The sequence below is a fragment of the Vibrio sp. TAP-3B genome, assembly GCF_057784735.1.
On sequence record NZ_CM173495.1, the window covers coordinates 1,211,104 to 1,326,446 of the forward strand.

Below are 115,343 nucleotides of genomic sequence, written 5' to 3' on the forward strand. Positions count from 1 at the left end.
TTGAAAAAGGTTGACGTCAAAGCGTCAACCTTTTTTTGTCTCTAAGAGGATTGAAAAATACAAGTTTAAAATCGCGCTGCATTAACACATTTAATCAGGCTCGCGGACAGTCTCCCCTAAACCTAATACGTGCTTAAGTACACCAATCCCTGTTAAGGCTGCTTTTGAAAAAACAAGGTTATCGTACCGACCTCAAGGCCAAACTTTTTAATTTTGGTGAGATTAAATACGTGTTTTTCATCTTGACGATAGAGCCAGTCATCAAAAAAGACGTTCACCGAAGAATCATCCATTTGTAATTCAAAGTCATACTGCCACTGCAACGCATTTCCCTGCTCTTTACCCGTTGCAATGCCAACAATATCATCCGCTTTTCCTTCGTAACTGCCGTCATCCAGTTTGGTGATCACCCAGATTCGTTGATCGAGTTCTCCATCATCAAAAACGAAATCTTCTACAAGCGTTAATTTGTTCCCTTTTACCGTACCAACAATATCCACTTCAAACCGACGTGTCTGTTGTTCGCTGTAATCTTGAACCATGCCCCAAGCTTTTATATCGCCCTCGAAATAACCGAATAAGTCAAAGGTCGGTGTCGAGGATTGGTAATTATCAATGTCCGCAGAGCATGCCGAAAGGAAAGCAGCAGTAATCAAAGCGGTTGACTTCAAAATTCGTTTAAGCACTATCTAACCTGCCCTATTAGTTGTTTTCGAAGCTTGGGAAATTCGGTATTTGGTGATAACCAAATCGACAAAAATGCGTCGTTCATACGTTCATCTTGAATATCGCCGACCATTTCTACTCGCAAGGAATCTGATGGTCTAAAAAGCAGTTGGCCCGTTTTACCATCAGTCAAATAAGTTAATTGATCTCCCTTCTCAATACTGGGGAACATGGTGTTAAGCTCAGCAATCCACTTTTCACGATAATAGTCAGAAAAACCTAACTTAACCCATTGTTCGTCTGTCACATCTAGTAGCCTTTGCTTACTGACATTTCTTTGATAATTGATTTCCAAAGCAAGCGGGTGTGGAGAAACATCATGGCTTGAGACGAATTTTCCACCAGGGGCTTTCAAACGCGACTGGTAAATATCGAAAATAAACCACGTCAATTGCGCCTCCCCGACCGTTTCCCACCCTGTCCAACCGTCTAAATTCACACCGTTATTCACTTTGCCAATACTTTGCGCTTGCAGAGTAAATGAGCAAAGCAACACGGCAGAAGTAAGGGCACTAATCAGGTTTCGTGTTAAGACTCTCTTCAAGCTTTTCATTTCCGTAGACCTTTAATATTAACAGCATCATCGCAACCCATTCTGCAAACAAAATAATTAAAGTGACGCCAGCACTAAATCCAAATTCAACGGCTTGGAGCTTGAAGCCCGCGTAGTAACTGACGACTCCTCCTATACCGCCTATTATTGATACGTAGGTTTTCGGGAAACGGTACAAAACGGATCTGAGTTGATAAGCATACCAAGAGAACAATACCCACAAGCACATCAGCCAAACAGGAAGCCATTGCGTCGGAAAAACAAAAACAGAAATTTGTTGGTTGAGTGTATTGAGAACGAGGCCGGAAACGGTGATAACGGCAATGCCCCTTAACGAAGCAATGTCGGTTTTCATGCAATAAAGAATTGTAGTAATAGTCAGCGCGAGGGTGACCCATTGCAAATGATAGGTTCCGATCACCGCTGAAAACCAGCAGAGTTGGAACCATATCGACGCGATAAACACTCTCATGATGAATTACGGTCTTTGAAACGTCATATGTATCGCGCTGATGCTTCTCGCTAAAAAACCACCTTCACAATAACTTAAGTAATAACGCCACATGCGAACGAAACGGTCATCATAGCCAAGTGAACGTACGTGCTCTTCAGCTTGGTTAAAGCTGTAATGCCAATCGTTCAGCGTCTTCGCATAATCCAGACCGATATCAAACAGATCACGTACCACCAGGTCACTATACTTGGTGGTCGCTTGAGCCAGCGAAGTCACTGAAGGCAAAAAACCTCCAGGAAAGATGTATTTCTGAATAAAGTCAACATTATTGCTGTAGTACTCGTAACGCTGGTCAGCAATGGTGATAGCTTGAATAGCCATTAATCCGCCAGGTTTGAGTAATGATTGACACTTTTTGATATAGGAAGGCAGAAATTGTTTACCGACAGCTTCGATCATTTCAATGGAAACCAGTTTGTCATAAACCCCATTGAGATCGCGATAGTCTTTCTTTAGCAACGTCACCTTATTCGATAATCCACGCTCCTTTATCTGTTGCTCGGCATAAGCATGCTGCTCTTCTGAAATGGTTGTCGTGGTGACATGACAGCCATATTGCTCGGCCATGTAAATCGCCATGGCTCCCCAGCCAGTACCAATTTCAATAACTTCATCTGAAGGTTGCAGGTTTAGCTGCTGACACAAACGCTCCATCTTATTCATTTGCGCTTGTTCTAACGAATCGTTGTCTTGGAGGTAGAGAGCTGACGAGTACAGCATATTACTGTCTAAAAACGACTGGTATAAATCGTTACCTAAGTCGTAGTGTGCATGAATGTTCTTCCGTGAATTCTCTTGAGAATTACGGTTTGTCCAGTGACTAAACTTATACAATAATTTCGTCAGCCAACTGCCTTGCTCTTCTAATTTATCCAAAGCTCGCATGTTAAGAGCCATTAGCTTCATTAATGATGTTAGATCTGGGCTATCCCACCAGCCATCCATGTAAGCTTCGCCTGCGGCAATACTGCCACCTTGTAATATTCGCGAGTAAAAACCGGGGTGTTTAACTTCTATACTGGCGACCACTGGTTGGCCATTATATTCGCCATCTGGTGCGGTAAATCGTTCGCTTCTTTCTGTCGCTTCCGTTTTATAGCTCTCAATAACAGTTAAGCAGCCGATTTCTATTTTTTGCAGACATTGAAAAATAACTCCGCGAGCCGCTTTTTGAGTCGTGGTAAGCTTGCGCGGCAATGTTATCGAACTGGTATTTAACATGCAGAATTCTCCTTGCTCTTTTTATTATCTTTTATCTTTTTTATCTGTATCGGCTTCTATTTCGTCAGATGTTGAATATTTAGGATGAGAATAAAACGGTGCCCCTTTTATCCACAATTTTAGTGCGTGCCAATAAATACCCACCATGACTTTTACCGTTTGAATTGGCGTAACGATCAAACACTTGAACAGATTTTTACTGGAAAACTCCGTTGCTTTCATGACCATCGTGGCATCAAAGTGTTTATCACCTTTATGGCATTCGAGATGGATATTGAGCTTGTCTGTCAAAGGCTTGATCTTCCAACGGTATAGCTGGTCAATGGGATTAAAGGGCGAGACATGAAAAGCTTTATCGTGTTCCCAGCCAAAGTGCTCGTCGTTCTTATCTGCGGAAAGAGCGTAATAATGACGTTCATTCCATGGCGTATTACTGACTTCCGCAAGTAGATATTGCCATTCACCCTGTTGATTGTAGACGTAGTAAAAGTTAACCGGACTGAAATAGAGCCCCAAATAACGCAAGTGACAGACCGCAATCACTTTGCCGGTGCATTGTACACCTGTCATTGTTTGCAACTTATCCTGTACTGCCTTTTTCAAGTTTCCTTCACCAAGGTAATCACTACGTTTAAACCGAGCCCAATGCCACCAACGCGTACCAAAACCCCATACTTTTTTCTCGAGTTGTTCTAACTCATCGACATCAATAGCCGGCATGAACAAATTGTAGTCCAGATTGTGACGTACAGGGGTGAAACGTCGATGTCTTACATTTCCGATAAAGAGTTGGCTGTTCATATGGTTACCCATTTATGCTGCGCCTTTTTCTATCTTAGTCATGTCTTCTTCATCGAATTTATGCTCTATACCTTTCACGACATCCAACGCACTACGTACGCCATCTTCGTGAAAGCCGCTGTACCAATATGCGCCACAGAACCATGTATTTTTAACGCCTTGAATTTCATCTTTACGTTGTTGAGCAGCAATGGATTCCGTAGTAAAAACCGGATGGTGATAAACAAATTTTCGCAGAACTTTACTTGCGTCAATTTTCTCAGAGCTATTTAACGTGACGCAAAAAGTGTGTTCCGACTGAACGTGTTGGAGGATATTCATATTATAAGTGAGAGATGGCAGCTTTTGCTGCTCGCCTTCACTGCCTTCTAACAAATAATTCCACGAAGCCCAAGCGGTCTCACGCTTTGGCAGTAAACTAATATCCGTATGAAGCACCACCTCATTCGCTTGATAAGCCATATCTCCGAGGATCTGCTGTTCGTTTTGTGTAATGTCTCCAACCATTTTCATTGCTTGATCACTGTGACAAGCAAAAATAACTTCATCGAACCATTCCGTCACTCCATTGACTTTGACCGCCACGCCACGCTCACTTCTAACAACTCTTTCAACGGGGCAATTTAGACGGATTTTGTCTGAAAACCCTTGTATAAGGGGCGATATGTAGGCGCGAGAACCACCTTTGATCACGTACCACTGAGGTCGGTTAGTTACATCCAGCAGACCATGATTTAAGAAGAAACGTAAGAAAAACATTAGTGGAAACGCACGCATATCAGCCAACGTTGAAGACCAAATTGCCGCGCCCATTGGCAGGATATAGTTATCAGAAAAGAAAGCACTAAAGTGATGCTCATCAAGAAACTCGCCCAGCGTTTGCGAATTAGTGGATTGCTCGTTGGCAAAGGTTTTCGCTAACTTATTGAATCTTAATATCTCAAAGATAAAACGATAAAATTTAGGATTTGCCCAATTACGTTTCTGCGCAAACAGTGTTGAGATGGTGTGCCCGTTGTACTCCAAGCCATTACCATCGTTTCGGACACTAAAACTCATTTGAGTCGGCAAGCCTTCGACGCCAATCTCGTTCATCATTTTGATGAAGTTTGGGTAAGTCCTGTCATTGTAAACAATAAAGCCAGTATCAATCGCGTAGTCTTTACCGTCGACATTCACGTCCACCGTCGCCGTGTGCCCACCAATATAATCGTTGGCTTCAAATACGGTGACATCGTGATTATTGTGTAAGTAATATCCACACGTTAGGCCTGATATGCCCGTTCCTATGATCGCAATCTTTTTTTTCCCTGCTGATCTCATTTCTCTTCCTTCTTATGATACGAGTTTAGCCGTTAGGCGAGCTTGCCAGCTGTATGGAAACAACGATATGAAACGCAAAATACCGGTAAACCTCGCTGGAAAATAAATATAACTTTTATTCGCCGCCAACTGTTTTCTAATCGCTTCAGATGCGTGTTGTTTGGAGACGATCATTGGCATTTCGAAGGTGTTCTTGTCAGTCAGAGGCGTCTCGACAAAACCGGGAAACACCGTTACGACTTGTATGCCCTTCTTCTTTAAATCCACTGCCAACGTTCGTGCAAAGTAACTGACCGCCGCCTTTGATGCCCCATAAGCCTCTGCTCGCGGTAGTGCCACCTCAGATGCAATCGAACCCACGATGACAATGCGATGACCTCGCTCCATATGCGGCTGACAAGCCTCAACGCAGTTTGCCACCCCAATAACGTTAACATTCATAACGCGCGCCATAAGTTTCGCGTCAACCACACCCTCATCCATGTATTCACAATTACCTGCATTGAAAATCCATGTGCTGGGGATAAATGGTAAAGAAGACAGCACATGTTTTGTTTCTTCGTGTTGTGTCACATCAAATTGCAGTGTTTCAATAAGAGGAGTGGTTGAGGTTAATTCTGCCAAGACTTTCTCGTTTCGCCCGCATGCAATCACGCGCCAACCAGACTTTGCGTAATCTAAAGCTAACTGTTTTCCAATGCCGGACGTAGCACCAGTAATTAAAACCGTACTGCTCATTGCCCTAACCTCTGCTTAATTGTTTTCACGACGGACCCAAGTAAAGGCAAGTTTTCATACAACATTTCGCCGAGATCAAAATAGTCTCGGTGGTAAATCACTTGACCTTCGCTGAACTTTAGATGAGAAACACCATTCACAAAAATTGGAGCCCCTTTCTGGAGTTTGGGATGTTGAAGGTCCATGGTCCAAGTAAGAAAACCGGTATCACCAACTTGTTGATGTTCGTGGATAATAAAATCACAACTTATGACATTGGCATATAAAGAGTTGAAATAGTCTGAAAGCGCGTCCCACCCTTCTAAACGATGAGCGGCATCTTCAAATACCACATCTTGATGATACACCTCTTTAAGCAGATGCAAATTTGCTTTATTAAGCTTTTGATAGATGTTGCCAACAGACTGTATGTCCATTCCTTTACTCCTACATGCCAGCAAATGTTGTACAAAATTATTATACGTACAAGATAGACCAATTGACAAAAGTTGTACAAAATTAATTTTGTATAACTTTTGTTTCCTCAGGTTAATACGGAATGACCTTCGTTAGCGATCAATAGATAAAAAAAAGGCTTGGTTAAAACCAAGCCTTTTCAATAAATTATCCAATTAGTATTGCTGGTTACGCAATGCTGCAATACGTTTATCTAGTGGAGGGTGACTCATCAGTAGTTCAGTTAAAGATTGCTTACCGTTAATACCAAACGCCATCATCGTGCCATCCAGCTGAGACTCGTGGCTCATTTTTAAACGTTCTAGGGCGGCGATCATCTTCTGTTTACCTACTAGTTGCGCGGCACCTGCATCCGCGTGAAATTCACGGTGGCGGCTGTACCACATGGTAATAAAGCTAGCCAAGAAACCAAATACGAGTTCGAGTACCATCGACACACCAAAGTAAACCATCATGTTTGTACCTTGGCCCTCTTCTTCGTCGTTTGATGCCACAATATTTGCAATGAAACGTGACAAGAAAATAACGAACGTGTTCACCACACCTTGCATCAATGTCATCGTGACCATGTCACCATTAGAGATATGGCTTACCTCATGCGCGAGTACTGCCTCAGCTTCATCACGAGTCATATTGTGTAGCAGCCCGGTTGACACGGCAACCAGTGAATCATCACGCTTTGCGCCTGTCGCAAATGCGTTGATATCTGGCGAGTCATAAATTGCCACGGTTGGCATACCAATACCCGCCTGCTGAGCTTGGCGATTCACGGTTTCTAGAAGCCAATGTTCGGTTTCGTTACGAGGGGTTTCGATAACCATGCCACCCACAGCGCGTAGTGCCATACCTTTAGACATCATTAACGAAATCAATGCACCACCAAAGCCAAATACTGCCGCCATGATAAGTAACCCTGACAGGCTACCTGGTTGCATTCCAGTGGTGGCATAAACAATATTCAGAACAACACTGAGAACTAGCACTACGGCTAGGTTCGTTGCTAGGAATAACATAATTCGCTTCATTACTTTTCTCCGAGGAAGCTTATTGGTATAAAAAGCTTGTTTAAAAAGCCGATTCCGGTTGGTTTCACGCCTTGATGCGTTATAGATATAGTCTACCTGCGATAAAAACAAGGTTAAGCAATAAATTGCAACATTTGTTTTCGAGACTGAAATATTACGTACATTTAAGTCGCGTAGAAACAGCATGTTAACCCAAGTATAGACTTTGGTCTTATTGTACGCCCATAAGAACGTGTTAGATTCAAATGAGATGAACAAAACAGAGCATACTCTATTAAAGACAGAGTAACTCTAAAATCCATGTTATTGAGGGAAAAAACCATGGTAGAAACTAACGACTATCAAATGGCTATTGATTTACTCCGCTGTCACCTAGGTATCTCAGAGGACGAGGCAAAACAGCAACTTGGTATTTCAACCGATGCCCAAATGACACAACGTGTTGCAGAAACACAGCAAGCATTAATGGGGCTTAGCCAAGAAAAATAACCATAACGTCTAACGTAACGGTTGGAAGCAAAGGTTAACATAAGAAAAGGGCTGCGCATTGCGCAGCCCTTTTTTATCTTCACGTAATAATTTATACGCTCAGCAACGGCTCAACGTTAATGTACTTGCCTATCTCTTTACGTTTCGCGCTTGGAATATAGGGGATTTCACCTAGTTTAGGAGCGCCTAAACGAGCTTCAAGTGTTCCAATAATATCGGCATAGTGTTCTGTGCCCGGGTTTACACGATTTGCAACCCAACCAACAAGATTCAAACCATCCGCTCTAATAATTTCCGCAGTCAACAACGCATGGTTCAAGCAACCGAGCTTAATCCCTACAACAAGAACCACCGGTAGTTGCTCTTGCTTTACCCAAGTCGACAAACTATCGATATCCGAGACAGGCACACGCCAACCACCAGCACCTTCAACTAAGACGATATCCGCTTGCTGCTTATGCTGAATCAATTTCTCACTTAGCAAATCATATTTGATGTCTACATGTTCATGTTTCGCTGCGATGTGCGGAGAAGCAGGTAACTCCAAAGCATATGGATTGACATCATCGTATGCAACATCAATAGTTGCCGCTGCCTGTAAATGCAACGCATCTGAATTACGCCACCCTTCCGTTGTGTTATCACTTCCTGATGCCACTGGCTTATAACCAATGGTATTAAGGCCTTTTGCCGCTAACGCTTGCAAAATGGCTTTAGACGCTACCGTTTTCCCTACATCAGTATCCGTACCAGCAATAAAAAAAGCATCAATCATAGATGTATTACTCCAAAACAAACCTGATAACTTGCAGGTAGAAGACCTTGATCATTTCCGAATGCTTGGTAAGCACGCTCAACTTGTCGTAAAGCGCTTCGACTCGTTAACCCATGTGAGCGTCCGCTTACGTGATTTGCACCTATACCTTTAAGGTCACGCATAACAGAAAACGCCGAATCGTACCAAACTGTGATGGTGGTCGAGTCTAGATGATGGTTGTGGCAACGGGATTGCGCTAACGCAATTTTTACCTGATTGAAGGTAATAAAGTTATTGACGTGTTGATATGCATCAATTTTTCCCCACGAGTCACGTAACTCATAAAGCGAATTATCAAGCAGTGTAGAAAAGGCAGCTGTCCCCCCCTTTCTCAATACACGCTGTACTTCTCGTAGCGGATAACTTAAATCTGTACACCACTGTAAAGCCAAGCTTGAGAATATATAGTCAAAGCTGCCATCATCAAAGGGTAGGTTTTCAGCATCGGCTAAGATATAGCTCATGCATTCCTCACCGCAGCGTTGCTGTGCTTTATCCAACATGGCTTGTGAAATATCTACACACACCACGTTGGCACCGCGCTGCTGAAAAACTTTGGAGAAATAACCGGTCCCACAACCTAAGTCTAAAACGCGCTGGTTCGTTAAATCACTTGGTAATTTATCTATCAAACGATACCCAACATCGCGCTGAAATGCAGCATGCTTATCATAAGTGCTCGCGGCTTTCCCAAACGATGAGGCAATCGCGTCTTTATTGCAGAGAGAAGTGTCTAAAGCGACATTTTTGGCCCTATCCATTACAGCGATCCTAATGCTTGCTTCAGTGCAGCTGAGAGTGTTCTGACTTGTGTTTTCGTGTGGTTGACCGTCAACGTAATACGTAATCGTGCCGTTCCTTTCGGAATCGTTGGCGGTCGAATAGCCGTTAACCAAACTCCGTTTTTACAGCAGGCTTTCGCCACCTTAAGTGCAGATTCCGATTCACCAATCACAAACGGCTTTATTGACGTTGCAGTTTCAACAAAACCTTCTGTATCTCGCAAACATTCTTGATAATAAGCACTCAACTCAGTCAACTTGTCACGTCGCCAAGTTTGCTCCTGAATCATAGAAACGGCATGAGTAAGTGCATAGGCTTGAGCAGGAGGCATCGCTGTTGAATACACGTGGTGTCTCGCGAATTGCATAAGAAAATCTCCCGTAGCTTGGTCACATAAGATAGCAGCACCAGACATACCAAACGCTTTACCGAAAGTCACAATCAAGATCTCTGGTTTGACGTTGGCAAACTCACAAGAGCCGCCGCCAGTTTCACCAAGCACACCGATACCGTGTGCATCATCAACAGCAAGCCAAGCGTTATGGTTTTTTGTCACTGCAGATATCTCGTTTAAAGGGGCACGATCTCCATCCATGCTGAATACCCCTTCAGCGACTACAAGGTGATTACTCTCATCATTAATCAGCGACTTAAGGTGTTCAATATCGTTGTGTTTGAAGCGTTTCATCTTAGCTGTCGATAAGGCTCCTGCCTCCATCAAAGAAGCGTGATTAAATCGGTCTTGAAGTAACACATCAGTTTTTTCTAATAATGTAAAAAGCAAAGCTTGATTGGCACTAAATCCAGAGCCAAACAGAACGGCCCTCTCAAACCCCAACCACTCTGTTAGCGCAGCTTCAAGATTGCCATGCGCCGCACTAAACCCAGTCACCATAGGTGAGGCTCCGCTGCCACTGCCGTAAACACTCAAACCTTGCTGCCAAGCACGCACAAGTGATTGATCATTCGCCAAACCTAAATAATCGTTGCTAGAGAAGTTAATGTAGCGTTTACCTTCGTGTTCCAAAATAGATTGGTTACCAGCAAACACTATATTCATTGTTCGAGTTAACCCCTGTGTTTTACGCTCAATAAGGGCAGACTCAATACGAGATTTAAACGCTGGCATCGTAAAAAACATCGCCTTCGGTGGGACGTGAAGCAACACGCTCTACTACACGATCTAACAATTCGTTTTCTGCGATGTCATCCGGCTTTTGAGACACCTCATGACTGTTAATACCTAACTTCTTAAACAGCATCATGTCTTTGTCTTCAGAAGGATTGGGAGTCGTTAAAAGCTTACAACCGTAGAACACAGAGTTTGCGCCAGCCATAAAGCAGAGTGTTTGCATCTGCTCATTCATGTTTTCACGACCTGCCGACAAACGAACCGCGGAGTTAGGCATCATAATTCGCGCAATCGCAATTAGGCGAATGAAGTCAAATGGCTCCACATCGTCTACTTTTTCTAATGGGGTGCCTTTTACCTTCACTAACATGTTGATTGGCACACTTTCTGGTTGCGTTGGTAAATTAGCAAGTTCAACCAGCAGACCTGCACGATCATTGACGCTTTCCCCCATGCCGATGATACCACCAGAACAAATCTTCATGCCGGCATCACGAACGTAAGAAAGCGTATCTAAACGGTCTTGGTAAGTACGCGTGGTAATGATTTTGCCGTAAAATTCTGGGGAAGTATCAAGGTTGTGGTTGTAGTAATCTAAGCCAGCACCAGCCAGTTGATCCGCTTGCTCCGGCGTCAACATACCTAGCGTCATACACGTTTCCAAGCCCATACCCTTCACGCCTTTAATCATATCGGTCAAATGCGGCATGTCGCGTTCTTTCGGGTTCTTCCACGCGGCGCCCATACAGAATCGCGTCGAGCCAGCATTTTTCGCTTTTTGTGCAGCATCGAGTACACGCTCGACTTCCATCAGACGCTCTTTTTCGATGTCTGTGGTGTAACGAGCACTCTGAGGGCAGTACTTACAATCTTCTGGACAAGCCCCCGTCTTAATCGACAGTAGCGTGCTAACTTGAACATGGTTGGTTTGTTGGTATTGACGATGAACAAGCTGCGCTTCGAATAGGAGATCCATGAATGGTTTTTCCATGAGATCGCGCACTTCAGCATGCGTCCAGTTATGACGAACTTCCACGTGTATTCCTTTAGTCACTTTTTTGTTGTGTTGACAGTCTACTGAGTCTCGATAAACTGTCAACACAACGCAAAGTAACAAAGTTTACATTTGTTTATTTTTTAACCTTAACTAATGTTGGAATAGCACATGGATCTCGCCTTCGACCGCCAGCACATCTGGCATCCTTACACTTCGACGTTGACACCTCTGACCTGCTACCCAGTGGCATCAGCAAATGGCGTACACATTAAACTGGAAGATGGAACAGAACTTGTCGATGGCATGTCTTCTTGGTGGTCGACGATCCACGGCTATAATCATCCGCACTTAAATCAGGCCGCTCACCAGCAAATCGATCAGGTTTCTCACGTGATGTTTGGCGGGATTACCCACCAGCCGGCCATCAGTTTGTGTAAGAAGCTATTGTCCCTTGCACCAAGTAATCTTGAACATGTCTTTCTTGCTGATTCTGGCTCGGTTGCCGTAGAAGTGAGCTTGAAGATGGCGCTGCAATATTGGCATGCAAAAGGCGAGCGCCGACCGAAGTTTTTGACTTTGCGACACGGCTATCACGGCGATACCTTTGCGGCGATGTCAGTTACCGATCCTGATAATTCAATGCACTCTCTCTACAAAGGCTTTTTGCCTGAGCATATCTTTACGGAGTCACCAACTTGTGGTTATTGGGACCAGTGGAAGCCGGAAGATCTTGCTGACTTTGAACACAAGATTGAAATGCACCATCAAGAACTCGCAGCGGTGATCCTCGAACCCATCGTTCAAGGCGCAGGCGGCATGCGTATCTATCATCCAGAATTTCTCAAAGGCGTACGTCGGCTTTGCGACAAATACGGTTTGTTATTGATTGCGGATGAAATCGCCACTGGATTTGGTCGTACCGGTAAGTTGTTTGCCTGTGAACATGCCGATATCCAGCCAGACATTCTTTGTGTTGGGAAGGCTCTGACAGGCGGCTACATGACCCTCTCTGCTACTCTGGCAAGTAAACACGTCGCAGACACCGTTTGTGGTGGTGATGCAGGTTGTTTTATGCATGGCCCAACGTTTATGGGTAATCCGCTCGCCTGCGCTGTTGCCACCGCAAGTTTAGAGTTAATTGAACAAGGGGAATGGCAGCAGCAAACGAAACAAATTGAAACGCTGTTTTCTGAATTACTGCCACAATTAGAACAATACGACTTGGTGAAAAAGACTCGCTGGCTGGGTGCTATTGGTGTCGTCGAAACCGCTCGCCCGGTGAATATGGAGGCCATCCAAACAGTATTTGTCGAATACGGTGTGTGGATCCGTCCGTTTGGCAAACTGATTTATATGATGCCGCCATTTATCAGCAAGCCAGAAGATATTGAGAAGTTGGTCAACGCGATTGATGCCGCTTTACAGCGTGAAGACTGCTTTGCATAACAAAAAAACCCAGCGCTCAGGCTGGGTTTTACTGTTTTGAGGTTAATGGATTAACCGATGTGCGTTGCGCCGCTCATGTACTTCTGAAGTGCTGTTGGGATTGCAATACGGCCGTCCGCTTCTTGGTTATTTTCTAAAATAGCAACCATTGTACGGCCAACGGCTAGACCAGAACCGTTTAACGTGTGTACAAGCTCCGGCTTCTTCTCGCCTTTACGACGGAAACGCGCTTGCATACGACGAGCTTGGAAGTCCCACATGTTAGAACACGAAGAAATTTCACGGTAAGTTTCTTGAGCAGGTACCCATACTTCTAGATCGTAAGTCTTACGTGCACCGAACCCCATATCACCTGTACATAAAACCACTTTGCGATAAGGCAGCTCTAAAAGCTGGAGCACTTTTTCAGCGTGGCCAGTTAACTCTTCAAGCGCATTCATTGAGTCTTCTGGCTTGGTGATTTGTACTAGTTCAACTTTGTCGAATTGGTGCATACGAATCAGACCACGAGTATCACGCCCATAAGATCCCGCTTCAGAACGGAAACATGGTGTGTGCGCCGTCATTTTAAGTGGTAGATCCGCTTCTTCCGAAATAGTATCGCGCACTAGGTTTGTGACAGGCACCTCGGCTGTAGGAATTAGAGACAATTTACGTGGCTCTTCATCGCTGACTTTTTCGACCAGAGGTTCGGTATGGAAAAGATCTTTACCGAATTTAGGCAGCTGACCAGTACCGAATAGGCTGTCAGCGTTGACTAGATAAGGGACATACATTTCCGTGTAACCGTGCTCTTCAGTGTGAAGGTCAAGCATAAACTGAGCAATAGCACGGTGTAGACGAGCAAATTGACCTTTCATTACGATGAAACGAGCACCAGTGATCTTAGTTGCACTTGCGAAGTCTAGACCATCACCCATTTCGCCAAGATCAACGTGATCTTTTACTTCGAAGTTGTACGTTTTAGGCTCACCCCAACGAGAAATTTCTACGTTGTCATTTTCATCTTTACCATCTGGCACTTCATCCGCAGGGATGTTAGGTACAGAAAGCGTGATTTCCTCTAGTTGAGCCATAACTTGCTCAAGTTCCACCTTTTTAGCATCAAGATCGCTACCTAGTGTACCGATTTTTTTCTTGATCTCTTCTGCGCCTTCTTTGTCACCAGCCGCCATTTTTTGGCCGATTTGCTTGGAGATGGAGTTACGCGTGGATTGTAAATTTTCAACTTCTACTTGAATGGACTTGCGTTGTTCTTCAAGTTTACGAATAGTCTCTACGTCTAGCTTAAAGCCACGACGCGCTAGTTTTGCAGCTGTTTCATCCAGCTCTGTACGAAGTAATTTAGAATCCAGCATTGTTAATCCTATGCTTTTTGTTGTGAAATCACGCACCCTATCCGAACAGGCACGTTACAAAAATAACCCAATAAATGTATCCAAAAACGCCTACTTTTCATAGCGCTTTTGTTGGCTATTTGCATCTAAAGTAGCCAAGTAATCTAACTTTTCGCCTATTTTGGTTTCTAGACCGCGATTTGTTGGCTGGTAGTACTTACGATCCACCATTTCAGGTGGTAAATATTGATCGCCCGCGGCATACGCTCCCGGCTCATCGTGAGCATATCGGTATTCGGCGCCATAACCCATGTCTTGCATCAAACTGGTTGGCGCATTTCTTAGGTGATGAGGCACTTCATATTCAGGTAAATTATGAGCGTCTGTGAGCGCTTGCTTCCACGCCACATACACCGCATTACTCTTCGGCGCACATGCTAAGTAAACAATCGCCTGAGCAATCGCACGCTCACCTTCTGCCGGTCCAACACGCGTGAAGCAGTCCCACGCCGACAACGCGACTTGCATCGCCCTAGGGTCCGCATTGCCCACATCTTCGGATGCTATCGCCAGTAATCGACGTGCGATGTAAAGTGGATCACAGCCAGCTGCAATCATACGCGCAGCCCAATATAAGGCGGCATCAGGGTTTGAACCACGAATGGATTTGTGTACCGCAGAAATCAAATCGTACCAAATATCGCCTTTGTTATCGAAACGAGAGACTTTCTCTCCTGCTACTTCCGCAAGTAGCTTCAGAGTGATTTCTTTTTCGCCTTGCGCATTGTCTTCTGCCATATCGTAAAGCAGCTCAAGGTAGTTAAGCGACATACGCGCATCGCCATTGACCAATTCCGCTAAGCGGTCTAAGACGTTATCAACAAAGTGCGCAGGAGTGTCCCCTAACCCACGTTCTTTGTCCTGAATGGCTTGCTTCAAGGCTAACGAGATTTCGTTTTTATCCAGTGACGTTAGCTTATATACACGTGCGCGAGATAATAATGCGTTGTTCAGCTCGAAAGATGGGTTCTCTGTCGTCGCACCGATAAAGGTCACCGTCCCATCTTCAATGTGGGGTAAGAAAGCATCTTGCTGAGATTTATTAAAGCGATGCACCTCGTCCACAAACAAGATGGTACGGCGGCCCGCCATTTTGTTTTCACGCGCTTTTTCAATCGCAGACCGTATCTCTTTTACTCCGGAAGTAACAGCCGACACGCGCTCCACTTCAGCGTTAGCGTAATTGGCCGCCACTTCTGCCAGCGTGGTTTTACCTGTGCCCGGTGGTCCCCACAAGATCATAGAGTGAATGTGGCCCGCTTCCAGCGCACGATATAGAGGCTTACCAGGGCCTAATATGTGTGACTGACCGATATACTGCTCTATCGTTTGCGGCCTCATACGTGCAGCAAGGGGACGAAAATCTTCGTCCCCTGAGAAATCTAATGTGTAATTACTCACTACCTATTAATTCCTTTGGTCATCCACTTCCACACCATTTGGAATCGTGAATGTAAATCTGTCTGCTTTTGGTTTACCCAACTTCACATTGTCAAACTTAAATAGCCCCTTTTGACCATCTTGTTCTAATACATTGAAGCCTTTTACGACACCTTTCGCATCAATATTAATGAGAAACTGCCCCTGTGTAGAGTCAACGGCCGTTGGAGTCAGAGTAAACTCATTCCCTTTCTGAGAAATAGAGTAGTTTTCCCAGTCACTCGCTCGGTTACGAGTTAACAAAACAAATGGGGTTTGTTCTGTTGCCTGATCTTGCCAGTAAATGCTGACTTGCTCAATAAACGGACTGTAATACCATAGCGTTGTGCCATCTGAAACTAATAAATTCTCATCGGGAAATGTTGTGCTCCAACGAAATAAGCTTGGTCGGGCGATTTCTACCGTACCTTCGCCTTCCATTACCGTTTCACCTTCAGGGCTGATCACTTGCTGAGAAAAGTCAGCTCTGAAACCTTCGTTGATCGCTAAGCGTTTACTCAACTCTTCTTTTGGCGCCGCTGCATAAGCAGTAGAAAAGAGAGAACTGCTTAGAAGAAGCGCAGAAAAAAGTGTCGCTGAAAATCGTTTTTTCATTCAGATACCTATTGTTGGAACCACTCACTTCCGTTCGACTGAAGTGAGTCAAACAAGTTCATTAATCTTTTGGTGGCGCAGGCGCTAAGACTTCACGGTTACCATTGTGCCCTGGAGTACTCACAATACCTTGGGCCTCTAGTTGCTCAACAATACGAGCGGCACGGTTATAGCCAATTTTAAATCGACGCTGAACACCAGAAACCGATCCACGCCGCGAGTGAACCACGTGCTCGACCACTTGATCGAATAACGGATCCACATCTTCGTCCGCTTGCATCTGCTCACCTGGCAGCAGAGCTTCAGGGCTTTGATCACCGTTAATGATCTCGTCGATATAGTTAGGTTTGCCACGTGCTTTCCAGTTATTCACAACCGCATGCACATCATCATCCGATGCGAACGCACCGTGCACACGAGTAGTATGACTGGAACCGGGTGGTAGATACAGCATATCACCCATGCCCAATAGTGATTCAGCACCGCCTTGATCTAGGATCGTGCGAGAATCCGTTTTGGTCGATACAGTAAACGCAACACGTGTTGGGATGTTCGCTTTAATTAGGCCTGTAATGACATCAACGGATGGACGTTGAGTGGCAAGGATCAGGTGAATACCTGCTGCACGTGCTTTCTGCGCCAAACGGGCAATCAGCTCTTCCACCTTCTTACCCACAACCATCATTAGGTCGGCAAACTCATCCACTACCACAACGATATAAGGCAGTCTCTCAAGCAACGGTGGCTCTGCATCCATACTGTCGCCCTCTTGCCAGAATGGATCGTGAATTGGATGGCCCGCTTCCGCTGCCATCTTCAATTTTTCATTGAAGCCTTTGACGTTACGCACGCCAAGTGCCGACATCAGTTTATAACGGCGCTCCATCTCACCCACACACCAACGAAGTGCGTTAGAAGCGTCTTTCATGTCCGTCACGACTTCTGAGAGTAGATGTGGAATACCTTCATAAATTGAAAGCTCCAGCATTTTTGGGTCAATCATGATAAAGCGAACATCTTCTGGGCTTGCTTTGTAAAGCATGCTCAAGATCATGACGTTAACCCCTACCGATTTACCGGAACCTGTCGTACCTGCAACCAGTACATGGGGCATCTTAGCCAAGTCGGCGACCACGGCTTCACCGGCAATGTCCTGACCCAACACAACGGTCGTTGGCGACGTGGCTTGTTTAAATTGTGTGCTGTTAATGACATCAGATAAGTAAACCGTCTGACGGCTCATGTTTGGCAGCTCTAGACCGATATAGGGTTTACCCGGGATCACTTCCACCACACGTACCGCCATGGCTGACAGCGCTCGCGCTAGGTCAGTAGATAAACCGGAAATACGGCTCACCTTAACTCCTGGCGCGAGGTCAAGCTCAAAACGAGTGATAACAGGACCAGGGTAAATACCGACTACCTCAGCTTTGATTTTGTAGTCTGCTAGCTTACTTTCTACCAATCTAGCCACCTGCTCAAGAGCATCGCGATCAATGAAGTTCTCACGCTTTTCTGGGTGGTAAAGCAATTCTAACGTTGGCAGTGGTTCTTGTGGTACTGGCAGGTTTTGTTCTTGCTTCATCAAAAATGGGTTTTGCTTTGCAGCCACTTTCGACTGCGCGCTAGAAACCATTTCTTGGAAGGCGTCCACATCTTGGTCACCTTGCTGTGTTTCTTCTAATAACTCATCGTCTTGATGCACAGACTCAAAAGTCGCAGAAGGTGCAACTGAGGTCGCTGAATAAGATCGCGTAATTGATTGAGAATCAATAGGTTCTGGCTGATCTTGCAGTACAGGTTCTGAAGGTAGATAGTCATCTTCTTCATCTAACACATCAAAGTCTGAAATAGTCGGTTCGATGTGTGGGTCAGAGTCAGTTTGGTTCGTGATGCTGTCTAATTCTGCAGAATCAATAATAGGCTCTTCATGTTGAGGCCGCTCAGTGTGCATCTGCTGCGCTTGTTCTGCTTCAAACTTTACGTACTCAGAATAATCTGACTCAGCACTTTGTAGCCCCTGTTCAGCACTGGCTTGCTCTGCATAAAATGAGTAGGTTTCTGAAATGGATTGCTCTTCCGTTACCCAGTCATCCGCTTGCTGCGCTGCTGCTTCAAGCTCTTCAATGGTTACATTAAGCTGCTTGGATCGATCAAACAAAGGTTCAACGTGCTCAGCACTGACGCGGTGCATATGAGCTTGAGGATCAAGGTCCGCATAGCCTGAAGCCTCATCAACAGCAGCCTGACTCGGCGGTGGTGTTCTCGGCGTGGGTGGTACCGTATGCGTCTGAGGTTTCGCTTGCGGCATATAAATAGGATATTCGTGTGCAGGTTCAGCGGCTTTAGGTTCGTCAACATCATACGCGGTCAAATGTGGCAATGGCTCGTCATTGACTTCACTTTCAGCATTTTTGACGCTGGACACTGTATCTTCTACGAATTCATCCAATTGAGGTTCTAGTAATTCCTGCTCAGAGCCTCTAAATTTATTGGCAATAACAGAAGTAAGCTCCAATGCTCGATCACCAAGCCATTCCACGATATTCAACCAAGAAATACCAGTGAACAAGGTAAAGCCAGCTCCCCATAAGAACAATAAAACCAGTGTGGTACCAAGTACATTTAGTGTCGGCAAAGCAAGACTAGTCAGCACGTCACCAACCACGCCACCAGATGAGAAATACCAGATATCATCAAAATTAATATCGGCGAGCCCACAACTGGTCATAATGAGAACGGTAAGACCGAGTAGTCGCGTCCCCCAAAGCATGAGGTCGATTGTCTCGTCTTCTCCTCGTTTACGGCATATAACCCACGCGGCAGCGGACAGTAAGAAAGGAATAGGATAAGCGAGAGAGCCAAATGTGAAAAATAGAGTATCGGCAAGCCAAGCACCAAATAAACCGCCAGCATTATCGACCTCCCCTCCCCAAGCGGTTTGGGACCAAGAAGGATCGGCCGGACTAAAGGTAAATAGTGCGACAGCCAGCAATACCGAGCTTAGAACGCCAACGATAAAGCAGCACTCTTTTAAGCGTTGGAAGCCATTTAAACGTGAAAACTGAGGCTCTTCACTGGTTTTGATAATGGTTTCGACTTTCTTTGCGTTCTCTTTGAACATAAATCAACTTGAATATGGAATGAAATAGGAATTTACAAAACATTCCGAGCGGCTGGATGCCGCTCGGTAAATTGATTTAACCATATCAAAGAGAAAAACCCAATTACTCTCTGGCGAAAGCGGAAGCATATACCGCTTTCTTTGCAAGAATTTAACGAGTTTTAATCACAAGCTGGTTAGATTGCTTCACTTCTTCCATAACAACGTATGTTCGGGTGTCATTTACACCAGGTAGGCGTAACAACGTATCACCCAATAATCGACGATAAGCCCCCATATCAGATACACGGGTTTTTAGAAGATAGTCAAAATCACCTGATACAAGATGACACTCTTGTATATCGTCGAGTTTTTGAACCGCTAAATTAAACTGCTCAAATACATCTGGCGCACCACGGTTTAGCGTTATTTCAACGAATACCAATAGTGACGCATCCAAGAACTGCGGATTAAGTAACGCAGCATATCCTGTGATGTAACCCTGACGCTCTAAGCGACGCACACGCTCCAAACATGGCGTTGGAGACAGTCCTACACGTTTTGAAAGCTCAACGTTTGAAATACGACCGTCTTTCTGCAGCTCATTAAGAATGTTGCGGTCGATACGGTCTAGTTCCTTGGACGGCTTTTTATAGTTGTCTGCCATTTTTTATTCCACCTTATTACTTCCTTGCAAAAAAATATGTTACAACTTTTTAATATTTGGTGCCAAATTTTACAAACCAATAACTATACTAGTTATTAATTCGATAATAACACCCTACAATCAGTTAATACTACCATTATAGAAAGAGGATACAGGATGATCATTGGCGTACCTAAGGAAATCAAAAATCACGAATATCGTGTTGGTATGATCCCAGCTAGCGTGAGAGAACTTATCTCACATGGTCACCAAGTTTTAGTTGAGACCAATGCAGGTGCCGGCATTGGTTTTTCAGACGATGATTACATCGCTTTCGGCGCATCCATTCTCCCTCATGCTGCAGACGTATTTGCGCAAGCAGACATGATTGTAAAAGTAAAAGAACCCCAAGCAGTAGAGAGAGCAATGCTCCGCGAAGGGCAAATATTATTTACTTATTTACACCTAGCACCAGATTTTCCACAAACTGATGAGCTAATCAAAAGCAAAGCTGTCTGTATAGCCTATGAGACTGTAACAGATAATATGGGTCGTTTACCACTGTTAGCACCGATGTCAGAAGTGGCGGGTCGGATGTCTATCCAAGCAGGCGCGCAAACGTTGGAAAAATCACACGGGGGCCGTGGCTTACTCCTCGGCGGTGTACCCGGTGTTGGACCCGCGAATGTCGTGATTATCGGTGGTGGTGTCGTTGGTGCGAGTGCAGCCCGTATGGCGGTTGGCCTTCGTGCAGATGTCACCATTTTAGACCGTAATGTAGACACTCTACGCAAGCTAGATGAGGAATTCCAAGGGAGAGCAAAAGTCGTTTATTCTACAGAAGACGCTATTGAGAAGCATGTTCTAGCCGCCGACCTCGTTATCGGAGCGGTTCTTATCCCTGGCGCTGCAGCGCCTAAACTCGTTAATAAAGAGCACATCGCGAAGATGAAACCTGGCGCAGCGGTCGTTGACGTAGCCATCGACCAAGGCGGTTGTTTCGAGACTTCTCACGCAACCACACACGCAGAACCCACTTATATTGTTGATGAAGTGGTTCACTACTGCGTCGCAAATATGCCTGGTGCCGTTGCACGCACTTCAACATTCGCATTGAACAATGCAACACTCCCTTACATTGTGAAACTCGCAAACAAAGGCTACCGTGAAGCGCTACTTGCAGATAAAGGCTTCCTAGAAGGTCTAAACGTTATTCACGGCAAAGTAACATGTAAAGAAGTGGCTAAAAGCTTTAACCTAGAGTACGTTGAATCCGAACAAGCCATCGCAGCCTTTAACTAACAGTAACGCCACACGACGGTGTCATGTTTTAATTACAAAAGCCCACGAATAATGAACTGACCCCCAATAGTTGGACACCAATTATTGGGGGTCTTTTTATGTCCAAATATAGCCGCGAGCTAAAATGTATCATTGCTAAACAATGCTTAGATGGTGCGTCATCTCGCTATTTAGCAAAACAATATTCAATGTCTTCAAGACAGATACGGTATTGGGTTCAAGTCTTTGTCATCCATGGTGCTGATTCATTTTTACCAACTAAGCATGCTACTGCTCAGGAAAAACGAAAAGCATTGAATTTAATGTGGACGAATGATTGGTCTCTCACGCACACTAGCGCAGTATTAAACCTCTCATCCCCGGGGATACTCTCTGTCTGGCTCAAAAGATTTAATGAGCTCGGTATCAAAGGGCTCAAAATGCGCCAGAAAGGAAGACCCTCAATGAAACAGCAACCTCAACGTACCACTAAACCTGATAATGAAATGACACTTGAGGAGCTAAAAGAGGAGTTGGTCTACTTACGAACTGAGAATGCCGTTCTAAAAAAGTTGGAAGAGTTGGAGCAGGAAAAAAACCGTCGAACAAAGAAAAAGCGGTCATAGCTCTAACTCTTAAAGGCAAGTACCCGTTGAAGCACTTACTGCACACTCTACAGTTGGCAAAAAGTGTCTTCTATTATCAGGCTCAAACGAGTAAGCGCCCAAATAGCTACGAACGTGAGCTGCGTTTGATAAAGTCAATTTATCATGAACATAAGGGTCGATACGGCTACCGCCGTATTCACTTGGAACTAAAAAATCAGGGGGTTATGCTTAATCACAAAACGGTTCAAAGACTTATGGCTCAGCTCAACCTTAAATCGACGGTCAGGGTTAAAAAGTATCGTTCATACCGAGGAGAATCTGGAACAGCAGCTCCTAACGTGCTTGAAAGAGATTTTAGTGCGACTCAACCCGATGAAAAATGGGTAACAGATGTCACGGAGTTCAAAATCAAAGAGCAGAAAGTATACTTGTCTCCCGTTGTCGACTTGTTTACTCAGGAAGTGGTTGCTTATAGAGTGGCCAAAAATGCCTGCTTGCCGCTTGTCACGGATATGCTGACGGAAGCTATATCAACGCTTAAACCCAACTCAAAACCAATTATACATAGCGATCAAGGTTGGCAATATCGCCATCGACAGTATCAGAAAAAGGTAGCGGAGAATGGGTTAACGCAAAGCATGTCGAGAAAAGGTAACTGCTTGGATAATGCTGTTGCTGAAAACTTTTTTGCTTTACTCAAAACAGAGATGTATCACAACCAAAGCTTTGAAGATGCAGATGCTCTGATAGAACAAATTAAAGAATACATCGAGTACTACAATACCAAGCGTATAAAAGTGAAACTAAAAGGCCTGACTCCGATAGAATATCGAACTCAGGTCTTGAAAGCCGCTTAACAGAAATGTCCAACTTTACGGGGTCACTTCATAAGTGGGCTTTTCACATAGAGCATTTAGCTATAAAAAATAACTACTTCTTATATGCGCAAATTAAAATATTTCTAGGTGTGATTGATTTAGGGCAAAATTCTGACAAATTGACACGATAACCACGCTCTTGAAGATAAAGTGCTTTGTCTAACGCGAGCCATACCTCCAACGGACGCTGAAAAACCAGTTGAACTAAGCTCATTCTTTCCATTTGCCAAAAGCGCTCTTCAGCCAACGCTTCGAACTGTTCGAAATCTATCTCTGGGTTCAGTTTCAATCCCTTCTGTTCCGCAGCCCAATAACATAGTGCCTTAAAACCTGTATTTAATTGAGACTTGCGAATACTCGGTACGGGTTGATACTCATTCCCCCCCATGACTTGATGAGTGATCGCATCAAAACCAAGTCTGAAAATCATTTCTTGCTGACGATGACGACGTACACGCGATCCACCAGTGACTGTCTGCTGAAGTGGTATACGTAACTCATGCTTCGAGAGGGTTAATTTTGAATTTTTGCCTGGCGTTGATAGTGCTTGATACTCTTCAGTTTGAATGAGGTGATAACAACAAGGCGATATAGTCATTGCGGCAACCCCTTTTTCACTGCCGTATTGCATTAATCGAACATGCAAATCACCACAAGCATGTAACGCAACCGCGTGTTGATTCGGCCTAAATACTGCTTTGGCTTGAGAGCTAAACGCGTCACCTTGGACAAATGTCATTTGCCAATGATTGTCGTCAGCCGCTTGCTGCCCTGAATCACATAGCGCTTGTTGGTACTCAAAGCTCGTCACGGCTTGTTCAGTCTGAGTCGTGAGAACTCGTCCTAAATACCCTTTCCCAGAACACCACTCTAACCATTCTTCTCCATGATGATGTGAAATAGCGGCTTCCCCTAACGCACTAATTTGCGCCAATTTTCGACCAGGAATGCCACTGTCTAAACCGCGAGTCAATTGAAGACCATCCAAAAACAACGGCTCAAGCTGAGCTCGTTCTGTTAGAGCTCTTACGTTTGGTAAAAACTTGCTGATTTCAGCCGATACTATTTCAGGCTGAGCTTTTAAGTCTTCTATTTGAGAAGGAGACAGAGAATATAACCATTGGCAAAGCTCAGGATATGTATCCTGCCAAGGTAGTGATGTCTGGACACTACTTTTGAATGGTTCGAATCGCCATAGTGATTCGTTTTCTAACAAGCCGTCGTTAATGAATTGAAATTGAGTTTGCATAGCCCCCCCCCTACGGTGAGGGAGGCATTGTATACCCAAGCCGGCCTGTCTGAAACAAGCAGCTTGAGGGGAACAAAAGTGAATATCTATCGAACAGGGAGCTCAATATCTTTAAACATCTCTTCAATTTCAGTATTTGACTTGAGTGAGATGGCCTGCTCTACCACAGGGCGAGTTAAATGCGGAGCGAAACGCTCCATAAAATCAAACATGTAAGAGCGTAGGAAGGTACCTCGACGGAAACCAATGCTCGTGGTACTTGCACCGAATAAATGGCTTGCATCAATCGCAACTAAATCGTTGTCCTGCACTTGGTCGACCGCCATACTAGCAATCACACCAACCCCAATCCCCATCCGAACGTAAGTCTTAATCACATCAGCATCGGTTGCAGTAAATACCACGCGTGGCGTTAAACCTTCACGGTTAAATGCCGTATCTAACTCTGAACGACCAGTAAACCCAAACACGTAAGTGACGAGTGGGTAAGCAGCAAGATCGCTGATCGTTACTTTATTTTTCTTCGCTAATGGGTGTTCTTTGGGTACCACGATAGAACGGTTCCAGTGATAACAAGGCAGCATGATCGCGTCTTGATACAGATGCAGAGCTTCCGTTGCAATAGCAAAATTAGCGGTGCCTTTTGCAATCGCTTCAGACATCTGTGACGGCGTACCTTGGTGCATGTGCAAAGAGACTTTCGGGTAACGAGAAGTGAAGCTCTTAATCACATCTGGCAGTGCGTACCGTGCTTGAGTATGCGTAGTGGTGATGTTGAGCGTCCCCATTTCTGGATGGGTATGTTCACCGGCTACCGCTTTGATGCTTTCTACCCGAACAAGAATCTCTTGAGAAATTCGTACGATTTCTTCTCCGGCAGGTGTCACTTGTGTTAAGTGCTTACCACTACGTTCAAAAATCTGGATACCCAATTCATCTTCTAGCAACCGTACCTGCTTGCTGATACCTGGTTGTGAGGTATACAAACTTTCTGCTGTCGCAGACACATTCAGATTATGGTTTACAACCTCAACAATATACTTCAACTGCTGCAACTTCATCGTAATCCCTTACTAATTTACGAGATGGTATGTTAATCATTCTAACGAACGATATAATAATTAGTTATAACGCGATAAAGATAAAATGAACAGTGATTTCTAGCTTATACCTCAAACACATACTCGTAATTTGGGCAAAGAAACAACATGAGCAAAGGAGAGTAAATAAATACCCTAAGCTCTGTGATGTGACTTCTATCGAGAACTAAAACGTGGTTAGGCAAAATAATCAAAAAAATGGGGTGCCGAGTGAGATAAGATTCATGTATTCTTTAATGCTAGCCGCAGAAAAGTAAAAGCAGACGCAAAGATATGAATATTGGTTTAATAATCGCTTTGGTAGCCATCCTACTGGTATTGATCCTAGGCTATAACATCATGTTGCAATACAAGGTCAAGGTAGAGACCGCAAGAAGACAGGAGTCAGCACGTTATGTCGCTTTGATTGATGGCACTGAAGAGCTCATTGGCCACGCGCACCATATTCCTTTTAGTAAAGAGCTTTTGTTATGTCTAAATAATCGCATACTTGACGCGTTAGAAAGCATGTGTGAGTTAGACCCAAAAAATAAACATCTTGCTCAACGCGTCGAAAACATGAAACAACAAATTGAATTACTTAAAGAAAATGGTACGACAAGCGAAAGCACGACGTTCAAAATGCCGAGCAGCGATAAACAAGCCATCGTCATGCTAAAGCTTGTTAAACGCCTTCGCGATACGGTTCGTAATGAACACAATAAAGGCAGAATCGATACCCAAACTTACGTCGCTGAAAACGCGCGTTTGGAAACGATGCAAATTCGTATCAACATTGAAAACGTCATTAAAAGAGCTAATGATTCCATTGCTCGCGGTCAACCAGGTACTGCGCTGCAATTACTGCGCAAAGGCATTGATGCACTAAGTACGAAGAGTGACCCCTACTCCCTCCAAGCAAAAGAAAAACTTGAAGGCATGCTCCTTGAACTCGATAAAAGACGTCAAGACAAAAGTGATGCCGAAATGCAGCAAAGCGTAGACAAAGAATACGACAATGACATGGAAGCACTCTTCGGTGAGAAGAAAAAATGGTAACATTCACGTTAGGTCATTAAAGGCTGCAATTGCAGCCTTTTTTCTATCCGTTAGATACCGGATAAGCCCAACTTGAATGTGAAGTACTAAACTTAAAATGATTAATCTAAACGCCTATCAAAATCTTCTTGCTCCTATTAACCAATTTCTGCAATGCAGCACACCTGAGGAATGGATAGAAGAAGCCAAAAAACCAGAAAACCTTCAAACCATTTTGCTAGATCACCTATTGTGTGAACTCAAAGCTGGTCAATCCGCGATGTTTTTGATTCGCAAATATGCCGTCGACCAAGCCAGTTCGCACGCTCTACTTGACTGGTTTAAACCCTATGAAGACTTCGCTTATCGTCATCTGGGCTCGCTAGAGACCTTAAAAGGTAAGAGTAATATCTCTAAAGCAATCATGGCAAAATCCGGCTCTCCATACAGCCAAGATTTAATTGATAAAATGGTTCTTTTGATTAAAGAGGAATTGCACCACTTTTATCAAGTCTTAGAAATCATGGAAAGCCGTGGGATTACATACAAGAACATCCCAGCAAGTCGTTATGCTAAAGGGCTGATTTCGCATATGAAAACCCATGAACCAGAAACATTGATCGATAAGCTCATTATTGGCGCATACATAGAAGCGCGCTCTTGTGAACGATTTGCCAAGCTCGCGCCACACATGGATGATGATATCGCGAAATTTTATGTATCCTTACTGCGCTCAGAAGCACGCCATTACCAAGATTACCTCGCCTTGGCAGAGCAAATCGCGGGGAAAGACATCAGCGAACGCATAGCCTATTTTGGCCGAGTTGAGGCAGAGTTAATTTCTACGCCAGATACAGATTTTAAGTTCCATAGTGGTATTCCAGCCTAGCGAGCATATTCTCCCAAGATTGAGCATGCTCTGAACTTATTTATATAGACAGAGAAATAAATAAGCCGAACATTTCGTCCGGCTTATTTTTTGTAGCAATGAGGTTAGGAATAAAGCTGAAACACAACAACTAGAGCTTGAATGAACCCATTCGAGTTTTCAAGTTGTGCGCTAGGCTACTGATCTGCTGGCAAGCCACAGCCGTTTGCGAAGCTCCCTCAGCCATCTCTGTTGAGGCACTATTAATATGCTCCACACTTCGATTCAGCTCTTCGGATACAGAATTCTGCTCACTACAAGCCGTTGCGATTTGTGTGCTCATTTGCGCTATGTTATCGACAGAATGTTCAATTTCTTTTATCTGGCTATCAGCGTCATTGACTTGCTCAACACACTGAGAAATGCCCTCCTGACAATCACGGCTTGAATGCCCTATTTTGCTGCTGCTCTCTTGTAGTTGATTAACAATTTCCACAATTTGTGAAGTGGAGTCTTGAGTGCGTTGCGCCAGAGAACGAACCTCATCTGCCACAACAGCAAACCCACGTCCTTGTTCACCGGCCCGAGCAGCTTCAATTGCGGCGTTCAGTGCTAACAAGTTTGTTTGCTCCGCAATCCCGCGGATCACATCTACGACCACATTGATATTGTTTGAGCTAGATTCAAGCTCACGTGCCAGTTCATCTGACTCTTGGATCGTATGTGATACACGCTCAATTACTGCGATAGTTTGTTGTAACGTCGCCGTTCCTTGTTTAGCCACTTCCGTTGCCGAGTAAGCAGAGGTCGCGCCAACTTCGGTATTTTGTGCCACTTCACTTACAGCAGCTTGCATTTCTGTCATCGCAGAAGCCACCGAACTAAGTTCAATTTGTTGATTTTGCATACCAGAAGCGGTCTGAGAAGAAATAGCACTCACTTCCTCTACTGCTGCCGTTAGCTGAATCGTTGAGTCATTAATCTCAGAAACCAGCGAATGTAAGTTTGTTTGCATACCGACAAGCTCTTTGAGCAACGTTCCTAACTCGTCTTTGCTCAATTCACTTTCATCGATTTGATTATTCAACTGACCCTTGGCGATTTTGGAAGCGAATTCCAATGCTCGATCAACAGGCCCGCAAATGACTCGAGAAAGCAACATGGCAGACATTACCATGACCAATGCGACGACAAGCGCACCAACAACAGCGCTGTATTGTGTAAATGCCGCTTCACTTTGTACTTCTTCGCCAATCAAATTCACCAACTCATCGTTCAACGCGAGAGTGTCATCCAAGCTGCTCAACGCTTTTGAGTAGGTATCGAAACTCGATAAAATCACATCATTTGCACTTTCAGCATCACCTTGGCTTAGCAGTGTGTTGTAAGTCTTCGTTTCTTTGATGTATTGATTCCAAGTTTCTTTAAAAACGTTAAAAGACTGCGTTTCACGCTGATTAAGGTCGAGCTTTTCGTATTCTGCAATACCAGCCTGCACATCAGAACGCCATTGTTCGAGGCCTTTTAACCACTCACCAATTTTGGGGTGATTTGCGTTTGGCAATAAAGAGAACTCATCTTTGCGCACTTTAGTAATATCAACTTGGATACCTTTCAAAATCGCAACAGAAGGTAAGCTTTTATCTGTTAGCACTGAGATGTCTTTATTCAGTGTTAACAACCCTTGTACCAACATTACTGACACTAAACCAAACACGGCAAAAACGGTTAAATAACTAACCGATATTTTCTTTACGACACTTAAGTCTTTAATACGCATGCACTTTCTCCCTGCAGCCTTTCTAAACCTCTCACTTAAGTGAAAGCTTAACCTCTAAAACACACTGTTTTTTGCGCTCGATATCATTGAGCGCTCTTATATACATCGGCCTGGAAGATCAAATCTTGACCAGTAATTGATATTTTTATCACGTGCTATTTTAGAGATAGGCTCGTATGCTCCGTATTGTGTCTACATTTTTTTATGAGCGCTTCCCGGCGCAACTCTAAGATCTCATCGATGAGTTTTCTTTAGCGTTGATGCCAAAGTGCTGAGCATAATTTTTGACTTTTTCAATCTCATCAGGCTGTAAGCGGTATACCTCTTTCTTTAAACGAGCTTCTGCTTCGCTTCTAATCAAACCTTGGTCTTGTAGTAATTTAATGATGGTTTCATCGATTGGATTTACTGCTCTAGCCATGGTGCTCCATCTATCAATTTAAGTTCTAGCCATGTGGCTGGATGAATGACGCCGCACAACTTATAGAGCGAAGATGACAACTTGATTGCAGTGAGTACGATTCGTTAACCATCGCTATTATTTACAGCCGCTTAAGCAACCATTAACTCTCTACCCCGACTCCTCACCATTGAATAAAGATCACATTCTGATAACAATTTTCAGTACTGGCTTCGATGTCATCCATATTTAACGCGCAAGTAATATTTATAAACAAGAATGATTGCTCTAGTTCAAATGATGGAAAAATAAGATGAAATTATCGCAGTGGGGTCTTTTATTAAGTGGCTTGGTGGCATTGCCAAGCATTGCAGATACAGATGTTTATCTAACCAATAACTCTGATCAGCCTTTAACTATTCAAGTAAAGCACGAAGGCAGTGATTTACTTCAATACGGAGAAGAGTGGCAGCAACATGTACAAGTACTTGGTCCGTGGGAAACCAAACCTGTATTGAGCTTCAATCGTTGGGAAGGCGTGAAATCAAACCAAACTTACCGTTTTGAAACTGTGGTTTCTAGCCCTAAAGGTGAAAGCATAACACTCAATCAGGTCATGGAAGGTCATTGGTATAATTCAACCATTGAATATGGCTTATCGGCGGCCGATGTCGATTTATCTCTTAAAGATGCTCGTAATATTCATCGTGCCAACACTAACGCTTTTGGCATCCGAGAAACCGAACTGGCATTTAAGTCAGACAGTACCGCTCAATACGACGATCTTTATTACACCATCACACCAAGCAAAGTAAATGAATCTGTCGATAACGAAGAACAAAACCTTAAGTTGATGACATACAACATCTGGGCTCTTACGGCTATTGCATCGCACATCGGTGATCGTTACGAACTGATTCCTCAATACGTCAAAGGTTATGATGTATTAGCGCTGCAAGAAGTGTTTGCAAGCGGTCGTGAAGCATTCCTACGTGAGTTAGCTAAGGAGTATCCGTACCAAACTAAGATGTTAGATAAGAAGGCGTTAATTATGCGGAAATTATTAAAGGTGGTCAGGCTTACCATGTGTTTGCTACCCATACCGCATCTTTCGATACAGACACCGCTCGCGAGTATCGTCAGCGCCAGTTCAAACAAATCCGCGCACTCGCTAAATCTCTCAACATTCCTTCAAGCGAAACTGTGGTATACAGCGGCGACTTTAACGTAAACAAAAGAAAGTTCCCTGGTGACTACCAACAAATGATCGCCAACTTAAGCGCCATCGAACCTCAGTATTCAGGTTACACGGAGTCAACCTTTGATCCCCGTATCAATAACTTCGCAGGTGAAGCGTTATCAGGTGGCGAAAACGTGGAATACCTTGACTACGTCATGGTGAGTAGCGAGTACGGTGTGAAATCATTCAATGACAACCGTGTAGACGTGCCGCGCACAAGCGCAGAGAGTTTATGGAAACACTACAATCTTTCTGATCATTTCCCAGTTAGCGCAACAATCAAGCCATGAAGAAAATCGCGTTGATAATCATGTCCGCCATTATGGCGGGCATGATGTTTTTAACTTTCAGTCAAGATGGGCAGCAAGAAACGGCCGTGTCCGCTTCTGCTCCAAAGACAAAAAATAAGAACGTCCCCAGTACATCACTAAAAAAAAGCAATATCGCTCCCAGTGTAGAGCCTTCACCACAGACTGCAGAGCTCCCTTCTGCGGTTCAAATAACGACTGAGAGATTAACTCTGCTCAAAGGGAGAAAACTGGTCGCAGAGCTTGAGTCATTTTGGCATGAGTGCATGTCGAACCGCGACTGTGAAGAACAATTAGCCTTGCTCGAGCCTTATTTATCTTCAGCACGATTTCAACTTTTGGCGAGCTACCATCAACTCAACAGTCAATGGCAAGAAAGTGTGGGTAATTTGTTGTTTGATGAGCAACAACCACTAGCCTCACGTATTGCACAACTTAAAGCCGAGGCAAGAGGCATTTGGGGCGAGTTGGCTGATGTTATTTTCGCGGATGAGTTCGCCCTATACGATTTCAATTTAGAGGCCCAACAGCTCAACACGCAAAGTCCAGAAAGCTTTTTACAAGCTTTCGAGCAACTCATCATAGACTGGCAAGAAAATGCAGAGGCTATCGGGCTTACAAACGACCAAGCAAAATATGAGCGTGCAGTCGCCCTGATACCCAATAGCATGAGCTTTCCAGATCGCCAAACTATCATCGCAGAGCTGCAAAAAACTTACTTAACGAAGGACGAAAGCGAAGACATTCACGCTCGTGAGCAACAAATTGCCGCGCAAAAAGATCAAGTCAGAGATTACCAACAAGCATTGCAACAACTTGAGTCCAGACTCAGAAAAGAGAGAGCCACAAGCCATTCGAATTTGTCAGAACCGGAATGGCAAAGCTATTACCAACAAGAAGTAGCGGATTTTCGTCGCGAATTTTTTTCTTCTTAACAATCAGCTTTGACTGACTGGGAGCTAAAAAAAGGCACGTTGCTAATAAGCCGTCGTGCCTTATGTTCAACTCTCTACTTTTAATTCAGAACAAATTCAAACCAAATACATCTTTCACATCAAATAGCACTTGTTCAGTTTTCTCACGAGAACGCTGACTACCTTGTTTTAAAATATCAATCAGCTGTGCTTTATCATTCAAATACATAGTGCGCTTTTCTCGAATAGGTCGAAGCATCTCTTGTAGGCATTCTTCTAACACTTTCTTGGTCAAACCATCACCTAACCCACCGCGTCGATAATGCTCTTTTAGCTGTTCGACGTAATCTTTATCAGGGTGAAAGGCATCGAGGTAGGTAAATACGATATTACCTTCGACTTGGCCAGGGTCCTCAATTTTCAGGTGATTGGGGTCGGTATACATAAATTTCACCGCCGCAGAAATCTCCTTTTCAGACGCCCCTAGGTTGATTGCATTCCCCATGCTTTTAGACATCTTATTTTTGCCATCAGTACTCGGCAAACGAGGTGCATCACTAAGTAATGGACGGCATTCTCTAAGAACCTCTTTTCCACCCAGGTAGTTTATTTTTCTTACGATTTCATTAGTTTGCTCCAACATCGGCAGTTGGTCATCACCTACCGGAACCAACGTCGCGTGGAACCCCGTAATATCGGCAGCTTGAGAAATTGGATACGTTAAAAAGCCAGCAGGAATAGAGCGTTCAAAGCCTTTACTTTGAATCTCATTTTTAACCGTGGGATTACGCTCTAAACGCGCAATAGAGACAAGATTGCTGTAATACATCGTTAACTCTGCTAACGCTGGTATTTGAGATTGCAACGTGATCGTGGTTTGTGTGGGGTCGATACCAACGGCCAAATAATCCGCAACGACATTGAGAATATTGGAGGATACCTTTGATGGATTGTGGGCGTTATCCGTCAAACCTTGCATGTCCGCGACCAAGATCGTTTGCTCATGCTCCGTTTGCAATTTGACTCGTTGTTGCAATGAACCGACATAGTGCCCGAGGTGTAACGGACCTGTCGCTCGATCGCCGGTCAGGATAATTTCACGCTGTGATGTACTTTGAATGGTGTTCATATTTATCTCCAAGTATTTAATAGATCGCTACTGGAGATAAAAAGATAAAACACTCTTAGCTACCATCCAGCAGCTTAAGAATGTGAGTATTCCGTGCCGCTCTATTTAGAGCGCCACCAAAAGAAGGTTGTTGATGAAGGGCTAACGTGTATTTTCATGTTTTCAAACTAACAGTACATCAAGCTGAACTCAATCTGTTTTTGTATTGAATTAGCGTAAGTATTCAAAGAGCCTACAGAAACGATTACATTGGTAAAGACATCGCAATGACTAAAGCTGCACCAAACACCGAACCTGAGACAAATGCACAAAGTACGTTTTTGTTGTGTTTCCTTTTCATCGATGAACTCCTATCCATAACCACAATGACCAACCCTTTTATTTAATACACATGTGGATGCATCACGATAAGTAGTAAACCAACATATCGCGCATAGAACCAGTGCAGCTTTGTTAAACTGGGACCTCGTCCATAACTTGGAATGCAAATGGTTCTGGAAACAACAAAAGAGGAAAATTTCATCACTTTTCTATCCTGTCTCCCAGAGTTTATGGCTTAATAGACAGCAGGAATATTTTTCTTTGGCTGCGGATACTTACATGGAAGCTGTTTTACACCAGTTGCAATTTTCTTTGTCGATAACTGGCCCAATTTGTTTGATGTTGGTGCTAGGTGTCGTGTTTAAACGTATAGGCCTCATTAACGATAACTTTATTGAGATTGGCGCTAAACTGGTGTTTAAAGTCACCTTGCCTGCAATGTTGTTTGTTAGCATTGTCGCGTCAGAACACGACTTCTCAGCGGCTAGCGCTTTTGTGAATTACGGTGTTATCGCCAGTATTTCGTTTTTCATTTTTACTTATCTCTCCGTCAAACTCCTCTTTAAAACATCGTCCGACCAAGGCGTCCTTATTCAAGGTGGTTTTCGTGCCAATACTGGAATCATCGGTATCGCTTACGTTGCCAACGCGTATGGCTCTCAAGGTGTTGCCTTGGCCGCGCTGTATGTCGCGGTCACAACGTTTATTTACAACGTACAAGCGGTTATCTGTTTATCGCCCAAAGGGGAAACTTCGGCGTCTCAGGCTGTCAAAATGATGGGACGAACGCTCACGAGAAACCCACTTATTATTTCGATTGTACTGGGAATGGTTTTCTATTTACTCTCAATCCCTGTGCCTAATGTCGTCATTGATGCAGGCACCTATTTATCGAAAATGACGTTACCTTTGGCGTTATTGTGTACGGGTGGCTCACTAGATTTTCGTTTGATGCAAAAAGAACAAGGTCCATCGTGGTTTGCCAGTTGTTACAAACTGATTGTCGCCCCTATGATGGTTACCATCGGTGCGTACTTAGTGGGATTTCGAGGGGTTGAATTAGGTATTTTGTTTTTTATGAATGCCTCCCCTGTTGCTGCAGCCAGTTATGTGATGGCACGTTCTATGGGAGGAAACTCCGTGTTAGCCGCCAATATCATTGCGTTAACAACGCTACTTTCGACGATAACTTGTACACTGGGCATTATCATTCTTAAGTTTTATGGACTGATATAAATCGCCCATTTATCGAGACCTCAGGAAGGATTAAAAGGCAATATATCAATGACCGTGATTACCAAAAGTGAGCTTTCTCACTAGGCGAAAAAATTCGGCCGCTTCTGGTTCTGACAAACACGCAAAAAACTCCTTGTGTAAGTTCGTCATAATTTGATGAACTTTCTTTAAAGCTTCTGTCCCTTCTTCCGTCATGTTCAGCATCTTAAGCCTTTGATTAGTAGCATTCTTAGAGACTTTAACAAACCCTCGCTTTTCTAAATTATCCACCATCCGCTTTGCCACGCTGCGCTCCGTACAAACCGCATCCGCCAAAGCCTGCTGGCTCATCGGCTGAAACTCTTCCAAAGCCACTAGAGCGCTTGCCATTTCTAACGTCATCAAATTTTGACGAGAGAGCTCTGCTTGAGCTCGGTTGCGATACATCCTTTGCATCACGCCACAAACAAACATAGGACTTTGATCCAAAACAGAGATCGGGGATATTTTTTGTTTTTTCATCGTTGCTTATTCTAATTTAAAGCGTTCATTGGATCGGTTAACTACAAAGATTCTAAATGACGTTCATCCCTCATCGTTCAGGGGAAGGTTATTTACTGTAACGACCCAGTAAAACATAAAACAAAGAGCGCCGAAGCGCCCTTTATCTAGTTTATTGTCACTAGTATAGCTCAGCTCCAAACAACACGTCTTAATCGCGCTGTTCTGTACTCTGAACATTCGTATCGGAGCTTTCGGCTTCGGACTCTTTTCTAGCGCGTCGATCAAATAATCGCTCAACCACCACAAAGAACACCGGCACGAAGAAGATACCCAAAAGGGTCGCACTGATCATGCCCCCAAGCACACCTGTACCGACGGCGTTCTGACCTGCAGAGCCAACGCCCGCACTGATGGCAAGCGGCACAACCCCCAAACCAAACGCAAGCGACGTCATGATGATTGGGCGAAGACGAATGCGCACGGCGTGTAAGGTCGCTTCCATCAAACCGGCGCCTTTCTCGTAATAAGCTTTAGCAAATTCGACAATAAGAATCGCGTTTTTAGTTGCCAAGCCTACCGTCGTTAATAAACTCACTTGGAAAAACACATCGTTATCCATACTGCGCATCATCACGGCAAGCACAGCGCCAAGGACTCCAAGAGGGACAACCAATACCACAGCAAAAGGCACTGACCAGCTCTCATACAACGCCGCAAGCACTAAGAACACCACAAGAATAGACAGTGCATAAAGCATTGGCGCTTGGTTTCCTGACAGCCGCTCTTCATAAGAGATACCGTTCCAGTTAACCGTGAAGCCTTCTGGTAATTGTTCAACCATCGCTTCGACCTCTGCCATTGCTTCACCCGTGCTCACGCCTGGCGCTGCACCACCTTGAATATTCATCGCAGGGAGGCCATCAAAACGCTGTAGAAGCGGCGAACCGTATGTCCATTCACCGCTGGCAAATGCGGAAAACGGAACCATCTCACCTTTCGCATTGCGAACATACCATGAATCGAAGTCCTTAGGTTGCATGCGGAACTCTGCATCACTTTGCATCATCACTTTCTTCACACGACCGCGATCAATATAGTCATTGATGTAAGCTCCCCCCATGCAGCAGACAAAATTTGGTTCACGTCATTGATACTGACGTCCAGTGCACGCAACTTAACGTGATCAATATTGACTTTATACATGGGCGCATCGGCTTGACCATTCGGTCGCACACCGACAAGTTTCGGGTTCTTTGCAGCCATGCCTAGGAACTGCCCTTGTGCCGCTACTAATGCTTCATGCCCTTTATTCAACGAGTCTTGCAGATAAAAATCGAAGCCAGTCGAGTTACCTAACTCTTGAATAGCAGGAGGCGCAAATGCGAAAACAAATGCTTCTTTAATGGTCGAAAAGTACCCCATTGCGCGGCCAGTGATTGAGGCTGCATCGGTACCTGGCGCTTCACGTTCTGACCAATCTTTAAGGCCAATAAATGCCATACCCATGTTCTGACCTTGTCCCGCAAAGCTAAAGCCAGCAACAGAGAAGACCGATTTGACGTTATCTTTCTCATCCTCGAGGTAAAAATCACGCATTTTCTCGAGTGTTTTTTCCGTCTGCTCCTGTGTGGAGTTAGGCGGTAAAATAGCCATCGAGTATACTGTGCCTTGGTCTTCATCTGGTAAGAACGAGGTCGGAAGGTTCATAAATAACCAGCCAGCGCCTGCGCTCATCGCCAAGAACACCACCAGCATACGACCCGTACGTTTTAGCAGTTTTGCTACGCCCGCTTCATAACCTACGGTCATCGCATCAAACTTGCGGTTGAACCACCCAAAGAAGCCTTTCTTCTCCAATAGCTCCGCATCGCCTTGCTTAAGCAAAGTCGCACATAACGCTGGAGTTAGGATGATCGCAACCAATACTGAAAGCGTCATCGCCGCAACAATGGTTATCGAGAACTGACGATAAATAACCCCCGTAGAGCCAGACATAAACGCCATCGGAACGAATACTGCCGAGAGCGTTAAACCAACACCAATAAGAGCACCAGTGATCTGCCCCATCGATTTTTTAGTGGCCTCTTTAGGAGCTAGCCCGTCTTCGTGCATCACACGTTCAACGTTCTCCACCACCACGATGGCATCATCCACCAGCAAGCCGATGGCTAAAACCATGGCAAACATGGTTAAGGTGTTAACGCTAAATCCGGTTGCATATAAAACTGCGAACGTCCCCAGCAGGACGACCGGAACCGCTATGGTTGGAATGATAGTCGCACGGAAGTTCTGTAAGAACAGGTACATGATTAAGAACACCAAGAAAATCGCTTCTAGTAGCGTTTTAACCACTTCTTGGATCGATGCTTTAACGAATGGTGTTGTTTCAAATGGGTATGCGATCTTCAACCCTTTTGGGAAGGTCTCTTTAAGCTGTTCTAATCGCTCTTTCACCGCCGTCGCCGTTTCCAGCGCGTTAGCCCCTGTACCTAATGAGATACCTAAACCAGAAGCAGGTAAGCCATTGAATTGTCCTTTGATGTCGTAACTTTCTGCACCACGTTCAACACGAGCAACATCTTTAAGATATACATTCGCGCCGCTAGAGTCAGACTTTAGAATAATATCTTGAAATTCGTCGATGCTGCTCAAACGGCTTGCCGAAGAAACCGACGCGTTTAACAACTGGCCTTCCTGAGCAGGCGCTGCTCCAAGCTGGCCTGACGACACTTGCGCATTCTGCTCACGAATCGCATTCGCGACATCAATCGCGGTTAAGTTAAACTGCGTAAGCTTGAAAGGGTCCAACCAAACACGCATGGCGTATTGAGAACCAAACGCCTGAACTTGCCCAACGCCAGTAACACGACTGACCGGATCCTGAATGTTCGTTACAACAAAGTCACCAATATCATTTTCCGTAAACTCAGGATCTTCAGAATAAACCGCAACAACCATTAAGAAAGCCGTGTTGGATTTATTCACCACAATACCTTGGTTTTGTACCTCCATCGGCAGTGATGGAAGTGCTAATTGCAACTTGTTTTGTACCTGAACTTGCGCGATATCAGGGTCAGCTTCGCTATCAAACGTGAGCTCGATATTAGCATTACCGAATGCGTCACTACTGGATGATAAGTAACGTAAATAGTCCAAGCCCGTCATGTTTTGCTCTATAACTTGCGTGACAGAGTCTTCAACGGTTTGCGCGGATGCACCTGGATAACGTGCACTGATGGTGATCGTAGTCGGTGAAATGGTTGGATATTGTGAAACGGGTAAGTTGAATAATGCCATTCCCCCCGCCAACATGGTCAGGATGGCAAGAACCCAAGCAAAGACCGGGCGATCGATAAAAAATCGTGCCATGATTACTCCTGTTCAGCGTTTTGAATACTTACCGAGCTACCTGGGCCTACTTTTTGTAAGCCAGCAGTAATGACTTTATCGCCCGCTTTCAAGCCCTCGATAATGCGCCATTGGCTATCAATGGCTTCCGCCGTTTTAACGGGTCTCGCTTCCACTTTATTATCGTCATTGACCGTCATCACCATCGCTTTGCCTGTCGCATCTCGAGACACTGTATTTTGTGGGATCAAAATCGCATCAGGGTCAACACCAGTGATAACCGTGGCACGTACAAACATCCCAGGCAGTAGCAGGCTATCAGGGTTTGGGAACTCGGCACGAAGCGTCACGCTGCCTGTACTTTCATTCACATTCACCTCGGTAAATTTCATTGTTCCTTTACGTTCGTAAGTCCTTCCATCTTCTAGCTTCAAGGTTACTTGGGCCGAATCGTCTTCCTGCATGTGACCCTGTGACAACGCCGCTTTTAAACGCAATAGCTGTGCTGACGACTGAACGATGTCAACATTAATAGGATCAAGCTGCTGAATCGTTGCTAACGTACCGGCTTGATTTGCCGTTACCAGCGCCCCAGCCGTCACGCTCGATTTACTAATAACGCCACTAATCGGCGCTTTTACTTGTGTGTAGTCCAAATTGATTTTTGCGGTATTGATCTTCGCTTTTGCTACTAACACTTGCGCTTTCGCTTCTTTATAAGCTGCTTCTGCCTCATCCAAATCTTGTTGGCTAATTGATTTTTTAGTGATCAAGGCGCGATAACGCTTCACGGTCGCATAGGTCGATTCTTCTGCAGCCTGAGCTCTGATCAATTCAGCTTCTGCACTCAAGAGAGCGGCTTGAAATGAAGAATCATCGATTTGATATAGAGACTGACCTTTTTCAACAAAGCCTCCTTCGTCAAAGTTGCGCTCTGAAATAATGCCTGTAACTTGTGGACGAACCTCCGCTTCTTTGAATGCTCGGCTACGCCCTGGCAGCTCTACCGTTAACGCTTGGCGAGTTGGCTCTACCGTTAAAACGTTCACCTCAGTTGTGGGAGCGGGACCACTACCTTGATTCGGTCCCTCTTCACTTGGTTGACATCCAACCATAAAAAGGCTCGACGCAATCAACAGAGATAGTGTGGTTCTACTTCTCATTAACTTTTCTCTCTTATTTCTTTACCAGCCTTAAAGTTCTTAACTAAAAACTTCTCGAATGACTTGGTTATGACCAACGGATATAAATATATGCAAAACAAATTAGTTAGGATGATAATTACCCAGTGTTGTACATACAACAAAATTTACAGTTCTATACGCTTACGAAAAACGTTTATCGTAAAGGTGTAATGAAGTTCTCAGATTTAAAGATTTTGTGTTGGAAATCACATTTTTCTGTGGGCAGCCGCAGTGTACAATAAGCAACCAAGACGATGATAAAACCGCCTTCGCGCTGTACAAAGTTGATAGTAAGTGTCTAGGTTTATTTATCGTTTTAATATGACATCGTGATATAAAAAACCTGCGAAAATGCAGGTTGCTTTTATGGTCCATTACAGTCTGAACTGACTTACTGATTTATCCAAGTTTACGGTTCGATACGTGATGACGTTATCTCAAACAACTTTCGATAGCACTAACACGAAAAAGCCCTCAGTATTTCTGCTAGGGCGGGGATGAGACAGCAAACCTTGGTTGTCAAAAAAGGAAGCGCTGGTATATGACGCGATAAAGGTAATCGCTTACTTCGGACTTCATCCTACGTAAACGGGTTGGGATTAACGTTATGTGTTTTTTTGCACATGTTCATTGACCGCTTTAAGAATCGAACTCTTCACCTCTTTGATGTTTTTTGCATGTGGACACCACAAGGAGATCGGGAGCTTCATTCCCTCCAGCATCAGATCAAGCTCAAGTGGAGACACCGCTTCGACCGCAAATTGAGACTCAGACAGCGCTTTTGGCAACCAAGCCCAACCTAACCCTTCTTTGATCATTTTAATCACTAACGCCAGTTGGTCGACTTGCTCATTATTAGCCGAGAAAACGAACTTATCAGCTAACCCCTCATCCACCAGTGACTTAAGCATAAACTGCCGTTCGGTTTGTAATTCACTCACCACCGCAGCTTTGTCCATTTGCGCCAATCTGCCACCAGCTTGTACATATGGTAAAAACTCTACATGGCCTAAAAATGTCGAGTCAAAACTGTGGATTGCGGTACTTTCATGAATATTGACCAGACCAAAATGAATGGTCCCGTCTATGATTCCTTGTTTTATTTCGTCACGGTCACGAACCAGAAACTCAACTCGCATAGTCGGAAAATCTTGGGCTAACTGTTGACGAATCAGAAATAGGGCTTGATGAGGAACAAAACTTGGGTAGGCAATCACCACACGTTCAAGCCCGCCATATGAAAGGCTGAGGGCGATCTTGTCAAACACGCGTGCTTGCTCGATCGCTTGCTTAGCATAATGATAAAGAAGATGCCCGTCTTCGGTGGGTTCAACTGAACGACCAATTCGTTCAAACAAAGTGACCGCGAGTTGGTCTTCAAGGTTAGTGATAACTTGGCCTATGGTGGTGCGATGCTTGTTGAGTTTTACCGCAGCTTTACTAAAAGAAAGGTGCTCGTAAACGGTAACAAATGCCAGTAACTGTTCAAGACTAAAGTTCATAGGGCGACTTACTTGTTGGCGGCGGTTAACCACAAGATAGCACTTTTTTCTTCTTGATAACCAGTACAATCAAGTAACGATAAACGCATCGCTTGAGCAGCGTCATCCACGTTATAAATGTGCACGTCCGCTCTTGGCATCAATTGGTCAAATATATAGCGACACACCCCTGCTATGATTGGAGAACACAACTTGCGTCACCGAGCAATGGGTAACAAACGAGATAAGGTTGGATGGAAATAATACTATCCATAATTTGAGTTGCCTTGATGATAACTAATCGCGCCAAAGGCAACCGTATGCGTTTGACAACGCCGCCACTCGTCACTGCGGGTTTGGTAATGTACCTCAATGGGTTTAATTGTTTCATTGAGTTAAATAAAAAGGGAACAATACATCCATGCTCCCTTTACCGTCGAATTAAGTGCTACTGAAAGGCACGATGTCAGACGCATTCATCATGTAGCCAATTTCAATTACTTGATTACTATCAGGCAATACCTTATTCGTGTATACATCTAGCGCCCCCTTTTCTTGACCATATTCCCCTCAGCAAAGCCCCGATATGAGTCGGGGTTAATGCAATGCATTCCGTTAAATACATGCAAACTAGGTTAAGTTTGTTTTACTTGTTCGCGAAGTATTTAGCGATTTCTCGGGCATAGGTTTCTTCTTGGTTCTTGCCCGTGCTGGTAGAGAAAAACGTAACAACCAGATCTTTGTCCGGTGAAATGTAAATACCCTGACCGCCTACGCCGCCCTTGTATAAATCGCCGTCTTCAAAGATCGTGTCGAACATGTAACCGTTTTTGAAATTCGTGTCATTATAGAATGAATTCGCCATAACTTTACCGACGTAACCGCCCTCGAACGCTTCTGAATTGCCGGAAGCTTGGATTCGTTGCACGACGTTTTCAGAGACCGCACCGTCACCCAGTTTTGACCCCGATGGGGTTAACAACATGCCGAATTTAGCCATATCTTCGATTGTGGAGTTCATAGAGAAGAACATTAATGGATAACCGCCAACCGGGGAAACAACCGTATAAGCGTCATTATTTGCGCCCATTTTCTGCCATAGGTCGCGACTGATAATTTCGTTCATTGGCAAGCCGCGAACGTTCTCAATGATTCGAGCGAGAATAAACGTGTTAATCGAGTTATATTCGAATGTTTTTCCCGCTTCTTGGCGGCGCGTCATTTCGCTTAGTACATCAAGCGGCTTTTGTGTTGAATCGCCGTCAAATACCCCGATAGAAACTAGCCATTTAAAAAACGGCTGATCTGGGTTCGTGCGTGAATCTGGATTGGGTTCGTCGTGCTCTGTCGCGTTCAAACCTGTCGCCATATTCGCAACGTCGATCACCTTCACTGTGTCCCAAGCAGAACCTTTAAGCTCCGGAATGTATTTTGATACTGGATCTTGTTCCTTAACTTTGCCTTCTTCAACGAGCTTCGCTAGTTCAATACCTGTCGTAATTTTCGAGTTTGAAAACCAATTGTGTTTATCTGTCTTGCGCATTGTGTTGTAACGCTCGAAAACAATCTTGCCGTTTTTTACAACAAGGAAAGCGTCGACCGGGAAATGATCTAAATGATCATTAAGGGTGCGTTCTTCGCCTTGAACGGTTGCTTTAATATTTCCAATATTCGCATCGATAGAGTACGGGAACTGATAAACTGCGCCGTCGCGTTCAATCTGCGCCGTATTATAAAAACGGCTCATGTTTTGCCAAGCAAAATGTGATTCTGCGATTGGGAATTGAAGCTTCACGCGATTTCCTTTTTCAAGGAAAAAGTCGTGTGTCTCTGCAACGACTTTGTTCGTTGTTGTCTCGTTAACTATAACGTTGGCCACTGCCGCGCCCGAAGTGATCGCGGCTGCAATTGATAAAGCGATTAATTTTTTCATATTGGTATCTCTCTATGATTAAATCTAAAAAGTGTTGCCTAAAGTGAACCTTAAATACGAGTTCGTCTGTATCGTGTTGATGAGCTCAGTATTGACGTTTTTTTTGTCGCAAACCAATCGCATATGATGGATCAAACCCTACATATCCAAATCCATTACCAAATAGGCTTTATTGCTTATTTAGGTGCGTTTCTCGTTCATCTATTCACGCGCGACACCGGAGTAAAGAAACGTATTCTGGATTGATGGATACAACCCTCCATATGCGAGTGTTTAATAGGAACAACCGCAGTTACTCTCTAGGCAAGACGCTAAACAGAGAACACTTATGCACGCTATACCTCATGAAATCGCATGGGGTGAAGTCTATTTCACCCCCCTACTATTGGTGGCCGCCCTTGCTTATGGGTGCACCCTGCTCGCTACGACCATCTCTGTCAAAACAGGGTTCTATCGATACATTGCTCATCCGACGCTGGCGGAGGTAAGTGTCTTTGTGATCTTTACTGGCGTTTTCAGCCAAGCCATTTCGATTGTTTAAGGGGGAGAAGATGATAAAGCGTTATGTAGTTACCCTGCTCCTCGTACTGGGTGCTGGAGCGGTGATTGCCAACTTCTATTCGGTTTGCACGCAAAATCCATGGACACGCGATGGCCGCGTCAGTGCGTATATCATCTCGATTACACCTCGTGTGACTGGCCAAGTGACAGCCATTCATATCACAGACAACAGCCCAGTCGCACAAGGCGATCTGCTGTTTGAAATCGACGACAGCTTATATCAAGCGGCTTATCATAAGGCCATCGCTTCTCAAGAGCAGGCTCAAGCCGCCCTCGATAAGGCGCTCAACGAAGAAAAACGTGCACTCGCGCTGCAAAGCCGTACGCCGGGCTCTGTTGCTACACTCACACTCAACAACTTAAGCAACGCGGTCGACTCTGCCAAAGCGAACCTGAGCCTAACCAAAGCCATGGTTGAAGAGACCAAACTTAACCTTAAGTACACCAAAGTCTACGCATCGACCGATGGATTCATTACTAACTTTCATCTGCGTGTGGGGTCTCAGGTTGTAGCTAACAGCCCTGTTGTTGCTCTGATTGATGCGAACAGCTTCTGGATCGAAGGGTATTTCAAAGAAACCGACCTTGAAGGAGTGGACCCCAATGACAAAGCCTATGTGACCTTGTTAATCGACCCCGACCAACCTCTAGAAGCTGAAGTGACTAGCATCGGCTACGGCATTGCAAAGCAAGACGGCATAACGGGAAATGAGCTACTGCCAAACGTCAATCCAAACTTCCAATGGATTCGACTCGCCCAACGAATTCCGGTCAAAGTGACGTTAAAAGAGAAACCAAACAACGTGCAATTGCGTGTTGGAATGACGGCTTCGATCAAAATCATCAAACAATAGGCGCAATGATGCTCAATCACTCTACAAAAGAAGCGATAAAAGCGGCATTAGTGATCGTCAGTGCCCTTTGTCTTGCCATCTGGCTTGAGTGGGATAACCCCTATTGGGCAGGTATTACCGCAGCGGTGTTGGCATTAAATGAAACGTTCGCCCACTCTTTGCAAAAAGGGCAGAATCGAGTGTTGGGCGCGTTAATGGGCATCGGTTACGCACTATTTTTAATTGCATTTTTTCCCCAAAACCGCTTCCTATTCATCGTTTTTTATACCTTGCTGCTCGCCCTGAGCTTGTTTATGGCCAGCGATGAAAAACGTGGCTATATCTTTATTCAGGCCTATACGGTATGCACCATCATTTGCTGTATAGGGAGTTTCGATAGCCTAAGTACGTTTCAGTATATCATCCTGCGCATCCAAGAGACTCTGCTCGGCATTGGCGTGTTTACCTTTATCTATCGCGTACTTTGGCCTGTTACCACCCAAAGTGTCTTTTATTATCAGTATTGGGACGTACATGCTGAGTTACAGCAAGCACTTGGTCATTATTCCAATGGTCAGCAGAACGATAAAGCACTAGATCACATTAAGAGCAGTACGATCCGACTCCATCACTTACTCGAGTTGCCAAACCATGGCAGTTATGACTTGCAGTTTTATCAACCCCGATGGTTGGAAAGAATTCGAGAAATAGATGTTATTGTACATATCCTTGAAAGTCTCAGCCATAAGCCCAGTGATTTGGCCGGCTATCTCGCAGACATCGAGCGTAATCTCGAATCAACATGGGAAATGCCTCCCACTAAGTCTATTCTGCCCGAAGAGCTACTTGAAATGACGCAGCGTTACTCGCCCCATAAACCTTTATTACGGCAACGTAGCCTCAAACAGCATATTCGTGAAGACTGGAGAAAGGTTGTCCAAGGAGTCAGCACGTTTATTGCCTGTATACTTGCTTGGATCTATTTGCCGATACCTGGAGGCTTTGTGTTTCCAATGATTGCAGGAATTTTTTCGATCAACCTCCCTCCCTTACCCACCAGCGCAATAACAGACGCTTTCTTGGGGGCTATTGGCTTAGGTGGATTTTACTTGTTACAGTATTCGCTGATCATGCCATCGTTCATTGAACTGTGGCAGTTGCTCGCTTTTTACTTCATTAATATTGTCGCAATCTGGAGGGTGTTTGATAACGCACGATTGGGGATCTTTCGAGTACTTGGGGTCAACTTGTTACTGGTGCTCTCTTCAAGCACTTTAAACCTCACTCCTTATTACAATATTGAAATGCCACTGATGATATTGGTCTACATACTGCTTATCTTGGCGATAGCAAAACTCTTTTCGGATCTTCTCGCGCCCTGCAAGGCCAAAACCCCGTTCAATCGATGATCTTTTACCGCACCTCTACTTATCGGAACGTTAAAACGCTTCTGTTCAACAGCCTTGGTTTCCACCAAGGCTGTTTTTGTTTCATTAGACACTTTGCTTTGTTCGTTACTCAAAGTTAAAAGTACAAAATTACCATCATAAACACATCATTCAACTAAGTATGTAGGATTCAATCCATCATATACGATTAACTCGTCTTCAATTTCCCTCATAAAATCTCCACATACCCAATCAATACAACTTGTGGAACCCATACTATGAACCATTTGAAAAAAGCACTTTTAACCACTGTTATCGGTAGCACACTTATTGCAGGCGCTCACGCTGCGGACAATACAAACAGTGAAACCTTGGACGCGTCAGATATGACTCGTGCCTACTCAACCTTTTATGTCGGAGCGAGCAATAACGGTGATGTTAAAGCCTCTGGCTCTATCTCATACCAATACGAAAATGGTATGGAGTCGATGTTCTCGCTAGAAAGTACGATGAACAAAGATGGCGAATATAGCGATAGTCGTTTCCAGTACTTCCACGTATTTAATACCGGGAACTCTGTCTCACCACGTATCGCTGTGTCTCTTGACGTGGTCGATAATGATACGGCGACAACTGCCGCACTAGGTGCCATTTCAATTTTCCGCACCCCGATTGACTCTTTAACATTTTTTGCGCGTGTTGGTGCCTTAACCGGTACATACTCCGATCAATCAATGAGTGCGTTTAACGTCACTGACGATAACCTCGTTGGGGGAATGGGTGCCGCTTATGCAGTATGGAAAACCGGCCAAGATGGTACTTTCCTCGCAGCTTACCCAGAATTTACTTACTTGAGCGGTGATATTGAATCAACGTCAGTAAAAACCACATTGATGGCTGCGACACCGCTAAGTGCAGACAAGACTCGCTGGGGACAGGTTAAGTTTGAAAACACTTCTGGCAACATGGAATCGAGCAGTAAATCGGTTGACATCAATGAAAATCGAGTATGGTTTAACTACAAAGTTTACCTGTAAATCTCTCAGTTCATTTGTCTTACTGTCCTTTAAACAGCCGGCGTGAAACGCTGGCTGTTTTGTTTAATCAACTGGATGTTCTCAATTTAGCCTGTCACCTTTTCGGTAGGGCCTCGTCTCCAAACCTGATTATTGGTGCGCGATGCTCGACGATAAAATCATGCTCAAACCAATCTTTTAGGGCAATCGCTATAAATTCCACTAAGCAGAACAAGGTCGTGCTGCGAACAATTGCATTTTTATAGGGTGAAAATCGATGGATTTGGGACTTAGTTGCTATGCGTACACCTGCAACCAAATCGGTTTTACTTACTGTACTGATCAGCTCACTCGTCAGCTTTTGATCTGCTTCAGCCCAACTGGATACTTCATGAAGCGACATTTTGCTGTTCAACGTTAATTGGACTTAGATACCCAAGAGCACTCACCCGATTATAATCAACCTCAATGTACTCGAAGACCGTTTGACGCACCTCGTCTCTGGTCTTGATCGGCTCATATTGGCTCGCTTCAACTTTCATTGAATGGAAGAAGTTCTCAACACAAGTGTGTCCCAGCAGTTTCCTGTCCCGTTCATACTTTGCTTTAGATTATAAGCAGTTATGAGGTCTCGATAGTCTTTTGAACAATACTAATACTTCGACCACTGTGAACGATAACCTGTCAGGGAATCCACGATGGAACAAGGCCATTGATAGTTCATCACAGACCAGCGTAGCAGTCATGCGGGTACCTATTGACCAGCCAATTACTTATCTTGAGTAAAGAACAATGATTACAGCCAAATACAGCCAGCTCATTCTGGATTCGCCTTGTGGCGATGTTTAATCCAGTAATAAAACCCACTTCGTAAAACTTCGAACACCTTAACCATGCGAACAACACTGAAGCACAGCAGGTGTTCGAGCATAAATTCATAGCAATTTACTTTAGATTTTTCGCCAAGTAGGTCAGAGGCCTTTTTTACGATATCTAGTCAGCTTGCTCAGCCAATTGCCTTTGAGCTCGGCGATTTCAGCAGCTAGATTTTTTCACGCTGACTGGTACTGATGTCTTTCTTTACTGCTTTAAAATCAGAGGCATATTTAATTCTAGTTTTTTTAGTTTTCATTGTTCACCTCGTTAGTGATTGTATTCACTTAACTCGATGTTCAAAACTGCTGGGGCGGATCAGAAAATAGACTGGGTATTACTTTGAGTATTACTTGAAACAAAGGATTGGAGTGGAAGATATCAGATGAATATTAATTATAAATCATTGATTTATATAAATTTTAGGCAAGAAAAAAGACGCCCTTGGACGTCTTTTAACATAAAAGTGGCGGTGAGTGAGAGATTCGAACTCTCGATACGTTGCCGTATACACACTTTCCAGGCGTGCTCCTTCAGCCACTCGGACAACTCACCGAATCAATTCTTGGTTAGCATCTCAGCTAACGAGGCGCTAATTTAATGATTATGTACCTGATGGTCAAGGCTAAACATAAAAAAAAGCGCCCTTTTCCTGTCGTTTGTTCATTAAGTAACTAAATTGAACAAAACAGTGGCATTTAGATACCTTGATAATAGCCAGGGACGCGGAACCAACGGCGGCATATGTCTAAGAAGTAACCAAACAAAACCCCCATGCCACAAGAGACAACCGCATTACTTGCTACTGCGGTTACTATTTGGTCGGATGAAGCACCAACCGCGAGTAAAATCCCTGCATACACTGGGGACTGAAAGAGTACATAAGACACAAGATCGGAGACATTCTTCATAAACGAAGAAGATGACACTTTATTGCCCTGACGCAAAACCCAATCGCGGAACAAACCATAAGGCCACGCGATAGCAATATTTACAGGAATTGACAACGTGCGCGATGCTAGAGATTGCTCAAACGTCATCCCTGAAATCAAGATCTCGACAATCATCCCTGTAATAAAACAAAAAACCACCATCGCAAAAGTATCCGCAGCGGCATTACGAATACAAAATGGTCCACGAGACTTCATTTGCCAACCCTCTGAAATTAAACGCTACAATTAACAAGCAAAAACACACAATAAACTACATTTAAACATTAACACCAGTTAATGCCGCTATTAAAACACACATTATTTAGTTTATGGTTCTATATTTAAATTCAAGTGGTAAATTAATAACTATTTTTTAAAATAAAAGTAGATTTTTTCACCATTTAAGCAGGAAGGGGTCAGAAGATGCTCAAAATAAGCACAACAATACGGATTTCACTTACAGAAACAGGGGTTAAATGGTATCTTCGATAGGAATTTAGGATAATACGTGAACAATAATCTAGTCACTTGAAATTTTATGCGGCCAAACTGTAAAAATTCAGAGTTTGAATGAACTCATCGTGTCACTCGCTCTCCTAAAAAGCGATACTTAGGGCTGGCATGGATAGAGCACAACGGCATGATGTTGGTAGCAAGAACTAATTCTAACTCTCTTTGGTTTGATATTGATATAACCGTTCGGCATGGCGATACAACGCATCATTTAACTCAGACTCTACGATAGGCTTAGCTATAATGTGATCGGCACCGATTTTCAGCATTTGCTCTTGTGTTTCTTTGAACACATCTGCCGTGCATCCAAAAATCAAAACAGACTTTGCCGATGAGTTCATCGTACGGATAGCTGATATCGCCTCAACACCATCAAGAACGGGCATGTGATTGTCCATCAATATCAAATCAAATCGCTGCTTTGTTACAGCGTCGACTGCAAGTTGACCATTTGCAACACAGGTACAATCAAAACCTTTGTCTCTGAGAAAGGTCTCTATAATGACCGCATTCGTTCGGTTATCTTCAACAATTAATGCTTTCAAACCATTGTAACCAAGTTTGTAAGGGCTAACTGGTTCGATTTTTACTGGCTCACATGGCGTTAGTATTACTTCGACGGTGAAGGCAGTTCCGACGTTTCTCTGGCTCTGTACAACGATACCTCCCCCCATGTGTTCAACAATTTCTTTAACGATCGCCAAACCAAGCCCAGTGCCGCCAAACTGTCTTGTAGTGGAAGACTCTGCTTGCTCAAAGGGACGGAAAATACGTTTTTGTGCTTCTTTTGAGATCCCAATGCCAGTATCCCTAACCATGAGGATCAGCTTAGTGTGTTTAATATTTGATTGCTCAGTCAACTCCACTTCAATTACACCTTGGTGCGTAAATTTGACGGCGTTATTTAGCAAATTAAACAGAACCTGACGTAAACGGGCTTTATCACTGTTGTACCAACGCTCCGCTGGCACATGCGAAACCACTCGGAATTTCAGCCCTTTTTCAGCACACAGCGTGTGATAAATACTCTGAATACTGCCAAGTATTGACTCTATTGGGAACGGCGTATTTTCAAACTCTATATGCCCTTGCTCGATTTTAGAATAATCCAAGATCTCATTGAGTAACGTCATCATGTGATCGCCAGAATCATATAGCGTACTCAAGTGCTTTCTTTGTTCATCCGTTAACTGAGTTTTTAACAATATCTGAGCCGTTCCCAATACACCATTCATAGGTGTGCGGATCTCGTGAGATAAGGTCGCTAAGAATGCTGTTTTTGCATTGGTAGATGCCTGAGCTTTCACTCGCTCTTGCTCAAGGTATATGGTTTTTTCATTAAACTTATGGATGAGTTGGCCGATTTCATCTTCGCTATGATAGTCGATGTCAATGATCCCTCCTGTTTTTGAATCATCCACCTTAGCGGCAATACACACGATTGGATCGACAATATAACGATTGAGTAAGTAATACCCCGCAAGAACACATAGCAGTAAGAAAGGAATGACACCTCTCTCCACGCTCATTACTTGCTCAAAGGCTTGATCCGCAACGTTAGTCTTTGCGTTGACAACTTCCAGGTGCCAGTTGAACTCGCCAAAATCGAGCTCATTCACATACATTTGTTTTGTCAGCTGAAAATTGTGCTCAATAATAACGTTAGAATTGGCGTCGCGAACCACGATCCCTAAAGAATGTTGATTAATGTGCTCTCGTATAAATTTAAAAAGTGCATCAAGTGATAAGTCCACCGTTGCAACTCCGGCAAACTTCCCGTTTTGGTAATATGGCGTTGAAGCAGTGATCATTTGAATTTGTGTAAATGTATCAATATATACCGCAGACCAACTCACCGTCCTTTTGGGCGCCTCGGCCGCGACACGATACCAAGGCTCGTTGTCATAGCCGCCAGATTCTGGATTATTATATGAATAGATTTGGTCAATGCTACCATCACTATTCTTATTGAAAAATAAACTACTATATTGCCATCGTTCAGCTATCAACTCGGGTTTAGGCCACAAACCACCACTGACTATCATCTCATCACTTAATTGAAGTATGTGGGCGACACCGGAGCGAGTAGACATCATTGTTTCGGCACTTTGCGCTAATCCTACGAGGCTACTTAACACACCCGTTGACTTAAGTAATGGCTCTTTAATTTCAGATGCCAACAGCTGAGTGCGTAATTCTAAGTTTTGTTCTAGCTTTTGTCTTACTGGCGGCTCTACTACTAAATACACCATAGATCCGATCGTAGCGATAAAAAAACACAGATAAAGTGTTAAGGCGAGGATGCTTTTCTTTCTAAGTGATGACCGAATTTCCATAGATGTCTGTGAATCATTCCATAATATCGATTTATCACTGATTGATTGGTAAAATAAGCGCAATCAACCGCCCATGAACAAATGGTATTCTATTTTGAAACTACAAGACATCCTTTCTCTTCCAGAACTTGACGGTAAATTACTAAACCTAGCGAAAACTCAAGGCTTTGTAACAGCGATGGCATCAGCGCCAAATGTATTGATGCCGCAAGAATGGCTACCATTCTTATGGGGTGGTGAGGAAAACGCACCATTTACAGATGGTGAACAACTTGAACAGTATATTGATGAGATTGTACAAATGTGGAATCAAACTCGCCCTGCTCTACTCGATGGTACGTGGCAGTGGCCAGAAGGCTGCGCGCTGGATGAGCAAGATATTGTGACATTATCGACTCGCGACTTCTGTGAAGGTGTGTTGCAGGGCTGGCAATTGACTCGAGATGACTGGGAGACGCTAATGCCTGAAGACAGCGAAGATAACGCTCTACTTGGCGGTGTCCTACTTTCTCTAACAATGCTTTACGATCCAGAAACAACGATTGAGACCTTGGCTGAACAAGGAATACAAGGCTTAGAACAGTTTGAAGAGATCTTCAACGCTATGCCTGTAATGTTAAGTGGTTTAACCCAGCGCGGTGTGACTCTAGCGGAAGTACAGTAACAGGAATCTTGCTTTAAGCAGCGAGAAAAAACATGACTAAAAGCTCTCCGCGGAGAGCTTTTTTATCGCTTATAGCTTGTTGAGTTCATGCCACGCGAAGTCTTCAATACGTTCATCGGCTATATAAAATAATTTGGTATGAGGAAAGACGGCTTCACTTAGCTCTGGGTTCAACTCAATACCATTGCCTGTATCGAAGGCAATTAGCGTTGCGTGATGACGCTGCTTAATAAAACCAAACACACGTTCAATGGTAGTGGCTGGTTGATCCTCGGGATAGATAACAGAGTATTGAGTCATCCCTCGAGTAGATGCCAATAGCTCTTGGTGAAGTGCACTTGACCCCGGGTCAACTGCAGCTTTAGCAAGCATTTCAGCACCAACAGCCGGAATACATTCAGCTTTAGGACAGTGCTGGCTTAATAGCCTGCCAAGCGCTTCATCTTTAAAATACGCCACCAAGTGAGCCGTCGGGTTTACCGATGCGCAATATAGAGCAGCGGATAAAGTGATATCATCCGAGAGGTTATCAACAATAATACAGTTCGCTTCAGCGATGTTGGCGTTACTCATCTCTTGTGAGTCGGTATAACTGGTTACCTTAATAAAACTAATTTCGCCTGGTAACGGATTTTCTATCTCTGAACGACTGCACAATACAACCGGTCGTTTTCCTGCTTCTTCATGCTGTAACATGCGGATAAGGTGTATCGTTCTCGACCCATTCCATCCCAACAATACAATATGATTTTCCACTTTTACTCTCCGTTTTCCTAAAATACCAGCTCGCCAATAATCCATTGCCGCTCCAGCAACTCTTCCCAATAATGCCGCGAACAGGCTTAAGCCACCGGGAATCACGAATAACACAACAACCCACTTACCAAAGTCTGTCACAGGTGAATAATCGCCATAGCCGACCGTGCTCGCCGTTACCATCAAGTAATAAATGAAGTTAGAAAAGTTATTCGTTAACGCTACTTCCCCAGCTAGGACCAATAGCCCCCATGAAAGACTCACATACAAAGCACTAAAGATGAGGAGGCTTCGGTTACTCAATTTAAACAGGTGCGAACTTAGCCACTTTTTAACTACTAGCCACACAGCCATAGATTTACAATTCCTATATTATATTGATTACGTTAATAGTAACTCATTGATAGTAAGACACAAAAAAACCAGCCATATTCGACTGGTTTTGAGGTTTGCTTTCACCTACGGCGAGGTTTACGCGTTTCCTTTCACCTGCATGTTTAGCTGTTCTGCGAAATCTAACATGCGATTCAATGGAATAAGAGATTTTACTCGCAGTTCTTCTTTTACGAAAATTTCATGCTCTTCACCGCCTTCACTAAGCGCTTTCTCTATCGCTTTCAAACCGTTCATTGCCATCCAAGGACAGTGTGCGCAGCTGCGACAAGTTGCGCCAGCACCTGCGGTTGGGGCTTCGACAAGCTCTTTTTCAGGCACAAGTTGCTGCATTTTAAAGAAAATGCCTTTGTCTGTCGCAACGATCATTTGTTTGTTCGGGAGCTCTTTCGCTGCTTTGATCAACTGACTCGTCGAACCGACGGCATCCGCTAATTCAACCACGCTAGCAGGTGACTCTGGATGAACTAAAATTGCAGCGTCTGGGTATACGCTCTTCATTTTGCGTAGCGCATCAGCAGAGAACTCATCATGAACCACACACTCACCTTGCCATAGCAGCATGTCAGCGCCAGTTTTGTTAGCGATGTACGAACCTAAGTGACGGTCTGGTCCCCAGATAATTGACTTACCTTCAACGTCTAGGTGTTCAACAATTTCTAATGCGATGCTGGAAGTCACGACCCAGTCCGCTCGGGCTTTAACTGCGGCAGAGGTATTTGCGTAAACCACGACAGTATGATCAGGGTGAGCATCACAGAACTCACTGAACTTATCTGCCGGACAACCAAGGTCAAGGGAGCATTCCGCTTCCAATGTCGGCATTAGGATACGTTTTTCTGGCGTAAGGATTTTCGCTGATTCCCCCATAAAACGAACACCACCGATGATCAGTGTGCTTGCTGGGTGGCGGTTACCAAACTTTGCCATTTCTAGCGAATCACCAACAAAACCGCCTGTTTCTTCAGCTAAAGCTTGAATTTCTGGATCTGTGTAGTAATGAGCGATAAGCACTGCGTCTTTCTCTTTTAGCAGCGTTTTAATTCGCTCAATGTAAGACGCTTTTTCGTCTTCGCTCAGTGGTACTGGTTTTGGTGGGAACGGGTAAACAGTGTCGATTTTATCTAATATATGGCTCATTGCTCTTACTCTACGCAACTTCCTCTAATCCGAGCATTGTAACCTTGTTGATTTTCAAAAACCAACCTGTAGCAGGGATTTCTAGCGGTCTAGCCGTATATCTTTGTTACATTTAGCATTTCTACGTAAGAGGGGGCAGCAAAAACGATTAAGGCGACGCCTGAACGCTGCTCTTTGAGGGTATTTCAGTATATATAAAGAAAAAGGAAGCTTTGGCTTCCTTTTTAAATGTTGTTGATTAAAGCTTAGAGCTAGCAAGTTTTGCAGATGCGCTACCGGGGTATTCATCAACCACTTGTTGGTAGTATTTTTTCGCTTGCGCTGCATTGTTGTTGCGCTCAGCAATATCACCTAACTTAACCAGAGAGTCAGCTCGCTTATTGGAGTCTTGATAAGAAACCACGGTCGCAAAGCTTTTTACCGCTTCTTCATCCTGCTTTTTAGCGTAATACAATTGGCCTAGCCAATAATATGAGTTCGCAGAGTAAGTCGAATCGGGATAATCTTGCTGGAATTGTTGGAATGCTGCGATAGCACCTGCGTAGTCACGCTTTTTGAGAATAAGATCGACAGCATTTTGATATGCTGTTTGCTCATCAACGTTAGGCGTGTACTGGCCACCGGTTTTCGCAGGTTTTGTCTCTTGTATGGGCGCTGATTTTATTTCACCACGCACACGGTCTAGCTCGACAAATAGCTCACGTTGCCGCTGCAACATTTGCTGCATTTCATAGCTATTCCTCTCCAGTTGACCTCTGAGTTCACTGATCTCTTGTGACATTTGGTCAATTTGCTGTTGCATTTGGAGTTGGACACGGTTGCGATTTTGTAGCAAACGCTCTAAACGCTCGACGTCCGTTTCGGAAGAGACTCGGCTCTTTGAGACTGAAGATGTGCTGTTGAGATCGGATACTGGAGCTGGTGCAGCGAACGCAAGATTCGCTGCACTTGCCAGTAACGTAAGCGCAACAGCGCGCTTAGTGTTACTGAACATGAGGATTACCTCGAATTAGTATACTAGAACCGCGCGACGGTTCTTAGCGTAAACTTCATCAGATTGACCCAGAAGAAGTGGCTTCTCTTCACCGTAGCTAACGATTGAGACTTGATCTGCTTGAACGCCTAGAGCTTGCAGGTAGTTAGAAACCGCTTGTGCACGACGCTCACCTAAAGCGATGTTGTATTCAGGTGTACCGCGTTCGTCTGCATGACCTTCGATAGTTACGTCAAGAGCCGGGTTCTTGCTTAGGTAAGAAGCGTGCGCTGCTAGCATCTCTTCGTAATCTGCTGCAATTGTTGAGTTATCAAACGCAAAGTAGATTGTTTGAGTTTCACGTAGCGCTTGCTCTTTTAGCTCTTGCTCAGTTAGCTGGCCGCTTTGATCGATTGGCGTAGCTACTGTCGTTTCAACAGCGCCATTATTGTTTGTTACCGCGCCAGTATTAGAAGCAGCATCATCGCTTGAACTACACGCTGTCACAGCCATTACAGGAAGTGCTATTAATAGCCCTTTTAGAACCTTGTTCAGTTGCATCTTATTTTCCTTTATTAATCAAACTTATTACTACAAAAACGGTGACCATGCAGGCGCTCGAACACGCCCATTTGTTGCCGGTAATCTAGCTTTAAATCGACCATCAATTGACACCATTGATAGTACGTTTTTCTTATTGTAAATCGAGCTATAAACGACCATGCCACCATTTGGGGCAATACTAGGAGACTCATCAAGCAAGGTCTTAGTTAAAACTTGAAGAGCACCTGTTTCCAAATCTTGTTTTGCCAAATTAAATCCTGAATTACTACGATTCACCATCACGAGGAATCGTCCATCTGAAGTAATCTGACCACCCAAATTCTGGCTACCTTGCCAAGTCAAACGGTTAGTAGAACCGCTGTCCAAATTTACTTGATAAATCTGTGGTTTACCACCCCTATCCGATGTCAAGATCAACGATTTTCCATCTGGATACCAGAACGGTTCGGTATTATTAGATCTGCCACGCGTAATTTGTGTTAGCTTACGAGTTTTTAGATCCAAAGTATAAACATGAAGTGAACCCGTCTTGGAGAGAACAAGCGCTAACTTATTGCCATCAGGCGAAAATTTTGGCGCACCGTTATGACGTGGGTATGACGTTACCTTTTCACGCTCACCTGTGTAGATGTTCATGATGAAGATTTCCGCTTGCCCATTTTGGAAGCTTACGTACGCCAGCTTTTGCCCATCCGGCGACCATGATGGCGACATCAAGGGTTGTTTAGACCGCAAAACTAAACGCTCGTTATAGCCATCATAATCAGCCACACGCAGCTGATACGGGAAGCGATCTTTATCATTCACCACCACATAAGCGATACGCGTCATGAAAGCACCACGGTCACCTGTCAATTCCTCATAGACAAGGTCAGAAATACGGTGAGCATACTCACGCATACGTGGCCCTTCAACGGTTGCTACTTTATTGAAAAGCACGTGATCTTTAGAGAGAACTAACTCCCCATCACTACCCAATGCTTTGCTCTTTCCGCCCGTTAACTGGCCACGAACAATATCAACAAGTTGGTAGTTAATCACATAATTACCTTGCTCGTTTTGCTTGATGGAGCCAGTGAGCAAAGCATCTGCGCCGAGAGTAGTCCAAGCATCAAAATTGACTTCTGATTCACTAAATGGCGTTTGTGGCATCTTGCTGGTTGGAACTGGGCTGAATTTACCACTGCGCTGCAAATCCGATGCAATCACAGCAGAAATATCCGTTGGAAGCGCTTGAGCCCCTTCCCACTTAAACGGAACAACAGCAATTGGTCGTGCTGAATCAATACCATCGGTAATGACCAGCTCTAATGCAGCATTCGCCACATTTGTCATACTGCTAAACAGTACAAGCATTCCTAGTAAAAGGCGTCTAATCACGTCTTATTCCTTTTAGTCCAAAGCAACAGTTAAGTTGATATCTTTTAGTCGTTTATTGACCGCAGCTTCTGAAGATTTAGGGAAAGTTCCTACCTGAGCTATCGCTCGCTTCGCCGCTGCACATACTCGAGTGTCACCACCTAACACGGTAACACCAGATACCATCATATCGGTTCCGGTCGGAATCAATTTGATATTTACTCTACACTCCTTTCCCAGCAAGTAGTCATCCTTAATCAACTTTTGCTGAATGTTTTGAGTATAGATAGATGACATACGAGCAAGTTCATCATCAATAAATTGGTTACGAGCTGCACTGTTTTTACTTACCTCATCTTCTAGGCCCGAAAAAATATCATCTAATGCAGCTTCTTGTACTTTCCGCTCTCGCTCAGCTCGCTCTGCCGCTTCTTTGGCTTTACGTTCTCGTTCAGCGGCTTCTTTCGCGGCGTTTTCTTTGGCAATACGCTCTTGCTCCGCCTTTTTTGCAGCTTCTCGTTCACGACGAGCTTTTTCTTCCGCTTCTTTTGCTGCTTTTTCACGCGCCAAACGTTGTTCTTCTGCTTGGGCAATCGCCGCTTCTTTGGCTAAACGCTCCTGCTCAGCTTTACGTACCGCTTCTTCTTTAGCTCTACGTTCTTTTTCAAGCTTGGCTGCGCGTTGTTTTTCTTTGCGGGCACGTTCTTCTTCCGCTCTGCGCGCTTGTTCTTTTTTCTTACGCTCAGCTTCTGCTTCACGAGCGGCTTGTGCATCTTTCGCTTGTTGTTCTTTTAGCTTACGAATTTGCTCCTCTTCAGCTTTGCGGTTTTTCTCTAGCTGCTCTGCTTCACGCCTTAGTTTATCAAGACGGTCTTGCTCTTTTTTGGCTGCCTTCTCGCGCTGCTGACGAATTTCTTTCGCTTGCTGTTGAACAAGTTTTGGATCAATCACCACTGCCTGAACCATCTGCCCTGTTGGCTCTGGTTTAGACATTGTGAAGTCTGCTCCCCAAAGTAAAGCTGCAACAAGAATCGCATGCAAACCAACCGATATCATTATCGGTTTGGTGTATTGGTTGGATTTCTTCTTGTTCTCTTTCATAGATATTCGATGTCTATTCCCTGATATCGGTCATCAGACCCACTTTGGGGATACCTGCACGGCTTAGCTCGTCAAGTAACAGTACGACGTCAGCGTATGGCGTCGCTGCATCACCACCAACCGCAACTGGAGAATCAGGTTTAATAGAGCGTTCAGCTTTTACTCTCACAATCACGTCTTGCAGTGATAGACCGCGCTGAACCTCTTCGTCATTCACACTTAACCCTAAGTTACCGTCACGGTCGATTTCGATAATGATAAAACTACTATCAGTTTCACCAGCCAGTTCTTGCATTGATTCCGCTGTTGATGTTTTTGGAAGATCGACATCCACACCTTGGGTTACAAAAGGTGCGGTCGCCATAAAAATGATCAACAGTACGAGCATTACATCGATATAAGGTACAACGTTGATCTCCGCTGTCATTTTCCGCTTTTTAGGTTGATAACCCGCCATGCTTTATTCCTTATCCGCGCTGTCTCGGCCAGCCATCGCTTGACGATGAAGGATGCTGTGGAATTCTTCTGAGAAGGTGGCGTAAGTATGCTCTAGTTTACTTACTTTGTTACTTAAACGGTTGTAAGCCATAACAGCAGGAATCGCAGCAAATAGACCCATCGCTGTTGCGATTAAAGCTTCTGCAATGCCCGGAGCAACCATAGATAACGTAGCTTGTTTAACCTCGCCTAGTGCGATAAACGCGTGCATAATCCCCCAAACAGTGCCGAATAGGCCGATGTAAGGGCTGATAGACCCGACTGTTGCAAGAAAAGGTAAACTGGTTTCTAACTCATCGACTTCACGTGATACAGCGACGCGCATCGCACGGCCCGTACCTTCCATGATGTATGCTGGCGAGTTTGCATTGCTCTTACGTAGACGAGCGAACTCGGTAAAGCCAGCATAAAAGATTTCTTCTGTGCCGAAGATATCGTCTTTACGCGCTTTCACTTTTTGATAAAGATGCGAAAGATCGGTACCTGACCAGAACTTATCTTCAAATGACTCTGCATTCTTTGTCGCCTGAGACAGTACTTTGCTGCGCTTCATGATCATCGCCCATGACGCGATTGACATGCCAAGCAATGTCAACATCACGAGTTTTACCAACAGACTGGCTTGAAGAAAGAGATCTAAAATGGAAATATCAGCAGTCACTATTTATTAGCTCCGAATTGATAAAGGTTGGAATAGCTATTGGTTTCATTTTCTTATTATTGATACATGCTACCTTAACAGAGGTCTTACACAATATCTTGCCTTGATCATTGACTAACTCTTGACAGAATTGCAGGGATGCACGTTTTATTTCTGACACTCGGGTTAAAACGGTCAACTGTTCGTCCAATCTCGCTCCTTGATTGAAATCGATATCCATGTGTCGGACAACAAAGCCTATATTTTGTTCCAATAGCACATGTTGAGAGATGCCTTTTGAACGCAGCATCTCAGTTCGTGCACGTTCAAAGAATTTTAGATAGTTTGAATGATATACAACACCGCCCGCATCCGTATCTTCATAGTACACGGTGATCGGCCAGCGGAAGAAATTTGATGTGCCTTGCAAAAGAGTCCCAATGTATTCAATTCTTTAAAGTGGTCACTATAACTTAAGCAGCAACAATTGGCACCGAGTGGGAAGCATATTTTCGATTTTTGTAGAAAAAATAAAAAAGCTAGGCAAGACGCCTAGCTTTTATTCAATGATTTAATAACCGCCTTTATAACCGTGTATTTCAGTCTAGATGAAATAAAGTGCCGTTAAATACATTAAGATAGCTAACGAGAAATAAGGACTGAACAACAACTGCCAGTACCATTTTCTTGGTTTAAAACCCACGCCATAGACCATACTTGAGCACACTGCCCAGATTAACGCTGGTGCAATCACCGCATTAAACCCACCAATCGCTTGATGGTAAGCCTCAGGCTCCCACATCACCAGTCCTACGTGCATAAAGCCAAGGATGAGAGATAAGACTCTGAGAAGAGTCTTATCCATTGGGGCGTGTAGTTCAGCTACCTTAGCAGCGAGATTACTCACTGTCTTTATCCATCATTTCTGAGTGCTCTAACCAAAGAGCGTTGATGATACCGAATGCACAAGCAAGTAGTACACCTAGAATCCATGCGAAATACCACATAGTAAATGCTCCTTAGTAAAGTGTGTTTTTGTTATCTTCAATGTACTGATCATCAAGGCGACCAAACATCTTGTAGTAAGTCCAAGATGTGTAACCTAGGATGATTGGAACCATCACAAACGCCACGCCTGTCATTAGGTTCAGAGTCAATTCAGATGACGTTGCATCCCACATTGTTAAGCTGTGGCTTGGCATTAAGTCTGAAGGCATGATGAATGGGAACATCGCAAAACCTGCAGTAAAGATAACACCAGCCACACCCAAGCTTGAAGTAATGAACGAAATCGCACATTTTTCAAGACGAGATGCCAATACAGCAAGAAGCGGCATTGCAACACCTAGTACAGGAGCAGCCCATAGTAGTGGGTAGTTTTCAAAGTTCTTCATCCACGCACCAGCTTCTCGGATTACCTCTTTGTTTAGAGGGTTAGAAGCTGCGTTAATATCGATACCGCCAACAATGACGTAACCATCAATGTTTTGGATCCAGAAACCAGCCGCGACAAACGCAGCAACAGTTAGTAAACCAGACAGCTGGGCAACATTGCGAGCACGCACATGCACTTCGCCAGTTGTTTTCATTTGTAGCCAAGTCGAACCTTGCATCAAAATCATGAACAAGCTTACTAGGCCACACAGCAGTGCAAATGGGTTTAACAGACCGAAGAATGAGCCATGGTACGTTGGCATCAAGAACTCACTCAATTGGAATGGTACACCTTGTAGTAGGTTACCAAACGCCACACCAAAGATGATTGGCGGAACAAAGCCACTGATTGAGATACAGATATCCCATGTGCTGCGCCATTTTGGATCTTCAATCTTTGAACGGTAGTCCAAACCCAGTGGACGTAACCAGAGCGCGGCAAGCGTTAATATCATTGCCAGGTAGAAACCTGAGAACGATGTTGCGTAGACCAAAGGCCAAGCTGCGAACAATGCACCACCAGCAGTGATAAGCCAAACTTGGTTACCATCCCAGTGAGGAGCAATTGAGTTAATCATGACACGACGTTGTGTGTCGTTTTTACCGATAATAGGTACAAGCGCGCCTACACCCATATCGAAACCGTCTGTTACTGCAAAACCAACTAGTAGAACCCCGATCAGTACCCACCAGATGAATCGCAAGATTTCGTAATCAAACATCTTGTTATCTCCTTGCCTTACGCTTCTACTTGGCGACTAACTTTGTCTTCAACAGAGTCAGAGTTTTGCTCAAAGTGGTAGCGACCCGTTTTTAGGCTACTAGGGCCTTTACGAGCGAATTTCAACATTAGGTAAACTTCTGCAATTAGGAATACCGTGTAAAGCGCCAGAATTGCGAATAGTGAAGTCCAGATTTGACCTGCAGTCAGTGCAGATGCAGCTACGTGTACTGGTAAAATCTCACCGACAGCCCATGGCTGACGGCCATATTCAGCAACAAACCAACCTGCTTCAATCGCGATCCACGGTAGTGGAATACTCAATAGCGCCGCTTTAAGAATCCATTGTTTTTGCTCAATCTTCTGACGACAAGTTTGGACAAATGCCGCACCGAAGACGAATAACATGATGAAACCACAAGCAACCATGATACGGAACGACCAGAATAACGGCCATACTGTAGGGATAGAGTCATCCGCAGCGGCTTGGATTTGCTCTTCTGTTGCATCAACTACGTTGTCTGTGTAGCGCTTTAGCAATAGGCCGTAACCTAGGTCGCCTTTCACTTCATCAAACGCCGTCATGTTAGCGTCAGATTTGTCACCTGCTCGTAGCTTTTCAAGTAGCTCGTACGCGAACATACCGTTACGAATACGGTCAACGTGATCATCGCGTAAATCGCGCAGACCAGTAACCTGCTCATCAAAAGAACGTGTGGCAATAATACCCATTACGTAAGGGATCTTAATCGCGTAATCTGTGTGCATGGTTTCTTGGTTAGGTACACCAAATAACGTAAACGCTGCCGGCGCTGGCTCAGTGTGCCACTCTGCTTCGATTGCAGCTAATTTTACTTTTTGAACTTCACCCAGCTCGTATCCAGACTCATCACCCAGAACGATTGTTGATAAAATCGCGGCAATACCGAATGAAGCGGCAATAGCGAATGATCGGCGAGCGAACGCAACATCACGACCTTTTAATAGGTAGTATGAACTGATGCCTAGAATAAACATTGCGCCACAAGTGTAACCAGAAGCCACCGTATGCACGAACTTAACCTGAGCTACTGGGTTTAGGATAACTTCGGAGAAGCTCACCATTTCCATTCGCATGGTTTCGAAGTTGAAGTCCGCGCCTACAGGGTTTTGCATCCAACCGTTTGCGATAAGGATCCAAAGTGCAGAGAAGTTAGAGCCTAGAGCAACAAGCCAAGTAACCGCTAAGTGCTGGCGTTTAGATAGACGATCCCACCCAAAGAAAAATAGACCAACAAAAGTTGACTCTAGGAAGAATGCGACAAGTGCTTCTATCGCCAGCGGCGCACCGAAGATATCACCAACATAGTGGGAGTAATACGACCAGTTAGTACCAAACTGGAATTCCATGGTAAGGCCTGTTGCCACACCAAGTGCAAAGTTAATACCGAACAACTTACCCCAGAACTTAGTCATGTCCTTATAGATTTGCTTGTTCGTCATTACGTACATTGATTCCATAATGGCCAAAAGGAAGGCCATGCCAAGGGTCAATGGTACGAATAGGAAGTGATACATCGCTGTCAGTGCAAATTGCAACCGCGATAGATCAACTACGTCAATCATGGTAACTCCTATGTGTCGGCTGAATGACACTCTCTACATATTGCAATCTATATTCAGGTGTTATTCATACTTGAAAAGTGTTGAATTATCACCATCCTTTGTTGCAAAAATGTGCTTCATTGGTTAGTTAATTGTTAAGCATCAGCTAATATAGCTAGGGCTAATATTACTTGTAAAAACAGATTGTTTCAAAAGGTTTATAGGCGGGATATGCTTTGATATACGTCAATGTTTACGCGCCAGACTTGCACAAAAAACCATCACACTGATCCAGATCAAGCGCTATTCGATACGGATGTAACCAGAGAGTAATCAAGAAAGGAACTAACCCATTGCATGCAAACGTGGCGTTAACAATCAATGCTTTTTTTTTACCTAGTGAGTCTGAGAAGAAATTCAATAAATGAGAGGTCGGTCACGAATGATAAGAGGCTGAGCAGAATAACTACTCAGCTCTAAAATCTTATTTTTCAATTCCGAAATGAAGATAAGCGCGATCTGTGGCGACTCGTCCACGTGGCGTGCGTTGTAAATAGCCTTGCTGAATAAGATAAGGCTCAAGCACATCTTCAATGGTATCTTTCTCTTCGCCTATGGCTGCTGCCATGTTATCCAACCCAACTGGGCCACCACCAAATTTTTCCATAATCGCGAGTAGTAACTTACGGTCCATATAATCGAAACCTTCGGCGTCCACATCAAGCATATTCAGCGCTTTATCTGCTACTTCAAGGCAAATATGACCATTCCCTTTCACTTCTGCATAATCACGAACACGACGCAGTAAACGGTTCGCGATACGTGGCGTGCCACGAGCTCGTCGAGCCACCTCTAATGCTCCCTCAGGCTCCATCGATAAACCTAAACAGTTCGCGCTGCGTTGAACGATATCTTGGAGATCTTTGATCTTATAGAACTCAAGGCGTTGAGTGATACCAAAGCGATCTCGCAATGGTGAAGTTAATGAACCAGCACGAGTCGTCGCACCGATAAGTGTAAATGGAGGCAAGTCGATTTTAATGGAACGTGCTGCCGGGCCTTCACCAATCATGATGTCTAACTGGTAGTCTTCCATCGCGGGATACAGCACCTCTTCGACCATGGGGCTTAAGCGGTGAATCTCATCGATAAAGAGAACATCGTTTTCTTCTAAGTTCGTCAACAGTGCTGCCAAGTCCCCCGCTTTTTCAAGCACAGGTCCGGAAGTTGTACGGATGTTTACTTCCATTTCATTAGCGACAATATTCGCTAACGTCGTTTTACCTAAACCTGGAGGACCAAAGATCAGTAAATGGTCAAGTGCTTCACTTCGTAGTTGAGCCGCTTTAATAAAAATTTCCATCTGATCACGAACATGGTCCTGACCTTGGTAATCCATCAGCTTCTTTGGTCGAATTGCACGATCAATGACATCTTCATCACGGAAGACTGGGTTTTCTGGAGCGATTAAACGATCGGCTTCAATCATATTGTTACCTTGAACTTACCGTTACACCATTGACTTTAGTGCTTCACGGATCAGCTGTTCACTGTTCATATCCGGCTTAGCAATTTGAGACACCACTTTTGATGCTTGAGTTGGCTTGTACCCTAAAGCAAGCAGTGCACTGATGGCTTCTTCTTGAGCGTTATTAGACGCAGACGATTTTGAATCCGCAGGCGCTGAGTCAGAAAACGGCGTAAACAAGTCACCCACTCCCCAGCCTTTCAAACGGTCTTTCATTTCAACCACTAAACGTTCTGCTGTTTTTTTGCCCACACCAGGCAGTTTAACTAATGTCGAGACATCTTCGTGCTCCACACAAGTGACAAATTGGCTGGCAGTCATGCCTGATAAGATACCTAACCCCAGCTTAGGGCCAACACCATTCGCTTTAATGACTTCACGGAATAGCGCACGTTCTTTTACGGTATTAAAGCCGTAGAGCAATTGTGCATCTTCACGTACCACAAAATGAGTATAGATAATGCTTTCTTCACCAACATTTGGCAGTTCATAAAAACAGCTCATCGGCATCTGAACTTCATAAGCAATGCCGTTAACTTCAATTAACACTTCAGGTGGTTGTTTTTCAATCAGTGTGCCACGCAGACGTCCAATCACTATAACTACTCTTTAAGAATGAATTTGCGACAGGATAATAAAGAACTGGATAGACATCCAGTTAATTTTACCGGTAGCGCCCTTTTTCTGGCACTGGTGGCTTTGCCTGATAAAGCCACCAAGGTTTTGTTGGTATTGGCATGGCAAATCGCCACGCCTAATGCATCGGCCGCATCTGCTTGCGGTTTCGCTGGCAGTTTTAGCATTTGCTGAACCATATGCTGAACTTGAGCTTTATCGGCCCCACCAGTTCCTACGACGGCTTGCTTAATCAGACGAGCAGCGTATTCATAAACTGGAAGATCTGCATTGACCGCTGCGACAATTGCACTGCCACGTGCTTGCCCAAGCTTGAGCGCCGAATCGGCGTTCTTCGACATAAAAACTTGCTCAATCGCGAAAACGTCCGGCTGAAACTGCGTAATGATCTCGGTGACACCGGCATAAATCTGTTTGAGCCGGCCAGGCAATTCTTTCTCTGATGTTCGAATACAGCCGCTACCCAAGTAATGTAAATGACGCCCATTTTGGCGAATCACACCATAACCAGTAATGCGTGAGCCTGGATCAATGCCCAAAATAATTGACATGAATATTCCTAAAAAATGAGATCGAATTTGATCTCGGCCTCTTATTATTGCTTTTTCTTAATAGGGAGTATCCGTTCACTCCCTATTAAATGCGTTTATTCTAACGTCGCCACGACCTCATCAGAAATATCAGCGTTGTGGTATACCTCTTGAACGTCATCAAGATCTTCTAAGGCATCAATTAAACGTAATAACTTAGGTGCGGTGGCCGCATCTAATTCTGCTTGAGTTGAAGGAATTAATGACACTTCTGCATTTTGCGCTTCAAAACCCGCGGTATCGAGTGCATCTTTAACGCTGCCGAACTCTGCCGGAACAGTGTAAACATCAATCGAGCCATCTTCTGATGTTTCGATGTCATCAGCGCCGCTTTCTAGCGCCACTTCCATCACCGCCTCTTCATCTAAACCTGGAGCGTATGAGATCACCCCTTTCTTGTCGAAAAGATAGTTTACGCTACCGTCCGTACCCAGATTACCGCCTGACTTCGAGAACGCATGGCGTACGCCAGATACTGTGCGATTTCGGTTATCTGTCATACATTCGACCATGACTGCGGTGCCACCGGGACCATAACCTTCATAGATTACGGTTTCCATGTTGTCATCACCTTCACCACCAGCGCCTCGACTGACAGCGCGGTTGACGGTGTCACGCGTCATGTTGTTGGACAGAGCTTTATCAATTGCAGCTCGCAAGCGTGGGTTATTTTCTGGCTCACCGCCGCCCTCTTTTGCCGCAACAACGATTTCACGGATTAATTTGGTAAAGATTTTGCCGCGCTTCGCATCTTGCGCTGCTTTACGGTGACGAATATTCGCCCATTTACTATGACCTGCCATAATTCACCTTTTAATGTATTTTGACGCTTACTAGCAAACATGAGCTAAAAAGCGTTGCTTGGGAAATTGCTTTGGAAGTTTCTTGGGTTTATTTAAACAAAAACTCCCGCAGGTGCGGGAGTTTTCTTCACATGTTGTGCGCTTATTCTGCGTCTTTTTCTTTCGCGGCTTTCACTGCAATCGCGAGTTCTTCTAGCGCTGCTGGGTTAGCAATGCTTGGGGCGTCTGTTAGTAGACACGCCGCTGCTGTTGTTTTCGGGAATGCAATAACATCACGGATGTTCTCGGTACCACATAGCAGCATCACTAGACGGTCAAGACCGAATGCAAGACCAGCGTGTGGCGGCGTACCGAATTTCAGTGCATCAAGCAGGAAGCCGAACTTAAGCTGTTGCTCTTCAGGTGTGATACCTAGAATATCAAATACGGCTTCTTGCATGTCGGCGTTGTGGATACGGACAGAACCGCCGCCCACTTCATAGCCATTTAGAACCATATCGTAAGCGTTAGAGTTTGCCGCCGCTGGGTTCGCTTTTAGCTCTTCCGCTGTCAAACCTAGTGGCGATGTGAATGGGTGGTGCATCGCGTGTAGGTTGCCTTCGTCATCTTCTTCGAACATTGGGAAGTCAACCACCCATAGTGGAGCCCATGCAGATTCGTCAGTTAGCTCTAGATCTTTACCTAGCTTCAGACGCAGTGCACCCATAGCTTCTGCAACGATGCCCGCTTTATCAGCGCCAAATAGGATGATGTCACCAGATTCAGCTTGAGTACGATCTAGGATAGCGTTGATCACGTCTTCGTTTAGGAACTTAGCCACTGGAGACTGGATACCTTCCATGCCCGCTGCACGGTCGTTAACCTTCATCCATGCTAGACCTTTCGCACCGTAGATACCAACGAATTCACCGTAGCCATCAATTTGCTTACGAGTCAAAGATGCACCACCTGGAACGCGAATAACGGCAACGCGGCCTTTCTCATCGTTTGCTGGACCAGAGAATACTTTAAACTCAACGTCTTTCACTAGATCCGCAACGTCAACTAATTCTAGCGGGTTACGTAGGTCTGGCTTGTCAGAGCCGAAACGGCGAATCGCTTCGCTGAATGGCATGACTGGGAACTGACCTAGGTCTACGTTTAGTAGCTCTTGCCACATATCGCGAACCATGTTTTCAGTCACTTCACGTACTTGCTCAGCCGTCATGAATGACGTTTCGATATCGATTTGAGTGAATTCTGGTTGACGGTCAGCGCGTAGGTCTTCATCACGGAAACACTTAACGATTTGGTAGTAACGGTCAAAGCCAGACATCATTAGAAGCTGTTTGAATAACTGTGGAGACTGAGGAAGCGCGTAGAAGCTGCCTTTGTGAACACGGCTAGGTACTAGGTAGTCACGCGCACCTTCTGGTGTCGCTTTGGTTAGTACTGGAGTTTCAATGTCTAAGAAGCCGTTGTCATCTAGGAAACGGCGAACGAAGCTTGATGCTTTCGCACGTAGCTTGATACGATCGCTCATTTCTGGACGACGTAGATCTAAGTATCGGTACTTCAGACGTTGTTCTTCTGAGTTCTTCTGGTTGAAGTCTAGTGGTGGAACATCACTGCGGTTGATGATCTCTAGGCCTGTCGCCAAGATTTCAACTTCACCCGTTGCCATGTCTTTGTTTGCTTGGCTTTCTGGACGAACGCGCACTTCACCCGTCAGTTTGATACAGAATTCATTACGAAGTGTATTAGCCACTTCATACGCATTCGCCATATCTGGATCAACAACTACCTGAACGATACCTTCGCGATCTCGCATATCAATAAAAATAAGACCGCCTAAATCACGACGACGGTTAACCCAGCCGCAAAGTTCTACAGTTTGTCCTGCAAGGGACTTGTTCAGGTGACCACAGTAATGGGTACGCATAATGAAATTCCCAATCTCTCAAATATTGTTAACTACGCTCTGTCCAGCCTCATTGCTAAGCAGAGCAAAGATTCCGTTATACGCTGAAAGCCTATGAAAATCGACTACTCAACATACAATTAAGTGTGTTTTATCGTTCATTGGTGCTTTTTAACACAACAAATGTTCAAAAGCGCACCAAGGCGAAAAAATTGGTGCTGATTATAGCTTGAAATTACCCATTTCAGCAAAATTCTCGTAAAGTGAACACCTCAACAAATGCAAAGAAGAACAATGGAAACGCTACCGCTTCGATTAGGGTTGACCATGTGGTCGCACAACCAATGGCAGCAAAGCTTTTATGGCAGTGGAACAAAGCCAGCCGAGCGTTTAGAGAAATACGCTCAGGTTTTCCATACTGTCGAAGGCAACACTACCTTTTACGCTACGCCAAGTCTTAATACCGTGCAAAACTGGAAGTCAGCAACTCACGATGATTTCAAGTTTACTTTTAAGCTGCCTAAAACCATCACTCATGAGCAAATGCTAAGAGGATGTGGTGAGCAACTGCGAGACTTCATGAAAGTCATGGAGCCTTTGCATGATCGCGTCGGTCAATGGACGATTCAATTGCCTGCGGCGTTTGGCCCAGAACACATTGATAGATTGAAACAGTTTTGTGCCCATTTTCCTCCTAACTTCCCACTTGGTGTTGAAGTTCGTCATATGGCCTTTTTCTCTAAGGGCGAGGAAGAACGCGCACTTAACCAATGGTTAGTGGAAAATAACATTGACCGAATTATTATGGATAGCCGTCCTGTCTTTGCCGCCAAGCCAGACAATGAAGCGATCATTGATGCGCAAATGAAAAAGCCAAGAGTGCCTGTCCACGCCATTGCTACCGCTTCACAACCTCTGATTCGTTTTATCGGTCACCCAGAAGAACAGCAAAATTACGAGTTTTTTACGCCATGGCTAAGTAAGTTGCCACAATGGATTGCAGAAGGTAAACAACCGTATGTCATGATCCATACCGCGGATAATATTATTGCGCCAAAGTTGGCAGCAAATCTTTATAAAGATATACAAAAGCGAATCACGCTCCCTGACTTAACTTCTTTCCCCGCTAACGATGGCAACTCGCAGTTGCAAATGTTCTAAATAATGACAGAAGCGCAAATTTCCCATAAAATACGCGCCTTTTTTGGTGCCTGACGTTTTCAGGCGGCTTGTATGCAGAGATTTGGTTATGAACCATAAAAACAATCCAGATACTATTTTTTCGGCTCCAATCGATAAAATTGGGGATTTCACGTTCGATGAACGCGTAGCGGAAGTATTTCCTGACATGATTCAACGATCGGTGCCGGGTTATAGCAATATTATTTCTGCTATTGGTATGCTGGCTGAACGTTTTGTTAAACCCCATTCGAACATCTACGACTTAGGTTGTTCTTTAGGTGCTGCAACATTGTCGATGCGCCGCCATATCAAACAAGAAGGTTGCCAAATTATTGCGGTAGACAACTCACCGGCCATGGTCGAGCGTTGTAAATTACACGTTAATGCCTATCGCAGTGACACACCAGTGAACGTAGTTGAAGCCGATATTCGTAATATCGAAATCGAAAATGCTTCAGTGGTTGTGCTGAACTTTACCCTCCAGTTTCTTTCACCCGACAACCGTTATACGTTGTTAGAAAAAATCTATGCTGGCCTTCGTCCTGGTGGGATTTTAATCTTGTCAGAAAAATTTGTGTTTGAGGATGACGTTTCTAACGAACTTTTAATCGACCTTCATCACGACTTTAAACGCGCTAATGGCTACAGCGAGTTAGAGATCAGCCAAAAACGCAGCGCGATAGAAAATGTCATGCGTCCAGACTCAAAAAAAGAACACAAAGAACGCTTCGCAAAGATTGGGTTCTCCAGCTACGACATTTGGTTCCAGTGTTTTAACTTTGGCTCTATGTTTGCGATTAAGTAAATGGCATTCAGTCTATTAAAACCAAACATTATTTACTTTTCACATTATCCACTCAGCGATTAACTAACTATGTTTAACTTTGCAAATTTCTACCAATTGATTGCCCAAGACACACGTCTTCAGCCTTGGCTCAATGTGTTACCACAACAGCTAACAGACTGGCAAAATGCAGAGCACGGTGACTTTGGTCGCTGGTTGAAAGCACTGAACAAGATCCCTGCTGGCCAGCCAGACACTATCGATATTACAGATTCGGTGACGATTTCAAACATTGAACCAATGCCTCATGGGGAGTTGAAGAAATTAGAGAACTTGCTTCGTACTTTTCACCCGTGGCGTAAAGGCCCATACCGCTTACATGGCATTCATATTGATACGGAATGGCGCAGTGACTGGAAGTGGGATCGCGTGCTTCCACATATTTCTCCGTTAAAAAACCGCAGCGTACTGGATGTTGGATGTGGTAACGGTTACCACATGTGGCGAATGCTGGGCGCAGGTGCTCGTCTTTGTGTCGGCATCGACCCTTCGCACTTGTTCCTCATTCAATTTGAAGCCATCCGAAAATTGATGGGGGATGACCAGCGCGCTCACCTTTTGCCGCTTGGCATTGAACAATTACCTAAGTTGGAAGCATTCGATACTGTGTTCAGCATGGGCGTTCTCTATCACCGTCGCTCTCCTTTAGACCATCTTATCCAACTTAAAGAGCAATTGGTTGCAGGCGGTGAGCTTGTACTGGAAACACTGGTTATCGAAGGCGATGAAAATTCGGTATTGGTGCCAACCTCTCGTTACGCTCAAATGCGCAATGTGTACTTCTTCCCTTCAGCCAAGGCACTGAAGGTATGGTTAGAGTTGGTTGGATTCGAAGATGTGCGTATCGTCGATGAAAACGTCACGTCGGTTGATGAGCAAAGAACCACTGACTGGATGACGCATAATTCACTGCCAGACTATTTAGACCCCAACGACCCTTGCAAAACCGTTGAAGGATACCCTGCTCCCCGCCGTGCCGTTCTGGTTGCGCGCAAGCCGTAATTCGCTGAGATTTCTGACATTGTCTTAACTCATTCGCTCAGTTAAGACATTACCCTTTCTTCTTGTAGTGGGACATGGTTATCTTCCGAACTGCTTTTGTGGCGAGATATAAACATGTCCTGACTAAGGATTCGTTTTATGTCCTTGATTTTCGGCTTTTCATCACTATTCCTCCCACAATAAGTCATAGAGAAACATTCTTACTTGTGAGGCTTTAACGATATAAGCTAAACTCCTAAAAAACAAATAACTTAATCCAATTTCAAGGTTTTCAATGTTATTACGATTGACTCCGGTTGTTGCCATCGCCTTACTATCTGGATGCACACTGACCAAAGGTGAACAGTATCACCAAGAAACGTTAGCCGCTATCCAAGCTTCAGATGCGAATATTAATAATCGCATTACTAACTTAGAGTTACAGCTCAGTAACCAATTGGACTATATCGATAGCCTTGAAGACCAAGTCGATGCGTTACAGGTTGATCTTCTTACATTCCGTGACGAAGTAATGGCAGAAGTCAAAAAACCAAAAGATCCAGTGATTGTCCAAGCCCCTGGGCCCGCCGAGCCGACGCCTACTCACGACATTATTCTTGGCTCTATCGAAAAAGTGACCATCGACTCCATCAAGCAGACCTTTGATGCACGGGTTGATACAGGAGCAGCGACTTCGTCTTTAAATGCCGTCAATATTGAAGAGTTCGAAAGAAACGGGAATAACTGGGTTCGATTCCACCTTGAAGATACCAGTAAGTCCGAAGAAGAAAAAAACATTTGGATTGAAGCACCCGTTGTTCGCTATGTGAAAATTCGCCAAGTAACCAGTGAAGAACTAGAACGTCGCGTGGTAGTCGAATTGTGGGTGCGCGTGGGGAAAATTCATGAAAAGGCGCAATTTACGTTGGCAGATCGCTCACACATGAACCATCCTATTTTGCTGGGTAGAGAATTTATGCGTGACATTGCTCTGGTCGATGTGAGCCGTACCTATATCCAAACAAAAGAAGATAAAAAATAATAAGGTAGATTATGACGTCAAAAATACCGTTTTACCTTTCAATCATCTTGTTGGTGATTGCGGGCATTGCTTTGAGTCTTTTCAGACACGAAAACTATGGCGTGCCATGGACTCCAGGAGAAACACGTCAGGTATGGGATGTAGAAGCACGCATTGAGTTCAATGCTAACGGTAATGAAGTCAAAGCCTCCCTTGCTGCGCCTCACACACAAAAAGGTTATACACTTATCGGTGAGTCCGCTTCCTCTTCTGGTTACGGCGTTTCATACATCAACTCAGATTCTGGACGTCGTGCTGAGTGGTCTATCCGTCAAGCCAAAGGCCCCCAAACCATTTATTACAAAGCACAGTTTTTAGTAGACCCTCAAGCTAAGGTAACACCACTACCGCCGACTGACGATATCACACCACCAACCTTATCAGCACCGCAAGCTGCTGCTGCAAATGCATTGATCGAACGTGCGATGAGCCGCTCAGCCGATAATGTGACGTTTACTCGCGAACTTATCAAGGAACTGAACGACCCTGATAGCCAAAACTCTTCATTGCTGCTGAATGATTTTAGTCGCACTGATGCGCTACACAATATCTTATTGACCGCTGGCATACAGAGCAAAACTGTAGGCGTTATTGAACTGGAAGATGGGCGTCGGCGACAAACCATTCAGCCAATGGTTCAAGTGTGGTCTGGCAAGGATTGGATTCTGTTTTCCCCGAATTCAGAACAAAAAGCGGTACAACCGAACCTGTTGATTTGGGACGAATCAAATGTATCCCTACTTGATTTGGTTGGTGGTCAGAATAGCCAAGTTCATTTCTCGATGATTCAGCAAGATATGACCCCTCAACAGGCAACCAACAATAAAATAGAAGCCGATGGATTGCTGAACATTTCCATTCATAGCTTACCTCTTGAAGAGCAAGCGATGTTCAAGACTATCATGCTGATCCCTATCGGTGCTCTGATCGTAGTGTTCTTGCGTGTGATTATCGGCCTGAAAACGTCTGGTACGTTTATGCCCGTCCTGATCGCCGTTGCTTTTGTCCAAACTCAACTGCTCACGGGCATCGTCGGTTTCTTACTTATTGTTGGTACAGGCTTAATTATTCGAAGTTATTTATCAAGGCTGAATTTACTCCTCGTGGCGCGAATATCGGCCGTTATTATTGCCGTTATTATGATCATCTCCGTATTTACGGTTGTCGCATTTAAAATGGGTCTAACCGAAGGACTAACGATCACCTTCTTCCCAATGATCATCCTGTCATGGACCATCGAACGTATGTCGATTTTATGGGAAGAGGAGGGTGCAAAAGAAGTCGCGCTACAAGGTGGTGGCTCACTGCTGACTGCTGTATTAGTTTACCTAGCAATGACCAACTCATACATCCAACACCTCTCTTTTAATTTTATTGGTCTACAGTTGATTGTTCTGGCTGGCATTCTACTGCTTGGTACTTATACAGGTTACCGACTCACTGAGCTACGTCGTTTCAAACCACTAGCGGAGGACTAAACGATGTTCAAACGTTTTACTTCGCCAGCAAAGCTTCGCCATAAAGGCATTATGGGGATGAACAAACGTAACCACAGCTACATTGGCCGCTACAATGACCGCTCTAAATACCCATTAGTCGATGACAAGCTAAAAACAAAAATCATCGCTCAGGCGGCGGGGGCTACCGTTCCTGCCCTGATCGGTGTTATTCATAACCAAGCAGAAGTGAAGACCATCCATAAGATGGTACAAGACTGGCCTGGTTTCGTCATCAAGCCCGCCCAAGGCAGTGGTGGTAAAGGTATTTTGGTTATTACATCGCACAAAGATGGCGTATATACCAAGCCGTCTGGCTCAACCATTGGCAAAGAAGAAGTTGAGCGCCACATCAGTAATGCACTGGCAGGGCTTTTCTCTCTTGGTGGGAAAAACGATGTCGCGGTCGTAGAAAACTTGATTAAGTTTGACGATTGCTTCGATGGCTTTAGTTACGAAGGTGTACCAGATGTTCGAATCATCGTATTTAAGGGCTACCCAGTCATGGCGATGATGCGTTGCTCAACCGCGGCTTCAGATGGTAAAGCAAACCTTCACCAAGGTGCTGTCGGTGTGGGGATTGATATTGCCACCGGTAAAGCAATCCGTGCCGTGCAATTCGACCAACCCGTTACCCACCACCCAGATACTGGTAAAGACCTTTCAACGTTACAAGTTCCTCATTGGGAGCGCTTGCTAGAACTTGCATCCAGCGCATGGGAAATGACTGGCTTAGGTTATATGGGTACCGATATGGTGATCGATAAAGAAGAGGGTCCAATGGTTTTAGAACTGAATGCTCGCCCCGGCTTGGCAATCCAAATCGCCAATGGGGTTGGCTTGCTTCCTCGTTTAAAACATATTGAAAGCCTCGGTACACCGGCTGAATACCCAAAGCCTCTCGAACGTGTCACTTACGCGGCAGAACAATTCGGAGTGAAACCTCAATTCTAACGCTCTTCAGCTAGCAATCACCTCCGGTTGCTAGCTCTTCCCTTTTCAGCAAGAACCCACCTTTTCCAAACGAATGCCCCCTCATTTATAGAACCAATCAATGATCAGGCTAACAAAATAAACATGGACTGTTTCTTTTTCTCTTAACTTTTTGGGTATGATGAGGGTTCCCCTTACTCAACTTAAGAGGTTGAGAAATGCATAAAAAAGAAACAAATAATAATGAACCAGAGCTTGAAGAGCAAGAGAGTTTAGATCAGCACTTACAACGCTTGTCTGCCCTTTCTGTCCAAGCACTTGAAGAACTTGCTGAAATGATTGATGTTAGAGACGATATTTCAGATAAATAGAACATATCTTCCACTCTAAGTCCTGATAAAAAGCCGAGACTGTCGTCCTACAGACTCGGCTTATTTTATAGGGGAATCGGCCCCCCTTTAGTTAGCTCAAGATACAAAAACGCCCGCGATAATGCGGGCGTTTTTTAGGCTATTAAGCTTAGGACTCAAACTCTTCAACCATCTCTTGAGCTTCGCTCTTGGGCTTCTCGTTTTGGCCGAAGCCACGTAACCCGACTACGTGAACATGTTCGTGGTCTTTAAACACCTTACGCACCAGCTTGTAGGTTGTGCCTTTTTCTGGGCTGATGTTTTCAGGGGCGGCAATCAGAAGCTGCATATCCAGACGATCACATAATTCGAACAGCGTCGAGATAGACTTCGTATCCAAACGCGCGGCTTCATCGAGGAACAGTAAACGACATGGCACGATATCTTTACTACGCAATCGGCGCGACTCTTCCTCCCAGCTTTGCACCACCATCAGGAGAATTGATTGGCCAGTACCGATGGCCTCACCGGTTGATAGCGCACCTGACTCCGCTTGTAACCAGCCGTCAGAGCCACGGTTCACTTCCACACTGAGTTCTAGATAGTTACGGTAGTCGAGTAGTTCTTCGCCGAGAACCTGCGGAGAACGTTGCCCCATGTCAATATGCGGGTTCACACGCTGGAACAGTTTCGCCATTGCTTCTGAGAAAGTGAAGCGTGGAGACTCAAACAGGTCTTTATGCTGTTCTTGCTGAGCCGAGAGACCATTCAATAACACTTCATGGCTTCCACGGATTTTCACGTTCAGACGAACACCTTTCACCTGACCAAAGGAGATATTAGACAAACCTTGGTTGAGCATACGAATGCGGTTTTGTTCACGCTGAATCGTTTTATTAATGATGCTTGCGACGGACTCAGAGCTGATCGCCAAACGGTTTTCACGTTGCGTGAGTTCCTCGGTCAGACGCGCTAGCTCGACTTCCATTTCTTCAATGGCTTCGACAGGATCATCGGTACGGATGATATCCTGGCGAATTCGCTCGCGAAGATGCTGATAAACCGCAATATAAAACAGAACTTTACGCTCAGGACGCGCATTGTCTTCAGACTGACGCAACGCATCACGCAGATCGTCATTATTAGCCACTGCTAGACGCAACGCACCCAAGGATTTATCCGACATTGAACGCAGCTCATCGGCCGACATGTATGCCAGCTCACGCTTATGTAGACGACGTTCAACATCATTTTCACGGGCAAGACGCAGGACTGAGCACCAACCTGCTTTCGCCGCAACAACAAACTTACGCAGTTCAGCGTATTCCTTCTGCACTTTCTTCAGACGCTTCGCCAAGCCTTTCATCTCGAGTTCGGTCGCAGTGATAGTGCGCTCATATTCACTCTTACGACTGCGTGAAGTATACAAACGCTCATGAAGTTCATCACGGCGACGCATCGCGCGTTCTTCCGCACCTTCGTCTGCATTTACGCCGTACTCTTGCAGTTCTTGCTTGAACTCTTGCACGGTTTCTTGCTTCGCTTGGTGTGAACTCTTCAACGAGGCCAACACCTGGTTGTATTGGTTCATTTGTGCTTGCGCTTGCTTTAGATCTTCACGAGAGCGAGCACGCGTCTGTTCAGCTTGAACCAATTTCGCTTTTAGCTGTTCACTCAGTTCGCTGCTCTGATTAAGCAGGTCAACAGAGTCTGAGTATGCGAAATAGTGACGACGTTCAACCAGATCTGACAAAGCGAAGATCTGCTTTTTCAGATTTTGCAACTGTTCATCCGCTGTCTGGTATTCAGCTTCTAGCGCGTCGAATTGCTCTGGGTCAACCTCCAGCGCAGTCACTATTTTCTCAAGTTGTGCCACCGTTTTCGCATGACTGCTTAGGAAGTTTTTGGCTTCTGCAAGTTGCGCGATTTTTTCTTCTAGCTCATCAAAACGAGCTTGCAATGACTCATCTTCAATTAACACCATGCTTGGTGCCAGCTTATCTAATGATGTTAACGCTTGTTTGCTAAGCAGCAGCTGAGAACGTTGTTGTTGCTCTTTGGCATCCAAATCCGCTAATACACGCGACGTTTGGCTGCGCTGGTCTCGAATGTTTGCTAACGCTTGTTCAGGATCGGCGTCAAAAGCGATTTGAATATGATTAGAAACAAACTGGTTAAACGCTTGGTATAAACGCTGCATTTTCTGTGAATCGAATGCTGCTTTCGCATGCTTCTCCACCACTTCTTCACGTTCGTTACGCAAGCGTTCTAAACGTTGCTCACGGGCAGCACGGCCAAACAGTGGAATTTCAGGTAATCGTGAGTAACGCATTTGACGTTCGTTCATACGAACGCAAACCGCGCCTTCTAGCTCTTCTGCATCGAATGAACTGTCATCAAAGGCATCAATGTCGCCTTCGATGATGTACAAATCTTCCGGGCAATCGTCCAGCTCAACCAATTTCTCTTCGATATCTGTGAGATCTGAAACAACAATCGCGTGGCGCGCAGGACCATACATCGCGCTAAAGTATGGTGCATCGTTAATGGTAATGTCATCGTAGATTTCCGACAACAATACCCCCCCTAGCGTGTCCGCAAGACCTTTCAGGCGAGGATCGTTTGAGCCACCCGGAGAGGCTAAACGCTCGATTTCATCTTCAAGCTGAGCGCGACGCTCTGCCAGTTTGTCTTTTGCCAGAGACAGTGCTTTCTCTTGCTCCAGAACCGCTTGCATGTGGTTCATCACCGCATGGCGATCTTCAAGTTCAACACCGCTCTGCTCACACAGTTTCGCTAGTGCATCGTTCGCCGCTATCCAAGTTGGTGCTATCGCTTCAAGCTTGTTGATTTCTACTGTGGCATCTTGCTCAAGACGACGTTGGTCACCACGCTGTTCACGCACCTCTTCTTGGGCAATCTCAAGCGATTCGATTTGCATTGCATGGCGTTCACGCTCTTGCTCTAAGGTGACTTCGTCCATCAGCTCAACATGACATTGCTTTTTATAGTCTGCCACTAGCTCACGAGCTTGATGCTGCTGATTCAGGCTACGCTCTAGATCACGGTGTTGCGCACGCCATTGCTGCTCATTTTGTACCGTTTGCTGCGCTTCGCGCGATTTGGTGATGATCGCTTTAGCATGATCAGAAGCTTCTTTACGCTCTACTTGACCAGCAACACTTTGTACAAGCTTCAGCGCGGTTTCAAACTGCTCTGCCGCAGCCGATGACATGTCAAGCTTGTGCTTAACGGAAAGTAATGTGTTAGTGTTTTCCGCTTCTTTTTGCTTTAGCTCAGAAACCAACGTTTGTGCCGATTCCGCCGTTAGGGTGTCGTCACCCAATAACTGTTTTGCTTTTTCAAGCGCTTGGACCGCTTGCTGGTATTGAAGAGCTCGCGTTTGCTGAACATCAAGCGCCTGTTGGTAATCGGCAAGCTGCGTCTTAAGGCTATCGACTTCTTCTTCAGAAACCGTCGCTTGCTCTTCCGCCATCATTACGCGTTCTTGCGCTTCTTCTACCACCATCATTTGTTCTTCAAGACGCTCATTGAGCTCTTCAAGATCTTCAAGATAACGTTCGATCTTTTCTTGTTGACGCAATGCATTCTGCACCAACTGCAAATGGTCGGAAGCCGCTTGGTAGTCCTGCTCCAGTGCCGATTCTGATTCAACAAGCTGCTCTAGTTCTTCTTGGACACGATTAAGCAAATTGTTCTGCTCAATTAACGTCTCACGTGAACCAAATAACTCCGTTCGCAACGCCAAGGTTTGATCTAGCTTTTTACGACGGTCGTTCGCGTGGCGCATGTAGTCTGCCGCCACGTAGTTGGTCGACTCTGTAATCAAGTGCTTGAACAAGTCACGATCGGCTTGCGTGGTTTTGATCGCTTCGAGCGTCATGCGGTTTTCACGTAGCGCTGATTCCATATCTTGGAATGCTTTCTTCACGCCGCCGTTTTGTGGCAGAAGGTAGTCACGCAATGAACGTGTAATCGCACTCGAGATACCACCGTAAAGTGATGCTTCAATCAAACGGTAAAATTTAGAACGGTCACTGGAGTTACGCAGTTTCTTCGGTACCACGCCAAATTCAAACATTTGCGTATGGTAATCTACAATTGAAGCGAAAGCTTTGAACTGAACGCTTTCAAACTCAGAAATCGCGTCTTTCACTTCGTTGATTTGACGCACACGAGCCTGTGTCGCCGATACGCTCTCAACTAAAATGTCCGTTGGTTTTACATGGCTCGGAAGACCTTGAATAACAAACGGTTTGATGTCTACTTTCTTATCACGACCCGCAACTTGCTGCAGTTTGACTGCAAACAGTAGGCGTTGGTTACGTGAGTTCACCACATCTAGCGCCGCATAACACGCGCCTGGCTGTAGTTTACCGTATAGACCTTTATCGCGAGACGATTGGCTGCTGCCCGCTTCGGTTGTGTTACGGAAGTGCAGTAGCGTTTGGTCAGGAATCAATGCGGTGATGAATGCCGCCATTGTGGTGGATTTACCTGCACCGTTACCACCCGAGAGTGTCGTCACCAGATCATCAATATCAAAAGTTCGGGCAAAGAAGCCGTTCCAGTTGACCATGGTCAGCGACTGATATTTACCACGTTCAATCATGCTCATGCTTCACCCTCTTCTGTCATTTCTGCTTGGGCTTGTTCGTCTGACTCATCTTCAGACAACAGGCTGCCTTGGCTCGGCTCTTTAGTGTGCACGACCGCTTCGCCATCACGGATAAGACGTAGCTGTGCTTCACGCACGTCATCACCAACACGAACCTCAGCACCAAAACGGAATACCGCTTCACTGATACTGAACTTGCCGGTTTCACCGATGTTGATGAGCATACCAAGACGACGAAGACGACGAAGTGAAGTGCGAACTTTCTCAAACAACTTCTCTTTATCCAGATCAGAGCCCGTCGCTCGGTTCGTTACCAGCTTCATCAGCTTGTTTTCATCTGCTAGAGCAAGCAATTCGTCGTAAAGCTCTTGGTTGGTGAAGATGCCTTCGTGTGCGAGACGCTCGGGGCTTAGGTAAAGGAAACACAGAACCTTACCTACCAACATGTCTAGCTCAGAAAGAACACTACGCCCAATCAAAGACGTTGAGCGTGGACGAAGATAGAAGAAACCTTCTGGCGCTTTCACCAATTCGGTGTTGTAGCGCTGGTAGAAAGACGAAAGCTCAAGTTCAAAATCCGACAACAATGCGTGGTTGTCCAGATCTTCACTTGAAATATGACGCCCTGCTCGAAGCATACTGTCTAATGCTGGAAACAGAGGGTTAGAAATTGCTTTTGCCAGATTATCTGACATGTATTCATTAATATCGGTCGATGACATTCGCTTGTACCTTTGCCCCAAATTCATTGATTGCTTTCCAGTCTGGTTGAATCGCTTGGTAATCCGATTCCGAATACCCCAGACGCACGGCTTGATCAACAATAATTCGAGCTAAATCAAAATGATGAGTGTAAGGGTGCTGCACGAGGTAATCCCGCAGTACCACACTCAAATCGATTGGTGTTTCTTGCTCTTTATGCGCTTTTAGCATGTCACCAATTCGCTCAGACAGCTCATCATTGACTTGTTGAAACTCTTCGTATTCTACTTCCATCGGAACCAGGCCGGTGACTTCGTCATCACGTAGCACCAACGCCTCGTCACGAAGGTCAGAGAGCCTTTCTGCATCTGCATAAATCAAATACCAAGGCATATCGAAGTAATCTTTGATGGATTGACGTAGACGCGAGCTAAACGCTCGGTTTTTATCCATATCAATGGCGGTACGAATAAACTTGTGGACGTGTCGGTCGTAACCAATCCAGAGGTCGATGGCTTGCTGGCCCCAACTCGTGATCCGGTCTAATTTCATTTGTAGACCAAATAGAGCTTCATCAATAAACTCCAACTCAGGATCACCGTAAACAAGCTCTTGGATGTCTAGGATCTGAGTTTGCAGCTCATCACTGGCGGCTTGCAGCGTATCTTGAAGTTCACGCAACGTGCTGGAGGTTTCTGATAGTAACGCTTCACAGTTATTAATCGCGTCACGCCAGTCTTTGTTCAACAGATCGGCGATCTGCAATTTAACCGACTGCTGCTGTTCATCCATCACACGTTGGTTCAGGTCTATTTGGTCGAAAATTTCGCCCACGGAATATTTCAAAACCCCATATACGTTTTTCTTCCAATGGCCCGGCGTGCCACCTTGTTGTGCCGCGTCAATCGCCTTCGCCATCTCATCCGCTATCATGGATAGTTGGATAGATAAGCGAAGTTTCGAGAACTCACGATGACGCAAATAGTGGTCGGTGATTCCTATCGCTAAAGGCGACAAGCGGTAAATGCTCGATCCGTCAGTGATCTCACTGACAAAACGGCTAATAAGGCGCTGCTTGACCATCTCGTTGATGGCGTTGTTCGCACGAAAAGCAGAGGCTTCACCAGTCTCATCAAAAAGTCGAGTGACGATGGCAAATGCGTCGTGCAATTCACCTTCACCCAGTTCTTCATCGAACCTTTCATTACTTAGTACAGCGATGGCTATCAAAAACGCCAATCGCTCAGTGGTCAGGTTCAACGAGAAATCGTGCTGCTTAACCCAGCCAACCAACTCATCGATTGGTTGCTCTGCAGCATTGAGAGTCATCTCACTCATTGTTATTCCTGTTTATCATTCTTTTTAGCCCACACGTGAATGTAGCGGCCTAATGAGAGGTATGGCTCTTGTCGACAAAGTTGTTTTTCTAGCGCCAACACATCTTCAAACTCGTAATCACCCATGTATTGCATATTGCCGATGTAATCACTGAACGAGCGAATACCAGATTTTCCACAAATACTAAAACCCGAGTCTTCTATCCATTGGTAGACCTCTTCAGGTTTTAAGCCTTTTTGCGGCTGTAGTTTAAATCTTTTTCGGTGAGGCATGCCGTCTAGAACATGGGGAATGTTGCCACAAACTACGTTTTTATAAACTAAACCATGGTGGTTGTAGAACATCACCGATGCGACGCCTCCGGGTTTTACTTGCTCCAATACTGTCTTAAGTGCAGTCTTAGGGTCGACTAACCACTCCATCACGGCATGGAACATAACAAGATCCACCTGCGCCTCCATATACTCACCAATGGATTGGACAGGCGAATGAATCAGGCGATACTGCTCAAGCAAACCGTTTTTTTCAATATCCTGTTTGGCTAGCTGCAGCATTTCCGAAGATAGATCACATAAAGCAACATGATGTCCGAGCTTAGCAAGCTTTTGCGACATTTGTGCCAAACCACCACCAGCATCTAAAACATCTAGGGGTTGCTGCTCAGCATCTAATTCACTTAGAATCTGTAGAAAATCTTCCCACACAATGATTTGGCGGATCTCCCCTTTATCGGAGCCGTAAATATTTTTTGCAAATTTGTGGGCGATATCGTCGAAATTGCGGTCTTCTGTCACTTCTGCTGAGTTATCATAACGGATTGTGCCGCTATTCTGGCACAAGGAAAGCAGGAATAAAGAGGGGTATCCTCATTTTTATTATCAATTGATGTTTTTTCGGACTATTTATGTATGTTTGAGCTGAAAAAAGTAGTATCAGCCTTGTTTATGCCTCTACCGGCATTGCTGCTGATAGGTTTGGTGGGGCTTGCTCTCATTAGTTTTACTACCAAACGTAAAACTGGCTGTTTCGTTGTTCTGTTCTCTTTTGTCGGCATTTTCCTTGTTGCCTTCCAGCCTGTTTCAACTAAACTTCTTATGCCATTAGAGCGAGAGCATAAAGCTTTTTTGCCCGTATCTGGCACTATCGACTACGTGATGGTTTTAGGGAATAGTCACGTCATCGATGACGAAATCCCTCCCACCTCTCAGTTAAGTCGTGCGGCGTTAATGCGCTTAACAGAAGGCATTCGTATTTTACGTATGTACCCAGGAGCTAAGTTCATTTTATCTGGCTATGCCGGGGGCTCTGAAATTAGTCATGCAAGGATGATGGCTAATGTTGCATTAGCATTAGGTGTTGCGAAATCGGATATTATTTTATTAGAAGATGCGAAAGACACATGGGAAGAAGCTCGGCAGGCAGCCGCTTTTGTCCAGCAAAAAGAGATTGTGTTAGTTACGTCGGCAAGCCATATGAGCCGAGCGCTGTATGAATTCCATGCCGCGGGCATAAAACCAATTCCAGCACCAACGAACTTCTTAGCGATTAGTGATATCAACCAACCTTGGGATAAATACTCCCCTAAAGCTCGTTACTTGGAACAAACTGAGCTTTATTGGCATGAGTATCTGGGCAGTATTTGGCAAAGATTACGTGACACCGTAGGCCAAACGCCGATGGTTGAGGCTGAATAAGCACATCACTCATCTCTGAGACGATCAAAAAAGGGTGAGCCGTTAGGCTTCACCCTAAGTTATCCTGAATGTAATAGCTATATTCAAATAGTCTCAAGAGGTTTAATGATTAACCTTCAACAACCTTCATCAACAACTGACCATCGTAAAGCGCTTGCTTTATCAGCGCAGCACCTGGCATTGTCGCCTGCTTATAGAAACGTGACTCCACCAATTCTAAGTCTTGGTGATAGACAGGAAGGCTCTGCTCTTCAATACAACGGCGAACCGCTGGATAAAGGACTTCTTTCGCTTGATTAATAACCCCACCAATCAAAATCTTTTCTGGATTAAATAAATTAATCACAATAGCAATCGCGGAACCTAAATAGCGCCCAAGCTTTTCAATTACATCCACGGCTAAGGTATCTCCGTTAGCTGCCGCTTCACAGATGCTTTCGATACTCATTTCCTCTTGCTCAGTAAGAATCGACGCTTCACCCTCAGCCAGTCGCCTTACCACTTCGTCACGAATCGCTTGCGAGCTTGCAACGGTTTCCAAACAGCCGATATTGCCACAGTGGCAACGCTTACCGTTTGGGTCGATTTGAATATGACCAAGTTCACCAATATTGCCATGACGACCCTGTAAAACGCGACCATCAAGAATAATCCCAGCACCTAAACCATGATGAATGGAGATAAGGACCGAGTTATCGTTTTCTTGGGAGTGACCAAAAAGCTTTTCTGCTAATGCCCAAGCGCGGGTGTCATTAGCAATAAATACGGGTAAGCCCGTTGCTTTGTATATCTCTGGGCCCAACGCTAGATTTTCGACATTATAGTGAGGCATTTGCAGCACCACACCTTGTTCAGAGTTCACAAGGCCAGGCAGCGTAATTGCAATGCTGGTAACACGATCTAGTTGATCGGCATACGTTTGAAAAAATTCTTCAATTTCATAAAGTAAGCGTTCGAGTACGTCTTCTTGGTCACGTTCATGAATTTCGATTTTGGTATCGATAAGCACATCGCCACCCAGCTCATGAAGTGCAATGGTTAAATAACCACGACCTAAACGCATCGATAAGAATTGCCACCCCTCATTGTTGACCTGCAAACCCACGGCAGGTCGGCCACGACTTATGGCTTCTTGTACCGTCGTTTCATGAATCAAGTGTGCTTCAATTAATTCTCGCGTGATTTTGGTGATACTCGCAGGCGCAAGCTCACTCTGCTTTGATAAATCAATTCGAGAGATTGGACCCTTTAGGTCAATTAGTTTATATACACGACCAGCATTGACCTGTTTGATATGATCAATATGGCCCGGTTGAGCCATGTACATCTTGCACTCCGAAATTCTATAACGAGACAATTTTTTTACTTTGCGAACTAATTGTGAAGTGAATTAATAAATCCCCGTGACAAGCATCACGTATAAACCTGTTTGTTTGTGTATTCAATCAAATAACGAAGAATCTACTCCTGTTAAATTGTTTGAAAAATAACTTATTTTATTCACCAAATTAGGTGAACAGCACCCGCTCGTACTGAGCCTCCTTACAAAATAGGGACCAAGTTCTCTATGAAATATCTGTCGTTTTGTGAAGGTTACGCTTAATGTAAAACATTCTCTGCATATACTTAAATCCTAAACGCCACTGACCCAACTTAAAAACCGCAACTAAGCGGTCGGGTAAAATAAGAATAGAATTCGAGCAACTTTGATCACACACATTCATCGGAGAACCTATGACTTCCAAATTAAGACGAACCAAAATTGTCACCACGCTTGGTCCTTCAACGGATAAGGACAATGTACTTGAGGAGATCATCAAAGCCGGTGCGAACGTTGTCCGCATGAACTTTTCACATGGTACCAGTGAAGATCATATTAAACGCGCCAAAAACGTGCGCGCTATTGCGGCAAAACTTGGACGTCAGGTAGCAATCCTTGGCGATTTACAAGGCCCAAAAATCCGCGTATCCACCTTTAAAGACGGCATCGTCATGCTCAATGTGGGTGATACATTCACGTTAGACAGCGACCTACCCAAAGGCGAAGGTAATCAAGAGTCAGTCGGATTAGATTATAAAGAACTGCCACAAGATGTTTTACCCAATGACATCCTATTACTCGATGACGGACGCGTTCAACTGCAAGTGACCAGCGTAAAAGGTAATAAAGTCCATACACGCGTGGTTGTTGGTGGACCACTCTCCAACAACAAAGGCATCAATAAAAAGGGGGGAGGTTTATCAGCCGATGCGTTAACGGAAAAAGACAAAGCCGACATCATTACCGCTGCAAAAATTCAAGTCGATTACCTTGCTATTTCTTTCCCGCGCAATGGCGAGGACATGCATTATGCACGGCGATTAGCTCGAGACGCAGGTTTAGAGCCGATGTTAGTTGCCAAAGTGGAGCGTGCAGAAACCGTTGCAAGCAATGAAACTATTGACGACATTATTCTCGCATCCGATGTGGTGATGGTCGCTCGTGGCGACTTAGGGGTAGAAATTGGCGATCCTGAACTCATCGGCGTGCAGAAAAAACTGATTCGTCGTGCTCGCAGCCTAAATCGTATTGTCATCACCGCGACACAAATGATGGAATCAATGATTACCAACCCAATGCCAACTCGCGCCGAAGTAATGGACGTCGCCAATGCGGTTTTAGACGGCACCGATGCGGTCATGTTATCCGGAGAGACCGCTGCAGGTAAATTCCCGGTAGAAACCGTCAAGTCGATGGCTGAAGTATGTGCCGGGGCAGAAAAAATGTCTGAAGCAAGCCTATCGAATTACCGCTTAGACCGTACATTCGAAACTGCCGGAGAGACGATTGCTATGGCAACGATGTACTCTGCGAACCATATGGAAGGAATTGAAGCGATGATTTCGTTAACGGAGTCTGGTAGAACGGCTTTGCTGATGTCTCGCTTAAGCTCAGGCTTACCGATTTTTGCGCTCTCACGTAATGAATCAACCTTGAATCGAGCCGCTCTTTATCGTGGTGTAACACCAGTATATTTTGAATCGAATTGTGATGCAGGCTTACCAACAGCTCAAGCAGCGATTGCCAGCCTCAAGGAACAAGGCTTCTTGCATGAAGGTGATTTAGTCATCATCACTCAGGGTGATGTAATGGATGTTGTTGGCTCAACCAATTGCATGAGAATTCTGTCAGCATAAACTTTACGGATATGTAAGGGCTCCATTAGGAGGAAGCCCTTATGACTCCCATGCTCTGGTCTTATAATAAGCGGTTACGCACTCTCTCTGTCATTAATGTTGATATTAAGCTGCTCATAAAGCTGAACAAGATTAAACCCAGCTTGGAGCCCAAGTTGATAATCATGCTCCAGTGATTCAGGATCACTTAGCAGAGAAGAAGCACGAAGCTCCTCTCTTGGTGCAATTTGCAAAATAAATGTATCGTCAGGCGGCGTAGACAAAAAAGCTTGGGTAAGCTCAAACGTTTGATAATGTATCATCAGCATGTCCGCCAACCCCGAATCAAAATTCTCACCAACCAAATGACTTAATCGATATAAATTGTCAGCGCCAAACAGCCAGCGTCCACCATTTAACAACATTTTCCCAGAAAGTTTAGATTGATGAGTCGCATTGATTTTCTGCTGAAAGAAAAACGCCCAATCGGACTTCCATTGATTCACTTTTTGTTGCCAAGATTGCTGAACCAAGTTTATCGATTCACGATACCATTCGACAGGAACATCCCCCACTTCACTTTGGGCCCTAGCTTCAATCTCCGAAAATGGTTCGGTTCTAATAACAATGATGTTACGAGCGTTCTGACGCCAAGCCTCTTGAACAGGAATTGAGGCAGCAACTCCACCATCAACAAACTTCGTGCCATCCACATCTACAGGACCATGATACAACTTAGGAACTGCACATGTAGCCAGCATAGTATTGAACCAAGCATCGCCTAAAATCGGCATATATTGGTCAGACAGCGTATCCACGTTAGTGACCGCAGCGAAGGCTCCCCTGCCCCCTAAAGCAGCACGACCCAAATCGAGATCCAACTTGTAGGGAAAACCTTGAATTCTTTCTAGCGCCCACTCTAAACCTAAATACTGCTGCCTACGGATGTAGCGGAACAGGTTGAAGAACTCAGTAGAAGTCGTAAGGTCGGTAATAAAAGCCTTTCCCATACCGTGTTGACGACATAAATAGGCACATAAGTTAAGTGCACCAGCAGAGGTGCCATAAAACTCATCGAAGGGATCAAAATTGGAAAGTAAAAAAGCATCTAATACCCCGGCGGTAAAAATCCCTCTCTGCCCTCCTCCTTGTGTGACTAGAGCGGTTTTGCCACGCCTAAAATGTTCATAAACATCTATGTCGAGCTCAGTATGGCTTTCGGTAATTATACCGCTGTTACGTATCATAGGCTGATGCCATTTCGTTAAAGCGTTTCGTGAAGTAGCTACCTTAAGCCGTTGTAATTGCAATAATTCCAAACGACAAAAGTACTGCAAAAACAATAACCACAATGATTAATGCGGATTTTAGATCGTATTCCATATACACCTCCCTGATCTTTAACAAAAAAATAACACCAGTGTGAAACATGTTCAAGATCTGCTTGATTTAGTCGCACCAATTTGACTAAGCCATCACAATTAGTTTAGTCATGATAAGGAGATAAAACATGGACAATAAATTCCATTGGCTCGTTGGAAGCCTGTTAGTCAGTTTGGCGGCAAACGCTCATGCCAACATTGCAATTACTCCCTTTGTCGGCTATGCGGGTGGCGGTCAGGTAGAAGATGAAAACGGAAATGCCTATGATTTTGACCCAGCGATAAACTACGCCTTGTCAGTTGAAGCTCCATTTGAAATAGGTAAGATTGGGGTGTTTTACTCAAACCAATCCACAGGTCTTGAGCAACTATCAAATTCCGCCAATATTCATTATCTGCAATTTCAAAGCAGTATTTACTACCCTATTCAACAAGGTTGGCAAGCCTATATTGGGGTTGGTGTTGGTGGGTCTTATACCGATGTTAATTGGGTGGATAACAAATATGGCTTCTCTGCTAGCGCTTTTACGGGCCTCGAATATGAGTTTTCAAAAAATGTCGCACTCACCGCTCAATTAAGGTGGCTTGGCACCGTGGTGGATAACGATACCTCTGGAGCCTGTACATTACCTAGCGATGGTTCAAGTTGCATCATTAAGTTTGATACCGATTGGATGAATCAATTTCAATCTAACATTGGCTTTAGTTTTCGCTTCTGAGTGATCATTATTTCGCTGCTCGCTTCCAAAGGTAACTCACTAAAACCAGCATTTTGGGATCAATTGATACAAAGTATTATCTAGTGGGTGTACAAAATATAGACGTACACCCTAAATTCAAAAAATAGTCTATAAAACTAGAGAAACAATAAATACTCAGTCGTTTATCCCTATTAACCCTCAAAAATCCAGCACAAATCAACCAGCAAGCTATAATTTAACAAGATTAAAACCACACAACACAGCACTATTAACATTTATATTCTATTGCGCTCACTATTATTCGAAGTTAGTCTGCTTAACGAAACAGATAAATATTTCAGTTTTATCAAACACACATCAAACTATTAAGATTAAACATCTAATTCCCTTACAGATTAACAGAATATAACTCTGCAAATGGATAATAATATAGAATTAAGGGCAGACAATCTGATGGATAACAGTTGTCCTTTCTTTTAACAATTTGCTCAGTATTACTGTGTCACAGAGGGAGCTTCATTCCTTAGGGAGTAGTATAGGAGTCAAATATGAAGCGAGAACAATGGGGATCCCGAGCGGGATTCATTTTAGCAGCAGTCGGGTCTGCTATCGGGTTGGGAAACATCTGGCGTTTCCCATATATGGCGTATGAGAACGGTGGTGGCGCATTTTTTATTCCTTACCTTTTTGCCATGATCACTGCCGGTATTCCATTCATGATCCTCGAATTCAGTATGGGACAAAAATATCGTGGTTCGGCACCAAAAACGTTAGCAAAGATCCACTCCAAATTTGAGTGGCTTGGTTGGTTTCAAGTGGGTGTTGCCGCAGTCATCGGCGTTTACTATGTGGCCGTTATCGGCTGGTCAATTTCTTACTTTGGGTTGTCATTTACCCAAGGCTGGGGAACCGATACTAATGCGTTTTTCTTCAGTGAATACCTAAAGTTAGGTGACAATTCACCTACAGAGCTGGGTAGCATTCAATGGAAGATTGCGTTGTCGATAATGATTGCTTGGGCCATCACTTACACCGCCATTGCCAAGGGTGTAAAATCCGGAATTGAACGTGCATCAAAAGTCATGATGCCAGTCTTATTCTTGATGGTAATTTTCTTAATCGGACGCATGGTGCTGCTACCAGGAGCATTGGATGGTGTGAACTACATGTTCGAGCCTGACTTCAGCAAAATCTGGGACGTAAAAGTATGGGCAGCCGCATATGGCCAGATTTTCTTTACCCTAAGTATTGGTTTCGCCATTATGCTGGCGTATTCAAGCTACTTACCTGAGAAATCAGACATCACGAATAACGCCTTTATGACGGTGTTGATTAATTGTGGTTTCTCCATTCTCGCCGGTATCATGATCTTCTCTGTCTTAGGTTATATGGCTCAAGAACAAGGTAAACCGCTAACCGAAGTCGTTTCTGCTGGTGTTGGCCTTGCTTTTGTTACATTACCTGCCGCAATTAACCTGTTACCTGCGCCATATATTCTTGGTCCTCTGTTCTTCTTCGCATTGGTTGTTGCGGGCCTAAGTTCACACATATCCATTATGGAGGCCGTTACATCAGCGATTATCGATAAGCTTAAATGGAGCCGTAAGAAAGCGGCAAACGTAGTGATTGGAACAGGTTTTGTTGTTTCTATGGCGTTTGCTACCAATGGTGGCCTGCTGCTGCTCGACCTTGTTGACCATTTTGCAAACAACGTTGGCATCATGGTTGGTGCCTTAATTGAAATCGTACTGATGGCATGGCTATTGAAGCGTGTACCGGAAGTTCGTGATTACGTGAATCAACGCTCTGACTTTTCTGTTGGTCAATGGTTCGAGATCTGCTTACGCTTCGTGACACCTATCATGCTCGCTACCATCTTAGCAACGAAGCTTTATGCGCTATTTACCGAAGGCTACGGTGGCTATGATCTAACATTGGGCTGGGCGCTGATTGCAGCACTCTTCACCTTTGGCCTAGTGATCAATGCAGTAAACCGCAAGGAGACAGAAAAATGACAATCAGTGCAATTATTATGATGGTAATTGGTTTGGGAATGACTTGGGGCGGCGCGGCCTTTTGTATCAAGCGAGCCATGGATAAGCAATAATTTAATAGGTAAAACGTCGGCAAGCAGCCGACGTTTTTTATATTAACCATCGTAAATCAGTGGTCATGAATGGTGCAGGAAAAGCACTCGAGAACAAGGCATATTGTTCAACAAAGCGGTGACGTTACGAGCAATGCCATGCATAAAAAAGTTAACACCGTTATCGAGTCGTTTAATAAGCTAAGATGACCAGTGATTTACTGTATATCCAATTACATTTAAAAACGGTATTTGATACCAACGGCACCACCAAGCTGTAAGTCAGCGCCTTTATAAAGATCGAGTTCTGGATGTATTTGCCCATAAACATCCCAGCCATTTGATAGATCCCAGTTCACACCAAGTGGCACTCGCACACCAAATTCATCATCCCATTCATACCACCCACCGACGCCAACATACCACGTCACAGGTACGTTTTGTTCAAACCTTCCACGCTTAGCAATATAGTCAAACGCCATACCGTCGTTACCGATAATGCCACGGTATTTATTGTCCAGTTCCACTACAACACTTAACTGTTGATCAACAGCCATACCAACCGACAAATTAGTCGGTTCATTTGCCGCCATTGTAGTTCCAGAAATGAATCCTGTGGCAAGAATTAGTTTGTTCTTCATACATGTCATCACTTATTTAAAAACACCATGTGCTATTCAAACATAATGAGTTTTCATTATGTCAACGATGAGTAAGCTCAACGTATAAAAAGACTGACAAAAGTGAAGATGAGTTTAAGATCACATTCGTGATCAAGCTTATAAGCACCTATCTCGAAACTAAAAAAGGAGGCCTTAGCCTCCTTTTGATAATTATGAATAGTTGTGATTATCCGTGGTTACGAATCCACTCATCCATTTCTGTTTTCAGATTGTCAGACTTAGTACCAAAGATGGCCTGAACACCACCAGCAACAATAACAACACCAGCAGCGCCAAGTTGTTTTAATTTGTCTTGGTCTACCGCCGCAGTATCCGCAACTGCGACACGTAGACGAGTGATACATGCATCTAGGCCAGTAATGTTTGCTTTACCACCGAATGCTGCAACCAGTTCGCCTCCCATATCAGAATCTGAAGTTGCGAGTGCACTTTCAGACTCATCTTCACGGCCAGGCGTTTTTAGATCCAGCGAAGTGATAACTCCGCGGAACACTACGTAGTAAATTGCAGCGTAAACGAGACCAACACCAATCATTAGAACCATCTTCTGAGCGTTACCAGATAGCACTAGGAAATCAATCAGACCATGAGAGAAAGATGTGCCGTGTACAAAGCCTAGAGTGTTCGAAACAATGTAGGCAGAACCCGCTAGTAGTGCGTGGATACCGTATAGTAGTGGAGCAACGAACAGGAATGAGAATTCGATAGGCTCAGTGATACCAGTTAGGAATGAAGTCAGAGCTGCTGACGCCATGATACCCATTACTTTCGCGCGGTTTTCTGGTTTAGCACAGTGAGCAATCGCAATTGCTGCCGCTGGTAGACCAAACATCTTAAACATGTAACCACCGGCTAGCTGACCGAAGCCATTACCAGCAGCACGAGATGCTTCGTCGGCAACTAAATAACAAGTCAGAACGCCGTTTTGAGTTTCACCTGCAGCGTTAACACAAGTACCCGCTTCGAAGAAGAACGGTACATTCCATACGTGGTGAAGACCGAATGGAATTAGAGAACGCTCAACCACCCCATAGATACCGAATGCTAGTTGTGGATTTTGGTGCGCAGCCCAGTCAGAGAATGCAGAGATTGCACCGCCGATTGGTGGCCAAATGACAGAAAGGATTACACCAAGAAAAATCGCTGCGAAACCAGTGATAATTGGCACAGCACGCTTACCAGCAAAGAAGCCAAGATACTCTGGGAGCTGGATTTTGAAAAAACGGTTGAATGCCCAAGCAGAAATACCACCGACGAGTATACCGCCTAGTACACCAGTTTGGATTTTTTCAACACCCATAACGCCAGCCATAACGCTTAGCGTCGCGGTCATGATACCGTAACCAACGATTGCAGCTAGACCTGCCACACCGTCGTTATTAGTGAAACCTAGCGCCACGCCCACGGCGAATAGAAGTGCCATTTGGCCGAATACTGAACCACCAGCTTGTTCCATTAGATCAGAAACAATCTCTGGAATAAAGCTTAGATGGGCAGCACCGACACCTAGTAAAATACCTGCAACTGGTAAAACTGATACTGGAAGCATCAGCGACTTACCAACTTTTTGCAGGTTCGCAAAAAGATTCTTAAACATGTTTATGCTCCTGATAAATTTATAAGTATTATTTGGGCACTAACGGCACACCCCCGTAGCCTAAAGGTTAGCACCCTATGAAAATGTAACCACAACTGCATTATATTTTCCGGCTCTAAATATATATTGATGACCCTCAAACTTTCTATACAGCTACGAAATTTAGTTTCAAAACAAGTCTTAAATCACACCCCAAAATAGCCAATGAAAAGGTTTGCATCCATCTTAAGCATTGTTTTAAAAGACTTTTTTTATTTATATGATTAATTTTAAGGCGTAAATAAAATACATGTCAATGTTATTTTTAGTAACAAAATTACATTTGTGACTTTTGAATACTATTAAATCAACATTTTTAGTAAACATTAAACCAAAGGGACTCTTTGATGGATTTACAAACAAAAAAGGAACTTTCGTTCCTTTTTTATGCTTTCACCAGTTTTTCATCGCAAAAAAAGATTCCGGAAGTTTTCGGTGGTTTTTTGTGCAACTTCCGAAAGAGAACACGATTTTAACTGTGCAATATAAGAGGCAACCTCAACAACATAAGCGGGTTGGTTCTCTTTCCCGCGATGAGGAACAGGTGCCAAATAAGGCGAATCTGTTTCAATAAGCAGTTTGTCCAAAGGCAAAGCCTTGACCACTTCTTTTAGTTCAGTAGCCTGCCGAAAAGTCACAATGCCAGAGATTGAGATATAGAAACCTAAATCCAGAGCAGCTTGTGCAAATGGTAGGTCTTCGGTAAAACAATGGATTACGCCACCACATTTTTCTGCCCCACCGTTACGTAAAATTTCTAAGGTATCCGCACGAGCGTTTCTGGTATGGATAATTAATGGTTTGTTAAGCTCCACCGCAAGATCAACGTGTTGCTCAAAACGCTCTTTCTGTAACGCGACGGTCTCTGGCTTGTAATGGTAATCTAAGCCAGTCTCACCTATGGCGACGACTTTTTCATTCGAAGCATGGTGACGTAACATGTCCATCGAAAAGTCGCTTTCAACATCAAGTGGGTGTACACCGCACGAAGCATAAACATTCTCATAAGGCTCGATCATTTCCATCATTTTTGGGAAAGAATCCAGTGTTACTCCCACAGAAAGTAGCTCAGTTACCTTTGCTTGTTTAGCTTTGTTAATAACGTCTTCAACATTGATGTGAAGATCGTCGTAATTCAATTTGTCTAAATGACAATGCGAATCTACGAACATAATGCCTCTCGTGATTCAATTAACCAGTTCATTGATAGTAGCTCAAGGTTTAGACCTGGAAAGGCTTGTACCTGAGCTTTTAGGTCCATCAGCGCCTTCGCTGATGAATACAAACCGTTATAGTTGTTCGGTTGAAACTTTATCGCGCCAGGAAGCATTTGTGCTTCTGATACACCAAACAACGCTTTCTGAGCGTCTGTCAGTAAATACCATGCCCAGTCTAGTGATTTCTCCGAGTGTTTAACCATTAAAGAAACACACTCAGAAATATCTGAGACAGGAGAAGACATCGCCTTAATAAGGCTACGCTCAAAAGCCAAATAGGCATCGAGATCGCCATTATTTAACGCATCCAATGTTTTTATCGGAGAGCCCATATTCAGTTTTAAGGCATAAGCAGGAACTTGCTGTGCCCCTTTTTCGAGCATCCATTGCATCGCTTGTTCCGTTGACGGCGGCGCAACAACCCAGTGTTGGCAACGGCTACGAATGGTTGGAAGCAGACGATTCTGATTGTGGGTAACGAGCAAAAACAAGCACTTTGCCCCAGGCTCTTCTAGCGTTTTTAACAATGCATTCGATGCCGACTCGTTCATTGCGTCAGCCGGTTCGATCACGAATAAACGATAACCATTGAGCTGAGACGACTCTTGAGCGAGACGGTTGCAAGTACGAATTTGCTCAACCGTTATCGCCTTGCCTTCTTTCTCTGGCTTAATCCAGTGCAAGTCAGGGTGACTTTGGGAATGATTTAATTGGCAGCTATGGCAAAAACCACATGCTTCATCGCTGTAATTTTGACAAAAAAGTACCTGACTAAAAAGCTCAACTAGCTTTTCTACGGCCAAGCCCGGATCACTCTGCAGTAAAAGGGCTCCCGGTATTTTGTCCGAACCCAACCCTACTTTGAGGTTATTCCAAACAGGCTTCAGCCATGGGTAATCATTTAACATGAGTCACCTAAAATCCACATTTCACTTATTGACAAGACAGCCATTCATTTAAAGCACCTTTAATATTGCGAGAGACTTCTTCAATACTTTGCTCTGCATCGATAACAACAATTGAAGGATCGTTATGCGCTATTTCTAAATAACGTTCACGTGTACGTTCAAAGAAGCCGATATCCATTTTCTCGATACGATCAAGCTCACCTCTTCCACGTGCACGCTCAAGTCCTACTCGAGGATCGATATCCATATAAAGTGTGAAAGCGGGTTTAAACTCACCGAGTGTTGTATCACGCAAACTTTTCATCAAAGCCGCATCAATTTGACGACCGCCCCCCTGATACGCTTGAGAAGACATGTCATGGCGATCCCCCACCACCCACTGACCGTTAGCCAAGGCTGGCTTGATCACATTTTCAACCAACTGAACACGTGCAGCGTAAAGTAGCAGTAGCTCCGTCATGTCTTGTAGCTCTTCACCTTCATGCTCTTCCTTGACCAGAGCACGCATTTTTTCAGCCAGAGGGGTTCCGCCTGGCTCACGGGTATTAATGATATTATCAATCCCCGCTTGATTTAACGTGTCCAATACCGTTTTAATCGCAGTGCTCTTCCCCGCGCCTTCTAGGCCCTCAACGACAATAAAATTTGCTTGCATCATTTAATTCTTTCTTAGTTCTCTTAAATAGGCTCGTACGGCACGATTGTGCTCAGCAAGGGATTTGGAAAAGACATGTCCGCCCTTACCGCTCGCGACAAAATAAAGGTATTTACTTTTCTCTGGATTCAATGCCGCCTTAATCGACGCTTCCCCAGCCATGGCAATCGGTGTAGGTGGCAGGCCGTTAATCACGTAAGTATTGTAAGGTGTGGCTGTGCGCAAATCTTTCTTTCGAATGTTACCGTCGTATTCGTCACCCATTCCGTAAATCACCGTTGGATCCGTTTGGAGTCGCATACCTTTATTCAAGCGATTCACAAACACAGAAGCGACGCGCTCACGTTCAGTATCAATCGCCGTTTCTTTTTCGATAATAGACGCCAGAGTCAAGGCTTCATATTTATCTTGAAGCGGGAGATCTTCTTGGCGCGTCTCCCAGTTCATATCTAAAATTTTATTTAGCTTACGATGTGCCCGTTTTAATAACTCACTTTCGCTGGCACCAGCGGTGTAATGATAGGTTTCAGCTAAGAATAATCCTTCCAACTTATCACGTTCAATTCCTAGCTTAAATGCCATCTCTTTTTCAGATAGACCCGTTAAGTCGTGGTCTATATGAGGCGCAGTTTTGAGCTGTTCAATCCACTCGGAAAAACGACTTCCTTCAACAAAAGTAATCGCAAATTGATGCTCCTTTCCGTTATTAAGATGCTCTAATACTTGGTACAACGACATTTTGGGATCGAGTAAGTAGGTACCCGATCGAACTTGTAAAAGTTCTGAATAAAGATGAGGTATTAAGCGTGTATATTCAGACGCTTCTATTACTTTATTTTCCACTAAATCACGTATGACGTGGTGAAAACTTGTGCCATTCTCTATTGTAAATAGCTGAGGTTGCTCTAATAGAACTGGCTTTTCAACGTATTGTTTCGCCTGTGAAACAACGTAAAAAACAGCTGCTGCACCGATCATTGCCATCAGCACAACAAAAACCAACAGTTTTTTAATCACGTAGTTAAATTCCCTTGCAGTCGTTGAGTCAATTTTCCAATAGGAAATAAAATTTTACTGTTGGATTCTGTGATGCTGCGAATAGGCACGACACCCAACAATGAATTACACATGAATGCCTCATCAGCATCCAAGAGGTCTGAGAGACTAAAAGCGTCCACTACCATCTCCGTATTGACAACCTTTAGGTATTCAAAAACCTTACGGCGCATTACGCCCGCGACGCCTGACTGCGTCAGTTCTGGAGTGAACACTTTATTACCTTTAACCCAAAAAAGGTTGGCCATTGTAGTTTCAATGACATGATTTTGCACATTTAACGTCACTGCGTCCGAAAATTCAGAGTTATCAATTTCCGCCTTTGCGAGAATCTGCTCTAAACGGTTGTTATGCTTGTGCCCTGCAAGTAAAGGTTGAATACCAAGACGCATCTCACAAACGCCTAAATGCACACCTGTCTTTCGCCATGCTGAGTAATGAGAAGGAAAAACAAAATTGGAAATGGTCACCACCGGACCTTCTATCCCATTCGGACTGTATCCTCGCCCTCCGACCCCACGACTGACGTGAATTTTTATACCCGCTCGCTCATTAGACAGTGCGGCACGCAGAGCCCAATCATGCACGACTTGCCAGTCAGGTAAAGGTATCTGCAATGTTTGAAGACAAGAATCCATACGCTCGATGTGTTCGGGCCAGTAAGCCAACTTACCGTATTTGGTCAAGATTGTAGTAAAGCAGCCGTCCCCATACTGAAAGGAACGATCTCCTAATGATACATGCGTCTGTGGAACGCCATTTACCCAAAACATTCACTTACCTTCAGTTGCAGACAACAAATAAAACAAAACGGCTCAATGCTAAGCATCGAGCCGTTAGAATACAAGTTTCACTTATCTAAATAAGGTTAGATAGTGTTACTCTGCGATTTTTTTGAAGATCAAAGAACCGTTTGTACCACCAAAGCCAAATGAATTACAGATTGCGTATTCCATACCTTCAACTTTGCGCGCTGTATGCGGTACAAGGTCGATGTCTAGACCTTCTTCTGGATCATCTAGGTTGATCGTTGGTGGAACGACTTGGTCGACTAGAGACATCACCGTGATGATAGCTTCCACAGAACCTGCTGCCCCCAGTAGGTGACCAGTCATAGATTTTGTTGAAGACACAAGTACTTGCTTCGCACCTTCTACACCAAGAGCACGTTTCACGCCCTTGATTTCTGCAACGTCGCCTGCCGGCGTTGAAGTACCATGTGCGTTTACGTAGCCCACTTGAGTACCTGAGATGTTCGCGTCACGCATTGCCGCTTCCATCGCAAGCGCACCACCAGAGCCGTCTTCGCTTGGAGAAGTCATGTGATAAGCATCACCGGACATACCAAAACCAACTAGCTCAGCATAGATCTTCGCACCACGTGCCTTCGCGTGTTCGTACTCTTCAACAACCATAACACCAGCACCGTCACCAAGAACGAAGCCATCACGGCCTTTATCCCATGGACGAGATGCTTTCTGCGGATCGTCATTCCGAGTCGACAGTGCTTTAGCTGCACCGAAGCCAGCCATACCGAGCGGCGTGGACGCTTTTTCTGCACCACCAGCAACCATCACATCTGCATCACCGTACGCGATCATGCGTGCTGCATGACCAATGTTGTGCAATCCTGTTGTACATGCAGTAGAAATCGCGATGTTTGGACCACGAAGACCACGCATGATAGATAGGTTGCCTGCAACCATATTTACGATGGTCGAAGGAACAAAAAACGGACTAACTTTACGAGGGCCTTTTTCAACTAATGCAGTATGACCAGTTTCGATAAGATCTATACCACCAATGCCTGAGCCGATGGCAACACCAACTCGAGCTGCATTTTCTTCGGTAATTTGTAAGCCAGAATGATCAAGTGCTTGGATACCCGCTGCGATGCCGTACTGGATAAATAGATCCATCTTACGAGCATCTTTTTTAGACATGTATTCTGTGCAATCGAAATCTTTAATAAGACCTGCAAAACGAGTTGAGAAGTTCGTAGTATCGAAGTGATCAATATTTACGATACCGCTTTGACCTTCTAGCAGGGCTTTCCAAGATGATTCTACTGTGTTGCCTACCGGTGACAACATACCCATGCCAGTGACAACTACACGACGCTTGGACACGATATAATTCTCCGGGAATTGAATGTTTCTATGAGAGGATAGAAGAGGTTAGAAAGAACACAGGCGGTCTTGGAGACCGCCTGGGAAAGATAATTACTGAGCGCTGTTTACGTAGTCGATTGCAGCTTGAACAGTAGTGATCTTCTCAGCTTCTTCATCAGGAATCTCAGTGTCGAATTCCTCTTCTAGAGCCATAACTAGTTCTACAGTGTCTAGAGAATCAGCACCCAGATCGTCAACGAAAGAAGCTTCGTTTTTCACTTCTGCTTCGTCTACACCTAGCTGCTCAACAATGATTTTCTTTACGCGTTCTTCGATGTTGCTCATTTTTCTTTTCCTTTACAGATTTCGCCTAATGCGATGATTCCGTAGTTTATTCGAACTATTGAAAGTTGCAAGGGGGTCCTTGCTGGTCAAACCACAAAATTAGTGAATTTAACCGAATTTCAATACATTTTTGACTTAAATCATGCACAAATCTTGCGCATAAGCATAACAAGTTCATGACCGTTAACTGCAACTATAGATTATTTTCCATAATGTAAAATAGCTTATTTTGCACTAACTGTCTCATTAAACCATGTACATGCCACCATTTACATGCAAAGTTTCACCAGTAATGTACGCTGCTTCAGGTGAAGCAAGGAAAACTACTGCTGATGCAATTTCACGTGGATCACCTAAACGACCTGCAGGCACGTTCGACAACGTTGCCGCACGTTGCTCATCATTTAGTCCCTTCGTCATGTCAGTTTCGATGAAACCAGGGGCAACAGTATTCACTGTTATACCACGAGACGCCACTTCACGAGCCATTGATTTAGTGAAACCAATCACACCCGCTTTTGCTGCTGCGTAGTTAGTTTGACCAGCATTACCCATAGTGCCAACAACAGAGCCTACGTTGATGATACGACCCGAACGTTTTTTCATCATGCCGCGTAAAACTGCTTTAGACATGCGGTAGATAGGCGTTAGGTTGGTATCAATGATGTCGTTCCACTCATCATCTTTCATGCGCATCAGTAGGTTGTCGCGAGTAATACCAGCATTGTTTACTAAAATATCGATAACACCAAACTCTTCATTAATGATTTTAAGCGTTGATTCGATAGACTCTACATCAGTAACGTTAAGTGCTAAACCTTTACCATTTTCACCAAGGTACTCACTGATTGCAGCTGCGCCACTCTCAGAAGTAGCAGTACCAATCACGGTCGCACCTCGCTCTACAAGAAGTTCCGCGATCGCACGACCAATACCACGGCTTGCGCCGGTAACGAGTGCAATCTTACCTTCTAGATTCATCATGTTGTGTTTCCTTTTCTTATCGCGAACTTTACTGGCTGATACGTTACTTCGCTGATTCCAACGAGGCAACGTCATTCACTGCCGCAGCAGTCAGCGTTTTCACGATGCGTTTTGTTAGGCCTGTTAAAACTTTGCCAGGGCCAAGTTCAACAAGATTTTCAACGCCTTGCTCGCTCATCAACTGCACAGTCTCTGTCCAGCGCACTGGGCTATGAAGCTGACGAACAAGTGCATCTTTAATTTTTTCAGGGTCGGTCTCTGCAGCCACATCAACATTATTGATAACCGGAATTTGCGGCGCATTGAACTCAATTGACTCTAGTGCTACTGCAAGTCTTTCCGCTGCTGGCTTCATTAGCGCACAGTGAGAAGGCACTGAAACAGGAAGAGGAAGCGCACGTTTCGCGCCAGCTTCTTTACATAAAGCACCCGCGCGTTCAACAGCATCTTTACTGCCTGCGATAACAACCTGACCAGGTGAGTTAAAGTTAACTGGAGAAACGACTTCACCTTGTGCTGCGTCTTCACACACTTTCGCAATTGCATCATCATCTAGGCCGATGATTGCATACATTGCACCAGTACCTGCTGGAACCGCCTCTTGCATTAGCTTACCGCGTAACTCTACCAGTTTGATGGCTTCCTTAAAGTCAATCACGCCAGCACATACTAGTGCTGAGTATTCACCTAAGCTATGACCAGCAAGGTTTGCAGGTTGCTTAAGACCTAGCTCATGCCATACACGCCAAATAGCAACAGATGAAGCTAGCAACGCAGGCTGAGTCCGGAAAGTTTGATTTAAATCTTCCGCTGGGCCATTTTGAACAAGCGCCCATAGATCGTAACCTAGTGCTTCAGATGCTTCTGCAAATGTTTGTTTTACTACATCATATTGTTCGCCTAGATCCGCAAGCATACCTACAGCTTGAGATCCTTGACCTGGAAATACGATAGCAAACTTGCTCATGTTGTTTTCCTTTAAGAAAAGTAAAATGAAGTAAGACGCCCTTTCGCGCATCTTAAATTTGAATTTTCGTGAAGCTTAGAACTTCACCAGAGCCGAGCCCCATGTGAAACCGCCGCCAAATGCTTCCAGCAACAAAGTCTGTCCACGCTTAATACGACCATCACGCACAGCTTCGTCCAACGCAGTCGGTACTGTCGCCGCCGATGTGTTACCGTGTCTATCTAGCGTAATGACTACTTGGTCCAGAGACATTGAAAGCTTCTTCGCTGTCGCGGAAATAATGCGGTAGTTCGCTTGGTGCGGCACTAGCCAGTCTAATTCAGACTTGTGCATGTTGTTTGCTTCAAGGGTATCTTTGACCAATTTTGACAACTGAGTAACCGCGACTTTGAATACCTCGTTACCCGCCATGTGAAGCCATTGGTCAGCATCTTTACCACGCTCGGGGACCGGAAGGCTCAAGAGCTCACCGAATTGACCATCCGAGTACACGTGGGTAGAAATAATGCCAGGCTCTTCGCTCGCACCAATGACAACAGCACCCGCAGCATCACCAAATAGAATGATGGTTGAACGATCTGTTGGATCACACGTTTTCGATAGCGCATCCGCTCCCATCACAAGCACGTTTTTACACATGCCAGATTTGATATGTTGATCAGCTACAGATAACGCATAAACAAAACCAGAACAAGCAGCGGCCAAGTCGAATGCAGGACAACCTTTAATACCAAGCTTTGCCTGAACCTGACATGCAGATGAAGGAAAAGTATGGCTACTACTCGTAGTCGCAACGATAATCAGGTCGATATCATTTTTATCAATCCCGGCCATATCGATAGCGTTTTCAGCTGCGTAGAATGCCATGTCTGCAACAGTTTCATTTTCTGCAGCAATTCGACGCTCTTTAATACCCGTGCGAGCAACGATCCACTCATCACTTGTATCTACCATTTTCTCTAAGTCTGCGTTAGTACGCACCTGAGATGGCAGGTAGCTGCCAGTACCTAAAATTTTGCTATACATGAAGACTAATAATGCCTCTCGAGTAAAACCGCTTCCAAACGATCGCTAATACGGCTTGGTACTTGTCGTTTGACCTCGTGTACTGCTTCGCCAAGTGCATTGACAATCGCAGATACATCTGCACTTCCATGGCTTTTTATGACAATGCCGCGCAATCCTAGCAAACTTGCGCCGTTATACTGGTCGGGGTTCAGTGTTTTTAGTTCATTAAATAGCCGAGAAAACAACTTTCTAGCAATCCAGCCTTTTATCGTAGACGCCATGATGCTGGTTTTTATTTTTTCGATAAAAAGTTGCGCTGTTCCCTCACTGGCTTTTAAGCATACGTTACCGACAAACCCATCACAAACGATGACGTCTGCAACATCATGCAAAATTTGATTACCTTCAATATAACCGACAAAGTTGATCGCGTCGGTCTGAGAAAGCATTTCTGCGCAACGTTTGACTAAATCGTTACCTTTAATCTCTTCTGCGCCAATATTGAGTACAGCAACGCGAGGAGGACAACCTAAGTGCTGTTCTGCTAATGCACTGCCCATTACAGCAAATTGGAACAAACTGTCGGCATCACACGATACATTCGCACCTAGATCTAGCATCCAAGTACGCTTTCCAGTAATCGTCGGTAAAGCCGAAACTAAAGCAGGACGTTCAATACCAGGCAGTAGCTTGAGAATAAAACGCGACAGCGCCATCAAAGCACCTGTGTTACCCCCGCTCACGCAAGCATCCGCTTGCTGCTCAGACACCAAGTCGATAGCGATACGCATAGAACTGTTTCGGCTATTGCGTAATGCCCATGATGGCTTTTCTGAGTTCGAGATAACTCTCTCGCTATGAGAAATAGTCAAGCGAGAACTGGTAGAGGCATCTAATTGAGATAGTTGAGACGTGATCAGAGATTGATCACCTATAAGAATCACTTTTAGCTCTGGGAAATGAGACAATGCCTGCACGGCGGCAGGCACTGTTACGCGTGGACCGAAATCCCCGCCCATTGCATCAAGTGCAACGGTAATACTTTGCAAAGGTTCAACCTTACTTGTTGATAACCTTTTGACCACGGTAGTAACCTTCAGCAGTTACATTGTGGCGTAGGTGAGTTTCACCAGAAGTCGCGTCTACAGATAGTGCAGCTGTAGTTAGCGCATCGTGTGAACGACGCATACCGCGCTTAGAACGAGTTTTACGGTTTTTTTGTACGGCCATTGACCCTACTCCTATACTATTGGGTTAAAAACCTGAGCCTGAGTAAGCGGTTATTACACCAATTACTTTTTCAGATTTTTCAAAACGTCGAATGGATTCGGTTTCTTTTCCTCAATTTCTTCAGGAAGCTCACCAAAAACCATGTTATTTGAGTCAACGCTACAGTCCGCTTCATCGTGCATCGCAATTTGAGGTAATGCTAAGATGAACTCGTCCTCAACCAGTTGTACAAGGTCTAATTCACCATACTCATTTAGATCTACCAAATCATAAATTTCTGGTGCTTCCTCTTCACTCTTCTCACCGTAGTAAGGAGTGTAAAGGAATTCAACTTCACACGCGTGTGTGAATACCTCATTACAACGCTGACATTCTAAATCGACATCGATGCTAGCTTTACCAGAGATAACAACGAGTCGCTGTTCATCCATCTCAAATGACAATGAGACTAGTGCGTCGCGTTTTACGCCTTCAGTTGTTTCCGCTAAACGTTTGAAAAGACTGTCTTGGATGATACCATCGAAGTCCAATCGTTTCTGTGCCGTTTTTGCCGGATCAACCGTTCGCGGTATTTTTACCTTTTGCATAGGGCGCGAATATTATCTTCCAATTCAAAATTAGTCAAAGAAAAAGGCAAAAAAGTTATACTTTTTTACGCTTAACATACAGAGCATTAGCCAGAATCATTTTTGATCGATTATCCTATCGGAAATGCTCTCACGGATTGTAATTCAAAATGAAAAATTACCAACTGGTTTTAGCCTCAACTTCCCCTTTTCGTAAACAACTGCTTGAAAAGCTTTCACTTCCGTTCATTTGTTTATCACCGGATTGCGATGAAACACCTTTTAACCAGGAAGCCCCTCTTGAATTGGTACAAAGACTGGCCAAAGAAAAAGCAATATCTTGCCAAACGGATAAAGCAAGTTTAGTCATCGGCAGTGACCAAGTTTGTGTCATTGATGGTGAAATCGTTGGCAAACCGTTAAACAGAGATAACGCGATAAACCAACTTCTGGCTCAAAGTGGAAAAATCATCACTTTCTATACAGGCCTTGCGGTACATAACACCGTTACAAACCATACAGAAATCGGCTTTGATACCTTTGAAGTTCACTTTCGAGAGCTAACTCGCGAACAGATTGAACGCTATGTTGATAAAGAAGCGCCTTTTTACTGCGCAGGCAGTTTTAAAAGCGAAGGAATGGGGATATGTCTATTTAACAAATTAGTGGGTAAAGACCCGAATACACTTGTCGGGCTACCACTGATTGATTTGATTGATATGTTGCGTGTTCAGGGACTCGATGTCCTTTAATCCAAATACTATAAAAAGGGAGCCACAGGTTCTCTTTTCGTATCCGCGAGGAAAACATGGTTACGCGTTTCTTAAACCCGCCAACACTTTTTCTAGTTTCGGTTCCATCGGTGCATTGATTTCCATCCACTCATCATTCGAAGGGTGCTGAAACTTGATATTCGCTGCATGCAAGAACAAGCGATCAAGCCCCACTTTGCCTGTATAGGCATCAAAACGACGGTCACCATATCGGTCATCCCAAGCAATTGGATGACCCACATATTGAGTGTGAACTCGGATTTGGTGAGTGCGACCAGTAATTGGACTGGCTTGGATCAGCGTCGCTTGCTCAAACTTTTCTAGAACTTTAAAGCGCGTTTCAGACGGCTTACCATTAGGGTTAACACGAACAATACTGTTCACTTCGTTTTTAAGCAGCGGTGCATTGACAACCTTACAACTGCTTTTCCATTGTCCCATGACAAGAGCAAAGTAAAACTTTTTCACTGTCTTTTCACGAAACTGGGCTTGCAAGTGACGAAGTGCAGAGCGCTTCTTAGCGACCAGCAGGATGCCTGAAGTATCGCGGTCAATACGATGCACAAGTTCAAGAAAACGCGCCTGCGGCCGGAGCGCACGGAGCGCTTCAATCGCGCCAAACTTTAAGCCGCTACCACCATGCACAGCGGTGCCTGATGGCTTGTTTAGAATCAACATATGATCATCTTCAAAGATGATCATATCTTCCAACTCAGCGACTTTATTGAGTTTCGTACTTGGTGCGACGGCGTCATCTTTTTTCTCGACTGTCACAGGCGGAATGCGCACGAGATCACCGGCTTTTAGTTTGTACTCGGCCTTAATCCGCTTTTTATTTACGCGTACTTCACCCTTACGCACGATTCTGTAAATCATGCTTTTAGGAATATCTTTTAATTGGTTACGCAAGAAATTATCAATGCGCTGCCCCGCCATATCTTCGTCGATATCAACGAACTGGACTTTTGTTCTTATTTCGCTCATGGTCGGTATTGTAAACGCAATTTCGCGCGAGTTCACATTATTCTTATAGCAAAAGAAACACTCGAGCGAACAAAACGCTCTAAACCTCGCCAAGCTTTTGTTTAATTTATGAAAACTCCCAATAAAGTTCTCGATTTGCTTACTCTCTTGCTCAGTTCCTTCCTCTCAATTGCTTATGAAACAGCCAGTTATAAATTAGAAGTTTGAATTTAGCGGCAATTTTTCTATCGTTTGCGTCAAAGCAGATTGCTGATAGCCACACGCACTGCTATAGTTCACAGCTGCTAAGGAAGGTTTGGTTACATTTTATTCATTACCAATCATTTATCCTCAGCAATGTGAGTAGATCGTTGAAGGTCGAGTGCAGCATTGGCGTAAGACACATCGAACTCAATACTCTTGCCACCCTACTCCTCGCATAATCACGTTGAGTACTTACCGCCCAAATAGCGGGTCACAAGTCTACGTTTCCAACAGAAACCTTAAAAAGATTTGTGATGACTGAAGTGCCCGAGAGCATCCCCTTCCAGCCGGGAGGCTGCAAATTATAAGCCATGGGATCAGGCACCGTGAAAGCGCGAAAAACAGTGGCAAATCGACAGAAAGACATAGAAGAAAAGACAACGAGAATTTTCAATGAAAAGAATGTTAATTAACGCAACTCAAAAAGAAGAGTTGCGTGTCGCTCTGGTTGATGGCCAGCGACTTTTCGATCTTGATATCGAGAGTCCAGGTCATGAATCTAAAAAAGCGAATATCTACAAAGGACGTATCACACGTATCGAACCTAGCTTAGAAGCCGCATTTGTTGATTACGGTGCTGAGCGTCACGGTTTCCTCCCTCTTAAAGAAATTGCCCGCGAATATTTCCCTGAAGGTTACACCTACCAAGGTCGTCCAAGCATTAAAGAAGTGCTGACCGAAGGCCAAGAAGTCATCGTTCAAGTGGAAAAAGAGGAACGTGGTAGCAAGGGCGCTGCTCTGACTACTTTCATTTCTCTTGCTGGTAGTTACCTTGTTCTTATGCCTAATAATCCTCGAGCTGGCGGTATCTCTCGCCGTATCGAGGGTGATGAGCGTACGCAACTAAAAGCGGCGCTAAGCACTTTGGAGCTGCCACAAGGCATGGGCCTGATTGTCCGTACTGCTGGCGTAGGTAAGAGTGCAGAAGAGCTTGAGTGGGACCTAAACGTACTACTTAACCATTGGGGAGCAATCAAAGGCGCAGCAGACTCGAACCCTGCTCCATTTTTAATCCACCAAGAAAGTAACGTTATCGTTCGTGCTATTCGTGACTACCTACGCCGTGATATTGGCGAAATTCTTATCGATAGCAACACTATCTATGAACGTGCGAAAGAGCACATTCAACTAGTTCGCCCTGATTTCGTTAGCCGCATTAAGAAATACGAAGGTGAAGTACCACTGTTCAGCCACTACCAAATCGAAAGCCAAATTGAATCGGCTTTTCAACGTGAAGTGCGCCTGCCGTCTGGTGGTTCTATTGTTATCGACCCAACAGAAGCGTTAACTTCTATCGATATTAACTCTGCTCGTGCCACAAAGGGTGGCGATATCGAAGAGACAGCGCTAAACACAAACCTAGAAGCAGCAGACGAGATCGCCCGACAATTGCGTCTACGTGATCTCGGTGGTCTGGTGGTTATCGACTTTATCGATATGACCCCAATTCGTCACCAACGTGAAGTAGAAAACCGCCTACGCGAAGCCGTTCGTTTAGATAGAGCTCGTGTACAGATCGGTCGTATTTCTCGCTTCGGTCTGCTAGAAATGTCTCGCCAACGTTTAAGCCCTTCTCTAGCAGAAGCAAGCCACCATATTTGTCCTCGTTGTAGCGGTACTGGTGTTGTTCGTGATAACGAATCGTTAGCGCTTTCTGTCCTTCGCCTGATTGAAGAAGAGGCGTTAAAAGACAATACAGCACAAGTATTAGCCGTTGTACCAGTGCCCATCGCTTCCTACCTATTGAACGAAAAGCGCCGCTCGGTTAACCACATCGAACGTATTCAAGAAGTGAAGATCACCGTAGTTCCTAACTCTGATATGGAAACACCGCACTTTGAAGTAATCCGCGTTCGTGAAGGTGAAGAGTTTGATCTGATTTCTTATCTACTTCCTAAGAAACTGGAAGCAATGAAAGAAGCGGAAGGTAAAGAGCCCGTTGAGGTTGATGTAAAACCTAAACGACTTGAAGAACCTGTTCTTAAAGGCTTTGCAGCACCAACTCAAACAGCTCCTGCTCCTGTAGCTAAACCAGCTCCAGAAGTGAAAAAGCAGAAACAAGAAAAGAAAGTTGAACAAGAAGAGCAACCTGGACTGTTCAGCCGTTTGTTTAAAGCACTTGGTAGCTTCCTATCTAGTGGCTCTGAAGAAGTACAAGAAGAGCCGAAACCTCAAGAAGAGAAAAAACCAAATCACGACAACAAACGTGACCGTAACGATCGCCGCCGAAATAATAATCAACGCGATAATCGTGATAACAGACGTCGTCGTAAGCCTCGTGATGAGCAAGCCAATGAACAAAGTGAAGCTCAACAACCAAATAACAAGCAGCAAAACCGTAACCAGAAGCGTAAACCGAAAGCTCAACAAGCTGAAAAAGCTCAAGAGCCAAAAGCGAACGACAAAGTAGCGGAAAAAGGCCTACAACTTGCAGCTGAAGCTCGTTCTGAGACGAAGCCAGAAGAGAATAAGCCGAAACAAAATGCGAAAACAGAGAAAGTGAAAGAGCGCCGTCAACGTCGCAAATTAAACAAATCTGTCCGTATTAAAGATCAGCAGGCTGAAGAGTATATCGCGGAAGAAAATCCGGTCGCAGAAGTGGTTGAAGCGAAAATTGAGAAGCCGTCAAAAGTTGAGAAGCCGTCAGAAGCCGCAACTGAAGCGCAACAAGACAACAAGCAGCCAGAGTCGAAACAGCGCCGTAACCGTCGTTCTCCTCGTCATCTGCGTGCAAGTGGTCAACGTCGACGCAGAGGTCGCGATCGTCGCCCTAACCCATTCCGTCTGCGTAAAGGTGGAGTAGCCTCTCCAGAAATGGCAATGGGGAAAGTAATGCCACGTTACACTCCAAAATCAGCACCTAAGAAAGAAGAACGTACACAGGAAGAAGTTGTAACGGCGGTAACAGCCATCCAAGGTGGCTTTGCTTGTCCAGAGATGGCAATGGGGAAAGTGATTATCCGTCGCGATCAACCTCTTGCATCAGAAACGCCTGTTAGCGCTAAAACAACGCAAGATAAGGCTGAAAATGTAGAAGCCCCTGTCGTTGAAACAGCCGTTGCTGATTCGGTTACAGCCGAACAAACAACGGTTGAACCAACCGTTCAAGCAGTTGAAACTCCGATTGCTGAAACGGCAGATACAGCGGTAGACGAAACTCCAGTTCAAGAGCCGATCATTGAGACAATAGTTGAAGAGCCTAAGGTTGAACCAATAGCAACCGAAGCTCCAACAAAAGCTGAAGACGCTAAAGCAAAAGTGATTAAGGTAGCAGCAGCCAAACTTAGTGCCAGCGCACCTATGACAAAAGCGCCAGGCTCTCAAGAAATGAAAGAGATCGAGGTTTCCGCGGCCCCTTTCAAAGCTGAGCGATACCAGCCAAAAGGTGCGGGTAGCCAAGCTGCAAAAAACCGTGCTTCTTCAGAAATGACAAAGCCAGACTTTAACTAAGTCAACGCTCATTGCAGCGAGAATGCAACAACGGAAAAAGGGCTGCCATATCGGCAGCCCTTTTTATTGATTGTTTATATCAATGACTGTTCACATAGGTGTGTCATTTCTTGCATCATTCTTGAACTTAGTCACACTTTTCGGTAGCATGCGCCGACTTAATTTTTCGACACCTTCCTGATGCCGCTCTTTTATTACTACGGTTTACACTGCGATAATTGATCAAAACTCAATCACCCAGTAACTTGCGCAAATACGAGTATGTGTCGGGATCAACTCATTTTAAAGAGAACTAAAAACAAACATGTTCGAATTTCCGCAATTTTCTAAGCACTCTGTAAAAAACGACGTGCTGTCAGGCTTAACGGTAGCGCTCGCATTAGTTCCTGAAGCTGTCGCATTTGCGTTCGTTGCTGGTGTAGACCCTATGGTTGGTCTGTACGCAGCATTCATCGTTGGCCTTATCACCTCTATCTTTGGTGGCCGCCCTGGTATGATATCAGGTGCAACAGGTGCCATGGCAGTCGTAATGGTTTCGCTTGTCGCGACTCACGGTATCCAGTACCTATTCGCAGCCATCATGCTCGCTGGTATTCTTCAAATTGCCGCTGGTATGTTTAAATTGGGTAAGTTCATCCGTATCGTACCTCACCCTGTGATGATCGGTTTTGTAAACGGTCTGGCTATTGTTATCTTCTTAGCTCAATTGGGTCAGTTTAAAGCGCCAGACGTCAACGGCATGCTTACTTGGCTACCACAAGACCAAATGCTGCTAATGCTTGGTTTGGTTGCGCTAACCATGGCAATCATTCACTTTCTACCCAAAATCACGACAGCGGTACCCTCGTCTCTCGTGGCGATCGTCACCGTAACTGCGCTTGTGGTAGGCTTAGATCTAGACACTCGCACTGTCGTCGACTTCCTGCGTACTATGTCTGGTGATGAAGCAGCAACGTTGGCCGGCTCTCTCCCGACATTCTCTATTCCAGCGGTTCCATTTACGCTTGAAACTCTACAAATCATTCTGCCTTACGCAATTATTCTTGCAGCAATCGGCCTAATTGAATCATTGCTGACTCTGACAGTGTTGGATGAGATGACGAACACTCGTGGCCAATCTAACCGTGAATGTATCGGTCAAGGTATGGCAAACATGACGTGTTCTGTATTTGGTGCAATGGGCGGTTGTGCAATGATTGGTCAGTCGATGATCAACGTAAACTCCGGTGGTCGCGGTCGTCTATCTGGTATTATTGCTGCAAGTGCCCTGTTGGTTTTCATCCTGTTTGCTTCATCACTGATTGAGATGATCCCACTAGCAGCACTCGTTGGTGTGATGTTCATGGTGGTGATTGGCACCTTTGAGTGGGCAACATTTAAACTCGCGCGACGCGTACCAAAGCAAGACTTCTTCGTTATCTTGTTAGTGACGATTGTCACGGTTCTTACTGACCTCGCCGTTGCAGTAGCGATCGGTGTTATCGTTTCGGCACTGATGTTTGCATGGCAACATGCGAAGCACATCTACGCAGACACATGCTTAAATGAAGAAGGATCTAAAGAGTATAAGATTCACGGTCCTATTTTCTTCGGGTCTGCAGCAAACTTCCTTGAATTGTTCAATGCTCATGACGATCCAAAAGATGTGATTGTGGACTTCGCGGACTCGCGCGTGACTGATCACTCTGCAATTGAAGCGATTGAAACACTAGCAGAACGTTACAGCTCTCAAGGTAAAACGCTACACCTTCGTCACCTAAGCCCAGATTGCCGCAAGCTTCTAGATAAAGCTGGCAGCTTGGTTGAAATCAATGTGAAGGAAGACCCAAGCTACAAAGTCGCAACCGACCTTCTCGCGGGTTAATACAGACATAAAGGGATGAGCTAAGCTCATCCCTTTTTCTATTGTCTTCAAACCACACGATTATAGCTTCTTCAAAATCGCTTCTGATGCCTCTTCAATTAAATCAAGCACCAATTCAAAGCCATCTTCTCCACCGTAATATGGGTCTGGGACTTCATCGTAATTTGAAACCGAATGACTCAAAAATAGCGATACCTTGTGTCGGTACTCCAACGGACAAATATCCAATAAATCAGCTAAATTCGCTTTGTCCGCGGCTAAGATAAGGTCAAACTTGTCAAAGTCATCAATGGTAACTTGACGCGCACGCATTCCTTTAAAAGAGTAACCTCGCTGCTTTCCTGCGGCCATTGCCCTTGAATCCGGTGGGTTTCCTGCGTGGTAGCCAATCGTACCTGCCGAATCAACCTCCACGGCAATACCCAACTCTTGAGCTTTCGCTCTTAACACGGCTTCTCCGGTTGGTGACCGACAAATGTTTCCCATACAAACAACAAGTATTTTCTTCATTTTATTCCCTGAATTATCGGTGGTTTTTCTTCACGATATGTTGGTCTATCATAGCGAGATAAATCAATGAACCCAAATCAGCTTGGGCAAAGCACAAAAAGGAATTGAGGAAGTATTATGTCTATCGAAGAAAATAAAGAAGCACGCCATAAGGCTCGCCAACAAAAAGTCAAAGAACAGGTAGACGCAAAAATTGCTGCTGCTCAAGAGGAAAAAGGTCTACTACTGATCATTACCGGAAATGGTAAAGGTAAATCGACATCAGGATTCGGTACGATAGCACGCGCAGTGGGTCATGGTTTGAATTGTGCTGTCGCTCAGTTTATTAAAGGTACATGGGACAATGGTGAGCGCAACCTACTTGAGAAACTCGGCGTTAAATTCCAAGTAATGGCGACCGGCTTTACATGGGAAACTCAAAACAAAGCCGCTGATACCGAAGCAGCTCAAGGCGTATGGCAAGAATGTAAGCGCATGCTCAAAGATGAATCTATCGATGTGGTTCTTTTTGACGAGCTGACGTACATGGTGAGCTACGGCTACATTGACTTAGATGAGGTCGTTGAAGCACTGAACAACCGCCCTAAAATGCAGTCGGTTATCATTACTGGTCGTGGCGCACATCGCACCCTGATTGAAATCGCCGATACCGTTTCTGAAGTGAAGAATGTAAAGCATGCATTTGAATCAGGCGTCAAAGCGCTGAAAGGTGTCGACTGGTAAAGCTCACCAGCAGAATTAAAAAAGGGTTGGCTAATGCCAACCCTTTTTGCTTTGGCTCGAATCTAATTGAATAGATTCTTTATCAAACCATCGACTGCTTCTTTGGTTTTTTCATCTTTGATCTTGTCCGTTAGCTTCTCTACACCACGGTCAATTTCTTTCTGAGCTTTCTGTTTCAGAACATCATCAAATACCAGTTTGAATTTAGGATCCGCCCACTGACCAGACACATTGATCGGAATAGTAATGTCTTTCAACTCATCAATATCTTTACCGCCTTGGCCTTCTAGGCTACCTACGACTGATGTGCTGATAGTAAAGTCGACAGTTTCATTGATGTAGTTTGCGGTGCCTTTACCACGAACACGTAGCAATGGAGACTGAGCTTGCATATTATCCGTTAATACGACACCTTTGTTGAGCTTCAATGTCGCCGTCATCGCACTAAAGTCTGTTTTCTTAGCTTCATTTGTGCCTTCGACTTTTTGCCCTTTAAATTTCGCGTAGTTTTCACGAATCAACTGAGCAACGTTGATGCCATTCACCGCACCGTCAGCAAAATTGATAACAACCGTACCAGAAAGATTCTTCTTGATACCGGTAGGCGTTAGACTCTTACCTGTAATATTCACATCAATGTTACCCGTCCCTTCGAGCTTATCGTTATTAGCGACATCAATAAGTAACGGTTGAACTTTCACGCCCTTGATTGACTTCTTCACACTGTAAGTCGCTGGTGACTGGCGTGCATCTAACTTCGCTGTCGCTGAGATTGAGCCTTGGTACAGCTTCGAACTAAATGAAGTAATCTCAAATACGCCACGATTTACAGTGAAGCTCGTTTTTACCGCTTCCATCTTCGCATTTGCCGCTTTGAATTTGTCGATGGTAATGTCACCCTTTACATCTAACGTTTTCAACGCAGACAAATCAGGCTCAACCTCAGACCCAGCTGGAGCACTCTCGCCACCAGAAGCAGGCTTATTACCTTCGGAAGCTTGCTGATCTAATCCTAAGAATTCATCAAGATCGATATTTGGGCTGTGGAGAGCAAATCGTACTTTAGGAATATCACCAAGTGTCACATCTGCCTTACCATCTAAGGCGATAGCATTCGCTGTTAATTTCTCTAGGACAAAACTCAGATGGTTTTTCGTTAGGTCGAAAGACAGATCAGACACCATGTCGACTTTCATCGGTGACTGAGGTAATGCATCCCCCTCAAAAGTCGATTTAACAGTTAACTTATCCAGCTGCACTTTGCTGATAGCCTTGTCTACACTAAGTTGACCAGCACCCTGCATATCTAACTTCATACCACCAGCGTCGCCCTTCATGGCATAAGTCAGGTTATTTACTTTATCGAATTCAAACGTATCTAAACCGATCGTTGCCGATTCAATCTTATTGGCAGGGTCAGTGTATGTCGCATCGAAGTTGATGTTCTTTAGCGCGTAGTTTGCCAAACCTTTTTCTAGCTTAAAGTCTACCTGACCTTTCGCGGTGAACTTTTGGTCGTTCATTTCGCCCTTCACGCCAAAATCAGCCGTTGTCCAGTTGTCAAAAGCGAATTCGGAAAGGTTTAATGAGATGTCGTAAAGCTTGGTGTAACTTCCGGCTTGCTTGTCCTGAATTTCTAATGAGCCGTTAGAAACCGTAACACCAGCAAGATTAATGCTCCAATCTGAGCCAGAAGGCTGCGTTTCACCATTTTGCGCTGTCGCTGTATCACTCGCTTGCTCTGCTTGCTCTGCTTGCTGAGTTTGCGCTTTCGTCAATGCATTAATATTCTTGCTGCCATCTTTCTTGGTTTCGATATAGAACTCAGCGCCATCCAGCGTGACATTACCAATTTCAAGCTGCTGACTGAGAAGTGGCATAACGGAAATATCAATACCAACCGTATCAACTTTGAATAAGTTGGGTTTACTAAAGCCTTGAGGGTTTCGCAATTCTGTATGTCCCAGCTCAAAGCCGATCGATGGGAAAAATTGCCAGCTGATATCTCCTTCAATCACCAGTTCTAACCCTGTTTGCTTTTGCGCTTGTTCAACAATAAGGGGCTTAAACTGGTTCGGATTGACGAAGATAGTTAACGCTAAAATTGCGACCAAAATGACCACAATCGGTATTGCTAGAATTAAGAGCAGTTTCTTCATTTGTTTTTCCT

At 44.5% G+C, this 115,343-nt stretch carries 98 protein-coding genes, 1 tRNA gene and 7 pseudogenes; 31 read left to right on the top strand and 75 right to left on the bottom strand.

Annotated elements, in window-relative coordinates; translation table 11 throughout:
* Nucleotides 1–152: 152 nt before the first annotated feature.
* From AC3D28_RS05655 to htpX, 9 genes and pseudogenes are all read right to left on the bottom strand, one after another.
* Nucleotides 153–686, bottom strand: a complete 534-nt coding sequence (locus AC3D28_RS05655; RefSeq protein WP_488535828.1) for a DUF3833 domain-containing protein — start codon at nt 684–686, stop codon at nt 153–155.
* Entirely contained in the window at nt 686–1,279 is a 594-nt protein-coding gene (locus tag AC3D28_RS05660) for a chalcone isomerase family protein (RefSeq protein WP_488535829.1), read from the bottom strand. Before AC3D28_RS05660 ends, AC3D28_RS05655 begins: the two co-directional genes overlap by 1 nt.
* On the bottom strand, nt 1,239–1,751 hold the full coding sequence (locus AC3D28_RS05665) for a DUF2878 domain-containing protein (RefSeq protein ID WP_488535830.1): 513 nt from the start codon (nt 1,749–1,751) through the stop codon (nt 1,239–1,241). Before AC3D28_RS05665 ends, AC3D28_RS05660 begins: the two co-directional genes overlap by 41 nt.
* Before the next feature lie 6 nt (nt 1,752–1,757).
* Nucleotides 1,758–3,014 (bottom strand): class I SAM-dependent methyltransferase, encoded by a 1,257-nt coding sequence (locus tag AC3D28_RS05670; RefSeq protein WP_488535831.1) that lies wholly within the window; start codon nt 3,012–3,014, stop codon nt 1,758–1,760.
* Nucleotides 3,008–3,827 (bottom strand): annotated as a pseudogene (locus AC3D28_RS05675) (DUF1365 domain-containing protein). The gene AC3D28_RS05670 and the pseudogene AC3D28_RS05675 overlap by 7 nt, the downstream one beginning before the upstream one ends.
* Nucleotides 3,828–5,138 carry an NAD(P)/FAD-dependent oxidoreductase gene (locus AC3D28_RS05680; RefSeq protein WP_488535832.1) on the bottom strand — a complete coding sequence of 437 codons (1,311 nt, stop codon included), beginning with the start codon at nt 5,136–5,138 and terminating at the stop codon, nt 3,828–3,830.
* Nucleotides 5,139–5,150: 12 nt separating this feature from the next.
* On the bottom strand, nt 5,151–5,876 hold the full coding sequence (locus AC3D28_RS05685) for an SDR family oxidoreductase (RefSeq protein ID WP_488535833.1): 726 nt from the start codon (nt 5,874–5,876) through the stop codon (nt 5,151–5,153).
* Entirely contained in the window at nt 5,873–6,292 is a 420-nt protein-coding gene (locus tag AC3D28_RS05690) for a nuclear transport factor 2 family protein (RefSeq protein ID WP_098415326.1), read from the bottom strand. The genes AC3D28_RS05685 and AC3D28_RS05690 overlap by 4 nt, the downstream gene beginning before the upstream one ends.
* Nucleotides 6,293–6,487: 195 nt before the next feature.
* A complete protein-coding gene (gene htpX, locus AC3D28_RS05695) occupies nt 6,488–7,357 on the bottom strand; it encodes a protease HtpX (RefSeq protein WP_098415325.1) in 870 nt (289 codons plus the stop codon).
* A gap of 321 nt (nt 7,358–7,678) precedes the next feature.
* Here htpX and AC3D28_RS05700 point away from each other — a divergent pair, with 321 nt between their 5' ends.
* Nucleotides 7,679–7,846, top strand: coding sequence for a hypothetical protein (locus AC3D28_RS05700; RefSeq protein WP_098415324.1), 168 nt, complete (start codon nt 7,679–7,681; stop codon nt 7,844–7,846).
* Nucleotides 7,847–7,937: 91 nt separating this feature from the next.
* On the opposite strand, the gene bioD is transcribed toward AC3D28_RS05700, so the two are convergent.
* The 4 genes from bioD to bioB are packed head-to-tail and all read right to left on the bottom strand — an operon-like array spanning nt 7,938 to nt 11,614.
* Nucleotides 7,938–8,621 carry a dethiobiotin synthase gene (gene bioD, locus AC3D28_RS05705; protein ID WP_179885639.1) on the bottom strand — a complete coding sequence of 228 codons (684 nt, stop codon included), beginning with the start codon at nt 8,619–8,621 and terminating at the stop codon, nt 7,938–7,940.
* The gene (gene bioC / locus AC3D28_RS05710; RefSeq protein WP_488535834.1) at nt 8,618–9,424 is read right to left on the bottom strand and encodes a malonyl-ACP O-methyltransferase BioC; all 807 of its coding nucleotides are present in this window, start codon (nt 9,422–9,424) and stop codon (nt 8,618–8,620) included. The genes bioD and bioC overlap by 4 nt, the downstream gene beginning before the upstream one ends.
* Nucleotides 9,424–10,575 carry an 8-amino-7-oxononanoate synthase gene (gene bioF, locus AC3D28_RS05715; RefSeq protein WP_488535835.1) on the bottom strand — a complete coding sequence of 384 codons (1,152 nt, stop codon included), beginning with the start codon at nt 10,573–10,575 and terminating at the stop codon, nt 9,424–9,426. The genes bioC and bioF overlap by 1 nt, the downstream gene beginning before the upstream one ends.
* Nucleotides 10,562–11,614, bottom strand: a complete 1,053-nt coding sequence (gene bioB, locus AC3D28_RS05720) for a biotin synthase BioB (RefSeq protein ID WP_488535836.1) — start codon at nt 11,612–11,614, stop codon at nt 10,562–10,564. The genes bioF and bioB overlap by 14 nt, the downstream gene beginning before the upstream one ends.
* A 129-nt stretch (nt 11,615–11,743) precedes the next feature.
* On the opposite strand from bioB, the gene bioA reads away from it, so the two are divergent.
* On the top strand, nt 11,744–13,021 hold the full coding sequence (bioA, locus tag AC3D28_RS05725; protein ID WP_488535837.1) for an adenosylmethionine--8-amino-7-oxononanoate transaminase: 1,278 nt from the start codon (nt 11,744–11,746) through the stop codon (nt 13,019–13,021).
* Nucleotides 13,022–13,071: 50 nt separating this feature from the next.
* On the opposite strand, the gene serS is transcribed toward bioA, so the two are convergent.
* The 5 genes from serS to lrp all read right to left on the bottom strand — a co-directional run bounded on the left by serS (nt 13,072) and on the right by lrp (nt 20,222).
* Nucleotides 13,072–14,379, bottom strand: coding sequence for a serine--tRNA ligase (gene serS / locus AC3D28_RS05730; protein WP_098415319.1), 1,308 nt, complete (start codon nt 14,377–14,379; stop codon nt 13,072–13,074).
* 90 nt (nt 14,380–14,469) lie between these two features.
* The gene (locus AC3D28_RS05735) at nt 14,470–15,759 is read right to left on the bottom strand and encodes a replication-associated recombination protein A (RefSeq protein WP_488536060.1); all 1,290 of its coding nucleotides are present in this window, start codon (nt 15,757–15,759) and stop codon (nt 14,470–14,472) included.
* Nucleotides 15,760–15,825: 66 nt separating this feature from the next.
* A complete protein-coding gene (gene lolA, locus AC3D28_RS05740; RefSeq protein WP_098415317.1) occupies nt 15,826–16,452 on the bottom strand; it encodes an outer membrane lipoprotein periplasmic chaperone LolA in 627 nt (208 codons plus the stop codon).
* 61 nt (nt 16,453–16,513) lie between these two features.
* Nucleotides 16,514–19,576, bottom strand: coding sequence for a DNA translocase FtsK 4TM domain-containing protein (locus tag AC3D28_RS05745; protein ID WP_488535838.1), 3,063 nt, complete (start codon nt 19,574–19,576; stop codon nt 16,514–16,516).
* 151 nt (nt 19,577–19,727) lie between these two features.
* Nucleotides 19,728–20,222 (bottom strand): leucine-responsive transcriptional regulator Lrp, encoded by a 495-nt coding sequence (gene lrp, locus AC3D28_RS05750; protein WP_098415315.1) that lies wholly within the window; start codon nt 20,220–20,222, stop codon nt 19,728–19,730.
* A gap of 156 nt (nt 20,223–20,378) precedes the next feature.
* On the opposite strand from lrp, the gene ald reads away from it, so the two are divergent.
* The 3 genes from ald to AC3D28_RS05765 all read left to right on the top strand — a co-directional run bounded on the left by ald (nt 20,379) and on the right by AC3D28_RS05765 (nt 22,947).
* Nucleotides 20,379–21,503: an alanine dehydrogenase gene (ald, locus tag AC3D28_RS05755; protein ID WP_488535839.1), complete on the top strand. Its 1,125-nt coding sequence runs from the start codon at nt 20,379–20,381 to the stop codon at nt 21,501–21,503.
* A 98-nt stretch (nt 21,504–21,601) separates the two neighbouring features.
* A complete protein-coding gene (locus tag AC3D28_RS05760; RefSeq protein ID WP_098414183.1) occupies nt 21,602–22,108 on the top strand; it encodes a helix-turn-helix domain-containing protein in 507 nt (168 codons plus the stop codon).
* Nucleotides 22,105–22,947: an IS3 family transposase gene (locus tag AC3D28_RS05765; protein ID WP_488536032.1), complete on the top strand. Its 843-nt coding sequence runs from the start codon at nt 22,105–22,107 to the stop codon at nt 22,945–22,947. Before AC3D28_RS05760 ends, AC3D28_RS05765 begins: the two co-directional genes overlap by 4 nt.
* Nucleotides 22,948–23,020: 73 nt before the next feature.
* Here the strand turns inward: AC3D28_RS05765 and AC3D28_RS05770 are convergent, their stop codons facing one another.
* Nucleotides 23,021–24,217 carry a methyltransferase gene (locus AC3D28_RS05770; RefSeq protein ID WP_488535840.1) on the bottom strand — a complete coding sequence of 399 codons (1,197 nt, stop codon included), beginning with the start codon at nt 24,215–24,217 and terminating at the stop codon, nt 23,021–23,023.
* Between the two features lie 86 nt (nt 24,218–24,303).
* Nucleotides 24,304–25,278, bottom strand: coding sequence for an HTH-type transcriptional regulator CysB (gene cysB / locus AC3D28_RS05775; RefSeq protein WP_098415312.1), 975 nt, complete (start codon nt 25,276–25,278; stop codon nt 24,304–24,306).
* Nucleotides 25,279–25,590: 312 nt separating this feature from the next.
* Between cysB and AC3D28_RS05780 the strand changes: the two genes are divergently transcribed.
* Together AC3D28_RS05780 and miaE are read left to right on the top strand one after the other, a co-directional pair.
* Nucleotides 25,591–26,355: a DNA repair protein gene (locus tag AC3D28_RS05780; RefSeq protein ID WP_098415311.1), complete on the top strand. Its 765-nt coding sequence runs from the start codon at nt 25,591–25,593 to the stop codon at nt 26,353–26,355.
* Nucleotides 26,356–26,452: 97 nt separating this feature from the next.
* A complete protein-coding gene (gene miaE, locus AC3D28_RS05785) occupies nt 26,453–27,223 on the top strand; it encodes a tRNA isopentenyl-2-thiomethyl-A-37 hydroxylase MiaE (RefSeq protein WP_488535841.1) in 771 nt (256 codons plus the stop codon).
* A 130-nt stretch (nt 27,224–27,353) separates the two neighbouring features.
* Here miaE and AC3D28_RS05790 read toward each other — a convergent pair whose 3' ends face one another.
* Nucleotides 27,354–28,982: a methyl-accepting chemotaxis protein gene (locus AC3D28_RS05790; protein ID WP_488535842.1), complete on the bottom strand. Its 1,629-nt coding sequence runs from the start codon at nt 28,980–28,982 to the stop codon at nt 27,354–27,356.
* Between the two features lie 155 nt (nt 28,983–29,137).
* Nucleotides 29,138–29,403 (bottom strand): annotated as a pseudogene (locus AC3D28_RS05795) (hypothetical protein).
* 292 nt (nt 29,404–29,695) lie between these two features.
* Here AC3D28_RS05795 and AC3D28_RS05800 point away from each other — a divergent pair.
* Nucleotides 29,696–30,912: pseudogene (locus tag AC3D28_RS05800) on the top strand (sphingomyelin phosphodiesterase).
* Nucleotides 30,909–31,865 (top strand): ATP-dependent dsDNA exonuclease, encoded by a 957-nt coding sequence (locus tag AC3D28_RS05805; RefSeq protein ID WP_488535843.1) that lies wholly within the window; start codon nt 30,909–30,911, stop codon nt 31,863–31,865. Before AC3D28_RS05800 ends, AC3D28_RS05805 begins: the two are co-directional and overlap by 4 nt.
* A gap of 85 nt (nt 31,866–31,950) precedes the next feature.
* Here AC3D28_RS05805 and trpS read toward each other — a convergent pair whose 3' ends face one another.
* Entirely contained in the window at nt 31,951–32,973 is a 1,023-nt protein-coding gene (gene trpS, locus AC3D28_RS05810) for a tryptophan--tRNA ligase (RefSeq protein ID WP_488535844.1), read from the bottom strand.
* A 600-nt stretch (nt 32,974–33,573) separates the two neighbouring features.
* Between trpS and AC3D28_RS05815 the strand changes: the two genes are divergently transcribed.
* Nucleotides 33,574–34,530: an AEC family transporter gene (locus AC3D28_RS05815; protein ID WP_488535845.1), complete on the top strand. Its 957-nt coding sequence runs from the start codon at nt 33,574–33,576 to the stop codon at nt 34,528–34,530.
* Between the two features lie 45 nt (nt 34,531–34,575).
* On the opposite strand, the gene AC3D28_RS05820 is transcribed toward AC3D28_RS05815, so the two are convergent.
* From AC3D28_RS05820 to AC3D28_RS05840, 5 genes and pseudogenes are all read right to left on the bottom strand, one after another.
* Nucleotides 34,576–35,031 carry a MarR family winged helix-turn-helix transcriptional regulator gene (locus tag AC3D28_RS05820; protein ID WP_488535846.1) on the bottom strand — a complete coding sequence of 152 codons (456 nt, stop codon included), beginning with the start codon at nt 35,029–35,031 and terminating at the stop codon, nt 34,576–34,578.
* Nucleotides 35,032–35,221: 190 nt separating this feature from the next.
* Nucleotides 35,222–38,382: pseudogene (locus AC3D28_RS05825) on the bottom strand (efflux RND transporter permease subunit).
* 2 nt (nt 38,383–38,384) lie between these two features.
* Nucleotides 38,385–39,524 (bottom strand): efflux RND transporter periplasmic adaptor subunit, encoded by a 1,140-nt coding sequence (locus AC3D28_RS05830; protein WP_488535847.1) that lies wholly within the window; start codon nt 39,522–39,524, stop codon nt 38,385–38,387.
* Between the two features lie 626 nt (nt 39,525–40,150).
* A complete protein-coding gene (locus AC3D28_RS05835) occupies nt 40,151–41,047 on the bottom strand; it encodes a LysR family transcriptional regulator (protein WP_488535848.1) in 897 nt (298 codons plus the stop codon).
* A gap of 625 nt (nt 41,048–41,672) precedes the next feature.
* A complete protein-coding gene (locus tag AC3D28_RS05840) occupies nt 41,673–42,959 on the bottom strand; it encodes a serine hydrolase domain-containing protein (RefSeq protein ID WP_488535849.1) in 1,287 nt (428 codons plus the stop codon).
* 328 nt (nt 42,960–43,287) lie between these two features.
* On the opposite strand from AC3D28_RS05840, the gene AC3D28_RS05845 reads away from it, so the two are divergent.
* The 4 genes from AC3D28_RS05845 to AC3D28_RS05860 all read left to right on the top strand — a co-directional run bounded on the left by AC3D28_RS05845 (nt 43,288) and on the right by AC3D28_RS05860 (nt 46,778).
* Nucleotides 43,288–43,500: a DUF1656 domain-containing protein gene (locus AC3D28_RS05845; RefSeq protein ID WP_488535850.1), complete on the top strand. Its 213-nt coding sequence runs from the start codon at nt 43,288–43,290 to the stop codon at nt 43,498–43,500.
* A gap of 10 nt (nt 43,501–43,510) precedes the next feature.
* Nucleotides 43,511–44,374, top strand: coding sequence for an HlyD family secretion protein (locus AC3D28_RS05850; protein ID WP_488535851.1), 864 nt, complete (start codon nt 43,511–43,513; stop codon nt 44,372–44,374).
* The gene (locus tag AC3D28_RS05855) at nt 44,263–45,762 is read left to right on the top strand and encodes an FUSC family protein (RefSeq protein WP_488535852.1); all 1,500 of its coding nucleotides are present in this window, start codon (nt 44,263–44,265) and stop codon (nt 45,760–45,762) included. Before AC3D28_RS05850 ends, AC3D28_RS05855 begins: the two co-directional genes overlap by 112 nt.
* Before the next feature lie 257 nt (nt 45,763–46,019).
* A complete protein-coding gene (locus tag AC3D28_RS05860) occupies nt 46,020–46,778 on the top strand; it encodes a hypothetical protein (RefSeq protein WP_488535853.1) in 759 nt (252 codons plus the stop codon).
* Between the two features lie 368 nt (nt 46,779–47,146).
* Here the strand turns inward: AC3D28_RS05860 and AC3D28_RS05865 are convergent.
* The 4 genes and pseudogenes from AC3D28_RS05865 to AC3D28_RS05880 all read right to left on the bottom strand — a co-directional run.
* Nucleotides 47,147–47,889, bottom strand: a pseudogene (locus tag AC3D28_RS05865) (DDE-type integrase/transposase/recombinase).
* Nucleotides 47,890–48,097: 208 nt separating this feature from the next.
* Nucleotides 48,098–48,185 (bottom strand) — tRNA-Ser (locus AC3D28_RS05870).
* Between the two features lie 143 nt (nt 48,186–48,328).
* Nucleotides 48,329–48,778, bottom strand: coding sequence for an L-alanine exporter AlaE (locus AC3D28_RS05875; RefSeq protein ID WP_098415304.1), 450 nt, complete (start codon nt 48,776–48,778; stop codon nt 48,329–48,331).
* A 455-nt stretch (nt 48,779–49,233) separates the two neighbouring features.
* A pseudogene (locus AC3D28_RS05880) lies at nt 49,234–51,411 on the bottom strand (hybrid sensor histidine kinase/response regulator); the annotation flags it as partial.
* Between the two features lie 73 nt (nt 51,412–51,484).
* Here AC3D28_RS05880 and AC3D28_RS05885 point away from each other — a divergent pair.
* The gene (locus tag AC3D28_RS05885) at nt 51,485–52,075 is read left to right on the top strand and encodes a YecA/YgfB family protein (RefSeq protein WP_098415303.1); all 591 of its coding nucleotides are present in this window, start codon (nt 51,485–51,487) and stop codon (nt 52,073–52,075) included.
* A 69-nt stretch (nt 52,076–52,144) separates the two neighbouring features.
* Here AC3D28_RS05885 and AC3D28_RS05890 read toward each other — a convergent pair whose 3' ends face one another.
* The 18 genes and pseudogenes from AC3D28_RS05890 to aspS form a co-directional block, all read right to left on the bottom strand.
* Nucleotides 52,145–53,185, bottom strand: coding sequence for a potassium channel family protein (locus AC3D28_RS05890; RefSeq protein WP_488535854.1), 1,041 nt, complete (start codon nt 53,183–53,185; stop codon nt 52,145–52,147).
* A gap of 117 nt (nt 53,186–53,302) precedes the next feature.
* Nucleotides 53,303–54,364 carry a quinolinate synthase NadA gene (nadA, locus tag AC3D28_RS05895; protein ID WP_488535855.1) on the bottom strand — a complete coding sequence of 354 codons (1,062 nt, stop codon included), beginning with the start codon at nt 54,362–54,364 and terminating at the stop codon, nt 53,303–53,305.
* Between the two features lie 238 nt (nt 54,365–54,602).
* Nucleotides 54,603–55,358 carry a tol-pal system protein YbgF gene (gene ybgF / locus AC3D28_RS05900; protein WP_098415300.1) on the bottom strand — a complete coding sequence of 252 codons (756 nt, stop codon included), beginning with the start codon at nt 55,356–55,358 and terminating at the stop codon, nt 54,603–54,605.
* Between the two features lie 15 nt (nt 55,359–55,373).
* Nucleotides 55,374–55,898 carry a peptidoglycan-associated lipoprotein Pal gene (gene pal, locus AC3D28_RS05905; protein WP_098415299.1) on the bottom strand — a complete coding sequence of 175 codons (525 nt, stop codon included), beginning with the start codon at nt 55,896–55,898 and terminating at the stop codon, nt 55,374–55,376.
* Nucleotides 55,899–55,928: 30 nt separating this feature from the next.
* Nucleotides 55,929–57,281 (bottom strand): Tol-Pal system beta propeller repeat protein TolB, encoded by a 1,353-nt coding sequence (gene tolB, locus AC3D28_RS05910; protein WP_488535856.1) that lies wholly within the window; start codon nt 57,279–57,281, stop codon nt 55,929–55,931.
* Between the two features lie 12 nt (nt 57,282–57,293).
* Nucleotides 57,294–58,361 carry a cell envelope integrity protein TolA gene (gene tolA, locus AC3D28_RS05915; protein WP_488535857.1) on the bottom strand — a complete coding sequence of 356 codons (1,068 nt, stop codon included), beginning with the start codon at nt 58,359–58,361 and terminating at the stop codon, nt 57,294–57,296.
* A gap of 13 nt (nt 58,362–58,374) precedes the next feature.
* Nucleotides 58,375–58,818 carry a protein TolR gene (gene tolR / locus AC3D28_RS05920; protein ID WP_098415296.1) on the bottom strand — a complete coding sequence of 148 codons (444 nt, stop codon included), beginning with the start codon at nt 58,816–58,818 and terminating at the stop codon, nt 58,375–58,377.
* A 3-nt stretch (nt 58,819–58,821) separates the two neighbouring features.
* Nucleotides 58,822–59,520, bottom strand: a complete 699-nt coding sequence (gene tolQ, locus AC3D28_RS05925) for a protein TolQ (protein WP_488535858.1) — start codon at nt 59,518–59,520, stop codon at nt 58,822–58,824.
* The gene (ybgC, locus tag AC3D28_RS05930; RefSeq protein ID WP_488535859.1) at nt 59,510–59,929 is read right to left on the bottom strand and encodes a tol-pal system-associated acyl-CoA thioesterase; all 420 of its coding nucleotides are present in this window, start codon (nt 59,927–59,929) and stop codon (nt 59,510–59,512) included. Before ybgC ends, tolQ begins: the two co-directional genes overlap by 11 nt.
* A gap of 174 nt (nt 59,930–60,103) precedes the next feature.
* Entirely contained in the window at nt 60,104–60,406 is a 303-nt protein-coding gene (gene ybgE / locus AC3D28_RS05935) for a cyd operon protein YbgE (RefSeq protein ID WP_488535860.1), read from the bottom strand.
* Nucleotides 60,399–60,506, bottom strand: coding sequence for a cytochrome bd-I oxidase subunit CydX (gene cydX, locus AC3D28_RS05940; RefSeq protein ID WP_000270284.1), 108 nt, complete (start codon nt 60,504–60,506; stop codon nt 60,399–60,401). Before cydX ends, ybgE begins: the two co-directional genes overlap by 8 nt.
* Before the next feature lie 12 nt (nt 60,507–60,518).
* Nucleotides 60,519–61,655, bottom strand: a complete 1,137-nt coding sequence (gene cydB, locus AC3D28_RS05945; RefSeq protein WP_488535861.1) for a cytochrome d ubiquinol oxidase subunit II — start codon at nt 61,653–61,655, stop codon at nt 60,519–60,521.
* Between the two features lie 17 nt (nt 61,656–61,672).
* Complete coding sequence (cydA, locus tag AC3D28_RS05950; protein ID WP_488535862.1) at nt 61,673–63,259, bottom strand: cytochrome ubiquinol oxidase subunit I; 1,587 nt, start codon at nt 63,257–63,259, stop codon at nt 61,673–61,675.
* A 463-nt stretch (nt 63,260–63,722) separates the two neighbouring features.
* Nucleotides 63,723–64,727, bottom strand: a complete 1,005-nt coding sequence (gene ruvB / locus AC3D28_RS05955) for a Holliday junction branch migration DNA helicase RuvB (RefSeq protein WP_098415290.1) — start codon at nt 64,725–64,727, stop codon at nt 63,723–63,725.
* A 21-nt stretch (nt 64,728–64,748) separates the two neighbouring features.
* Nucleotides 64,749–65,363, bottom strand: coding sequence for a Holliday junction branch migration protein RuvA (gene ruvA, locus AC3D28_RS05960; protein WP_488535863.1), 615 nt, complete (start codon nt 65,361–65,363; stop codon nt 64,749–64,751).
* Between the two features lie 67 nt (nt 65,364–65,430).
* Nucleotides 65,431–65,953, bottom strand: a pseudogene (ruvC, locus tag AC3D28_RS05965) (crossover junction endodeoxyribonuclease RuvC).
* Nucleotides 65,954–66,048: 95 nt separating this feature from the next.
* Entirely contained in the window at nt 66,049–66,795 is a 747-nt protein-coding gene (locus AC3D28_RS05970; protein ID WP_488535864.1) for a YebC/PmpR family DNA-binding transcriptional regulator, read from the bottom strand.
* Between the two features lie 142 nt (nt 66,796–66,937).
* A complete protein-coding gene (aspS, locus tag AC3D28_RS05975) occupies nt 66,938–68,716 on the bottom strand; it encodes an aspartate--tRNA ligase (protein ID WP_488535865.1) in 1,779 nt (592 codons plus the stop codon).
* Between the two features lie 273 nt (nt 68,717–68,989).
* Here aspS and AC3D28_RS05980 point away from each other — a divergent pair, with 273 nt between their 5' ends.
* From AC3D28_RS05980 to AC3D28_RS06010, 7 genes are all read left to right on the top strand, one after another.
* The gene (locus AC3D28_RS05980) at nt 68,990–69,856 is read left to right on the top strand and encodes a DUF72 domain-containing protein (protein WP_488535866.1); all 867 of its coding nucleotides are present in this window, start codon (nt 68,990–68,992) and stop codon (nt 69,854–69,856) included.
* Between the two features lie 88 nt (nt 69,857–69,944).
* Nucleotides 69,945–70,682, top strand: a complete 738-nt coding sequence (gene cmoA, locus AC3D28_RS05985; RefSeq protein WP_098415284.1) for a carboxy-S-adenosyl-L-methionine synthase CmoA — start codon at nt 69,945–69,947, stop codon at nt 70,680–70,682.
* A 69-nt stretch (nt 70,683–70,751) separates the two neighbouring features.
* Nucleotides 70,752–71,723 (top strand): tRNA 5-methoxyuridine(34)/uridine 5-oxyacetic acid(34) synthase CmoB, encoded by a 972-nt coding sequence (gene cmoB / locus AC3D28_RS05990; protein ID WP_488535867.1) that lies wholly within the window; start codon nt 70,752–70,754, stop codon nt 71,721–71,723.
* Between the two features lie 274 nt (nt 71,724–71,997).
* Nucleotides 71,998–72,744, top strand: coding sequence for an ATP-dependent zinc protease family protein (locus AC3D28_RS05995; RefSeq protein WP_098415281.1), 747 nt, complete (start codon nt 71,998–72,000; stop codon nt 72,742–72,744).
* Nucleotides 72,745–72,755: 11 nt separating this feature from the next.
* Nucleotides 72,756–74,261: an inactive transglutaminase family protein gene (locus AC3D28_RS06000; RefSeq protein WP_488535868.1), complete on the top strand. Its 1,506-nt coding sequence runs from the start codon at nt 72,756–72,758 to the stop codon at nt 74,259–74,261.
* A gap of 3 nt (nt 74,262–74,264) precedes the next feature.
* Entirely contained in the window at nt 74,265–75,233 is a 969-nt protein-coding gene (locus AC3D28_RS06005) for an alpha-L-glutamate ligase-like protein (RefSeq protein WP_098415279.1), read from the top strand.
* A 197-nt stretch (nt 75,234–75,430) separates the two neighbouring features.
* Nucleotides 75,431–75,583, top strand: a complete 153-nt coding sequence (locus AC3D28_RS06010; protein ID WP_488535869.1) for a hypothetical protein — start codon at nt 75,431–75,433, stop codon at nt 75,581–75,583.
* A gap of 148 nt (nt 75,584–75,731) precedes the next feature.
* On the opposite strand, the gene mukB is transcribed toward AC3D28_RS06010, so the two are convergent.
* The 4 genes from mukB to cmoM are packed head-to-tail and all read right to left on the bottom strand — an operon-like array spanning nt 75,732 to nt 83,035.
* A complete protein-coding gene (gene mukB, locus AC3D28_RS06015; RefSeq protein WP_488536061.1) occupies nt 75,732–80,195 on the bottom strand; it encodes a chromosome partition protein MukB in 4,464 nt (1,487 codons plus the stop codon).
* A gap of 2 nt (nt 80,196–80,197) precedes the next feature.
* Complete coding sequence (mukE, locus tag AC3D28_RS06020) at nt 80,198–80,923, bottom strand: chromosome partition protein MukE (RefSeq protein ID WP_488535870.1); 726 nt, start codon at nt 80,921–80,923, stop codon at nt 80,198–80,200.
* The gene (gene mukF / locus AC3D28_RS06025) at nt 80,904–82,241 is read right to left on the bottom strand and encodes a chromosome partition protein MukF (RefSeq protein WP_488535871.1); all 1,338 of its coding nucleotides are present in this window, start codon (nt 82,239–82,241) and stop codon (nt 80,904–80,906) included. Before mukF ends, mukE begins: the two co-directional genes overlap by 20 nt.
* 2 nt (nt 82,242–82,243) lie before the next feature.
* A complete protein-coding gene (cmoM, locus tag AC3D28_RS06030) occupies nt 82,244–83,035 on the bottom strand; it encodes a tRNA uridine 5-oxyacetic acid(34) methyltransferase CmoM (protein ID WP_488536062.1) in 792 nt (263 codons plus the stop codon).
* A gap of 114 nt (nt 83,036–83,149) precedes the next feature.
* On the opposite strand from cmoM, the gene elyC reads away from it, so the two are divergent.
* The gene (gene elyC / locus AC3D28_RS06035; protein WP_098415276.1) at nt 83,150–83,935 is read left to right on the top strand and encodes an envelope biogenesis factor ElyC; all 786 of its coding nucleotides are present in this window, start codon (nt 83,150–83,152) and stop codon (nt 83,933–83,935) included.
* Between the two features lie 109 nt (nt 83,936–84,044).
* Here the strand turns inward: elyC and mlc are convergent, their stop codons facing one another.
* A complete protein-coding gene (gene mlc, locus AC3D28_RS06040) occupies nt 84,045–85,262 on the bottom strand; it encodes a sugar metabolism global transcriptional regulator Mlc (protein ID WP_488535872.1) in 1,218 nt (405 codons plus the stop codon).
* Between the two features lie 407 nt (nt 85,263–85,669).
* Here mlc and pyk point away from each other — a divergent pair, with 407 nt between their 5' ends.
* Nucleotides 85,670–87,112, top strand: coding sequence for a pyruvate kinase (pyk, locus tag AC3D28_RS06045; RefSeq protein ID WP_488535873.1), 1,443 nt, complete (start codon nt 85,670–85,672; stop codon nt 87,110–87,112).
* A gap of 74 nt (nt 87,113–87,186) precedes the next feature.
* On the opposite strand, the gene AC3D28_RS06050 is transcribed toward pyk, so the two are convergent.
* Nucleotides 87,187–88,338 carry a patatin-like phospholipase family protein gene (locus AC3D28_RS06050; protein ID WP_488535874.1) on the bottom strand — a complete coding sequence of 384 codons (1,152 nt, stop codon included), beginning with the start codon at nt 88,336–88,338 and terminating at the stop codon, nt 87,187–87,189.
* A 43-nt stretch (nt 88,339–88,381) separates the two neighbouring features.
* A complete protein-coding gene (gene cydH, locus AC3D28_RS06055; RefSeq protein ID WP_488535875.1) occupies nt 88,382–88,522 on the bottom strand; it encodes a cytochrome bd-I oxidase subunit CydH in 141 nt (46 codons plus the stop codon).
* 79 nt (nt 88,523–88,601) lie between these two features.
* Between cydH and AC3D28_RS06060 the strand changes: the two genes are divergently transcribed.
* The 3 genes from AC3D28_RS06060 (at nt 88,602) to AC3D28_RS06070 (ending at nt 91,281) form a co-directional block, all read left to right on the top strand.
* On the top strand, nt 88,602–89,192 hold the full coding sequence (locus tag AC3D28_RS06060; protein WP_488535876.1) for an outer membrane protein: 591 nt from the start codon (nt 88,602–88,604) through the stop codon (nt 89,190–89,192).
* A 530-nt stretch (nt 89,193–89,722) separates the two neighbouring features.
* Nucleotides 89,723–91,189 carry a sodium-dependent transporter gene (locus tag AC3D28_RS06065; RefSeq protein WP_098415270.1) on the top strand — a complete coding sequence of 489 codons (1,467 nt, stop codon included), beginning with the start codon at nt 89,723–89,725 and terminating at the stop codon, nt 91,187–91,189.
* The gene (locus AC3D28_RS06070; protein ID WP_098415269.1) at nt 91,186–91,281 is read left to right on the top strand and encodes a MetS family NSS transporter small subunit; all 96 of its coding nucleotides are present in this window, start codon (nt 91,186–91,188) and stop codon (nt 91,279–91,281) included. The genes AC3D28_RS06065 and AC3D28_RS06070 overlap by 4 nt, the downstream gene beginning before the upstream one ends.
* A 218-nt stretch (nt 91,282–91,499) precedes the next feature.
* Here AC3D28_RS06070 and AC3D28_RS06075 read toward each other — a convergent pair whose 3' ends face one another.
* The 15 genes from AC3D28_RS06075 to yceD all read right to left on the bottom strand — a co-directional run bounded on the left by AC3D28_RS06075 (nt 91,500) and on the right by yceD (nt 104,647).
* A complete protein-coding gene (locus AC3D28_RS06075) occupies nt 91,500–91,901 on the bottom strand; it encodes a hypothetical protein (RefSeq protein WP_488535877.1) in 402 nt (133 codons plus the stop codon).
* A 208-nt stretch (nt 91,902–92,109) separates the two neighbouring features.
* Nucleotides 92,110–93,540, bottom strand: a complete 1,431-nt coding sequence (gene ptsG, locus AC3D28_RS06080; RefSeq protein ID WP_488535878.1) for a PTS glucose transporter subunit IIBC — start codon at nt 93,538–93,540, stop codon at nt 92,110–92,112.
* 443 nt (nt 93,541–93,983) lie between these two features.
* On the bottom strand, nt 93,984–94,751 hold the full coding sequence (locus AC3D28_RS06085; RefSeq protein ID WP_488535879.1) for a TatD family hydrolase: 768 nt from the start codon (nt 94,749–94,751) through the stop codon (nt 93,984–93,986).
* Entirely contained in the window at nt 94,742–95,704 is a 963-nt protein-coding gene (locus tag AC3D28_RS06090; protein WP_488535880.1) for a DNA polymerase III subunit delta', read from the bottom strand. The genes AC3D28_RS06085 and AC3D28_RS06090 overlap by 10 nt, the downstream gene beginning before the upstream one ends.
* A gap of 25 nt (nt 95,705–95,729) precedes the next feature.
* Nucleotides 95,730–96,362: a dTMP kinase gene (tmk, locus tag AC3D28_RS06095; RefSeq protein WP_098415264.1), complete on the bottom strand. Its 633-nt coding sequence runs from the start codon at nt 96,360–96,362 to the stop codon at nt 95,730–95,732.
* Nucleotides 96,363–97,376: an endolytic transglycosylase MltG gene (mltG, locus tag AC3D28_RS06100; RefSeq protein ID WP_488535881.1), complete on the bottom strand. Its 1,014-nt coding sequence runs from the start codon at nt 97,374–97,376 to the stop codon at nt 96,363–96,365. It abuts the gene before it with no gap.
* Entirely contained in the window at nt 97,373–98,188 is an 816-nt protein-coding gene (gene pabC / locus AC3D28_RS06105; protein WP_488535882.1) for an aminodeoxychorismate lyase, read from the bottom strand. The genes mltG and pabC overlap by 4 nt, the downstream gene beginning before the upstream one ends.
* Nucleotides 98,189–98,293: 105 nt before the next feature.
* Nucleotides 98,294–99,544, bottom strand: a complete 1,251-nt coding sequence (gene fabF, locus AC3D28_RS06110; protein ID WP_488535883.1) for a beta-ketoacyl-ACP synthase II — start codon at nt 99,542–99,544, stop codon at nt 98,294–98,296.
* A gap of 93 nt (nt 99,545–99,637) precedes the next feature.
* Nucleotides 99,638–99,871 carry an acyl carrier protein gene (gene acpP, locus AC3D28_RS06115; protein WP_004406112.1) on the bottom strand — a complete coding sequence of 78 codons (234 nt, stop codon included), beginning with the start codon at nt 99,869–99,871 and terminating at the stop codon, nt 99,638–99,640.
* Between the two features lie 246 nt (nt 99,872–100,117).
* Complete coding sequence (fabG, locus tag AC3D28_RS06120) at nt 100,118–100,852, bottom strand: 3-oxoacyl-ACP reductase FabG (protein ID WP_179885681.1); 735 nt, start codon at nt 100,850–100,852, stop codon at nt 100,118–100,120.
* 46 nt (nt 100,853–100,898) lie between these two features.
* A complete protein-coding gene (gene fabD, locus AC3D28_RS06125) occupies nt 100,899–101,822 on the bottom strand; it encodes an ACP S-malonyltransferase (RefSeq protein ID WP_488535884.1) in 924 nt (307 codons plus the stop codon).
* Between the two features lie 75 nt (nt 101,823–101,897).
* Nucleotides 101,898–102,848 (bottom strand): beta-ketoacyl-ACP synthase III, encoded by a 951-nt coding sequence (locus AC3D28_RS06130; RefSeq protein ID WP_488535885.1) that lies wholly within the window; start codon nt 102,846–102,848, stop codon nt 101,898–101,900.
* 5 nt (nt 102,849–102,853) lie between these two features.
* Nucleotides 102,854–103,879, bottom strand: a complete 1,026-nt coding sequence (gene plsX, locus AC3D28_RS06135) for a phosphate acyltransferase PlsX (RefSeq protein ID WP_488535886.1) — start codon at nt 103,877–103,879, stop codon at nt 102,854–102,856.
* A 10-nt stretch (nt 103,880–103,889) separates the two neighbouring features.
* Nucleotides 103,890–104,060, bottom strand: a complete 171-nt coding sequence (gene rpmF, locus AC3D28_RS06140) for a 50S ribosomal protein L32 (RefSeq protein ID WP_005396978.1) — start codon at nt 104,058–104,060, stop codon at nt 103,890–103,892.
* Between the two features lie 62 nt (nt 104,061–104,122).
* Nucleotides 104,123–104,647: a 23S rRNA accumulation protein YceD gene (yceD, locus tag AC3D28_RS06145; RefSeq protein ID WP_488535887.1), complete on the bottom strand. Its 525-nt coding sequence runs from the start codon at nt 104,645–104,647 to the stop codon at nt 104,123–104,125.
* A 149-nt stretch (nt 104,648–104,796) separates the two neighbouring features.
* Between yceD and AC3D28_RS06150 the strand changes: the two genes are divergently transcribed.
* Nucleotides 104,797–105,378 (top strand): Maf family protein, encoded by a 582-nt coding sequence (locus AC3D28_RS06150; protein WP_488535888.1) that lies wholly within the window; start codon nt 104,797–104,799, stop codon nt 105,376–105,378.
* A 60-nt stretch (nt 105,379–105,438) separates the two neighbouring features.
* Here the strand turns inward: AC3D28_RS06150 and rluC are convergent, their stop codons facing one another.
* Nucleotides 105,439–106,383: a 23S rRNA pseudouridine(955/2504/2580) synthase RluC gene (gene rluC, locus AC3D28_RS06155; protein ID WP_488536063.1), complete on the bottom strand. Its 945-nt coding sequence runs from the start codon at nt 106,381–106,383 to the stop codon at nt 105,439–105,441.
* Between the two features lie 636 nt (nt 106,384–107,019).
* Between rluC and rne the strand changes: the two genes are divergently transcribed.
* Together rne and AC3D28_RS06165 are read left to right on the top strand one after the other, a co-directional pair.
* Nucleotides 107,020–110,076 (top strand): ribonuclease E, encoded by a 3,057-nt coding sequence (gene rne / locus AC3D28_RS06160; protein WP_488535889.1) that lies wholly within the window; start codon nt 107,020–107,022, stop codon nt 110,074–110,076.
* 304 nt (nt 110,077–110,380) lie between these two features.
* Nucleotides 110,381–111,940, top strand: coding sequence for a SulP family inorganic anion transporter (locus tag AC3D28_RS06165; protein WP_488535890.1), 1,560 nt, complete (start codon nt 110,381–110,383; stop codon nt 111,938–111,940).
* A 60-nt stretch (nt 111,941–112,000) separates the two neighbouring features.
* On the opposite strand, the gene AC3D28_RS06170 is transcribed toward AC3D28_RS06165, so the two are convergent.
* A complete protein-coding gene (locus tag AC3D28_RS06170) occupies nt 112,001–112,450 on the bottom strand; it encodes a low molecular weight protein-tyrosine-phosphatase (RefSeq protein ID WP_488535891.1) in 450 nt (149 codons plus the stop codon).
* 117 nt (nt 112,451–112,567) lie between these two features.
* On the opposite strand from AC3D28_RS06170, the gene cobO reads away from it, so the two are divergent.
* Complete coding sequence (gene cobO / locus AC3D28_RS06175) at nt 112,568–113,173, top strand: cob(I)yrinic acid a,c-diamide adenosyltransferase (RefSeq protein WP_488535892.1); 606 nt, start codon at nt 112,568–112,570, stop codon at nt 113,171–113,173.
* A gap of 62 nt (nt 113,174–113,235) precedes the next feature.
* Here the strand turns inward: cobO and AC3D28_RS06180 are convergent, their stop codons facing one another.
* Entirely contained in the window at nt 113,236–115,332 is a 2,097-nt protein-coding gene (locus AC3D28_RS06180; protein ID WP_488535893.1) for an AsmA family protein, read from the bottom strand.
* Nucleotides 115,333–115,343: the final 11 nt, after the last annotated feature.

Coding starts and splice junctions, on each gene's coding strand:
- AC3D28_RS05735 (WP_488536060.1), bottom strand. CDS start 15,759: ATGAGGCCGCAAACGATAGAGCAGTATATCGGTCAGTCACACATATTA.
- tolA (WP_488535857.1), bottom strand. CDS start 58,361: ATGAAAGAGAACAAGAAGAAATCCAACCAATACACCAAACCGATAATG.
- mukE (WP_488535870.1), bottom strand. CDS start 80,923: ATGTCATCGACCGATATTAATGAATACATGTCAGATAATCTGGCAAAA.
- AC3D28_RS05745 (WP_488535838.1), bottom strand. CDS start 19,576: ATGTTCAAAGAGAACGCAAAGAAAGTCGAAACCATTATCAAAACCAGT.
- mukF (WP_488535871.1), bottom strand. CDS start 82,241: ATGAGTGAGATGACTCTCAATGCTGCAGAGCAACCAATCGATGAGTTG.
- AC3D28_RS05700 (WP_098415324.1), top strand. CDS start 7,679: ATGGTAGAAACTAACGACTATCAAATGGCTATTGATTTACTCCGCTGT.
- cmoB (WP_488535867.1), top strand. CDS start 70,752: ATGTTTAACTTTGCAAATTTCTACCAATTGATTGCCCAAGACACACGT.
- AC3D28_RS05820 (WP_488535846.1), bottom strand. CDS start 35,031: ATGAAAAAACAAAAAATATCCCCGATCTCTGTTTTGGATCAAAGTCCT.
- lolA (WP_098415317.1), bottom strand. CDS start 16,452: ATGAAAAAACGATTTTCAGCGACACTTTTTTCTGCGCTTCTTCTAAGC.
- ybgF (WP_098415300.1), bottom strand. CDS start 55,358: ATGTTCAGTAACACTAAGCGCGCTGTTGCGCTTACGTTACTGGCAAGT.
- bioF (WP_488535835.1), bottom strand. CDS start 10,575: ATGCCAGCGTTTAAATCTCGTATTGAGTCTGCCCTTATTGAGCGTAAA.
- serS (WP_098415319.1), bottom strand. CDS start 14,379: ATGCTGGATTCTAAATTACTTCGTACAGAGCTGGATGAAACAGCTGCA.
- tolR (WP_098415296.1), bottom strand. CDS start 58,818: ATGGCGGGTTATCAACCTAAAAAGCGGAAAATGACAGCGGAGATCAAC.
- bioD (WP_179885639.1), bottom strand. CDS start 8,621: ATGATTGATGCTTTTTTTATTGCTGGTACGGATACTGATGTAGGGAAA.
- pyk (WP_488535873.1), top strand. CDS start 85,670: ATGACTTCCAAATTAAGACGAACCAAAATTGTCACCACGCTTGGTCCT.
- AC3D28_RS05830 (WP_488535847.1), bottom strand. CDS start 39,524: ATGAGAAGTAGAACCACACTATCTCTGTTGATTGCGTCGAGCCTTTTT.
- AC3D28_RS06065 (WP_098415270.1), top strand. CDS start 89,723: ATGAAGCGAGAACAATGGGGATCCCGAGCGGGATTCATTTTAGCAGCA.
- AC3D28_RS05885 (WP_098415303.1), top strand. CDS start 51,485: ATGAACAAATGGTATTCTATTTTGAAACTACAAGACATCCTTTCTCTT.
- cysB (WP_098415312.1), bottom strand. CDS start 25,278: ATGAAGTTGCAGCAGTTGAAGTATATTGTTGAGGTTGTAAACCATAAT.
- AC3D28_RS06050 (WP_488535874.1), bottom strand. CDS start 88,338: ATGATACGTAACAGCGGTATAATTACCGAAAGCCATACTGAGCTCGAC.
- AC3D28_RS05860 (WP_488535853.1), top strand. CDS start 46,020: ATGAACCATTTGAAAAAAGCACTTTTAACCACTGTTATCGGTAGCACA.
- AC3D28_RS05835 (WP_488535848.1), bottom strand. CDS start 41,047: ATGAACTTTAGTCTTGAACAGTTACTGGCATTTGTTACCGTTTACGAG.
- aspS (WP_488535865.1), bottom strand. CDS start 68,716: ATGCGTACCCATTACTGTGGTCACCTGAACAAGTCCCTTGCAGGACAA.
- AC3D28_RS06075 (WP_488535877.1), bottom strand. CDS start 91,901: ATGAAGAACAAACTAATTCTTGCCACAGGATTCATTTCTGGAACTACA.
- AC3D28_RS05670 (WP_488535831.1), bottom strand. CDS start 3,014: ATGTTAAATACCAGTTCGATAACATTGCCGCGCAAGCTTACCACGACT.
- AC3D28_RS05890 (WP_488535854.1), bottom strand. CDS start 53,185: ATGGCTGTGTGGCTAGTAGTTAAAAAGTGGCTAAGTTCGCACCTGTTT.
- fabD (WP_488535884.1), bottom strand. CDS start 101,822: ATGAGCAAGTTTGCTATCGTATTTCCAGGTCAAGGATCTCAAGCTGTA.
- AC3D28_RS05855 (WP_488535852.1), top strand. CDS start 44,263: ATGGATTCGACTCGCCCAACGAATTCCGGTCAAAGTGACGTTAAAAGA.
- yceD (WP_488535887.1), bottom strand. CDS start 104,647: ATGCAAAAGGTAAAAATACCGCGAACGGTTGATCCGGCAAAAACGGCA.
- AC3D28_RS05780 (WP_098415311.1), top strand. CDS start 25,591: ATGAATATTGGTTTAATAATCGCTTTGGTAGCCATCCTACTGGTATTG.
- AC3D28_RS05845 (WP_488535850.1), top strand. CDS start 43,288: ATGCACGCTATACCTCATGAAATCGCATGGGGTGAAGTCTATTTCACC.
- ald (WP_488535839.1), top strand. CDS start 20,379: ATGATCATTGGCGTACCTAAGGAAATCAAAAATCACGAATATCGTGTT.
- rluC (WP_488536063.1), bottom strand. CDS start 106,383: ATGAGCGAAATAAGAACAAAAGTCCAGTTCGTTGATATCGACGAAGAT.
- AC3D28_RS06130 (WP_488535885.1), bottom strand. CDS start 102,848: ATGTATAGCAAAATTTTAGGTACTGGCAGCTACCTGCCATCTCAGGTG.
- pal (WP_098415299.1), bottom strand. CDS start 55,898: ATGCAACTGAACAAGGTTCTAAAAGGGCTATTAATAGCACTTCCTGTA.
- bioC (WP_488535834.1), bottom strand. CDS start 9,424: ATGGATAGGGCCAAAAATGTCGCTTTAGACACTTCTCTCTGCAATAAA.
- AC3D28_RS06085 (WP_488535879.1), bottom strand. CDS start 94,751: ATGTTCGTAGATTCGCATTGTCATTTAGACAAATTGAATTACGACGAT.
- htpX (WP_098415325.1), bottom strand. CDS start 7,357: ATGAAGCGAATTATGTTATTCCTAGCAACGAACCTAGCCGTAGTGCTA.
- AC3D28_RS05685 (WP_488535833.1), bottom strand. CDS start 5,876: ATGAGCAGTACGGTTTTAATTACTGGTGCTACGTCCGGCATTGGAAAA.
- AC3D28_RS05760 (WP_098414183.1), top strand. CDS start 21,602: ATGTCCAAATATAGCCGCGAGCTAAAATGTATCATTGCTAAACAATGC.
- miaE (WP_488535841.1), top strand. CDS start 26,453: ATGATTAATCTAAACGCCTATCAAAATCTTCTTGCTCCTATTAACCAA.
- AC3D28_RS05995 (WP_098415281.1), top strand. CDS start 71,998: ATGTTATTACGATTGACTCCGGTTGTTGCCATCGCCTTACTATCTGGA.
- AC3D28_RS06180 (WP_488535893.1), bottom strand. CDS start 115,332: ATGAAGAAACTGCTCTTAATTCTAGCAATACCGATTGTGGTCATTTTG.
- rpmF (WP_005396978.1), bottom strand. CDS start 104,060: ATGGCCGTACAAAAAAACCGTAAAACTCGTTCTAAGCGCGGTATGCGT.
- cydA (WP_488535862.1), bottom strand. CDS start 63,259: ATGATTGACGTAGTTGATCTATCGCGGTTGCAATTTGCACTGACAGCG.
- nadA (WP_488535855.1), bottom strand. CDS start 54,364: ATGAGCCATATATTAGATAAAATCGACACTGTTTACCCGTTCCCACCA.
- AC3D28_RS06170 (WP_488535891.1), bottom strand. CDS start 112,450: ATGAAGAAAATACTTGTTGTTTGTATGGGAAACATTTGTCGGTCACCA.
- trpS (WP_488535844.1), bottom strand. CDS start 32,973: ATGAACACCATTCAAAGTACATCACAGCGTGAAATTATCCTGACCGGC.
- AC3D28_RS05815 (WP_488535845.1), top strand. CDS start 33,574: ATGGAAGCTGTTTTACACCAGTTGCAATTTTCTTTGTCGATAACTGGC.
- tmk (WP_098415264.1), bottom strand. CDS start 96,362: ATGATGCAAGCAAATTTTATTGTCGTTGAGGGCCTAGAAGGCGCGGGG.
- bioA (WP_488535837.1), top strand. CDS start 11,744: ATGGATCTCGCCTTCGACCGCCAGCACATCTGGCATCCTTACACTTCG.
- AC3D28_RS05805 (WP_488535843.1), top strand. CDS start 30,909: ATGAAGAAAATCGCGTTGATAATCATGTCCGCCATTATGGCGGGCATG.
- AC3D28_RS06010 (WP_488535869.1), top strand. CDS start 75,431: ATGCATAAAAAAGAAACAAATAATAATGAACCAGAGCTTGAAGAGCAA.
- AC3D28_RS05770 (WP_488535840.1), bottom strand. CDS start 24,217: ATGCAAACTCAATTTCAATTCATTAACGACGGCTTGTTAGAAAACGAA.
- AC3D28_RS06070 (WP_098415269.1), top strand. CDS start 91,186: ATGACAATCAGTGCAATTATTATGATGGTAATTGGTTTGGGAATGACT.
- AC3D28_RS05840 (WP_488535849.1), bottom strand. CDS start 42,959: ATGAAAAAATTAATCGCTTTATCAATTGCAGCCGCGATCACTTCGGGC.
- lrp (WP_098415315.1), bottom strand. CDS start 20,222: ATGGCAGACAACTATAAAAAGCCGTCCAAGGAACTAGACCGTATCGAC.
- ruvB (WP_098415290.1), bottom strand. CDS start 64,727: ATGATTGAAGCCGATCGTTTAATCGCTCCAGAAAACCCAGTCTTCCGT.
- mukB (WP_488536061.1), bottom strand. CDS start 80,195: ATGATTGAACGTGGTAAATATCAGTCGCTGACCATGGTCAACTGGAAC.
- AC3D28_RS05665 (WP_488535830.1), bottom strand. CDS start 1,751: ATGAGAGTGTTTATCGCGTCGATATGGTTCCAACTCTGCTGGTTTTCA.
- AC3D28_RS06060 (WP_488535876.1), top strand. CDS start 88,602: ATGGACAATAAATTCCATTGGCTCGTTGGAAGCCTGTTAGTCAGTTTG.
- AC3D28_RS06005 (WP_098415279.1), top strand. CDS start 74,265: ATGTTCAAACGTTTTACTTCGCCAGCAAAGCTTCGCCATAAAGGCATT.
- cydX (WP_000270284.1), bottom strand. CDS start 60,506: ATGTGGTATTTCGCATGGATTCTAGGTGTACTACTTGCTTGTGCATTC.
- mlc (WP_488535872.1), bottom strand. CDS start 85,262: ATGTACATGGCTCAACCGGGCCATATTGATCATATCAAACAGGTCAAT.
- AC3D28_RS05790 (WP_488535842.1), bottom strand. CDS start 28,982: ATGCGTATTAAAGACTTAAGTGTCGTAAAGAAAATATCGGTTAGTTAT.
- pabC (WP_488535882.1), bottom strand. CDS start 98,188: ATGTTTTGGGTAAATGGCGTTCCACAGACGCATGTATCATTAGGAGAT.
- AC3D28_RS06000 (WP_488535868.1), top strand. CDS start 72,756: ATGACGTCAAAAATACCGTTTTACCTTTCAATCATCTTGTTGGTGATT.
- AC3D28_RS06165 (WP_488535890.1), top strand. CDS start 110,381: ATGTTCGAATTTCCGCAATTTTCTAAGCACTCTGTAAAAAACGACGTG.
- rne (WP_488535889.1), top strand. CDS start 107,020: ATGAAAAGAATGTTAATTAACGCAACTCAAAAAGAAGAGTTGCGTGTC.
- cydH (WP_488535875.1), bottom strand. CDS start 88,522: ATGTTTCACACTGGTGTTATTTTTTTGTTAAAGATCAGGGAGGTGTAT.
- elyC (WP_098415276.1), top strand. CDS start 83,150: ATGTTTGAGCTGAAAAAAGTAGTATCAGCCTTGTTTATGCCTCTACCG.
- acpP (WP_004406112.1), bottom strand. CDS start 99,871: ATGAGCAACATCGAAGAACGCGTAAAGAAAATCATTGTTGAGCAGCTA.
- AC3D28_RS06090 (WP_488535880.1), bottom strand. CDS start 95,704: ATGTTAAATGATTACCCATGGCTGAAGCCTGTTTGGAATAACCTCAAA.
- AC3D28_RS05660 (WP_488535829.1), bottom strand. CDS start 1,279: ATGAAAAGCTTGAAGAGAGTCTTAACACGAAACCTGATTAGTGCCCTT.
- cmoA (WP_098415284.1), top strand. CDS start 69,945: ATGAACCATAAAAACAATCCAGATACTATTTTTTCGGCTCCAATCGAT.
- AC3D28_RS05980 (WP_488535866.1), top strand. CDS start 68,990: ATGGAAACGCTACCGCTTCGATTAGGGTTGACCATGTGGTCGCACAAC.
- fabG (WP_179885681.1), bottom strand. CDS start 100,852: ATGAATCTAGAAGGTAAGATTGCACTCGTTACCGGCGCAAGCCGTGGT.
- cobO (WP_488535892.1), top strand. CDS start 112,568: ATGTCTATCGAAGAAAATAAAGAAGCACGCCATAAGGCTCGCCAACAA.
- AC3D28_RS05875 (WP_098415304.1), bottom strand. CDS start 48,778: ATGAAGTCTCGTGGACCATTTTGTATTCGTAATGCCGCTGCGGATACT.
- AC3D28_RS06150 (WP_488535888.1), top strand. CDS start 104,797: ATGAAAAATTACCAACTGGTTTTAGCCTCAACTTCCCCTTTTCGTAAA.
- AC3D28_RS05680 (WP_488535832.1), bottom strand. CDS start 5,138: ATGAGATCAGCAGGGAAAAAAAAGATTGCGATCATAGGAACGGGCATA.
- ptsG (WP_488535878.1), bottom strand. CDS start 93,540: ATGTTTAAGAATCTTTTTGCGAACCTGCAAAAAGTTGGTAAGTCGCTG.
- AC3D28_RS05850 (WP_488535851.1), top strand. CDS start 43,511: ATGATAAAGCGTTATGTAGTTACCCTGCTCCTCGTACTGGGTGCTGGA.
- AC3D28_RS05970 (WP_488535864.1), bottom strand. CDS start 66,795: ATGGCAGGTCATAGTAAATGGGCGAATATTCGTCACCGTAAAGCAGCG.
- cydB (WP_488535861.1), bottom strand. CDS start 61,655: ATGTTTGATTACGAAATCTTGCGATTCATCTGGTGGGTACTGATCGGG.
- AC3D28_RS05690 (WP_098415326.1), bottom strand. CDS start 6,292: ATGGACATACAGTCTGTTGGCAACATCTATCAAAAGCTTAATAAAGCA.